This is a genomic window from Azospirillum brasilense (assembly GCF_005222205.1).
GTDB classification, from domain to species: Bacteria; Pseudomonadota; Alphaproteobacteria; order Azospirillales; family Azospirillaceae; genus Azospirillum; species Azospirillum brasilense_G.
Genome location: NZ_CP032345.1, coordinates 2,322,638 through 2,433,406 on the forward strand (window position 1 = coordinate 2,322,638; position 110,769 = coordinate 2,433,406).

General features: G+C 68.4%; 109 protein-coding genes and 1 tRNA gene (2 of these 110 only partly in view). 46 read left to right on the top strand and 64 right to left on the bottom strand.

All coding sequences use genetic code 11. The annotated features are described in order from the left end of the window. Together D3869_RS11115 and D3869_RS11120 are read right to left on the bottom strand one after the other, a co-directional pair. Window positions 1–203 carry the 5' portion of a phasin family protein gene (locus D3869_RS11115; protein WP_137140100.1) on the bottom strand. Its footprint begins 283 nt before the window's first position, so only the first 203 of its 486 coding nucleotides appear in the window; the start codon lies at window positions 201–203; the stop codon falls past the left edge of the window. Window positions 204–470: 267 nt separating this feature from the next. After that, entirely contained in the window at window positions 471–1,007 is a 537-nt protein-coding gene (locus D3869_RS11120) for a phasin family protein (protein WP_094305950.1), read from the bottom strand. Between the two features lie 420 nt (window positions 1,008–1,427). Here D3869_RS11120 and D3869_RS11125 point away from each other — a divergent pair, with 420 nt between their 5' ends. Beyond that, window positions 1,428–2,189, top strand: coding sequence for a peptidase (locus D3869_RS11125; protein ID WP_038529116.1), 762 nt, complete (start codon window positions 1,428–1,430; stop codon window positions 2,187–2,189). Window positions 2,190–2,420: 231 nt separating this feature from the next. Here the strand turns inward: D3869_RS11125 and D3869_RS11130 are convergent, their stop codons facing one another. Then, on the bottom strand, window positions 2,421–3,143 hold the full coding sequence (locus tag D3869_RS11130) for a hypothetical protein (RefSeq protein WP_247895624.1): 723 nt from the start codon (window positions 3,141–3,143) through the stop codon (window positions 2,421–2,423). 490 nt (window positions 3,144–3,633) lie between these two features. Here D3869_RS11130 and D3869_RS11135 point away from each other — a divergent pair, with 490 nt between their 5' ends. Next, the gene (locus D3869_RS11135) at window positions 3,634–4,836 is read left to right on the top strand and encodes a D-alanyl-D-alanine carboxypeptidase (protein ID WP_247895625.1); all 1,203 of its coding nucleotides are present in this window, start codon (window positions 3,634–3,636) and stop codon (window positions 4,834–4,836) included. Between the two features lie 78 nt (window positions 4,837–4,914). On the opposite strand, the gene D3869_RS11140 is transcribed toward D3869_RS11135, so the two are convergent. Beyond that, window positions 4,915–5,751, bottom strand: a complete 837-nt coding sequence (locus D3869_RS11140; protein ID WP_137140103.1) for a substrate-binding domain-containing protein — start codon at window positions 5,749–5,751, stop codon at window positions 4,915–4,917. Window positions 5,752–5,863: 112 nt separating this feature from the next. After that, window positions 5,864–6,559 (bottom strand): ABC transporter permease, encoded by a 696-nt coding sequence (locus D3869_RS11145; RefSeq protein WP_137140104.1) that lies wholly within the window; start codon window positions 6,557–6,559, stop codon window positions 5,864–5,866. A gap of 119 nt (window positions 6,560–6,678) precedes the next feature. On the opposite strand from D3869_RS11145, the gene fdhD reads away from it, so the two are divergent. From fdhD to D3869_RS11210, 13 genes are all read left to right on the top strand, one after another. Then, window positions 6,679–7,560 carry a formate dehydrogenase accessory sulfurtransferase FdhD gene (gene fdhD / locus D3869_RS11150; protein ID WP_137140105.1) on the top strand — a complete coding sequence of 294 codons (882 nt, stop codon included), beginning with the start codon at window positions 6,679–6,681 and terminating at the stop codon, window positions 7,558–7,560. Then, the gene (mobA, locus tag D3869_RS11155) at window positions 7,550–8,176 is read left to right on the top strand and encodes a molybdenum cofactor guanylyltransferase MobA (protein ID WP_137102530.1); all 627 of its coding nucleotides are present in this window, start codon (window positions 7,550–7,552) and stop codon (window positions 8,174–8,176) included. Before fdhD ends, mobA begins: the two co-directional genes overlap by 11 nt. Beyond that, window positions 8,173–8,667 carry a DUF3305 domain-containing protein gene (locus D3869_RS11160; protein ID WP_137102531.1) on the top strand — a complete coding sequence of 165 codons (495 nt, stop codon included), beginning with the start codon at window positions 8,173–8,175 and terminating at the stop codon, window positions 8,665–8,667. The genes mobA and D3869_RS11160 overlap by 4 nt, the downstream gene beginning before the upstream one ends. Before the next feature lie 142 nt (window positions 8,668–8,809). Further along, complete coding sequence (locus tag D3869_RS11165) at window positions 8,810–9,403, top strand: DUF3306 domain-containing protein (RefSeq protein ID WP_137140106.1); 594 nt, start codon at window positions 8,810–8,812, stop codon at window positions 9,401–9,403. Between the two features lie 290 nt (window positions 9,404–9,693). After that, window positions 9,694–10,305 carry a TorD/DmsD family molecular chaperone gene (locus tag D3869_RS11170; RefSeq protein ID WP_137140107.1) on the top strand — a complete coding sequence of 204 codons (612 nt, stop codon included), beginning with the start codon at window positions 9,694–9,696 and terminating at the stop codon, window positions 10,303–10,305. A gap of 163 nt (window positions 10,306–10,468) precedes the next feature. Beyond that, complete coding sequence (locus D3869_RS11175; protein ID WP_094305940.1) at window positions 10,469–10,669, top strand: formate dehydrogenase; 201 nt, start codon at window positions 10,469–10,471, stop codon at window positions 10,667–10,669. Window positions 10,670–10,684: 15 nt separating this feature from the next. Then, window positions 10,685–13,573 carry a formate dehydrogenase subunit alpha gene (locus tag D3869_RS11180; protein WP_137140108.1) on the top strand — a complete coding sequence of 963 codons (2,889 nt, stop codon included), beginning with the start codon at window positions 10,685–10,687 and terminating at the stop codon, window positions 13,571–13,573. Window positions 13,574–13,593: 20 nt separating this feature from the next. Further along, complete coding sequence (gene fdh3B, locus D3869_RS11185) at window positions 13,594–14,190, top strand: formate dehydrogenase FDH3 subunit beta (RefSeq protein ID WP_014239715.1); 597 nt, start codon at window positions 13,594–13,596, stop codon at window positions 14,188–14,190. Next, the gene (locus D3869_RS11190; protein ID WP_137115813.1) at window positions 14,187–14,381 is read left to right on the top strand and encodes a hypothetical protein; all 195 of its coding nucleotides are present in this window, start codon (window positions 14,187–14,189) and stop codon (window positions 14,379–14,381) included. The genes fdh3B and D3869_RS11190 overlap by 4 nt, the downstream gene beginning before the upstream one ends. A 32-nt stretch (window positions 14,382–14,413) precedes the next feature. Further along, complete coding sequence (locus tag D3869_RS11195) at window positions 14,414–15,472, top strand: formate dehydrogenase subunit gamma (protein WP_137115814.1); 1,059 nt, start codon at window positions 14,414–14,416, stop codon at window positions 15,470–15,472. 11 nt (window positions 15,473–15,483) lie between these two features. Beyond that, window positions 15,484–15,861 carry a hypothetical protein gene (locus D3869_RS11200; protein WP_137140109.1) on the top strand — a complete coding sequence of 126 codons (378 nt, stop codon included), beginning with the start codon at window positions 15,484–15,486 and terminating at the stop codon, window positions 15,859–15,861. A 116-nt stretch (window positions 15,862–15,977) separates the two neighbouring features. Continuing rightward, window positions 15,978–16,982: a WD40 repeat domain-containing protein gene (locus D3869_RS11205; protein WP_137140110.1), complete on the top strand. Its 1,005-nt coding sequence runs from the start codon at window positions 15,978–15,980 to the stop codon at window positions 16,980–16,982. A gap of 183 nt (window positions 16,983–17,165) precedes the next feature. Then, complete coding sequence (locus D3869_RS11210; protein ID WP_137140111.1) at window positions 17,166–17,864, top strand: class II aldolase/adducin family protein; 699 nt, start codon at window positions 17,166–17,168, stop codon at window positions 17,862–17,864. 19 nt (window positions 17,865–17,883) lie between these two features. Here D3869_RS11210 and D3869_RS11215 read toward each other — a convergent pair whose 3' ends face one another. The 11 genes from D3869_RS11215 to D3869_RS11265 all read right to left on the bottom strand — a co-directional run bounded on the left by D3869_RS11215 (window position 17,884) and on the right by D3869_RS11265 (window position 27,996). Beyond that, the gene (locus D3869_RS11215; RefSeq protein ID WP_137140112.1) at window positions 17,884–19,956 is read right to left on the bottom strand and encodes a sensor histidine kinase; all 2,073 of its coding nucleotides are present in this window, start codon (window positions 19,954–19,956) and stop codon (window positions 17,884–17,886) included. 207 nt (window positions 19,957–20,163) lie between these two features. Continuing rightward, a complete protein-coding gene (locus D3869_RS11220; RefSeq protein WP_137140113.1) occupies window positions 20,164–20,967 on the bottom strand; it encodes a DODA-type extradiol aromatic ring-opening family dioxygenase in 804 nt (267 codons plus the stop codon). Between the two features lie 97 nt (window positions 20,968–21,064). Further along, window positions 21,065–21,544: an ATP synthase subunit B gene (locus D3869_RS11225; RefSeq protein WP_041810942.1), complete on the bottom strand. Its 480-nt coding sequence runs from the start codon at window positions 21,542–21,544 to the stop codon at window positions 21,065–21,067. Then, window positions 21,541–22,191 (bottom strand): ATPase, encoded by a 651-nt coding sequence (locus tag D3869_RS11230; RefSeq protein ID WP_051140136.1) that lies wholly within the window; start codon window positions 22,189–22,191, stop codon window positions 21,541–21,543. Before D3869_RS11230 ends, D3869_RS11225 begins: the two co-directional genes overlap by 4 nt. Window positions 22,192–22,278: 87 nt before the next feature. After that, window positions 22,279–22,503, bottom strand: coding sequence for an ATP synthase subunit C family protein (locus D3869_RS11235; protein ID WP_014239727.1), 225 nt, complete (start codon window positions 22,501–22,503; stop codon window positions 22,279–22,281). Between the two features lie 73 nt (window positions 22,504–22,576). Continuing rightward, window positions 22,577–23,320 (bottom strand): F0F1 ATP synthase subunit A, encoded by a 744-nt coding sequence (locus D3869_RS11240; RefSeq protein WP_014239728.1) that lies wholly within the window; start codon window positions 23,318–23,320, stop codon window positions 22,577–22,579. A 12-nt stretch (window positions 23,321–23,332) separates the two neighbouring features. Beyond that, entirely contained in the window at window positions 23,333–23,695 is a 363-nt protein-coding gene (locus D3869_RS11245) for an AtpZ/AtpI family protein (RefSeq protein WP_137140114.1), read from the bottom strand. A gap of 176 nt (window positions 23,696–23,871) precedes the next feature. Then, window positions 23,872–24,474, bottom strand: coding sequence for an SCO family protein (locus tag D3869_RS11250; RefSeq protein ID WP_137140115.1), 603 nt, complete (start codon window positions 24,472–24,474; stop codon window positions 23,872–23,874). A gap of 72 nt (window positions 24,475–24,546) precedes the next feature. Then, window positions 24,547–24,786, bottom strand: coding sequence for a hypothetical protein (locus D3869_RS11255; protein WP_137140116.1), 240 nt, complete (start codon window positions 24,784–24,786; stop codon window positions 24,547–24,549). Between the two features lie 38 nt (window positions 24,787–24,824). Beyond that, window positions 24,825–26,969, bottom strand: coding sequence for a bacteriohemerythrin (locus D3869_RS11260; RefSeq protein WP_137140117.1), 2,145 nt, complete (start codon window positions 26,967–26,969; stop codon window positions 24,825–24,827). Window positions 26,970–27,258: 289 nt separating this feature from the next. Beyond that, entirely contained in the window at window positions 27,259–27,996 is a 738-nt protein-coding gene (locus D3869_RS11265) for a PhoH family protein (RefSeq protein WP_137140118.1), read from the bottom strand. A 741-nt stretch (window positions 27,997–28,737) separates the two neighbouring features. Here D3869_RS11265 and minC point away from each other — a divergent pair. The 10 genes from minC to D3869_RS11315 all read left to right on the top strand — a co-directional run bounded on the left by minC (window position 28,738) and on the right by D3869_RS11315 (window position 38,777). Next, entirely contained in the window at window positions 28,738–29,496 is a 759-nt protein-coding gene (minC, locus tag D3869_RS11270; RefSeq protein WP_247895626.1) for a septum site-determining protein MinC, read from the top strand. 141 nt (window positions 29,497–29,637) lie between these two features. Continuing rightward, complete coding sequence (gene minD, locus D3869_RS11275; RefSeq protein WP_094305926.1) at window positions 29,638–30,453, top strand: septum site-determining protein MinD; 816 nt, start codon at window positions 29,638–29,640, stop codon at window positions 30,451–30,453. Further along, the gene (gene minE, locus D3869_RS34745; protein WP_109068619.1) at window positions 30,450–30,845 is read left to right on the top strand and encodes a cell division topological specificity factor MinE; all 396 of its coding nucleotides are present in this window, start codon (window positions 30,450–30,452) and stop codon (window positions 30,843–30,845) included. The genes minD and minE overlap by 4 nt, the downstream gene beginning before the upstream one ends. Before the next feature lie 241 nt (window positions 30,846–31,086). Beyond that, a complete protein-coding gene (locus D3869_RS11285) occupies window positions 31,087–32,490 on the top strand; it encodes a CRTAC1 family protein (protein ID WP_137140120.1) in 1,404 nt (467 codons plus the stop codon). 261 nt (window positions 32,491–32,751) lie between these two features. Next, window positions 32,752–33,300, top strand: coding sequence for a PAS domain-containing protein (locus D3869_RS11290; protein ID WP_137140121.1), 549 nt, complete (start codon window positions 32,752–32,754; stop codon window positions 33,298–33,300). Continuing rightward, on the top strand, window positions 33,275–34,585 hold the full coding sequence (locus tag D3869_RS34440) for a methyl-accepting chemotaxis protein (protein ID WP_137140122.1): 1,311 nt from the start codon (window positions 33,275–33,277) through the stop codon (window positions 34,583–34,585). The genes D3869_RS11290 and D3869_RS34440 overlap by 26 nt, the downstream gene beginning before the upstream one ends. 431 nt (window positions 34,586–35,016) lie before the next feature. Beyond that, the gene (locus D3869_RS11300) at window positions 35,017–36,123 is read left to right on the top strand and encodes a methyl-accepting chemotaxis protein (protein ID WP_137140123.1); all 1,107 of its coding nucleotides are present in this window, start codon (window positions 35,017–35,019) and stop codon (window positions 36,121–36,123) included. A gap of 79 nt (window positions 36,124–36,202) precedes the next feature. Then, the gene (gene dgcA / locus D3869_RS11305; RefSeq protein WP_137140124.1) at window positions 36,203–37,201 is read left to right on the top strand and encodes an N-acetyl-D-Glu racemase DgcA; all 999 of its coding nucleotides are present in this window, start codon (window positions 36,203–36,205) and stop codon (window positions 37,199–37,201) included. Beyond that, on the top strand, window positions 37,198–37,578 hold the full coding sequence (locus tag D3869_RS11310) for a cupin domain-containing protein (protein ID WP_137140125.1): 381 nt from the start codon (window positions 37,198–37,200) through the stop codon (window positions 37,576–37,578). Before dgcA ends, D3869_RS11310 begins: the two co-directional genes overlap by 4 nt. Then, window positions 37,575–38,777: an aminotransferase class V-fold PLP-dependent enzyme gene (locus tag D3869_RS11315; protein WP_137140126.1), complete on the top strand. Its 1,203-nt coding sequence runs from the start codon at window positions 37,575–37,577 to the stop codon at window positions 38,775–38,777. Before D3869_RS11310 ends, D3869_RS11315 begins: the two co-directional genes overlap by 4 nt. A 3-nt stretch (window positions 38,778–38,780) precedes the next feature. On the opposite strand, the gene D3869_RS11320 is transcribed toward D3869_RS11315, so the two are convergent. Together D3869_RS11320 and D3869_RS11325 are read right to left on the bottom strand one after the other, a co-directional pair. After that, the gene (locus D3869_RS11320; RefSeq protein ID WP_137140127.1) at window positions 38,781–39,965 is read right to left on the bottom strand and encodes a glycosyltransferase family 4 protein; all 1,185 of its coding nucleotides are present in this window, start codon (window positions 39,963–39,965) and stop codon (window positions 38,781–38,783) included. Window positions 39,966–40,046: 81 nt separating this feature from the next. Then, window positions 40,047–40,448: a 4a-hydroxytetrahydrobiopterin dehydratase gene (locus D3869_RS11325; protein ID WP_137140128.1), complete on the bottom strand. Its 402-nt coding sequence runs from the start codon at window positions 40,446–40,448 to the stop codon at window positions 40,047–40,049. Between the two features lie 116 nt (window positions 40,449–40,564). On the opposite strand from D3869_RS11325, the gene D3869_RS11330 reads away from it, so the two are divergent. After that, window positions 40,565–41,158, top strand: a complete 594-nt coding sequence (locus tag D3869_RS11330; protein WP_247895627.1) for a uracil-DNA glycosylase — start codon at window positions 40,565–40,567, stop codon at window positions 41,156–41,158. 6 nt (window positions 41,159–41,164) lie between these two features. Here D3869_RS11330 and glk read toward each other — a convergent pair whose 3' ends face one another. From glk to D3869_RS11345, 3 genes are all read right to left on the bottom strand, one after another. Beyond that, window positions 41,165–42,139 (bottom strand): glucokinase, encoded by a 975-nt coding sequence (gene glk / locus D3869_RS11335; RefSeq protein WP_137140130.1) that lies wholly within the window; start codon window positions 42,137–42,139, stop codon window positions 41,165–41,167. 10 nt (window positions 42,140–42,149) lie between these two features. Then, complete coding sequence (gene otsA, locus D3869_RS11340; protein ID WP_094305913.1) at window positions 42,150–43,547, bottom strand: alpha,alpha-trehalose-phosphate synthase (UDP-forming); 1,398 nt, start codon at window positions 43,545–43,547, stop codon at window positions 42,150–42,152. 461 nt (window positions 43,548–44,008) lie between these two features. Beyond that, window positions 44,009–44,887, bottom strand: coding sequence for an N-formylglutamate amidohydrolase (locus tag D3869_RS11345; RefSeq protein WP_137140131.1), 879 nt, complete (start codon window positions 44,885–44,887; stop codon window positions 44,009–44,011). A gap of 233 nt (window positions 44,888–45,120) precedes the next feature. Here D3869_RS11345 and D3869_RS11350 point away from each other — a divergent pair. Next, window positions 45,121–45,195, top strand: a tRNA-Val gene (locus D3869_RS11350). 113 nt (window positions 45,196–45,308) lie between these two features. On the opposite strand, the gene D3869_RS11355 is transcribed toward D3869_RS11350, so the two are convergent. Next, window positions 45,309–47,198, bottom strand: a complete 1,890-nt coding sequence (locus tag D3869_RS11355) for a methyl-accepting chemotaxis protein (protein WP_247895628.1) — start codon at window positions 47,196–47,198, stop codon at window positions 45,309–45,311. 561 nt (window positions 47,199–47,759) lie between these two features. Further along, the gene (locus tag D3869_RS11360; RefSeq protein WP_137140629.1) at window positions 47,760–49,931 is read right to left on the bottom strand and encodes a malate synthase G; all 2,172 of its coding nucleotides are present in this window, start codon (window positions 49,929–49,931) and stop codon (window positions 47,760–47,762) included. Window positions 49,932–50,184: 253 nt separating this feature from the next. Between D3869_RS11360 and recD2 the strand changes: the two genes are divergently transcribed. From recD2 to D3869_RS11380, 4 genes are all read left to right on the top strand, one after another. Next, window positions 50,185–52,380 carry an SF1B family DNA helicase RecD2 gene (gene recD2, locus D3869_RS11365; RefSeq protein ID WP_247895629.1) on the top strand — a complete coding sequence of 732 codons (2,196 nt, stop codon included), beginning with the start codon at window positions 50,185–50,187 and terminating at the stop codon, window positions 52,378–52,380. A 351-nt stretch (window positions 52,381–52,731) separates the two neighbouring features. After that, window positions 52,732–53,334 carry a cold-shock protein gene (locus D3869_RS34445; RefSeq protein ID WP_137140132.1) on the top strand — a complete coding sequence of 201 codons (603 nt, stop codon included), beginning with the start codon at window positions 52,732–52,734 and terminating at the stop codon, window positions 53,332–53,334. A 219-nt stretch (window positions 53,335–53,553) separates the two neighbouring features. Then, on the top strand, window positions 53,554–54,273 hold the full coding sequence (locus D3869_RS11375) for a Crp/Fnr family transcriptional regulator (protein WP_137140133.1): 720 nt from the start codon (window positions 53,554–53,556) through the stop codon (window positions 54,271–54,273). A 150-nt stretch (window positions 54,274–54,423) separates the two neighbouring features. Further along, window positions 54,424–57,408 carry a hybrid sensor histidine kinase/response regulator gene (locus D3869_RS11380; RefSeq protein ID WP_137140134.1) on the top strand — a complete coding sequence of 995 codons (2,985 nt, stop codon included), beginning with the start codon at window positions 54,424–54,426 and terminating at the stop codon, window positions 57,406–57,408. Window positions 57,409–57,448: 40 nt separating this feature from the next. Here D3869_RS11380 and D3869_RS11385 read toward each other — a convergent pair whose 3' ends face one another. From D3869_RS11385 to D3869_RS11440, 12 genes are all read right to left on the bottom strand, one after another. After that, a complete protein-coding gene (locus D3869_RS11385; RefSeq protein ID WP_137140135.1) occupies window positions 57,449–59,440 on the bottom strand; it encodes a methyl-accepting chemotaxis protein in 1,992 nt (663 codons plus the stop codon). Between the two features lie 215 nt (window positions 59,441–59,655). Continuing rightward, the gene (locus D3869_RS11390; RefSeq protein ID WP_094305908.1) at window positions 59,656–59,955 is read right to left on the bottom strand and encodes a hypothetical protein; all 300 of its coding nucleotides are present in this window, start codon (window positions 59,953–59,955) and stop codon (window positions 59,656–59,658) included. A 223-nt stretch (window positions 59,956–60,178) separates the two neighbouring features. After that, a complete protein-coding gene (locus D3869_RS11395) occupies window positions 60,179–60,472 on the bottom strand; it encodes a ferredoxin family protein (RefSeq protein ID WP_094305907.1) in 294 nt (97 codons plus the stop codon). Further along, on the bottom strand, window positions 60,469–61,770 hold the full coding sequence (locus D3869_RS11400) for an FAD-dependent oxidoreductase (protein ID WP_137140136.1): 1,302 nt from the start codon (window positions 61,768–61,770) through the stop codon (window positions 60,469–60,471). Before D3869_RS11400 ends, D3869_RS11395 begins: the two co-directional genes overlap by 4 nt. A gap of 30 nt (window positions 61,771–61,800) precedes the next feature. Further along, window positions 61,801–62,880: an electron transfer flavoprotein subunit alpha/FixB family protein gene (locus tag D3869_RS11405; RefSeq protein ID WP_137140137.1), complete on the bottom strand. Its 1,080-nt coding sequence runs from the start codon at window positions 62,878–62,880 to the stop codon at window positions 61,801–61,803. Window positions 62,881–62,919: 39 nt separating this feature from the next. Continuing rightward, window positions 62,920–63,771: an electron transfer flavoprotein subunit beta/FixA family protein gene (locus D3869_RS11410; RefSeq protein ID WP_137140138.1), complete on the bottom strand. Its 852-nt coding sequence runs from the start codon at window positions 63,769–63,771 to the stop codon at window positions 62,920–62,922. A 345-nt stretch (window positions 63,772–64,116) separates the two neighbouring features. Further along, on the bottom strand, window positions 64,117–64,440 hold the full coding sequence (gene nifW, locus D3869_RS11415) for a nitrogenase-stabilizing/protective protein NifW (RefSeq protein WP_137140139.1): 324 nt from the start codon (window positions 64,438–64,440) through the stop codon (window positions 64,117–64,119). A 17-nt stretch (window positions 64,441–64,457) separates the two neighbouring features. Beyond that, window positions 64,458–65,336 carry a serine O-acetyltransferase gene (gene cysE / locus D3869_RS11420; RefSeq protein WP_211114939.1) on the bottom strand — a complete coding sequence of 293 codons (879 nt, stop codon included), beginning with the start codon at window positions 65,334–65,336 and terminating at the stop codon, window positions 64,458–64,460. Between the two features lie 13 nt (window positions 65,337–65,349). Beyond that, on the bottom strand, window positions 65,350–66,495 hold the full coding sequence (gene nifV / locus D3869_RS11425; protein WP_137140140.1) for a homocitrate synthase: 1,146 nt from the start codon (window positions 66,493–66,495) through the stop codon (window positions 65,350–65,352). A gap of 247 nt (window positions 66,496–66,742) precedes the next feature. After that, window positions 66,743–67,960 (bottom strand): cysteine desulfurase NifS, encoded by a 1,218-nt coding sequence (gene nifS / locus D3869_RS11430; RefSeq protein ID WP_137140141.1) that lies wholly within the window; start codon window positions 67,958–67,960, stop codon window positions 66,743–66,745. 3 nt (window positions 67,961–67,963) lie between these two features. Further along, window positions 67,964–68,881, bottom strand: coding sequence for a Fe-S cluster assembly protein NifU (gene nifU / locus D3869_RS11435; RefSeq protein WP_137102561.1), 918 nt, complete (start codon window positions 68,879–68,881; stop codon window positions 67,964–67,966). Window positions 68,882–68,929: 48 nt separating this feature from the next. Next, window positions 68,930–69,310 carry a HesB/IscA family protein gene (locus tag D3869_RS11440; protein WP_014239772.1) on the bottom strand — a complete coding sequence of 127 codons (381 nt, stop codon included), beginning with the start codon at window positions 69,308–69,310 and terminating at the stop codon, window positions 68,930–68,932. A 281-nt stretch (window positions 69,311–69,591) separates the two neighbouring features. On the opposite strand from D3869_RS11440, the gene D3869_RS11445 reads away from it, so the two are divergent. Next, on the top strand, window positions 69,592–70,089 hold the full coding sequence (locus tag D3869_RS11445) for a hypothetical protein (RefSeq protein ID WP_137140142.1): 498 nt from the start codon (window positions 69,592–69,594) through the stop codon (window positions 70,087–70,089). 100 nt (window positions 70,090–70,189) lie between these two features. On the opposite strand, the gene D3869_RS11450 is transcribed toward D3869_RS11445, so the two are convergent. The 15 genes from D3869_RS11450 to D3869_RS11520 all read right to left on the bottom strand — a co-directional run bounded on the left by D3869_RS11450 (window position 70,190) and on the right by D3869_RS11520 (window position 85,937). Next, a complete protein-coding gene (locus D3869_RS11450) occupies window positions 70,190–70,963 on the bottom strand; it encodes a hypothetical protein (protein ID WP_137140143.1) in 774 nt (257 codons plus the stop codon). A gap of 90 nt (window positions 70,964–71,053) precedes the next feature. Next, window positions 71,054–71,647: a nitrogen fixation protein NifQ gene (locus D3869_RS11455; RefSeq protein WP_137140144.1), complete on the bottom strand. Its 594-nt coding sequence runs from the start codon at window positions 71,645–71,647 to the stop codon at window positions 71,054–71,056. A gap of 59 nt (window positions 71,648–71,706) precedes the next feature. After that, the gene (gene fdxB, locus D3869_RS11460) at window positions 71,707–72,000 is read right to left on the bottom strand and encodes a ferredoxin III, nif-specific (protein ID WP_094305894.1); all 294 of its coding nucleotides are present in this window, start codon (window positions 71,998–72,000) and stop codon (window positions 71,707–71,709) included. A 192-nt stretch (window positions 72,001–72,192) separates the two neighbouring features. Continuing rightward, window positions 72,193–72,399 carry a CCE_0567 family metalloprotein gene (locus tag D3869_RS11465; RefSeq protein WP_094305893.1) on the bottom strand — a complete coding sequence of 69 codons (207 nt, stop codon included), beginning with the start codon at window positions 72,397–72,399 and terminating at the stop codon, window positions 72,193–72,195. A 10-nt stretch (window positions 72,400–72,409) separates the two neighbouring features. Beyond that, window positions 72,410–72,874 (bottom strand): NifX-associated nitrogen fixation protein, encoded by a 465-nt coding sequence (locus D3869_RS11470; protein ID WP_137140145.1) that lies wholly within the window; start codon window positions 72,872–72,874, stop codon window positions 72,410–72,412. 4 nt (window positions 72,875–72,878) lie between these two features. Further along, complete coding sequence (gene nifX, locus D3869_RS11475) at window positions 72,879–73,280, bottom strand: nitrogen fixation protein NifX (RefSeq protein WP_137140146.1); 402 nt, start codon at window positions 73,278–73,280, stop codon at window positions 72,879–72,881. A gap of 47 nt (window positions 73,281–73,327) precedes the next feature. Next, window positions 73,328–74,740: a nitrogenase iron-molybdenum cofactor biosynthesis protein NifN gene (gene nifN / locus D3869_RS11480; RefSeq protein WP_137140147.1), complete on the bottom strand. Its 1,413-nt coding sequence runs from the start codon at window positions 74,738–74,740 to the stop codon at window positions 73,328–73,330. A gap of 5 nt (window positions 74,741–74,745) precedes the next feature. Then, window positions 74,746–76,149, bottom strand: a complete 1,404-nt coding sequence (gene nifE / locus D3869_RS11485) for a nitrogenase iron-molybdenum cofactor biosynthesis protein NifE (protein ID WP_137140148.1) — start codon at window positions 76,147–76,149, stop codon at window positions 74,746–74,748. A gap of 202 nt (window positions 76,150–76,351) precedes the next feature. Further along, window positions 76,352–77,839 (bottom strand): methyl-accepting chemotaxis protein, encoded by a 1,488-nt coding sequence (locus tag D3869_RS11490; RefSeq protein ID WP_137140149.1) that lies wholly within the window; start codon window positions 77,837–77,839, stop codon window positions 76,352–76,354. Window positions 77,840–78,278: 439 nt separating this feature from the next. Beyond that, window positions 78,279–79,487 carry an NAD(P)/FAD-dependent oxidoreductase gene (locus tag D3869_RS11495; protein WP_137140150.1) on the bottom strand — a complete coding sequence of 403 codons (1,209 nt, stop codon included), beginning with the start codon at window positions 79,485–79,487 and terminating at the stop codon, window positions 78,279–78,281. A gap of 143 nt (window positions 79,488–79,630) precedes the next feature. Further along, window positions 79,631–80,161, bottom strand: a complete 531-nt coding sequence (locus tag D3869_RS11500) for an RrF2 family transcriptional regulator (protein WP_137140151.1) — start codon at window positions 80,159–80,161, stop codon at window positions 79,631–79,633. Window positions 80,162–80,374: 213 nt separating this feature from the next. Next, window positions 80,375–81,934 (bottom strand): nitrogenase molybdenum-iron protein subunit beta, encoded by a 1,560-nt coding sequence (nifK, locus tag D3869_RS11505; RefSeq protein ID WP_137140152.1) that lies wholly within the window; start codon window positions 81,932–81,934, stop codon window positions 80,375–80,377. Between the two features lie 30 nt (window positions 81,935–81,964). Continuing rightward, window positions 81,965–83,404, bottom strand: a complete 1,440-nt coding sequence (gene nifD, locus D3869_RS11510; RefSeq protein ID WP_014239785.1) for a nitrogenase molybdenum-iron protein alpha chain — start codon at window positions 83,402–83,404, stop codon at window positions 81,965–81,967. A 141-nt stretch (window positions 83,405–83,545) separates the two neighbouring features. Further along, window positions 83,546–84,427 carry a nitrogenase iron protein gene (gene nifH, locus D3869_RS11515; protein WP_014239786.1) on the bottom strand — a complete coding sequence of 294 codons (882 nt, stop codon included), beginning with the start codon at window positions 84,425–84,427 and terminating at the stop codon, window positions 83,546–83,548. Window positions 84,428–84,698: 271 nt separating this feature from the next. After that, a complete protein-coding gene (locus D3869_RS11520; protein WP_247895630.1) occupies window positions 84,699–85,937 on the bottom strand; it encodes a hypothetical protein in 1,239 nt (412 codons plus the stop codon). Window positions 85,938–86,281: 344 nt separating this feature from the next. Between D3869_RS11520 and D3869_RS11525 the strand changes: the two genes are divergently transcribed. The 5 genes from D3869_RS11525 to D3869_RS11545 all read left to right on the top strand — a co-directional run bounded on the left by D3869_RS11525 (window position 86,282) and on the right by D3869_RS11545 (window position 90,146). Beyond that, on the top strand, window positions 86,282–87,169 hold the full coding sequence (locus D3869_RS11525; RefSeq protein WP_137140154.1) for an NAD(+)--dinitrogen-reductase ADP-D-ribosyltransferase: 888 nt from the start codon (window positions 86,282–86,284) through the stop codon (window positions 87,167–87,169). Window positions 87,170–87,196: 27 nt separating this feature from the next. Next, a complete protein-coding gene (gene draG / locus D3869_RS11530; protein ID WP_137140155.1) occupies window positions 87,197–88,090 on the top strand; it encodes an ADP-ribosyl-[dinitrogen reductase] hydrolase in 894 nt (297 codons plus the stop codon). An 8-nt stretch (window positions 88,091–88,098) separates the two neighbouring features. After that, entirely contained in the window at window positions 88,099–88,527 is a 429-nt protein-coding gene (locus tag D3869_RS11535) for an ArsC/Spx/MgsR family protein (protein ID WP_137140156.1), read from the top strand. Between the two features lie 75 nt (window positions 88,528–88,602). After that, on the top strand, window positions 88,603–89,370 hold the full coding sequence (locus D3869_RS11540) for a class II glutamine amidotransferase (protein ID WP_137140157.1): 768 nt from the start codon (window positions 88,603–88,605) through the stop codon (window positions 89,368–89,370). A gap of 149 nt (window positions 89,371–89,519) precedes the next feature. Beyond that, window positions 89,520–90,146, top strand: a complete 627-nt coding sequence (locus D3869_RS11545) for an FMN-dependent NADH-azoreductase (protein WP_137140158.1) — start codon at window positions 89,520–89,522, stop codon at window positions 90,144–90,146. Window positions 90,147–90,311: 165 nt separating this feature from the next. On the opposite strand, the gene D3869_RS11550 is transcribed toward D3869_RS11545, so the two are convergent. The 12 genes from D3869_RS11550 to D3869_RS11605 form a co-directional block, all read right to left on the bottom strand. Next, window positions 90,312–91,202 carry an SIR2 family protein gene (locus D3869_RS11550; RefSeq protein WP_137140159.1) on the bottom strand — a complete coding sequence of 297 codons (891 nt, stop codon included), beginning with the start codon at window positions 91,200–91,202 and terminating at the stop codon, window positions 90,312–90,314. Between the two features lie 85 nt (window positions 91,203–91,287). Further along, window positions 91,288–92,478, bottom strand: coding sequence for a DegT/DnrJ/EryC1/StrS family aminotransferase (locus D3869_RS11555; RefSeq protein WP_175426443.1), 1,191 nt, complete (start codon window positions 92,476–92,478; stop codon window positions 91,288–91,290). 14 nt (window positions 92,479–92,492) lie between these two features. Next, window positions 92,493–92,777 carry a hypothetical protein gene (locus D3869_RS11560; protein WP_137140160.1) on the bottom strand — a complete coding sequence of 95 codons (285 nt, stop codon included), beginning with the start codon at window positions 92,775–92,777 and terminating at the stop codon, window positions 92,493–92,495. Between the two features lie 5 nt (window positions 92,778–92,782). Then, window positions 92,783–92,992 (bottom strand): putative nitrogen fixation protein NifT, encoded by a 210-nt coding sequence (gene nifT, locus D3869_RS11565; RefSeq protein WP_035672252.1) that lies wholly within the window; start codon window positions 92,990–92,992, stop codon window positions 92,783–92,785. A gap of 38 nt (window positions 92,993–93,030) precedes the next feature. Next, window positions 93,031–94,182, bottom strand: a complete 1,152-nt coding sequence (locus D3869_RS11570) for a cysteine desulfurase family protein (RefSeq protein ID WP_137140161.1) — start codon at window positions 94,180–94,182, stop codon at window positions 93,031–93,033. A 34-nt stretch (window positions 94,183–94,216) separates the two neighbouring features. Next, window positions 94,217–94,528 carry a nitrogen fixation protein NifZ gene (locus D3869_RS11575; RefSeq protein ID WP_014239798.1) on the bottom strand — a complete coding sequence of 104 codons (312 nt, stop codon included), beginning with the start codon at window positions 94,526–94,528 and terminating at the stop codon, window positions 94,217–94,219. A 23-nt stretch (window positions 94,529–94,551) separates the two neighbouring features. Beyond that, on the bottom strand, window positions 94,552–94,848 hold the full coding sequence (locus D3869_RS11580; RefSeq protein WP_094307455.1) for a nitrogen fixation protein NifZ: 297 nt from the start codon (window positions 94,846–94,848) through the stop codon (window positions 94,552–94,554). Window positions 94,849–94,889: 41 nt separating this feature from the next. Continuing rightward, a complete protein-coding gene (locus D3869_RS11585) occupies window positions 94,890–95,663 on the bottom strand; it encodes a 4Fe4S-binding leucine-rich repeat protein (protein ID WP_137102576.1) in 774 nt (257 codons plus the stop codon). Continuing rightward, a complete protein-coding gene (locus tag D3869_RS11590) occupies window positions 95,660–96,211 on the bottom strand; it encodes a hypothetical protein (RefSeq protein ID WP_137140162.1) in 552 nt (183 codons plus the stop codon). Before D3869_RS11590 ends, D3869_RS11585 begins: the two co-directional genes overlap by 4 nt. Window positions 96,212–96,255: 44 nt before the next feature. Beyond that, window positions 96,256–96,447 carry a 4Fe-4S binding protein gene (locus D3869_RS11595; protein WP_014239802.1) on the bottom strand — a complete coding sequence of 64 codons (192 nt, stop codon included), beginning with the start codon at window positions 96,445–96,447 and terminating at the stop codon, window positions 96,256–96,258. A 79-nt stretch (window positions 96,448–96,526) separates the two neighbouring features. Next, window positions 96,527–98,083: a nitrogenase cofactor biosynthesis protein NifB gene (gene nifB / locus D3869_RS11600; protein WP_137140163.1), complete on the bottom strand. Its 1,557-nt coding sequence runs from the start codon at window positions 98,081–98,083 to the stop codon at window positions 96,527–96,529. A 287-nt stretch (window positions 98,084–98,370) separates the two neighbouring features. Continuing rightward, the gene (locus D3869_RS11605) at window positions 98,371–99,261 is read right to left on the bottom strand and encodes an adenylate/guanylate cyclase domain-containing protein (RefSeq protein WP_137140164.1); all 891 of its coding nucleotides are present in this window, start codon (window positions 99,259–99,261) and stop codon (window positions 98,371–98,373) included. Window positions 99,262–99,526: 265 nt separating this feature from the next. Here D3869_RS11605 and D3869_RS11610 point away from each other — a divergent pair, with 265 nt between their 5' ends. Next, window positions 99,527–100,573, top strand: coding sequence for a hypothetical protein (locus D3869_RS11610; RefSeq protein WP_137140165.1), 1,047 nt, complete (start codon window positions 99,527–99,529; stop codon window positions 100,571–100,573). Between the two features lie 84 nt (window positions 100,574–100,657). Here D3869_RS11610 and nifA read toward each other — a convergent pair whose 3' ends face one another. Then, window positions 100,658–102,541, bottom strand: a complete 1,884-nt coding sequence (gene nifA, locus D3869_RS11615) for a nif-specific transcriptional activator NifA (RefSeq protein ID WP_137140166.1) — start codon at window positions 102,539–102,541, stop codon at window positions 100,658–100,660. Between the two features lie 367 nt (window positions 102,542–102,908). On the opposite strand from nifA, the gene D3869_RS11620 reads away from it, so the two are divergent. From D3869_RS11620 to ykgO, 7 genes are all read left to right on the top strand, one after another. Further along, window positions 102,909–103,559, top strand: a complete 651-nt coding sequence (locus D3869_RS11620; RefSeq protein ID WP_137140167.1) for a TetR/AcrR family transcriptional regulator — start codon at window positions 102,909–102,911, stop codon at window positions 103,557–103,559. Beyond that, on the top strand, window positions 103,556–104,503 hold the full coding sequence (locus D3869_RS11625; RefSeq protein WP_137140168.1) for an HlyD family secretion protein: 948 nt from the start codon (window positions 103,556–103,558) through the stop codon (window positions 104,501–104,503). The genes D3869_RS11620 and D3869_RS11625 overlap by 4 nt, the downstream gene beginning before the upstream one ends. Then, complete coding sequence (locus D3869_RS11630) at window positions 104,500–105,441, top strand: ABC transporter ATP-binding protein (protein WP_137140169.1); 942 nt, start codon at window positions 104,500–104,502, stop codon at window positions 105,439–105,441. Before D3869_RS11625 ends, D3869_RS11630 begins: the two co-directional genes overlap by 4 nt. A 25-nt stretch (window positions 105,442–105,466) precedes the next feature. Then, window positions 105,467–106,600, top strand: coding sequence for an ABC transporter permease (locus tag D3869_RS11635; protein ID WP_137140170.1), 1,134 nt, complete (start codon window positions 105,467–105,469; stop codon window positions 106,598–106,600). Window positions 106,601–106,771: 171 nt separating this feature from the next. Continuing rightward, window positions 106,772–107,683 (top strand): penicillin-insensitive murein endopeptidase, encoded by a 912-nt coding sequence (gene mepA / locus D3869_RS11640; RefSeq protein ID WP_247895631.1) that lies wholly within the window; start codon window positions 106,772–106,774, stop codon window positions 107,681–107,683. A 103-nt stretch (window positions 107,684–107,786) separates the two neighbouring features. Continuing rightward, a complete protein-coding gene (locus tag D3869_RS11645) occupies window positions 107,787–108,752 on the top strand; it encodes an SAM-dependent methyltransferase (RefSeq protein ID WP_137140171.1) in 966 nt (321 codons plus the stop codon). Between the two features lie 120 nt (window positions 108,753–108,872). Beyond that, window positions 108,873–108,998, top strand: coding sequence for a type B 50S ribosomal protein L36 (ykgO, locus tag D3869_RS11650; protein WP_012973122.1), 126 nt, complete (start codon window positions 108,873–108,875; stop codon window positions 108,996–108,998). A 109-nt stretch (window positions 108,999–109,107) separates the two neighbouring features. On the opposite strand, the gene D3869_RS33440 is transcribed toward ykgO, so the two are convergent. Further along, window positions 109,108–109,530 (bottom strand): phage tail protein, encoded by a 423-nt coding sequence (locus tag D3869_RS33440; RefSeq protein ID WP_211114940.1) that lies wholly within the window; start codon window positions 109,528–109,530, stop codon window positions 109,108–109,110. 96 nt (window positions 109,531–109,626) lie between these two features. Here D3869_RS33440 and D3869_RS11660 point away from each other — a divergent pair, with 96 nt between their 5' ends. Continuing rightward, a protein-coding gene (locus D3869_RS11660) for an FAD-linked oxidase C-terminal domain-containing protein (RefSeq protein ID WP_137140172.1) crosses the window boundary here: on the top strand, window positions 109,627–110,769 show its 5' portion. 345 nt of this gene lie beyond the right edge of the window; 1,143 of the gene's 1,488 nt are visible here — the first part of the coding sequence; it begins with the start codon at window positions 109,627–109,629; its stop codon lies beyond the right edge, outside the window.

Below are 110,769 nucleotides of genomic sequence, written 5' to 3' on the forward strand. Positions count from 1 at the left end.
TTGGCGACGATGGTGCCCGACTTCACGACGGCGTCGACGTTGCCCTTGGTCAGGGCGGTCAGCTCGTCGAAGCCCTTGAGGATCTGGGCCGAGGCCTTCTCGAACTGCTCCTGCTGGGCCTTGACCAGGCCGTCGACGTTCAGCTTGGCGGCGGAGACGGCGTCTTCGAAGGTCTTGGTGGCGGCGGCGAACTTGTCGGTCATGGAACGGCTCCTCGAATTTCATCGGGTTGACCCGCGCCGGACCCACCGATTGGCGACCGCGCGGATGATCCGACCACGACCCCGTGGCTTCGGGCGTCAGGTCGATGCTGCAATGCAGCATGACTAAACTTAGGGCAGGTCCCGGTGGATGTCAACGGGTTTTTGTGCGGTGCACAAAAACTTTGGCGCGTCCTGCCCGGCCCCTTTGCGCGCGGAGCCCGGCCGTCGGGAAACGGCCGGGCTCCGTGGTCTCGCCGTGCTCGCGGATCAGGCCGCGATCGGCTTGGAGAGCGTGCTGACGGTGACTGACACGCGGTCCTTCAGCGGGGTCAGGGCCGCCGTGGCGACGCGGGTGCCGATGCCCTGGAGGCGCGAGGACTCCGCGACGAAGGCGTCGAAGCTGGCCTTCACATACTCGCTCTGGAGATCGACGACCTCCTTCAGCGACTTGGCGGTCAGCAGGGCCTTGCCGGTGGTGACCGACTTGTCGAAGGAGGCCTGGGCGTAGGCGGTCACCTCGCGGGTCAGTTCCTCCGCACCCTGGGTGGCGATGCTGCCGCTCTGGATCAGCGCCTCGACGTTGGCCTTGTTCAGGGCCTGCAGCTCGGCGGAGATCTTCAGGAGTTGGGCGGACAGCTTCTCGACCTGCTCCTTGGTGGCGGAGGCGGTCTGCTCGAACGTCTTCGCGGCCTGCTCCTGGCCAGCCTTGACGAAGCCCTCGACCTGCTCCTTGGCCTGGGCGGCGGCGCTCTCGAACGCCTGGGTGGGGGCGGGGGCCGGCTTGGCCTTCGTCACGGTCGTCATGCCTTGCGTTCCTTCCTTCGTCGAAGCCCGGCGCGCATCAACCCGGACCGGCGGACCGTCCGCCTGCGGGGCGCAGACCGGCTGCGTTGGGGAGACCCGGACGGCTCCGGGCCCGAAAAATGCTGCAGTGCAGCAATGGCTAAACTATGGGCATTTATCCGTGGAGTCAACAAAGAATCTTGTGCGTCGCACAATATATCAGTTGAGCCCGGTCCCTTTGCTTATCGGTACGGCGAAAGCTCCACCGTTCCGCCTCATGGGAAAACCGATCCACTTTGGCTCGACTGGGCGGAGCCTTTACGAAAGCTTTACCGCCAATCCTGCCCAATCATACTCTGCCCGCCGAAGGGACGCGCTTCGGCCAAAGGTCAGACCAACCGCGGCGGAACGTCGCAGCTTTCAGTTCGGGAACGTTCTTTCATGACCTATTGCCTCGGCATCAAGACCCGCGACGGCCTGATCGGCCTGTCGGACGGGCGCATCACCAGCGGTTCGCAGCTCTCGTCCGCGCGCAAGGTGACCATGGTGGGCAGCGGCGGCGACCGCTTCTTCATCCTGAATTCCGGCCTGCGCAGCGTGCGCGACAAGACGCTGGCCTACCTGCGCCGCGACATGTCCCGGCGCCGCGGCGAGACCTACCCGACCATGCTGGACGCGCTGTCGGCCTTCACGGCCTGCCTGCGCCAGGTGGCGGCGGAGGACAAGGAGGCGCTGGAGGCGTCCAAGCTGGCCTTCAACCTGCACGCCATCATCGGCGGCCAGCTCGCCGAGGACCGCGAGCCCTACATGTTCCTGGTCTATCCGGAGGGCAACTGGATCGAGGTGGACGAGCGCACGCCCTACCTGTCGATCGGCGCCACCGCCTACGGCAAGCCGATCCTCGACCGCGCGCTGTCTTACAGCACGGACATGCGGACGGCGCTGAAGATCGCCTACCTGTCCTTCGACAGCACGCGCTTCTCGTCCAACGACGTCGGCTTCCCCATCGACATGGTGACCTTCAACGCCGAGGAACGGCTGTGGCGCCAGTCGAACTTCGACTACGACGATCTGGTCGAGCAGCGCCTGTGGTGGAACCGGAACATCACCGAGCTGGCCCGCCGCATGCCCGACGGCCCGTGGGTGGACACGCTGCTGGCCGCGGGCGCGCGGGCGGATGTCGCTGAGGAAGAGGTGGTCTGAGGTGTGAAGCCTTGGCCCCCTCCCTAAAGCGAACTTCCGTTCGCTTTAGACTCATAGCGCCTCATTCGCCGGCGGGCTCCGGTCGCATGTGCGACCGGGACCGCCGGCGCGGTCCAAAGCGGATTGCAATCCGCTTTAACCCTCCCCCGCTTTCGCAGGGGAGGGGACTGATCTTCCTCTCCCGCGGAAGCGGGGGAGGGCCGGGGAGGGGGGCAAGGTCAGCCCTGTCCGTTACTTCCCGGCGAACAGCCAGGAGCCGAAGGGGGCCGTCGGGCCGACCAGCCCGTCGCGGCCCACCTGGACCTCGAACACCACGCCGGCGCTGTCCACCTGTCCGCCGGTCGGCAGGGTGCGCGGCGCGTCCTGCGGGCGCGGCAGGGCGGGGTAGGGCACGCCGGTCCCCTGGCCGCTGCCGTCCAGCTCCTTCAGCGGCCCGTCGAACCGGATGTCGGAGAAGCGGTCGGACGGGTAGGGGTAGGCGTTGAAGAACCAGCTTCCCCGCCGGCAGCCGTTGATCAGCCAATAGACGCCGTTCGACGGCAGGCGCACCCCGCTCGGCGCCGGTTCGAAGGCGCCGCTCTCGTAGAGGCGCAGGACGAACAGGGCGAACTGGCGCGGCGAGAGCTGGGCCTTGGCGACCGGGCCGCGGGCGACCGCCGCCGGATCGTGCAGGTCGATGCGGGCGAGATCGGTGGCCTCCAGCACGCGCGCCTCGACCATCGCGCCGCCGGTGCCGCGGTCGCCGACGATGTCGTAGGTCCGCACATGCTTCTGATAGTCGGCGTTGAAGACCAGCCGGTAACGGTCGGTCTCCCCCTTGGTGCAGGCGGCGCGCAGGTCGTCGCCGTTAAGGTAGCTGACCCAGGTGAGCTTGCGCGCCACCGGGTTGTCGGTCGGCCCGACCGAGGCGCAGCCGGCGAGCAGTCCCGCCGCAGCCACCGTCAGCCCCGCCACCCTGGCAAATCTCCCTCTTCGTCCGTCCCGGACGGCAGCGCGCGGAGTCGTCGGGCGTCGCTCGGGCGGGCGGGTCATGAGGTGCCTCGCGTCCTGTCGAGAGGGGAAAAGGTCCTGCGCTTCCGGGAAGATGGATCGGCGGTCGCGCTCCTTCAACGCGGTTCGCCCCGTACGGGTCCGTGCCTCATCCAATTTCGTCACAGCGCCGCCGAAGAAATCGAAGCGGTAAATTAACGAATTGTCGCTAGACACTGATTTCCATGGAATTTACCATTGCGCCAAACAGCAAGTATTAGCCTTTGGCGGGGGCATCATGAACGTAACGGGCCAGACCGTTCGAAGCCTGCTTTTGGCGTTCGCTTGGCGCGGGCGCGAAACGGAGGGGGAACAGGCCACAGAACGTTTGGCGAATGGGCGTTCGACTCTGGGGGGTGGCTTCAGCATTACCCCTTTCGTTGGCAGGCTGTGCGGCACCCTGGCGGTGCTGGCGGTGACCGTCCTGGCGCCGTTGCCGGCGCTGGCCGCGAAATACGCGGCGATCGTCGTGGACGCGCGCACCGGTGAGGTGCTGCACGAGGAGAACGCCGACACCCTCACCTACCCGGCGTCGCTGACCAAGATGATGACGCTCTACCTGACCTTCGACGCGCTCGACGAGGGACGGCTGCGGCTGGACCAGGCGCTGCCGGTGTCGGCCTGGGCGGAGGCGCAGTCGCCGACCAAGCTCGGGCTGCGCGCCGGCAAGACGTTGCGGGTGGAGCAGGCGATCCTCGGGCTGGTCACCAAGTCGGCCAACGACGCTTCGGTCGTGCTGGCGGAGGCGCTGGGCGGCAGCGAGGCCAAGTTCGCCGAGATGATGACCCGCAAGGCCCGCGAGCTGGGGATGCGCAACACCGTGTTCCGCAACTCCAACGGCCTGCCGAACATGCAGCAGGTGACCACGGCGCGCGACTTCTCGATCCTGTCGCGGGCGATGCTGTCGGACCACTCCCGCTATTACCCCTATTTCAGCCGCCGCGCCTTCGTCTATGGCGGGCGCAGCCTGAACAACCACAACCGGCTGATGTCGCGCTACGAGGGCATGGACGGCATCAAGACCGGCTACACCGTGGCCAGCGGCTTCAACCTCGCGGCGTCGGCGGTGCGCGACGGGCGCCGTCTGGTCGCCGTGGTGCTGGGCGGCAAGTCAGCGGCCTCGCGCGACGCCCGCATGGAGGCGATCCTCGACAAGGCGTTCGACAAGCCGAGTCGCGGGTCGGAGGCGCCGGTCGTCGCCCGCGCCGGCGACGAGGACGCGCCGCGCGTCACCGCCAAGGGCAAGCCGCCGGCCAAGGCGGAGACCATCGCGCAGCTCGCCTCCACCGTTTCCACCCCCGCCGCGGTCCGTCCGCCGGCCCGCGCCCGCGACGAGGACGACGACACGGCGAAGGCCGACGGGTCGAAGTGGGGCGTGCAGGTCGGCGCCTTCTCGACGCGGGAGGCCAGCAACCGGGCGCTGACCCAGGCGACCAAGCAGGCGCCCTTCCTGCTGCGCGCCGCCAAGCCGGCGGTGACGCCGGTGAAGGCCAACGGCTCCACCGTCTACCGCGCCCGCATGGTCGGTCTGGACGAGCGCACCGCCCGCAAGGTCTGCTCGGAGCTGACCCGCAACGGACACCGTTGCGTTACGGTGTCGCCGAACGAGAAGCTGTAACCCCGCTTTTTTCCGCCATACGAAAAAGGCGCAGCCTTGGGGCTGCGCCTTTTTTCGTGTCCGCGGAGCGGGGGGCGGTCAGACGCCCGGCTCGTTGGCGTTCGGGAAGAACAGCGGGTTGCCGTTGATCGTGTAGTCCGCGATGGCCTGCTGGCCCTCGGCGGAGACCAGCCAGTCGACGAAGGCCTGCCCGTCGGCGGCCTTGACGTGGCTGAACTTGGCCGGGTTCACCAGCATGACGCCATACTGGTTGAACAGACGCTTGTCGCCCTCCACCAGCACGTCGAGGTCGCCGCGGTTCTTGAAGCTGAGCCAAGTGGCGCGGTCGGTCATGGCGTAGCCGTTCACCGCGGCGGCGGTGTTCAGCGTGGCGCCCATGCCCTGGCCGATGGCGCGGTACCAGCCGTCGCCCGCGGTGGGATCGACGCCGGCGGTCTTCCACAGCGCCTGCTCGGCCTTGTGGGTGCCGCTGTCGTCGCCGCGCGACACGAAGGCGGCCTTGGCGGCGGCGACGCCCTTCAGCGCGGCGGAGACGTCCTTGCTGCCGCCGACCTTCGCCGGGTCGGCCTTCGGCCCGACGATGACGAAGTCGTTGTACATGACCGGCTTGCGCTCGGTGCTGAAGCCCTCGGCGACGAACTTGTCCTCCGACGGCTTGTGATGGACGAACAGCACGTCGGCGTCGCCGCGCTTGGCGATGTCGATGGCCTGGCCGGTGCCCTTGGCGACCACACGGACCTCGATCCCGGTCTTCTCGGTGAATTTCGGCAGGATCGACTTGAACAGCCCCGAATCCTCGGTCGAGGTGGTGGAGGCCACGGTGATGAAGCGGTCGGCGGCGGTGGACGGCTGAACGGAGCCGAGCAGCAGAGCCGCCGCGGCGGCGCATCCCAGCACGAAAGAACGGCGCAGCATCAGGCTATCCCTCTCCATGTTTCTGCCCGCCTTGGTTGCGGGCTGTGGCGGCGACTATGGGAAAGTTCGAACGGCTTTGCAAATTTTCCGCAACCGGGGCGCGGACGGTTGCTCAGGCCCGCCGCGTCTCCCGCACCATGGCGGCGGCGAGATTCACCGACAGCGACAGGGTCATCAGGATGACGCCGAGGCCGAGCGCCATCGGCAGGTCGCCCTTGCTGGTCTCCAGCGCGATCGAGGTGGTCATGACGCGGGTCACCCGGTCGATGTTGCCGCCGACGATCATCACCGCCCCCACCTCCGCCGAGGCCCGCCCGAAGCCGGCCAGCACGATGGTCAGCAGGCTCCAGCGCGCCTCCGACAGCAGGACGAACAGGGTGGTCAGCGGCCCCGTCCCCATCACCCGCAGCAGGTCGGCGTACTCCACCATCAGATCCTCGACGGCCTGACGGGTCAGGGCGGCGACGATGGGCACGATCAGCACGGTCTGGGCGATGATCATCGCGGTCGGGGTGAACAGCAGCCCCAGCACCCCCAGCGGGCCGGAGCGCGACAGGATCAGATAGACGATCAGCCCCACCACCACCGGTGGCAGCCCCATCGCCGTGTTCAGGAACAGGGTCACCGCGCGGCGCCCCGGAAAGCGGAAGGCGGCCACGGCGGCGCCCAGCGGCAGGCCGATCAGCGCCGACAGCAGGACGGCGGTCAGGCTGACGCGCAGCGACAGGGCGACGATCCCCACCAGGGCGGGGTCGAGGTCGGCGATCAGGTGGAAGGCGGTGACGAAGGCCAGACCGAACTCATGCATAAGGGTACTCGTGCATACCAGGCGCTCGCGCGTCAAACCGGGGCCGCATCGCTTCCGTCCTGCGGGAGCCGATCATCCGCCGCTTGCCCCGGCGCTCAATCTTCCCCACTCTTCCGGTCATGGACCTCTCGGAATTCACCATAAGGCCGGACCCGGCGAATCCCAAGCTGACGGAGCGCGTTTCCGGGCTGGATCAGGACGGGCGCCCGGTGGAGGCGTCGGTCACCGTCGAACGGCCGCTGACGCTGTACCTGAACGGGCAGGAGATCGTCACCATGATGACGATCGCCGACTACCCTGATTATCTGGCGGTGGGCTACCTGCTCAACCAGAACATGCTGAAGCGCGACGACCGGATCACCGGCATCGACTACGACGAGGAGATCGACACCGTCGTCGTCCGCACCGAGCGCGCCACGAACTACGAGCAGAAGCTCAAGAAGAAGACGCTGACCTCCGGTTGCGCCCAGGGCACCGCCTTCGGCGACGTGATGGAGACCTTCGAGTCGGTGAAGCTGAACCCCGACGCGCGGCTGAAGACCTCCTGGATCTACGCCCTGTCGAAGAAGATCAACCTGACGCCCAGCCTGTATCTGGAGGCCGGCGCCATCCACGGCTGCGTGCTCTGCCAGGAGGACCGTCCGCTTGTCTATATGGAGGACGTCGGGCGGCACAACGCGGTGGACAAGGTGGCGGGCTACATGCACCTGCACGGCGTGCCGGCGCACGACAAGATCTTCTACACGACCGGGCGGCTGACCTCGGAGATGGTCATCAAGACGGTGCAGATGGGCATCCCCATCCTGATCTCCCGCTCCGGCTTCACCGCCTGGGGGGTGGAGCTGGGGCGGCAGGCCAACCTGACCATGGTCGGGCGGGCCAAGGGCAAGCGCTTCCTGGCTTTGGCCGGCACCGACCGGCTGGACTTCGACGCCGACCCGGCCGCGGTCGGCGACGAGGGCGGGCGCCACCAGCGCAAGGGGAGCCGCGATGACGACTGAAGGCATCGCCGGCGTGCTGCTGGCCGGCGGCCTGTCGCGGCGCATGGGCGGCGGCGACAAGAGCCTGCGCACGCTCGGCGGGCGCAGCATCCTGGAGCGCATCGTCGCCACCGTGCGTCCGCAGGTCGGGCCGCTGGTGCTCAACGCCAACGGCGACCCGGCGCGCTTCGCCGCGTTCGGCCTCCCGGTGGCGGCGGACGTGGTGGAGGGCTTCGCCGGGCCGCTGGCCGGGGTGCTGACCGGGATGGAGTGGGCGCGGGCCAACGCGCCGGACTGCCGCTGGTTGGCCAGCTTCGCCACCGACGCGCCCTTCATCCCCGGCGATCTGGTCGCGCGTCTGGTCGCGGCGGTGGAGCGCGAGGGCGCCGATCTCGCCTGCGCCCGCTCCGATGGTCAGGAGCATCCGGTCTTCGGGCTGTGGCGGGTGGACCTCGCCGACGACCTCCGCCGCGCCATGGTGGAGGAGGACATGCGCAAGGTCGACGCCTGGACCGCCCGTCACCGTCTGGCGGTTGCCGACTTCGCCACCGATCCGGTAGACCCCTTCTTCAACACCAACCGTCCCGACGATCTGGCGGAGGCGGAACGGCTGATGGCGGCGGGACTGGTCCGATGAGCGAGACCCTGAACAAGACCGAGACGATGGCTCTCGGCATCGTGCTGGAGCGCCGTAAGGGCACCAGCGCCTGGGCGGACTGGGCGTGGCGCCCGGTGTCGGTGATCCCCGGTGCCCCGCCGGTCGACGGTCCCTGGCGGTTGCTGCGCGAGGGGGAGGGCTGGGCGCACTTCCACGCCGCGACCCTGCCGCTGGAGCTGTTCCGCAGCGACACCGAAGGCTACAAGCTGAACCTGTCGCAGGAGCCGCCGCGCCTCTGGGTCGTGCTGCGCCCGGACGAGACGGGCGAGCCGGGGGGCGTCGTGCCCTTCGTCGTCACCGCCTCCGCCCACGAATGCGAGGCCTATCAGGTGAGCGGCGTGGAGATGGTGGAGACGGTGCCGATGCCGCCGGAGGTCACGGCGCTGGTCCGCGACTTCACCGAGCAGCACCATGTGGATGTCCCCTTCGTGAAGCGCGAGCGCAAGCGGCACTTCCCGAAGCAGGGGTGATGAATTCTTGATGGGGCGTCAGCGCCGCGCCCCCCTCCCGGCCTCCCCCCCGCTCCGCAGGGGGAGGAGCCGATTCCCTCCCCCGCCCAGCGGGGGAGGGTCAGGGTGGGGGCACCGCATGGCGACCCCCGGACACACCGACATGACCGACGAATCCTTCCTCTCCCGCTGGTCCCGCCTGAAGCGGCAGCCCGCCGCCCCCGCCCCGGAGCCGGCCCTGGAACCAGTGCAGCCGCCGCCGGCCGAGGAATCGCCCGCGCAACTCCCGGTGGATGCTGCGGCCGAGCCAGCCAAGACCGCTCCGGAGTCCGATGACCCCCTGAAGGACCTTCCCCCCGTGGAGGAGCTGACGCTGGAGTCCGACTTCACCCCCTTCCTGCGGGCGGAAGTGCCGGACGACCTGCACCGGCAGGCGCTGCGCAAGCTGTGGACCTCCGACCCGGTCTTCGCCAACGACGATGGACTGAAGGACTACGCCGACGACTATGCCAGCCTGTTCACCGGCTCCTCGCCGGTGAAGACGCTCTACCGCGTCGGCAAGGGCTTCCTCGACGCCGCGGAAGAGGCGGCCGAGAAGGCGGAACCGGACACCGGTGAGACGGTCGGCGAGACAACCGTGGGCGGCGGTGTCGCGGAAGGTGGGGAAGAAAAAGCGGCGCTTACCGAAAGTTCGGAACCGGAACAGAGTTCCTCTGCTTCGCAGGAACCGGACATCGATATGATAAAAAGAGCATAGCGCCAGTCCAGCCCAAGACGCGGTAAGCACACTTCTGAGTCAACCTTTGTTGACAAACACCGCGAATCTGCCCTTTAATAGCTCGAACCTGAGCGTTAAGCCCCTGATATGGCGAAGCTTTTCGCGGGTGCAATATGAGGTTGTCGGTCCAGGGCGTCTCGGGCGCCGGCCCATGACGCCGTGAGCCTGCAACGGGCGAGCCAATGCGCCGCCGTTGTCGCGACGGGTGGGGCCGGGTGCCGGGATTTTGCCGATCTGGTCCTTTTGTCGTGTCGGGAGGAATGAGCGCCGTGTCTTCGACCGGTGAACACGATCCGTCGGCCTTGCCGCCGGAGGAGATGCAGCGGGCGCAGCTCTATGCGCTGCTGGCGCATCTGCTTGCCCGCCCGCCCGGCGGGGACTTCCTGACCGCTCTGGCGGCGTTGGACGGCGACGCGACCCCCCTCGGGCAGGCGCTGCGCGGTCTGGCCGAGGCCGCCCGCGGCACGGACGCCGCCGCGGTGGAGGAGGAGTTCAACACCCTCTTCATCGGTGTCGGCGGCGGCATCCTGTCCCCCTACGGTTCCTACTATCTCACAGGATTCCTTCACGAAAAGCCGCTGGCCGAGCTGCGCGGCGACATGGCGCTGCTGGGCATCGCCCGCGCCGACGATGTGAAGGAACCCGAAGACCACATCGCCGCCCTGGCCGAGATGATGGCGGGTCTGATCACCGGCGCCTTTGGTGCCCCGGCCGATCTGGAGGAGCAGCGCCGCTTCTTCGACCGCCACATCGGCTCCTGGGCCGGCAGGTTCTTCACCGATCTGGAATCCACGCCGTCCGCCGCCTTCTACCGCGCGGTGGGCACGCTGGGTCACCGGTATCTGGAGGTCGAGGGGAAAGCCTTCGACATGGCGGCGTGACGGGGCGGCCCGACCGCACACCGGCACCGCCGCCGAACAGACGACTAAACAACGAGACCGGCCCACGACAAGGCCGGTCCGGAAACGCTGAAAACAAGGCCCGGAAACCGGGCGGCACATCGGTCTTCAGTCTCGGGGAAGCCGCGAAGAATAGGGTGAAGCTATGACGGACAAGAAGGAAAAGACCACGCTTGCGCGGCGCGACCTGTTCCGCGCGGCTGGATTGGGCGTCGGCGCGCTGGGCGCCGCTGCCGTGGGCGCCGTGACGGGTGCGGAGCCGGTGCAGGCCGCCGAGCCCGCTCCCGCCCAGGGCTACCGCGAGACCGACCATGTCCGGACGGTCTACGAACTGAGCCGCTTCTAAGAAGGACCGCCGCACATGCTGACAAAGAAGAAGGCGGCTGCTTCCGGCGGCCGTTCGCTCGCGAAGATGGTTTCCGGCTTGACCGGCAACACCGTCGACCGTCGTTCGTTCCTCCGCACCTCGGGCATCGCCGCCGGTGGCGCGGCCATCGCCGCCGCCATGCCCTTCGGCATGGTGAAGAAGGCCGAGGCGGTGACCGCCGCCCCCGCCGCGGGCGCGCCGGTCAAGCTGGTCAAGAACGTCTGCACCCACTGCTCGGTCGGCTGCACGGTCACCGCCGAGGTCCAGAACGGCGTGTGGATCGGCCAGGAGCCGAGCTTCGACAGCCCGATCAACCTGGGCGCCCATTGCGCCAAGGGTGCGGCTGTGCGCGAGCACGCCCACGGCGACCGCCGCCTGCGCTACCCGATGAAGATGGTGGACGGCAAGTGGACCCGGATATCCTGGGACCAGGCCATCCAGGAGGTCGGCGACAAGCTGCTGGCGATCCGCGAGAAGTCCGGCCCGGATTCGGTCTTCTGGCTCGGCTCGGCCAAGCACAGCAACGAGCAGGCCTACCTGATCCGCAAGTTCGCCGCCTTCTGGGGCACGAACAACGTCGACCATCAGGCCCGCATCTGTCATTCCACCACCGTCGCCGGCGTGGCGAACGTGTGGGGCTATGGCGCCATGACGAACTCGTACAACGACATCCAGAAGTCGCGCGCGATGTTCTTCATCGGCTCCAACGCCGCGGAGGCCCACCCGGTCTCCATGCTCCACGTCCTGAAGGGCAAGGAGCAGAACAACGCCCCGCTGATCGTCGCCGATCCGCGCTTCACCCGCACCGCGGCCAAGGCCGACGAGTACATCCGCTTCCGTCCCGGCACCGATGTCGGTCTGATCTGGGGCATCCTCTGGCACATCTTCGAGAATGGCTGGGAGGACAAGGAGTACATCGCCAAGCGCGTCTACGGCATGGACGAGATCCGCGCCGAGGTCGCCAAGTGGACCCCGGAAGAGGTCGAGAAGGTCACCGGCGTTCCGGGCTCGCAGCTCAAGCGCGTCGCCCGCACGCTGGCCTCCAACCGCCCGGGCACGCTCGTCTGGTGCATGGGCGGCACGCAGCACCACATCGGCAACAACAACACCCGCGCCTACTGCGTGCTCCAGCTGGCGCTGGGCAACGTCGGCGTGACGGGCGGCGGCACCAACATCTTCCGCGGCCACGACAACGTGCAGGGCGCCACCGACTTCGGCGTCACCTCGGACTCGCTGCCCGGCTACTACGGCCTGGCGGAGGGCGCGTGGCGCCACTGGGCGCGCGTCTGGGACGTCTCCTATGACGAGCTTCTGGCCCGCTTCAAGGACAAGAAGCTGATGGAGGCCACCGGCATCCCGGTGTCCCGCTGGTTCGACGGCGTCCTGGAAGCCAAGGAGAACATGGACCAGCCCGAGAGCATCAAGGGCATGGTCTTCTGGGGTCACGCGCCGAACAGCCAGGTCCGCCTTCCGGACATGAAGAAGGCGATGGAGAAGCTGGAGCTGCTGGTCGTCGTCGATCCGTTCCCGACGATGACCGCCGTCCTGTCCGACCGCAAGGACAACTTCTACCTGCTGCCCGCCGCCACGCAGTTCGAGACCGTCGGGTCGCGCACCGCGTCCAACCGCTCGGTCCAGTGGTGCGACAAGATCATGGAGCCGCTCTTCGAGGCGAAGACGGACCATGAGATCATGTATCTGTTCGCCAAGAAGTTCGGCTTTGCCGAGCCGATGTTCAAGAACATCAAGCTCCACGGCAACGAGCCGGACATCGAGGACACGACGCGGGAATGGAACCGCGGCATGTGGTCGGTCGGCTACACCGGCCAGTCGCCGGAGCGGCTGAAGCTGCACATGCAGCATCAGGCGACCTTCGACAAGACCACGCTGCGCGCCAACGGCGGCCCGTGCGACGGCGACTATTACGGCCTGCCGTGGCCCTGCTGGGGCACGCCGGAGATGAAGCATCCGGGCACCGCCAACCTCTACGACACCTCCCTGCCGGTGGCCGAGGGCGGCGGCGCCTTCCGCGCGCGCTTCGGCGTCGAGCGCAACGGCGCGACGCTGCTCGCCGAGGGCTCCTACCCGGTCGGGTCGGAGATCAAGGACGGCTACCCGGAAGTCACCTACGCCATGCTCGACAAGCTGGGCTGGACCGGGGAGCTGACCGAGGCCGAGATGGCCGTCATCAAGAAGATCGGCGGCGAGAAGATCGGCGCGGTGTCCTGGACCACCGACCTGTCGGGCGGCATCCAGCGCGTGGCGATCAAGCACGGCCTGAACCCGCCGGGCAACGCCAAGGCCCGCTGCGTCGCCTGGAACTTCCCGGACCCGGTGCCGGTGCACCGCGAGCCGCTCTACACGCCGCGCCGCGATCTGGTCGCCGAGTACCCGACCTACAAGGACACCAAGTCCTGGCGCCTGCCGACGCTCTACAAGTCCATCCAGGACCGCGACGTGTCGAAGGAGTACCCGATCATCCTCACCTCCGGCCGTCTGGTCGAGTATGAGGGCGGCGGCGACGAGACCCGGTCGAACCCCTGGCTGGCCGAGCTGCAGCAGGACATGTTCGTCGAGATCAACCCGTTCGATGCCAACAACGCCGGCATCAAGGACGGCCAGATGGTCTGGGTCGAGGGTGCGGAAAAGGGCAAGGTGAAGGTCAAGGCCATGCTGACCGAGCGTGTCGGCCGCGGCGTCGCCTTCATGCCGTTCCACTTCGGCGGCCATTACCAGGGCCAGGATCTGCGCTCCAAGTACCCGCAGGGCGCCGACCCGGTCGTGCTGGGCGAGGCGGCGAACACCGCCACGACCTACGGCTACGACTCGGTCACGCAGATGCAGGAAACCAAGACCACCCTCTGCCGTATCTCGGCGGCCTGAGACGCTAGGAGTTCATCACCATGGCCCGCATGAAATTCCTCTGCGACGCGGACCGCTGCATCGAATGCAACGCCTGCGTCACCGCCTGCAAGAACGAGCACGAGGTGCCCTGGGGCATCAACCGCCGCCGCGTCGTCACCATCAACGACGGCAAGCCGGGTGAGCGGTCGATCTCGGTCGCCTGCATGCATTGCTCCGACGCGCCCTGCAAGGCCGTCTGCCCGGTCGACTGCTTCTACCAGACCGAGCAGGGCGTGGTCCTGCACAACAAGGACCTGTGCATCGGCTGCGGCTACTGCTTCTACGCCTGCCCGTTCGGCGCCCCGCAGTACCCGCAGGCCGGGAACTTCGGCACCCGCGGCAAGATGGACAAGTGCACCTTCTGCGCCGGCGGCCCGGAGGCCGACAACACGGACGCGGAGTACAAGAAGTACGGCCGCAACCGTCTGGCCGAAGGCAAGCTGCCGCTCTGTGCCGAGATGTGCTCGACCAAGGCCCTGCTGGCCGGTGACGGCGACAAGGTGTCGGACATCTACCGCGAGCGCGTGGTCGCCCGCGGCTTCGGGTCCGGCGCCTGGGGCTGGGGCACCGCCTATCAGATGAAGGCGGGGTCGTGACCGTGATCCGCCGCACCGTCTGTGCGATGGCGCTTCTCCTCGTCACCCCGCTTCTGGCGGGGTGCAACGAGGAGGAGCAGGCGCGCCCGATCCATCTGGAAAAGGGCGTCTACCGCGGCGCCGCGGACAGCCATTTGTCCGCGGATCAGGTCCAGGCGCTCCAGCAGCGCTCGGCCGGCCAGCGCTTCTGATTGGCGCGGTTCTCAAGGGAAGGGCTGACGCAATGACGTCGAATCATTCCAAGGGCGGGGTCGGCAGGACGCTGCACATCGTGCTGCTGGGCGTCGCCATGCTGGCGCTGACCCTGGTCATGGCCAACGTCTCCTCCGCTGCGGCGGCGGAGGCGTTCCCGCCGGTCGCCAGCCAGCCGGCCGACGGCACCTCCAAGGTCGACATGTGGCGCGGGGTCCGCTCCGGCGAGCAGGGCTATGTCTCCATCCCCAACAAGAGCGCCGGCGTGCTGGTGCAGTCGGAAGGGGAGCTGTGGCGCTCGGTCCGCAACGGCCCGCTGTCCACCTACGGCGGCTGGGTGCTGGGCGGCATGATCGGGCTGCTCGTCCTGTTCTTCCTGGTGCGCGGGCGCATCCGGATCGACGGCCAGAAGACCGGCCGGACCATCCAGCGCTTCAACGCCTTCGAACGGGGCGTGCACTGGCTGACCGCCGGCAGCTTCGTCATCCTGGCCTTCACCGGGCTGAACGTGCTGTACGGGCGCTACACCGTCCTGCCGCTGCTGGGGCCGGAGGCGTTCGCCACGATGACCCAGTACGGCAAGTTCGCCCACAACTACCTGGGCTTCGCCTTCATGCTGGGCATCCTCCTCATCTTCGTGATGTGGGTGAAGCACAACATCCCGGAGCGCAACGACATCACCTGGGCGCTGAAGGCCGGCGGCCTGTTCAGCAAGGGCGTGCATCCGGCGGCGAAGAAGTTCAACGCCGGCCAGAAGGTGATCTTCTGGGCGACGGTGCTGGGCGGTGCGGCGCTGGGCTTCACGGGCGTGCAGCTCCTGTGGCCCTTCTCCTTCGCCTCGATGGCCGACATGCAGCTCTACCAGCTGATCCACGCCGCGGTGGCGGTGGTGCTGACCGCGGTCATCATCGCCCACATCTACATCGGCTCGGTCGGCATGGAAGGCGCCTTCGACGCCATGGGCACGGGCGACGTCGAACTCCAATGGGCGCGCGAGCACCATTCGCTGTGGGTTCAGGAGGTGACGGGCGAGACCCCCGGCCGTCATGGGGGCCATCACCACGGCCGCCACCGCGCTCCCGCCGAGTGAGGATCCCATCCATGCGTTCTTTCCTGATCGGCCTGCTGCTGGCCGGGGCGCTCGCCGCTCCGGCCTCCGCCCAGACTTCTCCGGCGGCCAAGCCGGCGGACGAGGTGAAGCGGATCGTCGAGCAGACCTACAACGTGCAGGTCCTGCGCGTGACCGAGGCGGCGCTGGAAGACGGCACCGCCGTCTACAAGGTCGCCGCCATGATGCCGGGGACCGCCGGCAACGCCGCCTTCATGGTCAACACCCTGACCGTGGACGCGGCGACCGGCCTCGCGCTTCCGCCCTTCCGCCACCACGCGGCGGGCTACAGCCTGCCCCAGGGCGGCAGCTACGAGCCGAACCGGACCTCCAACAACCCCGCGGTCGCCCGCGGGCATACTTGGCGCTAAGAACGCCGGGCGCTAAGAACGCCGGGCGCTAAGGACACTTAGCGCGGACACCTGTTACCCCCTGACCGGTGGCTGCGAGGCCGCCGGTCTTTTCCTTTCCGGGAGGTGGTTCGGGCATGGGGAATGGCCGTCATCCGGGGAACCCGCCGTGCCACGCTCGCCGCCGGCTGCTCGCGCTCGCCGCCGCCGCGCCCGCTCTGACCGTTCCCCTGCTGTCCCGCGCCGCCGACCTGATCGGCCACGGCGCCATGGTCAACGCCGTCGCCGTGTCGCCTGACGGCGCCCGCGTCCTGACGGGGAGCTGGGACTATTCGGCCATCCTCTGGGACCTCGCGTCCGGTTCCCAACGCGCCTCCTTCCACGAACACGCCGCCGGCGTCACCGCCGTCGCCTTCCTGCCGGACGGCAAGCGCGCCCTGACCGGCAGCCGCGACGCCGCCATCATCCTCTGGGACCTGGAGAGCGGACGCCCGCTGCGCCGCTTCGAAGGCCACACCGGCACCGTCGCCGGTCTGGCGGTGGCGCCGGACGGCCGCCGCTTCGCCTCCGCGGGCTGGGACTTCGCCATCCGCGTCTGGGACCCGGAGAGCGCCGCCGCGCTGCGGGTGCTGGAGGGGCATGGCGCCAACGTCAACGCCGTGGCCTACACCCCGGACGGCGGGGGGCTGGTTTCCGCCGGCTACGACTTCCAGATCCGCGTCTGGGACGCCGCAAGCGGGCGGGAGAGGGCCGTTCTGGAAGGGCATGAGGGCAGCGTGAACGGTCTGGCCTTGTCCCCCGACGGACGGCTGGCTGCCACGGCGTCGAGCGACGAGACGGTGCGGCTGTGGGACCTGGAAGCCGGCACGCTCCTGCGCACGCTCTACGGGCATACGGGCTTCGTCACCTCCGTCGCCGTCTCGCCCGATGGCAGGACCCTGCTGTCCGGTGGGGGAGGCGACCGACGCGTCCGGCTGTGGGACACCGCCACCGGGCGGCAGCTCGCCTCCTTCCGCGGCCATGAGAAGCCGGTCCTGGCGGTCGCCTTCATCCCGGACGGGCAGGGCGCCCTGTCCGCCGGCTACGACGCGGTGGTCCGCCATTGGGACCTGACGAGCAAGGCGGACGCGGAGCGTCCATGATCCCCTCTTCCGGCCCGGGAGAGGGTGGCCCGAAGGGCCGGGTGAGGGTAAAATCAAGAATCCAGGCGCAGTTCCTTGGCTGTACCCTCACCCTCCCGCCGCGTTGCGGCGGGTCCCTCCCTCTCCCGGGACGGGAGAGGGGTACGGGAGGCGCGCACTGTTTCACAAGCGAGACAACCGCCCATGACCAGCCTGACCCACCCGGCGCAGCGCCGCGCCATCATCGACACCTGCCTCGCCATGAACGGGGCGGGCATCAACCAGGGCTCGTCGGGCAACCTGTCGGTGCGGGTGGAGGGCGGCTTCCTCATCACGCCGAGCAGCCTGCCTTACGACGAGACGGCGCCCGAGGACATCGTGGAGATGGGCTTCGACGGAACCTATGTGGGCCGGCGGCGGCCTTCGTCGGAATGGCGCTTCCACCGCGACATCCTGAAGGCGCGGTCCGACGTGGACGTGGTGCTGCACACCCATTCGACCTTCGCCACGGCGCTGGCCGTCCATGGCCGGGACATCCCCAGCTTCCATTACATGGTGGCGCTGGCCGGCGGCGATTCGATCCGCTGCGCCCCCTACGCCACCTTCGGTTCGCAGGAGCTGTCAGACCACGCCGTGGCGGCGCTGGACGGGCGGCTGGCCTGCCTGCTGGCCAACCACGGCATGATCGTGCTCGGCAAGACGCCGAAGGGCGCGCTGGCCCTGGCGGTGGAGGTGGAGACGCTGGCCCGCCAATATCTCCACGCCCATCTGTTGGGCGAGCCGGTGATCCTGCCCCCCGACGAGATCGCGCGCGTCGCCGAGAAGATGCGCCGCATGAAGTACGGCCTGCCGCCCGACGAGGACGCCGCGCCGGAGGACACCGCCCGCCCGCGCGAGGCCTGACGGCCAACGACTCCCGGCGTCAGGAGGCCAGCTGGGCGACGGGGCGCAAGGGGGCGACGGTGACCAGCGGGCGCTTGGCCGTCCCGGCGGTGCCGACCTGGAGCGGGCGTTCCTCCGCCGGGGGCTGGTAGTAGGCGGGCAGGGCCACCGTGACGCGGGTGCCCTGACCGGGCTCGCTCGCCACCTCGATGTCGCCGCCGAGCATGGCGGCGTAATGGCCGACCAGGGTCAGGCCGAGCCCGGCGCCGCGCCGCTTGGCGCCGCTGCCGCCCTGGACGAAGGGCTGGAACAGCCGGGCGGTCTGGCTGGTGGCGAAGCCGCTGCCGCTGTCGGTCACGGTGAAGCGCAGCCAGGGCTCACCGTCGCGCTCGACCCGCTCGGCGGCCAGCAGGACGGTGCCGCCCTGGGTGAACTTGCAGGCGTTGTCGAGCAGGTTGAGAAGCGCCTGCCGGACCTTGCCGAAATCCGAATACATCTGGCCGAGCGCCGCGGCCTCGGCCTGGAGCGTCACCTCGTTGCCGTTGAGGTCGGCGGCGGGCAGCGTGCGCTCCCGCGCCTCGATCAGCAGCCGGTGCACGTCGAAATCCTGAAGCACGACGTCCATGTTGCCGGCCTCGATCCGGGCATAGTCGAGGATCGCATCGACCAGGGTCAGCATCTGCTCGCCGGTCCACTGGATCTGCTCGATGTCGGTCGCCAGCTCCCCGGCGCCCAGCCGGTGCAGTTCGCCCATCAGCGACTGGCTGGAGGCGACGATCTCGTTGAGCGGGGCGTGAAGCTCCTGGCCGATGTTGACCAGGAAATGGGTCTTCGCCTCGTTGGCGGCGTCGGCGCGCTCCTTGTCGCGCAGCAGCTGGCCGTGCCGGTCGGCGGCCTCCTGGCGCTGACGCTCCATCTCCGCGGTGTTGTCGCGCAGGACGCGGACGGCGCGGGCCATGGCGGCCACCTCGTCCGCCCCGTCGTCCGGCGGCAGGGCGATGTCGGTCCGCCCGGCGGCGAGCGAGGTCACCGCGGCGGCCATGCCGGCGACCGGGCGCGCGACCCGGCGGTTGACGAACCAGACCATCGCCAGCCCCGCCAGCGTCACCGCCAGCGCCGCCCACAGGGCGATGCGCAGCGTGCGCCAGGACTGGTCGGCCAGACCGCCGCGCAGTTCCGCCGCGACGGCGTCGTTGCGCTGGCGGATCTCCGCCGCGCGGGCGGCGACGGCGGCGGCATTGGGTGTCAGCCGCTCGGCGCGCAGTTCGTCCTCGTCGGCCAGGGAGGCTTCGATGCCGTCGAGCACCCCGTCGATGCCGGCGAGAGCCGCCTCCACCTCGTCGATGGTCTGGCGGGTGCCAGGGACCCAGAGGTAGCGGTTCATCTCCGCCAGCTTGGCGCGGGCGTTGCCCAATTCGGCACGCATGCGCAGCGAGTCGCGGTCGTCGCGCCACGCCACGTAGCGGCCGAGATGGTCCTGCATCATCAGGATGGCCACGGTCGCGTCGCCGGCCAGCGCCGCCGAATCGACGCCGCCCGCGTCCTTCAGCCGGCCCAGCCCGGCGCGGATCTGGGAAATCTGCGGCTCCAGCACCGACTCGGTCAGGCGGGCGCGCTCGCCGCGCAGGGCGACCAGCGCCTCGAATCCGCTCCAATAGGCGTCCAGCGCCTTGCGCGCACCCTCCACCGAGCGGCGGTCGGCCTCGCCGCTGGCCATTCCGGCCAGGGCGGTCAGCCGTTCCAGCAGGCCGTCGCGGCGCAGCCCGGCGTCGAGCAGGCTCTGCTGGTCGCCCTCGGCCAGATGATCGCGGACGGAGACCTCCAGGTCGCGCAGCCCGATGTCCAGGTCGGCGGCGGTCTGGGAGGCGTCGGCGTAGCCGGAGAAAGTGCCGACATCGCGGCTGACCCCGTAGAGCGAGGCCACGCCGATCAGCGCCAGCAGAAGGACCAGAGCTAGGACCACGCCGAAGCCCAGCCCGACGCGCGCGGCGAGCGTCAGCTCGTCCAGGCGGCGCAGGAGGCCGAGCCCCGGAAGGGAGCGCGTGGCGTGGGCCGGGGCACCGAGGGGGGAGGGAGTGTCGCCGGACCGGGGCAGGGTTCCGTTCCGCTTCACGCCACGTCCCGTACGCGCTGTCGTTGGTAAGCCACGAGATCCGGCCGAAGGTTGCGGGCGGGAAAAGCCCGACGTTGTCAGAAACCCCTCCGTGTGCACGGACGGGTGGCGCGGATTGTAGCTTGGCGCGGCAACGGCGCAAACAGACAAGTGCGTAAGGTTCAGCCCCCTTTAAACATCTTCCCTTTGAACATCTCTGGCTTCGTCTCAGACCGTTCCGTGGAAGGCGTAGGCTTGCATGCCGATGCTGCCATGCTCGAACCCGGTGTGGAGCCGCTCCGTCCGCACCGCGCTGCCGGCGGCGCCGAAGGCCACGGGCAGGGGCAGGAAATGCTCGTCGGTGGGATGCGCCGCCTTGGCCTGCGGGCAGAGCGCCTTCCAGCCGGCCAGCGACGCCTCGTCGCCCGCCGTCAACACCCCGTCGAGCCAGCCGGCGAAATCCTCAGCCCAGCCGGCGACATCGCTCTGGCCGAAGCGGAAATCGCCGAGGTTGTGGACGGCGCCGCCGCTGCCCAGGATCAGCACGCCCTCTTTCCGCAGGGGCGCCAGGGCGCGGCCCAGCGCGATGTGGTCGGCGGCGGTGGCGCCGGGCTGGACGGAGAGCTGGGTGACCGGGATGTCGGCCTCCGGGTACATCAGCATCATCGGCACCCAGGCACCGTGGTCGAGGCCCTGGCCGGGGTCCACCGCGGCGCCGGTCAGCGCCCGCACGCGGTCGGCCAACGCCGGGGCGCCGGGGGCGGCGTAGCGCATCGCGTAGAGGGCGCGGGGGAAGCCGTAGAAGTCATGGATGGTATCCGGCTGCGTGGCGCCGCTGATCGCCGGACCGCGGGTCGTCCAATGCGCCGACACCGCGATCACCGCGCTCGGGCGGCCCAGCCGCTTGCCCAGACCGGCCAGGAAATGGCGGCCCGGCGAATCCTCGATGATCAGGGTGGGGGCGCCATGGGAGACGAAGACGCTGGGGAAGGCGGAAGAGGGCAGGGCGGTGGCCGGCTGGGTCGTGGTCATGGAAGGGGCTCCGGGTTGCCGGACCATTCGACCAAAGAAAAACCCCGGCGCCAAGGCCGGGGTTTTTCGAAAGACCGTTGCCGGTGGAGCAACGATCTCAGTGCAGGTGCTTCGGCAGCTCGGCGATCGACTGGTCGATCAGCTTGTCCGCCTGGGCCGGCTGGATGCCGGTTTCCAAGATGCGGCGGCTGGCGTCCATGGCGATGTCGACGGTCAGGTTGCGGACCTCGGCCAGCGCCCCGGCTTCCGCCTGGGCGATGCGGTCCATGGCCTGGGCCTCGCGGCGCTTCAGCGACGCTTCGAGGTCGGCGCCGGCCTGCGAGCGGAGGCGGTCGGCCTCCTCGCGGGCGTGGGCGATGATGGCCTCGGCCTCCTTCAGCGCGTCGCGCTGACGGCGCTGGTAGTTGGCGAGCAGCGCCTGGGCGTCTTCACGCAGGCGCTGGGCCTCGTCCAGCTCCGCCCGGATCTTCTCGGCGCGGGCGTCGAGAAGGCCGGTGATCGCGCCGGCCGCCTTCTTCCACACCAGCGCGGCGAAGATGATGAAGGCGATGGCGACCCACATTTCGGGCGTGTTCATGACCGGCGCTCCTCGATCACGGCGGCGACCGCCGCATCGGCCTGGGCCGCGTCGACGTTCAGCCCGGCCAGACGGCCGGCGACGTCACGGGCAATGTCGGCGGAGATGGAGCGGACGTTGGCGATCGCCTGCTCCTTGGCCGCGGCGATGTTCGCCTCGGCGCTGCGCAGACGCTCGGCGTTCTCGGCGTTCAACTGGGCCTGGCGGGCGTGGTTGTTCGCGTCGATCTCGGCGGCGACCTGGGCGATCAGGGCCTGGGCTTCGGAACGGGCCCCGGCGAGGGACTGATCGACCTGGGCCATGGCGGCCTCGGCCTCTTCCTTGAGCGAAGCGGCCTTGCTCAGGTCGCGCGAAATGCGCTCCTGGCGCTCCTCCAGAACCTCGGCCACGCGCGGCAGCGCTTTCTTGGACAGGAGGTAGTAGAGGGTGATGAAGGTCAGCGCCAGCCAGAAGATCTGGGTGGGGAAGGTGGCGGGATTGAGCTGCGGCAGGCCGCCGGCGGCATGCTCGCCGCCATGGGCGGCTTCCGGCGCGTGCTCCGCCGTCGCCGCCAGGACGTTACCGGCAAGCACGGTCAGAGTGGCGAGCGAGGCGCCCGCAGCACCCGACCAGCGGACCAGCCGTCGCTTGGCCAACAGGTTCGGCATGGATCGGTCCCCCTAGGCAAGAATGCGGCGCCGAAACTTCGAGAGCCCGGCGCCGCGTCAGAGCGAAATTGAAAGTTCGCTCGGGCCTTAGGCGAACAGGATCAGGAAGGCGATCAGCAGGGCGAACAGCGCGACGGCTTCCGTCAGCGCGAAGCCCAGAATGCCGATCGGGAAGACCTTCGGCTGGACGGCCGGGTTGCGGGCGATCGAACCGATCAGGGTCGAGAAGATGTTGCCGATACCCAGGCCGACGCCGGCGAGGGCGATAACGGCCAGACCGGCACCGACGTACTTGGCGGCTTCAGCTTCCATGGTACTCATTCCTCTAGGTAAGGGTGAACTGTGGTGGAAAAGGTAACGAGATGATCCGGGTCGGCGCTGGTGCTCAGTGCAGTTCCAGCGCGTCGCGGATGTACAGGCAGGTCAGGATCGAGAAGACGTAGGCTTGCAGGAACGCGACCAGGAACTCGAAGCCGGTCAGCGCGATGTTGATGGCCAGCGGGACGAGGCCGGCGAGGAAGCCGACGGCGCCCAGGCCGCTGATCATCATAACCGTGAAGCCCGCGAACACCTTCAGCATGGTGTGACCGGCCATCATGTTGGCGAACAGTCGGATCGACAGGCTGACGGGGCGCATCAGGTAGGAGATCACCTCGATCGGGATGAGGATCGGGGCGAGCAGCACCGGCGCGCCGTGCGGCATGAAGAAGCTGAAGAAATGCAGGCCGTGCTTCATCAGGGCCAGGACGGTCACGAACACGAACACCGTCGCCGCCAGCGTGAAGGTCACGATGATGTGGCTGGTGAAGGTGAAGGTGAACGGGATCATGCCGACGAGGTTGCCGAACAGCACGAACATGAAGATCGCGAAGACGAACGGGAAGTAGGGGCGGGCGTCGTGCCCGGCGTTGTCCCGAACCATGTTCGCGACGAATTCGTAAAAGATCTCGGCCAGGGACTGCAGGCGGCCCGGAACCAGGGCGCGGCCAGACATGCCGAAGACGAGCAGCGCGTAGATCAGCGCGACCGCCACGACCATGAAGAAGGCCGAGTTCGTGAAGGACACGTCATACCCGGCGATCACGATCTGGAGGATCGGGTTGATCTGGAACTGGTGCAGCGGATCCAAGGTCGTCCTCGCTCAGTGTGCGTCGCCGTCGGGACGCTCGTTGTCATCCTCACGGGCCCGGCGGTAGCCGGGGGCTAATCCGAGCCCGGTGATGGCCCGGTAGACATTCAGAATTCCGGCCGCCGCGCCGAGGAAGAACATGACGATCAATCCCCAGGGCGCCGTTCCGAGCCAGCGGTCGAGCAGGAGCCCGCCACCGACGCCAACGATCATGGCAGCGACCAGCTCGGTCCCGATTCGGAAGGCGATGCCGAGAGGACTCTGCGGCAGCCGGTGATATTTCCCCGGACCGCTCTGCGATTCCTTCCCTTCACGCGCCTTCTTCAGTCGGGCGTCAAGCTCTGCCAGAGACGGCGGGGGCTTTTCGTCGCTCATGTCGCTTCGTTGTCCCCGTTGTCTCGCAGCCACGCGAAAGCGGCGAGACCATACGGACAGGGCACAACCCTGTCAAGTCGCAAAACCCTTAATACAAGTGCTTGAAAACCCAACAAAACCGCGCTGAAACCTTGGTATTACCGGGTCAAGGGGCGCGGCTCCGCTCATGTTTTCCGTCAGCCGGCAATGCGGCTGCCCAGATCCTGTGCCACGCGGTCGGCGGTGGTGCCGGCCGGATACACCCCGAGGAAGCGCCCGTCGGGGCCCATCAGGTAAAGAAAACTGGAGTGATCCATCAAGTAATCCTCCGGTTTTCCGCCCTCCTGCGGCGCCTTGGCATAATAGACCCGGTAGGCCTTGGCCGCCGCCTTGACCTGCTCCGGCGTCCCGGTCAGCCCGACCAGATTGGGGTGGAACAGCCCCACATAGTCCTTCAGATGCGCCACCGTGTCGCGCTCCGGATCGACGGAGATGAACATCGGCTGCACCTTGTCCGCCTGCACGCCGAGCAGATCCATGGCGCGGGCCATCGTGCCGAGTTCCGTCGGGCAGACGTCGGGGCAGTAGGTGTAGCCGAAATAGATCAGCAGGTACTTGCCGCGGTAGTCGGCGTCGGTGACCGTCTTGCCGTCCTGGTCGGTCAGGGTGAAGGGGCCACCGATGGGCACGCTGCTCTGCACCGTGCTGGAGGCGTTCTGGACCTGCCACCAGGCGATGCCGGCGGCGATCACGAGCCCCACGGCGGAGGCGGCGGCGATGCGGATGAGTCGGGCTTTCATGACCGTCTGGAATGGGGCGGCGCACCGCCCAGGTCAAGAGGACAATCTGCCCAAGGCGGCAGCGTCCGGCCGTCACCAGAGGCGCCGCGCCGCCCAGCGCAAAGCCAGCGCCGCGGGCGCCGCCGCCAGCGCGATCAGGAAGAGCGTAGTGCCGGTCAGGGTGCCGGTGGCGGCATAGACCGCGGCGGCGGCGAGGCCGCCCGGCACCAGGGCGAGGAGCAGCCAGGCCAGGCGGGGCTTCCAAACGACGAAGTCGACCGTGGCCTTGGCCAGCAGTTGGGCAGCGATCTCCACGAGGGCATCGGCTAACATCTCATCTCCATCGCAAACCCCGCCTCGTTTCCCGTTCCTCACGCGGCCTTGCGCGTCGGCTCTCCCGGACGGGCGAGATGGTTGCCGATCCTCTTGTCGAAGCGCTGGATGTGGCCGGTCAGCCAGTCGCGGAACAGCGCCAGCAGGTCGTCGCCGACCCGCGCCTCCCCGGCCGCGAAGCGCTGCTTCAGCTCGGCCACCCGCTTGCGCAGGGCGTCGTGCTGCGCCTTGTGCTGGACGAAGTCGGGATAGCCCGACCGCTGCATCACCCGCTCCTCCTCCTCGAAATGCAGGACCGTGTAGGCGACGAGCTGGTCGATGGCCGACCCGATGGCCTGCGGCACTTCGCCGCCCCGGATGCGCCGGGCCGCCCGGTTGATCAGCGCCACCAGGATCATGTGGTCGTTGTCGATGTCCTCCTGCCCGACGGCCAGCGTGTCGCTCCACGGCATGAAGATGTCCTCCCCGGCGGGCGCGAAGAGGGTGGCCAGCTCCGCGCTGTTGATCGCCGCCACGTTGACCAGGAAGGCGTCGACCAGGGCGCGCAGGGACCCGGCCTGCTGCGCGAGGCTCTCCGCGGCGTCGAGCAGGCCGTTGGCGGCCTTCTCCGTCTCCAGGGCCGAGGACGACACCTCGTCGATGCTGGTGGAGACCTGCCGCGTCCCCTGCGCCGCCTCTCCCGCGCTGCGGGCGATCTCGCCGGTCGCCGCACCCTGCTGCTGGACCGCGGCGGCGATGGAGGTGCCGATCTCGTCGCTGCGGGCGATGATCCCGGCGATCTCGCGGATGGCGGTGACGGCCCCCTGCGAGGCCTGCTGCACCTCGCCGATCTGGGCGGCGATCTCCTCCGTCGCCTTGGCGGTCTGGCCGGCGAGATTCTTCACCTCGCCCGCCACCACGGCGAAGCCCTTGCCCATCTCGCCGGCCCGCGCGGCCTCGATGGTGGCGTTCAGCGCCAGCAGGTTGGTCTGGTTGGCGATGCTGGTGATGAGGTCGGCGACCTCGTTGATCTTCTGCGCGGCGTGGCCCAGCCCGTCGATGCGCTCGCTGGCCTGGCGGGAGGCGGTGACCGCCTGCATGGAGATGTGCGATGAGGTGGCGACCTGGGTGCCGATCTCGGCGATGGCGCTGCTCAGCTCCTCGGCGGCGGCGGCGACGGTCTGCACGTTCACCGACGCCTGCTGCGACGCCCCGGCGACCGACGCCGCCTCGCGCATGTTGCGGTCGGCGGTGTCGGACAGCGAGCGCGCCGTGTTCTCCAGCGCCTGCACCGCCCGCCCGACCGCGCCGACCATGGCGGTGACCGTGGCGTCGAACCGCTCCGTCAGCCGCTCCAGGGCGCGGGCGCGCTGCCCGGTCACGCGGTGCTCCACCTGCTGGCGCTCCCAGTGGAGCTGCAGGTCGATCTGGTTGTTGCGGAAGATCTCCAGGGTGCGGGCCATGACGCCGATCTCGTCGCCGCGCCGGGTGCCGGACACCGTCACCGCCGTGTCGCCGCCGGCCAGCGTCTGCATCACCCCGGTCATGGCGTGCAGCGGGCGGACGATGGCCCGGCTGACCAGCAGCGCGATGCCCGTCGCCGCCAGGGCGATCAGCAGCCCCAGCCCGCCGAGGAACAGGGCGGCCTCGCGGAAGGCGGCGGCCACGTCGTCCACATAGATGCCCGACCCGATCAGCCAGCCCCAGGGCTCGAAACCGCGCACGTAGGAGATCTTCGGCACCGGCTCCGCCTGGCCGGGCTTCGGCCACAGATAGTCGACGAAGCCGCCCTCCGCCGCGACGCCGACGCGGGTCATCTCGACGAACAGCAGCTTGCCGTTCGGGTCGGCGGAGCGCGACTGGTCCTGCCCGTCCATCTCGGGTCGGATGGGGTGCATGATCATGCGCTGCGCGCGGTCGATGACGAAGAAATACTCCGATCCGGCGTAGCGCAGCCGGCGCAGCGCGTCCTTGGCCGCCGCCTGGGCGGCGTCGCGGGTCAGGGTGCCCTTGCGCTCCATCTCCTCGTAATGGGCGACGAGGCTGTGGGCGACCTCCACCACGCTGCGGGTCTTGTCCTGGCGGTCCTTCATCATCTCCGCGCGCAGGCCGAACAGGCTGACGGCGGCGATCAGGGCGAGCCCGGCGGCCGCGACGCCGAGGATGACGGAGATTTTTCCCTTGATGCTGATGCGCTCGAACACCTGACGTTCCTCCGGAATCTTCTTTATGTCCGGCGCACCGGCGCCGGTCCCGGACGGTTCGGCGACCGTCCGAAAATTCTGCTAAATTTTTTGTTACTTTTGCTCCGCGCATCTGATCGTCGTCAAGACGGATCAACCCAGGGTGAGAAAAGGTCGCGGCCCGCCATCCAATGGCTTGAAAGAGAAAGGGTGCGGCGCCCTGAAACAGAAAGGGGAGGCCCGAAGGCCTCCCGCAGTTGCAAATTGGAAAGGGTGGGTGCGCGTCGACGCTCTTCGTTTGCCGACGGCTTCAGAGCACGGTCAGCATGCTGGCGACCAGGGGATGGCGGACGATGTCGGTGTCGCTCAGCCGGACGACGGCGATGCCCTCCACCGCCTCCAGCCGGCGGGCGATGTCGGCCAGACCCGACAGGTTGTCCAGCAGGTCCGTCTGGTCGGGGTCGCCGGTCAGAACCATGGTGGAGTGCCAGCCCAGCCGGGTCAGCAGCATCTTGATCTGGGCGTAGGTGCAGTTCTGCGCCTCGTCGATCACCACGAAGGCGTTGTTCAGGGTGCGCCCGCGCATGAAGCCGACGGGCGCGATCTCGATGGTGCCGTCGGCCATCAGGGCACGCAGGCGCTTGGCGCCCAGCCGCTCGCTCAGCGCGTCGTAGAGCGGGCGCAGGAAGGGGGCCATCTTCTCGTGCATGTCGCCCGGCAGGTAGCCGATGCTTTCGCCCGCCTCGATGGCTGGGCGGGACAGGACGATGCGGTCGACCTTGCCCTCCTCCAGCGCCTCCACCGCGGAGGAGATCGCCAGATAGGTCTTGCCGGTGCCGGCGGGGCCGAGCGCCACAACGAGGTTATGGTCCTTGATCGCCTCCATCAGCCTCTTCTGGTTGGGGCTCTGGGGCTTGACCTTGCGGAGATAGCTCTGGTCGCGGCGGTCGGCGCCGCCCACGGGGTCCCAGCCGGCGGCGGGGAACAGTGGGTGGACCGTCGACTCGGACGCTGAAACGGCGCTGCCTTTGGTCTGGCGTTTGGCCATATCGCTCTCCTAACGTCACGTTGGTGGGCGGCGGCTCCGGGCACAAAAAAACCTCCCGCAAGGGGGAGGTCGTCGATGCTGCTGTGCAACAGGATGGCCGGAGTCTGGCTTGCCGGTGCGAGGCGTGCGTCCCGTCGGCTGCGCCCGTCATGGGGTGCCGGCGACATTCGGACGCTTGGGAACGAAGCAGGGTGCAAGCGGAACCTCTTCGTCAGAATAGGAACCTCACATCACAAACATAGGGCGCGCGGCGACGAAGGTCAGGCGGAATTGCGGGCATCGCAAAAGATTCACACAAGATGTTGTGGATGAGTCGCAGGTGGGAGCGCAGCGGCGACGGACTACCGCCAGAGGCGGAGGGAACCCGCCGCCGCCGCGACGGGAAGGTGTGTTGAAGGCTTGCAAACCATCTTTGCGGGCACTGTGGAGAGGGAAAGATGCCGCAGCGCGAAAAGGGCATATCCCTGCAAAACCCTTTGCCCGGCGAATCCAGTTCCATTACCATACTTTGTAGTGAGACCTTCCGCTGACGCAACACATGGACCTCCAGCCCGGACGGGGACCCCCTGTTCCGGCCCAAGGCGCGTGTGTCCGGCGGTTGTCACTCCATCGGCGCCGGGAAAGGCTTGAACGGATGGGGTCCGCGCCGCTAGAACCCGGGTGGTTGACCCTTCCGCCCTGGTGCCTGGCCGATGGCCCCAGACATGCGGACGACACGGATTCGGCAGGAACACAAGCAGGATGGCAGCGGTGAGCAGCGCCAGGCAGGGTGCCGATCGGGACGGTCCGTTCCAGTTGCGGGGCAATTCCTTCACCATGATGGTGCTGAAGGTGAATGATCCGGCGTCGCCGGACTTCTTCACCCAGCTCGCCGTGAAGGTCCGGCAGGCGCCCAATTTCTTCCGCAACGCCCCCGTCGTCCTCGATTTCGAGGAGCTGACGGAGGACACCCCGCGCTTCGACATCGCCGCCCTGGTGACCAACCTGCGCGCGCTGTACCTGCTGCCGGTCGGCTTCCGGGGCGGGCCGCGCGCGGTCCACGAGGGGGCGCTCGCCGCCGGGCTGACCCCGATGCCCGCCGGCCGCGCCGCCAAGCTCGAGTCCGCGGCGCCCCCCGCCGACCCGCAGGCCGGCGCCGCCGCGATCCCGGCCCCGCCGCCCGAGCCGGTCTACCGCCCGGCGCTGCTGGTGACCGAGCCGGTGCGCTCCGGCCAACAGATTTACGCCGAGAAGACGGATCTGGTCATCACCGCCCCGGTCTCCCCCGGCGCGGAGGTGGTGGCCGACGGCAACATCCACGTCTACGGCGCGCTGCGCGGCCGGGCGCTGGCCGGCGTGTCCGGCGACACCAACGCGCGCATCTTCTGCCACAGCCTGGAGGCCGAGGTCGTCTCGGTGGCCGGGCTGTACCGCGTCAGCGAGGATTTCGGGAACGACGTGCTGAAGAAGCCGGTGCAGATATTCCTGCGCGACGGCTATCTTCACATGGAGCCCCAATGATGACGCTTTTGAGCGCTTTCTGTCGAACGGCCCTCTGTGCGAGGACGGTGTCACGCAAAGCGTGCCCGGCACAGGCCCTGATCTGCGTAACCCGGTAACCGGACCTTGGCGGCAACATTTAGGAACGTGGGAGAAGCTCCGTTGGGCAAGATCATCGTCATGACTTCCGGCAAGGGCGGCGTCGGCAAGACGACCTCCTCCGCCGCTTTCGCGACCGGACTCGCCTTGCGCGGCTTCAAGACGGTCGTCATCGATTTCGACGTCGGGCTGCGCAACCTCGACCTCATCATGGGCTGCGAGCGGCGCGTGGTGTTCGACTTCATCAACGTCATCAACGGCGAAGCGAAGCTGAGCCAGGCGCTGATCAAGGACAAGCGCATCGACAACCTGTCGATCCTGCCGACCTCGCAGACCCGCGACAAGGACGCCCTGACCCGCGAAGGCGTGGAGAAGGTTCTGAACGAACTCTCCAAGGACTTCGACTACATCGTCTGCGACAGCCCGGCGGGCATCGAGCGGGGCGCGCTGATGGCGCTGTACTTCGCCGACCACGCGGTGATCGTGACCAACCCGGAAGTCTCCTCGGTCCGCGACAGCGACCGCATCCTCGGCGTGCTGGCCTCGCGCTCGCGCCGGGCGGAGCAGGGGCTGGAGCCGGTGACCCAGCAGCTTCTCCTCACCCGCTACGACCCGGAGCGGGTGGAGCGCGGCGAGATGCTGAAGGTCGACGACGTGCTGGAGATCCTGGCGATCCCGCTGCTCGGCGTGATCCCGGAGAGCCAGGCCGTGCTGCGCGCCTCCAACGTCGGCATGCCGGTCATCCTCGACGAGGCGTCCAACGCCGGCCAGGCCTATCTGGACGCGGTCTCCCGCTTCCTGGGCGAGGACATTGAGCACCGCTTCGTCACGCCGCAGAAGAAGGGCCTGTTCAGCCGCCTCCTCCGGAGGTCCGCATGAGCATCTTCAGCTTTTTCCGGTCCGCCCCGCGCGCGTCGGCGGTCCAGGCCAAGGAGCGGCTCCAGATCGTCATGGCGCACGAGCGCGCCGGGCGGACCGGGCCGGACTATCTGCCGATGCTCCAGCAGGAGCTGCTGGCGGTCATCGCCAAGTACATCGACATCGACCAGAACAAGGTCGAGGTGAAGCTGGACCGCGGCGGCGACTGCTCGACGCTGGAGCTGAACATCGAGCTGCCGGCCCGCGAGGCCGCCGCCAAGGCGCTGAAGGAAAGCGCCAAGCTGGCGGTGGCCGGGAATCGTCCGGCGGCCAAGGACGCCGACGAGTCCGATCCGGTCAAGCTGGCCGCGGGCGGCTCCCTGACCAACGGCGGCGTCAAGAAGCGCCGCTGAGCGTCCCGTGCGCTCCGTGAACCGATCCCGCCGCAGCCGGCCCGCTGCGGCGGGATTTTTCATGCCCTCCGGGACGCTTCCCGCGCGGTCATAGGCCGCAGCTCCCCGGCGGGCTGGACTTCCGTGCGGGTTTACCTCGGCCGTTCGAAGAGGTATCAACGGATTGGAGCCCGTCAGGGACCGGCCCTCGCGGGCCAAACCCTCACCGGGCGGCGTTGCGGCAGTGAGGGAGTGGCGGCCGATGTTCTTCGAATGCTCGCGGCTGATCGACGGCAACCAGCCGCGCCTGTCCAACGGCATCACCGTGACCGACGTGGACGGTGACGGGGCATTCGAACTGGTGGTCACGGGCTACGCCACCAACAACCTCATCCTCAAATGGGACGGCTCCCGGCTGGTGGACATCGCCGGGCCCCTGCTGGCCGACCCCTCGGGCTGCGCGGTGGCCATCGCCGCCGCCGATGTGGACGGCGACGGGCGGGAGGAGCTGTATGTCCTGAACTCCGACCGGGCGAGCGGGCCGAAGGAGATGGGCGACCGGCTGTTCGCCTGCTTCGGCAAGCACTGGCTCGACCTGCTGGCCCAGCCGGAGAACGCCGGTATGGCGAACCGCGTCGCCGGTCGCTCGGTGATCGCCATGGACCGGCACGGCCATGGCCGCTACGGCTTCGTCGTGGCGGCGGACGGCGGCCCCTTCCGCCTGTTCGAGCTGAGCCGCCGCGGCCGGCTGGAGGACGCGGCGGAGGAGGCGGGCATCGACCTGATCGGCGCCGGGCGCGGGCTGCTCGCCCTGCCGTTCCTGTCCGACCGCGTCGACCTGTTCGCCTGCAACGAGGGCGGGCCGAACTTCCTGTTCCGCAATCTGGGTGACGGAACCTACGAGGAGATCGCCGAGGAGCGGGGCGTCGCCGATTCGCGATTCGCCGGGCGCGCGGTGACCGCGGTGGACGGGCCGGGCTACGGCGGGTTCGGGCTGCTGGTCGGCGCCTGGGAGGGCCCGCAGCGCCTGTTCGTCCAACGCTCCGGCGGCGGCTTCGTCGACGAGGCCGATCCCGAGATGTCCTTTCCAGGCCGGGTGTCCAGCGTGATCGCCGCCGATTTCGACAACGACGGCTACGAGGAGCTGTTCTTCAACCTGCATGGCGAGCCCAACCGGCTGTTCGCGTGGCGCGACGACCGCTGGCAGTCCATCGATCTCGGCGACGCGGCGGAGCCCAAGGGGCTGGGCACCGGGGCGGCGGTGGCCGACATCGACGGCGACGGACGGCTGGAACTGCTGGTCGCTCACGGCAATGGGGTGGGCGGCGGGCATGGCGGCGGGCATGGCGGCGGATCGCCGCAGCCCCTGTCGCTCTACCGCACGGCGGCGAACCACAACGGGTGGCTGCGCGTGCTGCCGCTGACCCCCTACGGCGCGCCGGCCCGCGGCGCCCTGGTCACCTGCACGGCCAACGGGCGGCGGCAGGTGCGTTCCGTCTGCGCCGGCTCGGGCTATCTCTGCCAGATGGAGCCGGTCGCCCATTTCGGGCTGGGCACCGCCCGCGCGGTGGAGCGGCTGGAGGTGCGCTGGCCGGACGGCATGACAGCCATCGTCGAGAACCCGCCCATCGGCCGGCTGCTGACCGTTCCCTATCCGCCGGAGTGAGGCCGCCGGAGTGAGGCCGCCGGAGTGAGACGGGGCACAATGTTGCGTCCGGCCAACGGTTGAGCGATGCCGGGCGGACGGTTGAGCTGAATCATATTTCCGCCCGGCAACAAATTTAATCTTTTGTATAACCTGCATGGTCTTTATTTTGCGGCGTCCGCCAGTGCCCGACGGGAGCGCGCGGATGGGGAGATGTACGCCCTGTAACCGACCGCGAACCAATAAGGGGGCGCCGGGCTCTCGGCCCGCGACCGCAGGCACATGGCACACAGCGCTGTTCTCAGTCCCGGCCCCCGCGACCGGACGCTGACCGGGGTCGAGCGGTTCTTCGACGCCGACGAGGTCATCGTTTCCAAGACCGACCTGAAGGGCCGGATCACCTACGCCAACCGGGTGTTCCAGCGCGTGGCCGGCTACAGCGAGGCGGAGCTGATGGGTGCGCCGCACTCCATCGTCCGCCATCCGGACATGCCGCGCTGCGTGTTCAAGCTGCTGTGGGACACGCTGGAGGCGGGGCAGGAGATCTTCGCCTACGTCGTGAACCGGGCGCGCAACGGCGACCATTACTGGGTCTTCGCCCACGTCACGCCCAGCTACGACGTCAATGGCCGGCTCGTCGGCTACCACTCGTCGCGCCGTGTGCCGGACCGCGGCGCGATCGACAAGGTCGTGCCGCTCTACCGCACGCTTCTGGACATCGAAAACCGCCACGAAGACCGCAAGCAGGGCATGAACGAGGCCTTCGCCACCGTTGTCGGGCTGCTGACGGAGAAGGGGATCGGGTATGACGAATTCGTCTTCTCTCTCTAAGGCGTTCGGACTGGGGGCGGTCGCCGCGCTGCTCGTCGCAGCGCTGCTGGTGACCGACGCGCTGGACGTCGGCGGCGCGCCGCTGCGCATCGGGATCGGGGCCGCGGCCCTGGCCGCGCTGGCCGGCGTCATGCTGTGCATGGTGCGCGCCCGCGCCGCGGTGGGGCAGGCGATGGCCGTCTGCCAAGCGGTGTCGCGCGGCGACTTCGAGGCGCGGGTCGTCAACGTGCGGGAGAAGGGCGACCTCGGCGAGCTGATGCACGCCCTGAACGACTCGATCGACCGCACCGACGCCTTCATCCGCGAGGCCACCGCCTCGATGAGCTACGTGTCGGCCAACAAGTATTTCCGGCGGATCGTGCTGAAGGGCATGCAGGGCAACTTCCTGCACGCGTCGCGCACCATCAACACCGCCACCGACGCCATCGCCGTCAAGGTGAAGGGCTTCGCCGGGGTGACCGACCGCTTCGAGACGCAGATCCGCGCGGTGTGCGAACAGGTGTCCGGCACCGCCCATCAGCTGGAGATGTCGGCCCGCACCATGGAGACCGACGCCCAGACCGCCACCGGCAAGGCGTCATCGGTCGCCGCCGCCGCGTCGCAGACCGGCTCCTCGGTCGGCAGCGTCGCCGCGGCGACGGAGGAGCTGTCGGCCTCCATCCGCGAGATCGCCCGGCAGGTGGAGGAGGTCGCCAAGGTCGCCGCCAACGCCGCGGGCGAGGCCGAGCGCTCCAACGCGCTGATCGCCGAGCTGTCGGGGGCCGCCAAGACGGTGGGCGAGGTGGTCACCCTCATCAACGACATCGCCAGCCAGACCAACCTGCTGGCGCTCAACGCCACGATCGAGGCCGCCCGCGCCGGCGAGGCCGGCAAGGGCTTCGCCGTGGTGGCGCAGGAGGTCAAGCGGCTGGCCGACCAGACCGCCAAGGCCACCGGCGACATCGCCGGGCAGATCGCCGGCATCCAGTCCTCCACCGACGTGGCGGTCGCCTCCATCGTCGGCATCGGCCACACCATCCAGGACATCAACCAGATCGCCGGCGGCATCGCCGCGGGCATCGGGCAGCAGGGTTCGGCGATCCGCTCGATCGTCAGCAACATGGATCAGGCCGCGGCCGGCACCCGCGCCGTCACCGAAGACATCCAGGACGTCACCACCGCCGCCGAACGGACCAGCGGCACCGCCCACGAGGTCTTCGCCGCGTCGGAGCGGATGAGTGTCCAGGCCGACCGCCTGACCCGCGAGGTGCAGCTTTTCCTCGACGAGATGCACAAGGTCGCCTGACGCTTTTTTGTGCAATTTCCCGTTATTTGTCCGAAAAATTGCGCTTGCTCATTAGGTGGGCATTGATTAGCCGCCCGGCATTTGCTTGTATGCTAAGCAGTGCCGAGGCGGTGCAATGGGTCTATGCGACCTTTTGCCTCATTTTTTAGGAGAAACCGGTGTTTTTGTTGCGGCGCACGCGGTGCGCGGGGTGCGGTGCGGCGGGACCGGTGCCGCGTGTGATTGTTCGGACTCCAATATGACGCCGAATTCATCACAATTTCGAAACTGACATCTCACAAACGTTGAGGCCAAACCCGGGACATCGCCCGCAAACGCAGGCGTTCCGCGGCTTTGCGCGTCCCGATGGTTCCGAAAAGGCGTTTGGCACAGCGTTTGATGGTTAGGCGTCTAAAAAAGATATCCCACCCAAACTCACAGAGGTGTTCGGGATGAGTGTGGCCGGAAACGAACTGTTCGAGCTTTCCCGGGGCGTCCTGGACGTCGCCTCCCGGAAAGTGTCTTTGATCGAAGACATCACCCGTCGCACCAAGATGCTGGCGATGAACGCCCTGATCGAGGCGTCGCGGGCCGGCGACGCCGGGCGGGGCTTCGCGGTGGTGGCGAACGAGGTCTCCGAGATCTCCAAGCAGGTGAACACCATCACCAAGGAACTGCGGTCGGAGATCGTCTCCCGCGTCGATCACCTGACCACCACCGGCAGCGCCATGGTGCAGGAGATGCACGGGCGGCGTCTGGCCGACCTGTCGCTGAACATGATCGAGATCATCGACCGGAACCTGTACGAGCGGTCCTGCGACGTGCGCTGGTGGGCGACCGACAGCGCGGTGGTGGACTGCGCCGCCGACCCGACGGAGGTGAACCGCCAGCACGCCTCCCACCGGCTGGGCGTCATCCTCGAGTCCTACACCGTCTATCTCGACCTGTGGATCGCCGACCTGAAGGGAGAGGTGATCGCCACCGGCCGTCCCGGCCGCTACCCCGGCGCCCAGGGCGCCCGCGTGGGGGATGAGGGGTGGTTCCGCCAGGCGCTGGCCACGCGCAACGGCGGCGAGTTCACGGTGGGCGACGTGGCGCGCAACGGCCGCCTGGAGGACCGGGTGGTCGCCACCTACGCCACCGCGATCCGGCGCGGCGGCGAGGCGGACGGCGATCCCATCGGCGTGCTGGGCATCTTCTTCGACTGGGAGCCGCAGGCCGCCGCCGTCGTCCAGGGCGTCCGGCTGGAGGACGAGGAGCGCTCCCGCTCGCGCTGCCTTCTGCTCGACGCGCGGCACCGGGTGATCGCCTCCTCCGATGGGCGCGGAATCCTCAGCGAGACCGTCCAGCTCCGCCGCAGCGGGGAGAGCATGGGCCATTACGCCGACGCCGCCGGCCGCACCTACGGCTACGCCCTGACGCCGGGCTACGAGACCTACAAGGGGCTGGGCTGGTACGGGGTGATCGTGCAGGACCCCGATCCACGCCAGCAACAGGCGCCTGCAACCTCTGGTGTGCACGGGCGTGCGGGAATGAACGGGGCCGGGCTTCACGGGTAAGGCTGGCATTCCCACCCTGCTCTGGTCATCGCGGCGGGTTTGCTTACACTTCGGGTCCGCCGCGTTGCTGGAGAGTTTCATGTCGTCCACCGCCCGCCGTCTTTACGTCCGCCGCGATACCTTCCCCATCGCGGGGACCTTCCGCATATCGCGCGGCGCCAAGACCGAGGCCGAGGTCGTGGTCGCCGAAGTGGTCGAGTCCTGCAAGCGGGGCCGCGGGGAATGCGTTCCCTACGCCCGCTACGGGGAGTCGCTGGACGAGACGGTCAGGACGCTGGAGTCCCTGGCCGGGGCGGTGGCGGACGGGCTCGACCGCGAGCGGCTACGCGCCCTCCTGCCGCCGGGGGCCGCGCGCAACGCGCTGGACTGCGCGCTGTGGGACCTTGAGGCCAAACAGGCGGGCAAACCGGCCTGGCGCCTCGCCGGGCTGCCCGACGCGCCGAAGAAGCTGACCACCTGCTACACGCTGAGCGTGGACGAGCCGGCGGCGATGGCCGCCTCCGCCAAGGCGCGGGCGGCGGACCATCCGCTGCTGAAGATGAAGCTGACCGGGGAGGGCGATCTCGACCGCGTGCGCGCGGTGCGCGAGGCCGCCCCGGCCACCCGCCTGATCGTCGACGCCAACGAGGCCTGGACGCTGGAGATGCTCCGCCGCTTCGCCCCGGTGCTGGCCGATCTGGGGGTGGAGCTGATCGAGCAGCCGCTGCCCGCCGGCGAGGACGAAGCGCTGCGCGGCATCGACTGCCCGGTGCCGCTGGGCGCCGACGAATCCTGCCACGGGCTGGACTCGCTCGACCGGCTGAAGGGCATCTACCGGGTGGTGAACATCAAGCTGGACAAGACCGGCGGCCTGACCGAGGCGCTGATGCTGAAGCAGGCGGCTCAGGAGTCCGGCTTCGAGATCATGGTCGGCTGCATGGTCGCCACCTCGCTCGCCATGGCGCCGGCCGTGCTGCTGGCCCAGGGCGCGCGCTACGTCGACCTCGACGGGCCGCTGCTGCTGGCCGAGGACCGCACGCCGGCCCTGCATTACGACGGCGGCACGCTGTGTCCGCCGGCCCCCGAACTCTGGGGATGAGCGTCCCGGCCGGCAACCTGCTGGCGGGCTTGCCCCTTGATTCCCTGCCGGACGAGCTGTTCACCACCTTGACGGAGTCGGCGTCGTCGGGGGCTGTGTGCATCGAGCGCATCCTGTCCACCGGGCAGGCGTCCCCCGACGGCTTCTGGTACGATCAGGGCTGGGACGAGTTCGTGCTGGTCGTCCAGGGCGCCGCCCGATTGCAGCTTGAAGGCGAGGCGGAGCGCGCGCTTGGGCCCGGCGACTGGCTGATGATCCCGGCCCGGCGCCGGCACCGCGTCGCCTGGACCGATCCCGCCGTGCCGACCGTCTGGCTGGCGGTGCACATCGGCGAGAAACAACCACCGGAAACACCGGGGCAGGGGGAGAACGCATGACCATCGACATCGCGCGCGCCCGCGCGGAGACGCCGGGAACCCGGCACGTCGTACACTTCAACAACGCCGGAGCCGCCCTGCCGCCGCAGCCGGTGTTGGACGCCGTGACCGCGCATCTGGCGCTGGAGGCCACCATCGGCGGCTACGAGGCGGCCGAGCGCGCCGCCGACCGGCTGGAGGGCGTCTACGACTCCGTGGCCCGCCTGCTCGCCTGCTCGCGGGAGGAGGTGGCCCTGGCGGAGAACGCGACGGTGGCCTGGGGCATGGCCTTCAACGCGCTGGCCGCCCTGCCGGGGGAGGGCTTCCGGCCCGGCGACCGCATCCTGACGGCGCGCGCCGAATACGCCGCCAACCTGATTCCCTTCCTGCAGGCCTCCCGGCGCACCGGCGTGGTGGTCGAGGTGATCCCCAGCGACGAGACCGGCCAGACCTCCGTCGCGGCGCTGGAGGCGATGATCGGGGAGCCGGGGAAGGGTCCGGTCAAGCTGATCGCCATCACCCACATCCCGACCAACGGCGGGTTGGTCAATCCGGCGGCCGCCATCGGGCGGGTGGCCCGGCGGCACGGCATCCCCTATCTGCTCGACGCTTGCCAGACGGTGGGCCAGATGCCGGTGGACGTCGAGGAGCTGGGCTGCGACTTCCTGTCGGCGACCGGGCGCAAGTTCCTGCGCGCGCCGCGGGGCACCGGCTTTCTCTATGTCCGCAAGGACTGGCTCGACCGCATCGAGCCGTACACGCTCGACCACAGCGGCGGCGCGCTGACCGGGCCGGACCGCTACACCATGCGCCCCGACGCCCGCCGCTTCGAGCTGTGGGAGAGCAACATCGCGGCCCGGCTCGGTCTGGGGGTGGCGGTGGACTACGCGCTGTCCTGGGGGCTGGAGGCGATCCGCGCCCGCGCCTTCGCGCTGGCCGACCGGCTGCGGCGCGGTCTGGACGCGCTTCCCGGCGTGACGGTGCGCGATCTCGGGGCGGAGCGTTGCGCCATCGTCACCTTCACGGTGGATGGCCATGAGCCGCGCGCCATCAAGGCCGCCCTGCGCGGGCAGGGGATCAACCTGTCGGTGTCCTCCGCGCCCTCGACCCCCTTCGACATGGACGCCCGCGGCCTGACCGAGGTCGTTCGCGCCTCTCCGCACTACTACAACGACGAGGCGGAGGTGGAGCGGTTGCTGGCGGCGGTGAAGGCGCTGTAGGCGCTACAGCACCGACTCCACGACCTCCGCCACCCCGCCCGCGTAGCGGTCCCAGGTCAGCCCGGCCAGGAAGGCGGCGCCCGCCCGCCCGATGGCCGCGGCGTGGGCGCGGTCGGCCCACAGGCCTTCCAGCGCCGCGACGATCTCCTCCACGTCGCTCTCGCCCCAGCCCTCCGTGCCGAAGTCGGTCCGGATGGTGCTCTGCCGGGTCAGCGGGACGCAGCGGTCCGCCCCGATCAGGTCGAGATGCCCGGTGTTGGCCGACAGGATGGCGGGCACGCCGCAGGCCATGCATTCCATGGCGACGAGGTTGGTCCCGCCCTCGCCGCGGTTGGGGAACAGGCCGACATCGACCTCGCGCAGGATGCGGGCCATATCGGCGTTGGGCACCGGGCCGAGGTCCATCACCTGATCGGCGCGCAACCCGTTGGCGATGGCCCAGCCGGCCCCGTCGAATTGCCCGTTCTCGTGGAAGCGCACCGGCGCCACGGCGGGGTTGGCCTCCAATGAGCGGGAGCTCTCCGGCCAGGGGTTGTGCCAGGCGGTCAGCAGCAGCGCCTCCGGATGGCGCTCGGCAAAGGCGCGGAAGCCGAGCAGGGCGAGGTCCTGCCCCTTGCGGAACTCCGGCTTGCCGCCGGAGAAGACCACGAAGCGGTCCTTGAACCAGCCGACCTTGGGCGCCGGGTGGAAATGGGTGGGATCGACGCCTTGCAGGACCGTGCGCACCCGCCCGATGCCGGCGCCGGTCAGCACCCGCTCGACGAAGCTGGACCCGGCGACGATGGCCGCGCAGCCCTCCGCCCGTGCCCGGCCCTCGGCGTCGATGGCGGTGTCCTCCAGATAGCAGACACCGACGGTGGGTTGGCCTTTCAGCGTCACGCCCTCCACCGACCGGCTGCCGACGAGGTTGTTGCCGAGCCCGCGCAGCACCGGCACCGACACCCCCACCTCCTGCCCCGCGTGCGGCGCGATCTGCCGGCAGAGCGCCTCGGACTCGCGGACGAAACCCGCCATGCGCCGCCATTCCAGCGGGGACAGCGCGATGTCCTCCAGCCGCAGCGGCAACGAGCATACCGGCACCAGCCGCCCGCTGCGCGTCCAACTCAGCGCCAGTTGCAGCCCGTTGACGCCCCAGCCGCTGTAGCTGGACAGGCCCCATTGGATGACGGCGGGCTGGGCGTTGGGCATGGTCTGTCTCGCGGGTTTGTTTCCCTCACCCTAACCCTCTCCCCGGAGGGGAGAGGGGAAAAAGTTGAGGAAAGGGCAAAATTACCCGTGCCGCGCGGTGGGGGAGACGTCGCCCATGGATTCCGACACCGGGGCGTAGGGCTCGTCCATCAAACCCTCGACCTTGGCGGCCATGATGAAGTCGTTCTCGTGCAGGCCCTTGATCTTGTGCGTCCAGAAGGTGACGGTGCAATGGCCCCAGCCGTAGAGGATCTCGGCGTGGTGGCCCTCCGCCTCGCACAGGTCGCCGACGCGCATCGCGAAATGCTGTGCCTCGCGGAAGTTGGCGAAGCGGTAGTCGCGCTCCAGCCGGTCGGGATTCGGCTTGATCGACCAGCCGGGGACCTGCACCAGATAGTTTTCCGCCATGGCGCGGTCCATCGGGGGGATGCCGCCGCGGCAGGGTTCGCAGCTCTTTCCCGCCAGCTCCTGTTGTGTCGCCATCTCGTGCCCTCCGGTGTTGTTGGTTCGAACTCCTCGTTTCGAACAATGCTGGGGCCGAAGCCTCCCAAGGACAAGCCTCGCGGTGGCAAGCCTCACGACCAACCATGGACGCGCGCATGACGGACCTGCCCTTCGCCGACTACCAGCAGCCCACGAAGACCGCCGCCGGGCCGCGCCTCGCCATCGTGGGGGAGGCGCCGGGAGCGGAGGAGGCCCGGCGGGGCGTGCCCTTCGTCGGGCGCAGCGGCCAGCTCCTCGACGAGACGCTGAAGGCGGCGGGGGTGGAGCGGGCGGAATGCCTCGTCGCCAACGTCTTCCGTTACCAGCCGCCGGGCAACAAGGTGGGGCATTTCTTCGCGTCGCGCACCCGCGCCAAGAAGGAGGGGCGGGCGCTGGACGAGCGCTGGGGGCCGTTCGGTACCTCCGACTGGGTGCTGGCGGAGTTTTCCGGCGAGATCGAGCATCTGCAGCGGACACTGGAGGGCTTCGCCCCCCGCGTCATCGTCGCGCTGGGCCGCACGCCGCTGTGGGCGCTGACCGGGCTGAACGGGATCATGCAGCTGCGCGGCACGGTCCAGCCCTGCCGCCTCGTGCCGGGGGCGGAGGTGGTCGCGACCTTCCACCCCAGCTACATCCTGCGCGGCCAGCTCGCCGAGCAGCCGACCTTCCTGGCCGACCTGAAACTGGCCGTGTCGCGGCTTGAGGCCTGAGCGCCGTTACGCCCGCTCCGCGGCCTCGGCCAGACCGAGGAAGGCCGGAAGCTCGTGGATGATGACGTAGGTGGGGATGGGGGCCAGGAAGTCGCGCATCCGGCCCTTCTCCATGAAGCGCTTGCGGAAGCGGGAGTGGGTGAACAGGGTGCCCAGCTTCGGCACGATGCCGCCCGCGATGTAGATGCCGCCGCGCGCCCCCAGCGTCAAAGCGAGGTTGCCCGCCACGGTGCCGAGCATCGCGCAGAACATCTCCACCGCCTCCACGCAATGCGGGTTGGTGTTGGCGGTCGCCGCGTCGGAGACCTGGGCCGGGGTGAAAGGCTCCGGCTCCTGGTGGTCGAGGATGCACAGCGCCTGATAGAGGTTGACCAGACCCGGCCCGGACAGCACCCGCTCCGCCGACACATGGTCGAAGCTCTTGCGAAGCTGGGCCAGCACGGCGCTCTCGCGGTCGCTGACCGGCGCCATGGTGACGTGGCCGCCCTCCGCGGCGAGCGCGGTCCAGCCCTCGGGGCCGGGCACCAGCCCCGACACCCCAAGCCCGCTGCCCGGCCCGATCACCCCGACGACGCGGCCCGGCACCGGCGCCCCCTCGCCCACCTGATGAACATCGGCGGGGGTGAGGCGGGGCACCGACAGGGCGACGGCGGTGAAGTCGTTGATGACGGCCAGGCGCTCCAGCCCCAGCCGGCCGCGCACCTCGGCCGTGGAGAAGGACCAGCCGCGGTTGGTCATCAGCACTTCGTCGCCGGTCACCGGTCCGGCGATGGCGAAGGCGCCGCGGCTGGGCCGGGCGTCGTGCGCCACGCCGCCGAGATAGGCCAGCGCCGCCGCCTCCAGCGACGGGAAATCGGCGCAGCGCAGCACGCGCGAACCGTGGATGCCCGTGCCGTCGATCAGGCCGAAGCGGGCGTTGGTGGCGCCGATGTCGGCGACCAGGGTGACGGGGCCGGATGCGGCATTGCTGTCTGTGGTCATAAAATCAGTTTCACCCGTACGGCGCGCGCGTCAAGGCATCGACGTAGCTTTCCCGCCACCAGCCGATGTCGTGGCTGCGCAGGATGCGCATCATGGCGGCGTGGCGCTCCTTGCGCTCGGGCAGGGACATGGTCAGGGCGCGCTGCAGGGCGTCGGCCACCGCCTCGATGTCGAAAGGGTTGACGATCAGCGCCGAATCGAGTTCCCGCGCCGCGCCGGCGAAAGTGGACAGCACCAGCACGCCGGGGTCGTCGGCGTCCTGGCAGGCGACATACTCCTTGGCGACGAGATTCATGCCGTCGCGCAGCGGGGTGACCAGCCCGACATGGGCGGTGCGGTAGAAGCCGGCCAGAACGCGCCGCCCGAAGCTCTTGTTCAGGTAGCGGATGGGCACCCAGTCGAACTCGGCGAAGCGCCCGTTGATGCGGCCCGACAGCTCCGACAGCTCGCGCTTGATGGCGATGTATTCCGGCACGTCCTCCCGGCTCGGCGGCGCCACCTGAAGGAAGGAAACGCGGTTGCAATGCTCCGGATAGGCCGCCAGAAGCTGTTCGAAGGCCTGGAAGCGCTGCGGCAGGCCCTTCGAATAGTCCAGCCGGTCCACCCCGATGATCAGCCGCCGCCCGACGAGGCTCTCCTTCAGCCGCTCGGTATGACGGGAGCGCACCGCGGTCTCGGCGATGCCCACGAGATTTTCGGTGTCGATGCTGATGGGGAAGGCGCGGGCCAGCAGCGTGCGTCCGAAGGCGTGGATCAGCATGCCCCCCTCGGGGCCGCGGTCCTCGACCTCGCCGTCCAGCTCCTGCCGGATGTAGTCGGCGAAGCTGCGCAGATCCACCTGGGTGTGGAAGCCGACGAGGTCGTAGGCGCACAGCTCGCGGATCAGCTCCCGGTGGTTCGGCAGAGCCACCAGGATTTCCGGGGCCGGGAAAGGCGTATGCAGGAAGAAGCCCATGCGTTGGGTGCAGCCGCGCTGGCGCAATTCCTCGCCGAAGGGGATCAGGTGGTAGTCGTGGACCCACACCATATCGTCGGGGCGCAGCAGCGGGACGAGCTTCTCCGCGAAATAGCCGTTGACCCGTTTGTAGCCTTCGCGCGTGCGGCGGCTGACCTCGATCAGGCCGACGCGGTAGTGGAACAGCGGCCACAGGGTCTGGTTGGCGAAGCCGTTGTAATATTCCTCGAAGTCGCGGCGGCTGAGGTCCAGCGTCGCGTAGGTCAGACGCCCGACGTCGGTGCGCCGGGGCTCGCTCTGCGACTCCTCCTCGACCACCGTTCCGCTCCAGCCGAACCAGATGCCGCCGGTCTTCTTGAGCGCGGCCAGCACGGCCACGGCGAGGCCTCCGGCGGCCTGCTTGCCTTCGTCGATGGGGGCGACGCGGTTGGATACGACGACCAGTCTGCTCACGTGGGTGGTTCTCCGGTGCCGACGGCCGCATGGTGGGCGGCCGAATGGCGCGTGGCGGGGAGGGCCCCGGGACGCGCAGGGACGAAACGACCGTGTGAAGGGATGGTTCCCTATCGGCCGGATGGGTTATGCCGAAGGACCGGGGTGGGTTGGCGGACGCGCCGCCAGCCCCAGATTGTGCGGGAGCAGGGCCGGGATTCTGTGTGCAATGCAGCATAAGCGGCTGTTTGCACCAAGCCGGAGTTTTGACTTAACCTTTGTTAAGTTATTGAATATCATGAAAAAACATTTTCCCTCTTGATCCCTTGGTGAGACTCCATCATATTGTGCAGTGCGGCATCGATCGTGTCTGCGATGCGGGCGGTGCCGTAACGCACTTCTTGGGCGTTTCCTCCCTAGACTCGGGCCGGGGCCTTTGCCCCGGCCTTTTTTTGTGCGCGCTCCGGCGCGCGGCGGCCTGGTCAGCGTGGGGCGAGGGGATCGGGCGGCAGGTGGGCGATGTTGTCCACCAGCTCGTGCATGTGCCGGGTCAGGACGGTCAGGAAGGGCAGACGGGACAGCGAGGTCTCGTCCATGTAGAGGTCGCGGCTGATTTCGATCTGAAGCGCGTGGATGCCCTGGCGCGGCCGTCCATAGTGGCGGGTGGTGTAGCCGCCGGCGTAGGGCGCGTTGCGGCTGACCGTGTAGCCCAGACCGCGCAGGAAGCTCTCCGCCGTTTCGGTGACCGTGGGGGCGCAAGAGTTGCCGAAACAGTCCCCCAGCACGATGTCGCTGCGCCGGTTGTCGCGGTCGCCCAGCCCGGGGGAGGGCATGGAATGGCAGTCGATCAGCACCGCGTGGCCGAAGCGGGCGCGGGTGTCTTCGACCAGCCGGCGCAGCGCGGTGTGGTAGGGGGTGTAGCACTGCTCCACCCGCCGCACCGCTTCGGAGAAGCGCAGCTTGCCGCGGTAGATGTCCTCCCCGTTGGCGACCACCCGCGCGATGGTGCCCAGCCCGGCGGCGACGCGCGGCGAGCGCGTGTTGACGTAGGGCGGCAGGCTGTCCGCGAACATCTCCGGGTCCAGCTCGTAGGCTTCGCGGTTGACGTCCAGGAAGGCGCGGGGGAACAGCGCGCGGATCAGCGGGATGCCCAGCGCCGGGGCGCCCGCGAAGATCTCGTCGACAAAGCAGTCTTCCGATTTGCGCAACGCGCGCGGGTCGAGCCGGGCCGCCGCCAGGAACTCGGCCGGATAGCGGTTGCCGCTGTGCGGCGAGGCCAGCACCAGCGGCTTGGTCTGTTCGTCCGGGGCCAGAAGTTCGAAGGCCGGCTCCGGTGTGGCGGCGTCGACGGAAGCATCCATGGCATGTGATGTAGTGGACCCGGGCGGCTCTGTCACGCGCCGTCCCGCTCGCGCCTCAACAGATGTGAGGCGCGCCTTGTCCCTTCGGCGGAAAAAATGGCGGCGTCCGTCGTCGGGCCGCAAAAAAGTGAAATCCGGGCTTGCCAGACCTCCGGGATGATGGTACACCCCACGCCCACGCCGGACGGGTCGCAAGACGGATGCCGAACCCCGAACCGACCGGCGGCACGGATGGGCGCGTAGCTCAGCGGGAGAGCACTACGTTGACATCGTAGGGGTCACAGGTTCAATCCCTGTCGCGCCCACCATCCTCGAAGGCCGGAACCCCAACGGGTTTCCGGCCTTCGCCATATCTGGACGATGCGATTTGCGGGGCGACCGGCACTCGCCGCGTTGGGCCAGGACCTTGCGGCCCTGCGCGTCACGCCGCGTCGCGGTTCGCCGCCGCGCCGCGCGCCAGATTTTCCAGATCGCGGTCCAGCGCCGGCTGGTCGGCCTCCGGCACGCGGAATGTCAGGTGAAGCTGCCCCGGCCCGCAGGACGCCACCGTGAAGGGCACGGGGCGGGACAGGCCGCGCGTGCGCAGGGTGCCGTGGGTGCCCACCGTCATCACCGGCGCGTCGAGGATCATCGCGCCGCCGGACGACAGGTTGGCGATCCGCGCGTCCCGGCTCGTGCCGGCGCCGTCGAGGGTGCAGGGCAGGTCTATCCGGATGCGTGCCTTGCGGCGGCGATCGACGTCGCTGGTGGCGGTGCGGACGACGTGCACCAGGACGCTCTGCAGATCGTCGATGCTCTGCGCCACGTCCCCGGCGACGGCGCGCATGCCGTCGGCCCGCTCGCCGGTCTGGTTGGCCTCCTCGGACACCAGGGCGATGCGGCTGGACACCTCCCGGGCGGCGTGGCTGGTCTCGTTGACGGTGCGGGCGATCTCCCGGGTGGCGGCGTCCTGCTCCTCCACCGCCGCGGCGATGGAGGAGGAGATGTCGGACACCTGGTCGATGGTCGCGGCGACCTCGCCGACCCGGTCCACCGCCTGCCTGGTGACCGACTGCACGTCGGTGATCAGCGTGGCGATCTCCTCGGTCGAGCGGGCGGTCTGGCTGGCGAGGTTCTTGACCTCCTGCGCGACGACGGCGAAGCCCTTGCCGGCCTCGCCGGCGCGGGCCGCCTCGATGGTGGCGTTGAGCGCCAGCAGGTTGGTCTGGCTGGCGATGTCGCCGATCAGGCGGGCGACGGCGCCGATGCGCTCCACCGCCGTCGAGAGATGCCCGATGATCGCGCTGGCGGAACCGGCCTTCTCGACGGCCTGTCCGGTCGCCGACACCGACGCCGTGACCTGCCGGCCGATTTCCTGGATGGAGGAGGACAGTTCGTTGGCCGCGGCGGCGACCGTCTGGGCGTTGGCCAGCGCCTGGCTCGCCGCCGCGGCGACGGTCTGGGAGTTGTCGCTGACCATCCCGGCGGAGGCGGCCATCGCCTCGGCGTTGCTGGCCATCTGTCCGGCGTGCCGGGCCACCCGCTCCACGGCGCTGCGGGTCTCGCGCTCCACCGTGTCGGCCATGGCGGCCAGAGCTTTACGCCGCTCCTCCTCGCCGGCCTCGCGGGCGCGTTCCTGTTCAGCGCGCAGACGCTCGTTCTCCAGACCGGCTTCGCGGAAGACGCGCACGGCATCGGCCATCTGCCCGATCTCGTCGCGGCGCCCGGCGAACCCGACCTCCACCCCCAGATTGCCGGCGGCCAGGCCGGTCATGGTCCGCCGCATGCGGTCGATCGGCCCGAGCACCGCCCGCCGCAGGAAGAGGATGGAGGCGGCGATGAGGAACAGGGCGGCGGCGGCCGCGGCGACCAGCAGGGTCTTCAGCGTGGCGGCGGAGGACTCGATGTCGCTCACCGCCGCGTCGAGGCCGCTCAGACGCTGCCCGCGGACCTGCTCCATCGTGGCGAGGAGCTGCTCCATCTCCTTGTCCATGCTTTCGGCCACCGCGTCGAACTGTCCCATCATGCCGTTCCCCTCCGACGGCCCGCCGTCGACGTAGGCGCGGGCCATCCGCCGGCCCAGCTCGTAGAAGGGGGGGAAAGCGGCCCGGGTGGCGGCGATGCTCCGCACCATGTCCGCCAGCCCCAGATCCCGGGCGATGGCGTGGGCGTCGTCGGCGTGCTGGATGAAAGCCTTCGCAAACTCGTCCGCCTTCGCCGGGCCGTCGTCCAACCCGTCCAGTCCGCGGGTCGCGGAGATGTCGGTCAGCCACTGCTGCACCTGGGCCACGTCGTATCGGATGTTGGCGATCAGCTCGCTCAACGGCACCATTTTGCGGCTCACCTCATCGGCGGTCTGGCGGACGTGGGAGAGGTGACGTTCCTGCAATGACGTTTCTTTCCCGACGAAAAAAGTTGCGATCGCCATGGCGATAAAAACAAACACTGAGATCAGTGTTGTCTTTCGCTTGATGGTCATGGCGTGAAAGACATTCATAACAATGCTCCATTCCATATATTGCCGAGATCAATCTTCGGCCATTGAACTTCTCGATCGGAGAATTCGTTCAATCATTTTTGGAATCAAGTTAATCATTGAGCCTATTACGAAACCCGGAGGTGCGCTTGTTCTATGAATGAGTCTTAAATCTGGCGCGAGATGACGTCGCACGATAACCGGACGTTCGAAGGCGGGCTTTTGTTCAGCGAAACCGTGTCCGGGGCGGGGATTTGTTCGTGCTTCAACATTCGACTGCTTCCATTTGGCGCACCCGACCTCTTGTTCCGGTTGCGGTCGCCGCGTCGCGGGCGCGCAAAGAAAAAGGCCCTCCCCCGCGAACGGGGAAGGGCCTCCGGGAAAGGGCCTGCGATGCGCGCCGGATGGCGCGCCGGCTCAGCCGGCGGCCTTCGCCTTGGCCTCGATGCGGCGGCGGTGCAGCACCGGCTCGGTGTAGCCGTTCGGCTGCTCGCGGCCCTTGAAGACCAGGTCGCAGGCGGCCTGGAAGGCGACACTGCCATCGAAGTCGGCGGCCATCGGGCGGTAGAGCGGATCGCCGGCGTTCTGCTTGTCCACCACGGCGGCCATGCGCTTCATCGTCTCCATGACCTGCGCCTCGGTGGTGATGCCGTGGAGCAGCCAGTTGGCGATGTGCTGGCTGGAGATGCGCAGCGTGGCACGGTCCTCCATCAGCCCGACGTTGTTGATGTCCGGCACCTTGGAGCAGCCCACGCCCTGGTCGATCCAGCGCACCACGTAGCCGAGGATGCCCTGGGCGTTGTTGTCCAGCTCCTGCTGGATCTCCTCCTCCGACCAGTTGGGGCGGTCGGCCAGCGGGATGGTCAGGATGGCGTCCAGGCTGGCGCGCTCGCGGCGGGCCAGCTCCTCCTGACGGGCGGCGACGTTGACCTGATGGTAGTGCAGGGCGTGCAGCGTGGCCGCGGTGGGCGAGGGCACCCAGGCGGTGTTGGCGCCGGCCTGCGGGTGGGCGATCTTGGCGGCCAGCATGTCGGCCATGCGGTCGGGCATCGCCCACATGCCCTTGCCGATCTGGGCGTGGCCCTTCAGCCCGCAGAGCAGGCCGGTGTCCACGTTCCAGTCCTCGTAGGCCTTGATCCAGGCGGACGACTTCATGTCGTTCTTGCGGATCATCGGGCCGGCTTCCATGGCGGTGTGCATCTCGTCGCCGGTGCGGTCGAGGAAGCCGGTGTTGATGAACACCACGCGCGCCGCGGCGGCGCGGATGCACTCCTTGAGGTTCACCGTGGTGCGGCGCTCCTCGTCCATGATGCCCATCTTCAGCGTGTTGCGCGCGATGCCCAGCGCGTCCTCGACGCGGGCGAACAGCTCGTCCGCGAAGGCGACCTCCTCCGGCCCGTGCATCTTCGGCTTCACGATGTAGACGGAGCCGGCGCGGCTGTTGAGGCGGGCGCCCTTGACGTCGTGCAGCGCGATCAGCGAGGTGATCATGCCGTCGAGGATGCCTTCCGGCGCCTCGCTGCCGTCCTTCAGCAGAACCGCGCTGTTGGTCATCAGATGACCGACGTTGCGGATCAGCATCAGGCTGCGGCCCGGCAGGGTGATCGTCTCGCCGTTGCGGCTGGTGTAGCTGCGGTCGGGGTTCAGCCGACGCTCCACCGTGCCGCTGCCCTTGGGGAAGCTGGCGGTCAGGCTGCCGGTCATCAGGCCCAGCCAGTTGCGGTAGGCCAGCACCTTGTCCTCGGCATCCACGGCGGCGACGGAGTCCTCGCAGTCCTGGATGGTGGTCAGGGCGGATTCGAGCACGAGGTCGGCGACGCCCGCCGCGTCGGTCTTGCCGATCGGGTGGCTGCGGTCGATGCGGATTTCCATGTGCAGGCCGTTGTCGGCCAGCAGGATGGCGGTCGGGGCCGACGGCGCGCCGTTGTAGCCGACCAGACGCTCCGGCTCGGCGAGGCCGGTGGCGCGGCCGTCCTTCAGCGCGACGACGAGGCGGCCGTTGTCCACCGTGTAGCCGGCGGCGTCGGCGTGCGACCCGTCGGACAGCGGGGCGGCGCGGTCGAGCACGTCGCGGGCGAAGGCGATGACCTTCTCGCCGCGCTTCGGGTTGTAGCCGGCGGTGCGCTCCGCCCCGTCCGTGTCGGGGATGGCGTCGGTGCCGTAGAGCGCGTCGTACAGGCTGCCCCAACGGGCGTTGGCGGCGTTCAGCGCGTAGCGGGCGTTCATCACCGGCACGACGAGCTGCGGGCCGGCCGTCGTGGAGATCTCCGGATCGACGTTCTCGGTCGTCACGGCGAAGTCCGGGCCTTCCGGCAGGAGATAGCCGATCTCCTTGAGGAACGCGGTGTGGGCGGCGCGGTCCAGCGGCTGGCCGCGGCGGCTGCGGTACCATTCGTCGATCTGGGCCTGCAGCGCGTCCCGCTTGGCCAGCAGCGCGCGGTTGCGCGGGGCCAGGTCGTGGAGGATCGCGTCAAGGCCCGACCAGAATTGCTCCGGCGTCACGCCGGTGCCCGGCAGGGCTTCGTTCTCGATGAAGCGGTGAAGCTCCGTGGCAACTTGCAAGCCGCCAACCTGAATGCGTTCCGTCACCATTGCTGCTCTTTCCTTCCGAAGTCGTAGACACCGCGGTTTTTCGGTTTGTCGTTCTTTGGCTGACGTTTTTTTCACCGCAAGCCCGCTCCGGCGCGGTCCGTTCGGTCCGGTGTCCGGCGCGGGGTTCGCGCGACAAGGTACACATTCGCGGCGCCGCGGTCTTCCTCCGAATTGTCCAGGCGAATTGCCGCGATGCGGCGGTTGCGCGGGGAACTCCCGCAATGGCCCGCCAGCGCCTATGTTGGGTGGCATGAGCATATCCGGCGATGCCTCCACCGCGGCGGGACCTCCGCGGGAACCGCTGTCCGGGCTGGTGGAGCGGGTGACCTTCCACAGCCCGGAGACGGGATTCTGCGTGCTGCGGCTGAAGGTGCGCGGGCAGCGCGACCTCGTCACGCTGGTCGGCCACGCCGCCACCATCGGTGCCGGGGAGTTCGTGCAGGCCAGCGGGGCCTGGGTGAACGACCGCAACCACGGGCTCCAGTTCAAGGCCGACTTCCTGCGCGCCACCCCGCCGACCACGGTGGAGGGGATCGAGAAGTATCTCGGCTCCGGCCTGATCCGGGGCATCGGGCCGGTCTACGCGAAGAAGATGGTCAAGGCCTTCGGCGAGGCGGTGTTCGACGTGATCGAGCAGGAGCCGGACCGGCTGCGGCAGGTCACCGGCATCGGGCCGAAGCGGGCGCAGCGCATCATCGCCGGCTGGGCCGACCAGAAGGTGATCCGCGAGATCATGATCTTCCTGCACAGCCACGGGGTCGGCACCTCGCGCGCCGTGCGCATCTTCAAGACCTACGGGCCGGACGCCATCCAGCTCATCACCGAGAACCCCTACCGGCTGGCCCGCGACATCCGCGGCATCGGCTTCAAGACGGCGGACGCGGTGGCCGCCCGGCTGGGCATCGAGAAGACCGCGATGATCCGGGCGCGGGCCGGCATCGGCTATGCCCTGGCCGAGGCGACCGACCAGGGCCATTGCGGCGTGCCGGTGGCCGAGCTGATCCCGCTGGCCGTGAAGCTGCTGGAGATCGACGCGTCCATCCTGGAGACCGCGGCGGAGCTGGAGCGGCAGGACGGCGCGGTGGTCGCCGACAGTCTGGGCGGCGAGCCCTGCCTGTTCCTGGCCAGCCTCTACCGGGCGGAGCACGCCATCGCCGAGCGGCTGCGCCGGCTGGCCGGCGGCCCCGTGCCCTGGCCGGAGATCGACGCGGAGAAGGCGATTCCCTGGGTGGAGGCGAAGGCCGGGATCACTCTGGCCGAGGGGCAGCGCGAGGCGCTGCGCCAGGCGGCGACGTCGAAGCTGCTGGTCATCACCGGCGGACCGGGGGTGGGCAAGACGACGCTGGTCAACAGCATCCTGACCATGCTGAAGGCCAAGGGCGTGTCGATCGCGCTGGCCGCCCCGACGGGGCGCGCCGCCAAGCGGCTGAGCGAGAGCACCGGCCTGGAGGCGCGGACCATCCACCGCCTGCTGGAGACCGACCCGCAGGCCGGCGGCTTCAAGCGCGACGAGACGAACCCGCTGGACTGCGACCTGCTGGTGGTGGACGAGACCAGCATGGTCGACGTGCCGCTGATGAACGCCCTGCTGCGCGCCGTGCCGGGGCGGGCCGCCCTCCTGCTCGTCGGCGACGTGGACCAGCTGCCCTCGGTCGGGCCGGGGCAGGTGCTGGGCGACGTGATCGCCTCCGGCGCGGTGCCGGTGGTGCGGCTGACCGAGATCTTCCGGCAGGCGGCGACCAGCCGCATCATCGTCAACGCCCACCGCATCAACGCCGGCCAGATGCCGGAGACGCCGAAGGCCGGGGAGGACAGCGACTTCTACTTTGTCGAGGCGGCGACTCCGGAGGCCGGGGTGGGGAAGCTGATCGAGATGGTCCGCGACCGCATCCCCCGCCGATTCGGCGCCGACCCGGTGCGCGACGTGCAGATCCTCTGCCCGATGAACCGCGGTGGCCTGGGCGCGCGGTCGCTGAACATCGAGTTGCAGAGGGTCCTGAACCCACCGGGCGAGTCCCGAGTCGAGCGATTCGGCTGGACCTTCGGCCCCGGCGACAAGGTCATGCAGGTCGAGAACAACTATGACAAGGAGGTCTACAACGGCGATCTCGGCATCGTATCCGCCGTTGACGCCGAAGAAGGTGTGCTGACCGCCACCTTCGACGGGCGCCCGGTGACCTATGATTTCGGAGAATTGGACGAGATTGTCCTGGCCTACGCCACGACGATTCATAAGAGCCAGGGGTCCGAATACCCGGTGGTGGTGATCCCGGTGGTGACCCAGCATTACACGATGCTCCACCGCAACCTGATCTATACCGGTGTGACGCGGGGCAAGCGGCTGGTGATCATGCTCGGCCAGCGCCGCGCGCTGGCCATGGCGGTGCGTGGGGTCCAGGGGCGGCGGCGCTGGACCAAGCTGGGGGAATGGCTGTCGCCTCTATGACCCTTGGGGGAAGACAACCATGTCGGGATTTTGTCACAGACGTATGCGCGCGTCGTTTGCGGCGCCTGCCCCGGTGTGCGGCCCATGCTTCGCGGCACCCTGGAGAAATTGTCTTAAGCTGTTCAATTCACGAAAGAAATCTCCTTCTCTCCGGGATGGAGGCGGGGGAGGGACCGCCAAGCCCGCGGGGAGCGGCATCGGGGGTCTTCGGGACCGGTACCCCTTCCGAACGGACGGGCGTTCCCTTGGCCGAATGTCGCAGGAAGGGGCGTCTGGCCTTTGGCGTGCTTGACGGATGGCTCGTACCCTGTGACAAAGATAATTCGGCATCCTCTATGAGCTTGAAGACACATGTTCGACCGCCCGCCCCGCCAGGGCTACCGCGCTCCCGAGATCACCAAGGCCAACGTCACCGCCACTGTGAAGTGGTTCAACCCCACCAAGGGGTTCGGCTTCGTGTCACCCGAGGACGGTTCGCCCGACGCCTTCCTGCACGTCTCCGCGGTTCAGGCCGCCGGCTATGACGCGCTCGACGAAGGCGCCACCATCGTTTGCGACCTCGCCCGCGGCCCGAAGGGTCCGCAGGTTGCTTCCATCCAGTCCGTGGACACCTCCACCGCGACCCGCTCGGCCCGTCCGGCCCGCACGGGCGGCGGCGGCTTCGGTGGCGGCGGTTATGACCGTGGCGGCTTCGGCGGCGGCGGCGGTTACGACCGCGGCGGCTGGGGCAACGACGCCGGCGGCGGCGAAGAGGTCGACGGCACCGTCAAGTGGTTCAACGCCGACAAGGGCTTCGGCTTCATCACGCCGAGCACCGGTGGCAAGGACGTGTTCGTCCATGTGAACGTTCTGCGTCGCTCCGGCATGCAGACGCTCCAGGAGGGCGATCAGGTGCGCGTGACCGTCCGCCAGGGCCAGAAGGGTCCGGAGGCCGGCAAGGTCGAGTACCGCTAAGCCTCTTCAGCCTCTGAAGAACGGCCGGGGCGCTTCCGCGAGGGGGCGCCCCGGTTCGTTTCCGGGTCCCGGATGCCGGTGCCCGAGGCATCCGCATCGTCGCGGTGATTCCCTGTCTTGCCCAAAGCTTGTGCATGCTGCGACAGTGGCCGGGTGGAATGGCCCCGCCCACCGGCTGTCCGGGCCGGGACCGCTGGGGGTGAGAAGGTGAGGGAAGGCATGAAGAACGATCCGCCGGGCTTCCGGCCCCAGGACGCCGCGACGCTGCGGTCCAACGCGCTGTTCGGCCGCCTCCCGGACCGGTCGCTGGAGCTTCTCGTCAGCACCGCGCAGGTTCGCACGGTTCCGCGCGGCACCACCCTGTTCGTCCAGGACGAGGAGGCCGACCGCTTCTTCGCGCTGCTGGACGGCTGGGTGAAGCTGTACCGCCTGACCCGCGACGGGGCGGAGGCGGTGGTGACCATCGTCGCCCCCGGCGAGACCTTCGCCGAAGCCGCCATGTTCGCCAGCGGCAAGTTCCCGGTCTGCGCGGAGGCGGTCGCCGACTCGCGCGTCATGACCCTGACGGCGGAAGGCTTCGCCCGCTGCCTGCGCGACGACGAGCAGATCGCCTTCGCCATGCTGGGGTCGCTGTCGGTCCGGCTGCGCCATCTCGTCCAGCAGATCGAGCAGCTCCAGGTCCAGCCGACCGCCCAGCGGGTCGGCAGCTTCCTGCTGCGCTTCTGCCCGGAAGGGTCGGGCGCCGCCAGCTTCGCTCTGCCCTTCGACAAGGCGCTGGTCGCGCGGCGCCTCGGCATGCAGCCGGAGACCTTCTCCCGCGCGCTGGCGAAGCTGCGCGGAGTCGGGGTGGAGACGCAGGGTGGAACGGTGTCCGTCGCCGACCTGGACGCGCTCCGCCGCTTCTGCAACGCCGACGCCGGTGGCGACACCCGCGGCTGACGGGCGGGGCGCGGCGCAGTCTGGGGTTGTCGTTGGGTGCGGCGCCTTGCTGATGAAGGGTTGTGGCGGGCCGCTCGGGCATGTTCACGCGCGGTGGCGCTGTGATATCCTCCCGCGACCGGAGGCTGCCGGCGGTGCGGAGGGAGTTCGATGAGCGACGAGTTTCTTTTCGCCGACGACGAGCCGGGTATCGAGGCCGAGACGGCGAAGGAAGCGACGCCGGAGCCCGCCGATCCCTGGATCATCCTGATCGTCGACGACGACCCGGCCATCCACGCGACCACCAAGATGGTGTTGCGCGGCTTCACCTTCGAAGGCCGCCCGGCGCAGTTCCTGTCCGCCGGCACCGCGGCCGAGGCGCGCAGCCTGCTGGAGCAGAATCCGGCCATCGCCGTGGTGCTCCTGGACGTGGTGATGGAATCCGACGACGCCGGCCTTCGGCTGGTGCGCATGATCCGCAGCGAGCTGAACAACCGGCGCGTCCGCATCATCCTGCGCACCGGTCAGCCGGGGCAGGCGCCGGAACGCGACGTCATCCTGAACTACGACATCAACGACTACAAATCGAAGACGGAGCTGACGGCGCAGAAGCTGTTCACCTCGGTCGTCGCCGCCCTGCGCGGCTATCAGGACATCACCGCCATCGAGGACCACCGCCTGGGGCTGGAGCGCATCCTGGACGCCTCCTCCGCCCTGCTCGACAAGCGGACCATGGCGGAGTTCGTCCGCGGCGCGGTGTCGAAAATCGCCGAGATCTGCCCGCCCTGCGACGGCATTGCCCTGTGCAGCCGCTGGACCGGGGAGGAGGCCGACGGCGCCGCGCGCGATCCGCTGGTGCTTGGGGCCGGCGGCATTCACGCGGCGGCGGAGGGCAAGCCGGTGCGCGCCGCCCTGCCGGCGGAGGCGGCGGAAGCGGTGGCCCAGGCGCTGGCCGACGGGCGGAACCGCTACGAGCGGGAGCGCAGCCTGCTGGTCTTCCGCTCCACCTCGCGGCACCACGACACGGTGTTCCACGTCAGCCACCGCCGCCCCTTGACCGAGGACGAGCGGCGGTTGCTGGAGGTCTTCTGCTCCAAGGTCGCGGTCGGCTTCGACAACGTGCATCTGTACGAGGAGCTGACCGCGCTGAACCGCAACCTGGAAAGCCAGGTGGCCGACCGCACCCGCGAGCTGGTCGCCGCCACCGAGGCGGCGGAGGCCGCGCGGGCGGAGGCGGAGGCTGCCAACCAGGCCAAATCGCTGTTCCTGGCGACGATGAGCCACGAGATCCGCACCCCGATGAACGGCGTCCAGGGCATGCTGGAGCTGCTGGAATACACGCCGCTGACCGCCGAGCAGCAGGAGCTGGTCGCGGTCGTGCGCGATTCGGCGGGGGCGCTGCTGACCATCATCAACGACATCCTGGACTTCTCCAAGATCGAGGCCGGGCGGCTGGACCTGGAGAGCGCCCCGGTGTCGCTGTCCGCGGTGGTGGAGGGGGTGGCGGAGACGCTGGCCCCGGCGGCGCGGCAGAAGGACCTGACGCTGGTCACCTACGTCGATCCCGACCTGCCGCCGCTGGTCATGGGCGATTCGGTGCGCATCCGGCAGGTGCTGTTCAACATCGCCGGCAACGCGGTGAAGTTCACTCCCTCCGGCTCGGTGCGCATCCGCGCCGAACTGGCGCGTTTCGAGGATGGGCGGGCGACCATCCGGATCACCGTGACCGACACCGGCATCGGCATCGCCAGGGAGGCGCAGGCCCAGCTCTTCCGCCCCTTCACCCAGGCGGAGGCCTCGATCACCCGGCGCTTCGGCGGGACCGGGCTGGGGCTGTCGATCTGCCGCCGCCTCGCCGAACTGATGGGCGGGGAGGTCGGGGTGGCGAGCGAGCCGGGCCGCGGCTCCACCTTCTGGTTCACCTTCACCGCCGATCTTGCCCCGGACGGCGACGCCGCGGGTGTCGGGGCACCGCCGCTGGCCGGGCTGTCGGTGCTGCTCCTGGCCGCCGACGCGGAGGAGCGGCAGTTCCTCGCCCGCTATCTGAGCACCGACGGCGCCGTGCTTCTGGACGCGCCGGACGCGGCGGCCGGGATGCGGGCGCTGCCGCCGGGCACGCCCTGCGACGTCGTGGTGACCACCGCCGAGGCGGATTTGCCGGCGCTGGACGCCGCCGCGCCGGGGCTGGCGCGCGGTCAGGTTCTGCTGGGCGGGCGCGGCGCCCTGATCGACGCGGTCGCGCTGGCACGCCCGGTGCGGCGCGGCCATCTGGTGCGCGCCGTGCTGGCCGCCGCGGGCCGCGGGCCGGCGGTGGAGGCCGAGGCGGGGCATCCCGGAGCGGTCCCGGCCTCCGCCGCGGGGGATGGAGCCGCATCCCCGCCGCGCATCCTGGTGGCCGAGGACCACCCGACCAACCGGCAGGTCATCCAGCGGCAGCTCGCCCTGCTCGGCCAGACGGCGGATTTGGCCGAGGACGGCGTCCAGGCGCTGGCCCTGTGGCGCGACGGTGATTACGCGCTGCTGCTGACCGACTGCCAGATGCCGGAGATGGACGGCTTCGAGCTGACCCGTCTGATCCGTGCCGAGGAGGCGGCGAGCGGGCGCCCGCGCCTGCCCATCATCGCCGTCACCGCCAACGCCATGGCCGGCGAGGCGCAGCGCTGCCTGTCCGCCGGGATGGACGACGCCCTGTCGAAACCGGTGGAGATCGGCCAGCTGCGCCGCCTTCTGGACCGCCACCTGCCGTCCCGCCCCGCCGCCGAATCGGCACCGCCTCCCTCCGCGTCCGCGTCCGCGGCGCCGGACCCCGGACCCGATGGGCCGCCCATCGACGTGGGCGTTCTGGCGACGCTGTTCGATGGGGACATGGCGTTCGTCGGGCAGTTGCTGCAGGAGTTCATCGTTTCCAACAGCGCCAGCCGCGACCGCCTCGTCGCCGCCCACGAGGCGGAGGACTGGGACGTCGTGCGGCAGGCGGCGCACAAGCTGGCCGGTTCCTCCCGTACGGTGGGCGCGCGGGACTTGGCGGCGGCGAGCGACGCCATCGAGCTGGCCTGCGTCGATCGCCGGCTGGACGGCATCGGCGCGCTGGTCGCCCGCGCCGATCGGGAGTTGGGGCGCGCGGCCGCCTATATCCACGGCCTGGGGCCGGCCTGACCGTCGGCGCAGGCCTCCCTCTCCCCCGTCGAACGCCCTATCAAGCGGCCATCGGCTGCAGGGCGCGCTCGCGGACCAGCGCGTCGAAGCGCTGTTTGAAGCCGGCCTTCGCCTCGTCCGGCAGCTCGAAACGGACATGGCAGCTCTGGGCATCCACCGCCACGACGGTGAAGGGCAGGGGCACGCCGAAGCCGTCGATGTGCAGCGCGCCGTGCGCGCCGTTCGCGGCGCCGTCCCAGACCTGCAGCGCGGCGCCGCTGCAGGACAGGTTCTGGACGCGGCAGATCCGGCTGCCGACGGGGGTTTCGGCGCGGGCGGGGGAGTCCACCGCGTAGCGGGTCCCACGGCGGCGATCGACTTCGCTCATCGAGGTGCGGACGACCCGGATCAGGATACCGCGCAGTTCGTCGATGCTTCCGGAGACGTCGTCGGCGATGAGGCGCACGTCGGCGGCGTGGTCACCGGTGGTCTTCGCCTCGCTCGACACCTCGGCGATCCGGCGGGAGACTTCGCGCGCGGCTTCGGCGGTCTGGTTGACGCTGCGGCTGATCTCCTGGGTCGCGGCGGCCTGTTCCTCCATCGCCGCGGCGATCGCTCCGGCCACCTGATCCACTTCGGCGATGCTGCCGGTGATGGTGGAGACGGCGGCCACGGCGCCGCTGGTCGCCGCCTGGATCTCGCCGATCTGCTTGGCGATGTCCTCCGTCGCCTGTGCGGTCTGGCTTGCCAGATGCTTGACCTCGCTGGCCACCACGGCGAATCCCTTGCCGGCCTCGCCGGCCCTTGCCGCCTCGATGGTGGCGTTCAGCGCCAGCAGATTGGTCTGGCTCGCGATGTTCTGGATGAGTTGGGCGACGTCGCCGATTCTCTGCACGGCGTCGGACAGCGACTGGATGGTGCCGCGCGCCTGAGTGCCCTTTTCCACGGCGACGCGGGTGATGCTGCTGGCCTGCGCCACCTGGGTGCCGATCTCGCGGATCGAGGCGGCCAACTCCTCCGAGGCGGCGGCGACGGTCTGGGCGTTGCGCAGGGCCTGCTCGGCGGCGGTGGCCACGGACCGGCTGTTCGCTCCGACCGCGCTCGCCGATTGGGCCATGGCCGTGGCGTTGCGCTCCATCTGCCCGGTGCGTTCGGACACCTGGTCCACGGCGTTGCGGGTTTCGCGCTCCACCGTCTGCGCCATGCTCTCCAGCGCGTCGCGCTTGGCGATCTCGGCCTGCTCGCGCTGGCGTTCCTGCTCCCGGCGCATGCGCTGGTTCTCCAGCCCGTTGGCTTTGAACACCTCGACCGCGCGGGCCATCGCGCCGATCTCGTCGCGCCCGCCGGTCGCCGGCACGGCGGTGTCGTGGTCGCCCGCGGCGATGCGCCGCATCGTCTCGGTGAGCCGCGCCACCGGCCTCACGACGCGGAGCACCACCACCGCCATGCCCAGGATCACCATCACGGCGCCGATCCCCAGGAGCACCAGCGAGGTCAGCTCGGCGGTGGCGTGGGTGGCCTGAGCCTCCGCGTAGCGCTCCCCGGCGACCCGCACCTGAAGGTCGATGAGTTGGCTGATGCCGTCGGTGACGGGATCGATCGTCTGGTACAGTTCGCTCTTCACGTAGGTGTCGAGCGCAGCGGTGTCCTGACCCGACAGGACGCCGATCAGCCGTTCCACCGCCGCGTCGGCTTTGGCCATTTCCGGCTTGATCCCATTCACCAGCGCCGTCTCCTCCGGGTCGAGGTTGGTGCCGAGATAGGCGTTCCAGCGCTCGCGAATGTCATCCTTGGCCTTGCGGATGGAGGACAGGCTTTCGTCCCAGCTGAAGTTGCCATTGCGCGCCTTGTGCGAGGCATCGACGATGAAGACGGCGTAGGCGTCGGAAATGATCTTGAGGTCCCGCAAGGGCAGAACGCGCTCATCGTGAACGGTGCGGAGATTCTCGTTCGCCACGTTGAGCGCGCGCAGCCCCGTCAGGTCGCTCAGCGCCAGCAGGACGCCCAACAGGCTGAGAACCGAGAGCAAAATGAATTTGATGGTGAGTCGCATGGCGCGTTCCCTTCTTGCAGCGGATTCAGATCCACTTGCTTGCGTTTTTTTCCGAGCGCCAATGTGAGCTTCAATAAGTAAAAAAAGTTAAAAGGCCGCCGCTATTCCTTCGTTGTAAGCGGTTATATGGTTGATGTCGGGCGGCGGCCTTTTCTATATCTCTCGGACGTTATGCTCCCTGTTGTTCTTCATCATAGAGAGGGTTTGGGAAAATTTCAGTGAACCTTTATTTCATTGCCGTGGTCCCGGCGATAAATGTGCACATGGTAGGCGGCCATCGGGTTGCCCCGGACATACTCGACCAGCCGCCGCTCCGTGTCCGGCGTGGCGTTGCGGATCAGCATCTGCCAGGCCGGCTCCATGGTGGCGCGCTGGGTCTCGTTGTGCGGCAGCATGATGAAGCCTGCCCATTCCGGCCGGAAGTCGGCCAGATAGCTTTCGGCGTAATGGCGCATCATGGACGCGTCGTTGACGTTGACCGACTTCATGTTCTCGAAGCAGACACGAAGCTGCATGTTCCGTCTCCCTCGTTCCGCGGGTCTCGATACAACGGATATGTGCAGCGTCCATCCCTTGTGCACCCGTCGACCGTGCTGAAAATTCGGGTGGGAGCGCCGATCCCCGCCGACAAAGAAAACCCCTCCCCGCGGAGCGGGAAGGGGTTTCAGTCATGGCGGATAGGAGAGGGAGACGACCGGCGGACCAGCGGCGTAGGCCGTAGGACCGCCGGTGCGTTCCTCAACCAAACTTATAACTGATGCCGTAGCCGCCCCGCGGGTAGTCCCACTGAATATTTTCCTTGTCCTGGCAGACCACGCGGCAGGTGCCGCATTCCAGGCAGCCGTCGGTGGCCAGCGTCACGCTGCCCGTCTCGTTCTTCGTGTAGCAGGCGGCCGGGCAGCAGACGGTGCAGGCCTGGGACTCGCAGGACTTGCACACCGCGTCGTTGCGGATCTGGATGTGCGGTCGGCTCTCGTCCACGATGTAGCGGTTCTGGTACAGCTTCTCTTCGATCTTGACCACGATGCTCATCGCACGGCCCTCACCAGCTTGATTGCGTCGCCGACCAGACCCATGATCGAGCGCTTCTTGACGAAGGACTTCATGATCTCCTTCTCCTTCGTCTTCTTGTCCACGCTGTCCACGGTGAACCAGCTGTGGGCGGCGGCGGTCAGCGTGTCGGGATAGGCGCCGAAGAACTGCTTGTTCTCGTGCATGATGCCCGGCAGGTTCCGGTACTTCTTCAGGTCCTTCATGATGAAGCTGTCGTCCAGCTTCTTCTTGTAGGCGGCGAGGTTGGCGGCGTTGCAGGGCTTGCCGGCCTGCTTCAGCTCGATCACCGTCTCCGCCGCCATGCGGCCCGACGCCATGGCGAGGTTGGAGCCCTCGCGGTGGGCGGCGTTGTTGAAGTGGGCGGCGTCGCCGACCACCATCCAGCCGTCGCCGTAGAGCTGCGGAACCGCCTTGTAGCCGCCCTCGGGGATCATGTGGGCGGCGTATTCCTTCATCTCCGCCCCTTCGATCAGCGGCTTGATGACGGGGTGGTTCTTCAGGTCCTCCAGCATCTTGTAAGGCGGGATGGAGCCCTCCTTGAAGTCGGAGATCAGGCAGCCGATGCCGATCGTCAGCGATTCCTTGTTGGTGTAGAGGAACGCGGTGCCGACCATGCCCTTGGTCACCTTGCCCATGATCTCGATGACCACGCCCTCCTCGTCCTTCAGGCCGAAGCGCTGCTGGATCAGCTCGGGATCGATGAACAGGATCTCCTTGACCGCCAGCGCGACGTTCTGCGGCGCCAGCTCCTGCTGGAAGCCGGTGCGGCGGGCGAGCAGGGCGTTCACGCCGTCGGCCATGATGACGACGTCGGCGTGGATCTCGCCGCCCTCGCGGTCGGTGCGCACGCCGATCACCTTGCCGGACGCGTCGCGGATCAGCTCCGTCACCGTGGTCTCGCAGATCTGCAGGCCGCCGGCCTCGCGGATCTTCTCGGAGAACCACTTGTCGATGTTGGCGCGGATGATCGTGTAGCGGTTCGGCTTGTCGCTGTTGAAGGCGTCCGAGCGGTAGTTGGTGCCGATGTAGTTGTCGTCGCCGAGCAGCCAGATGCGCTGTTCGATGATGTGGCGCTCGGTCGGGCAATCCTCGCGGAAGTCCGGGATGATCTTCTCCAGCTCGGCGGCGTACATGATGCCGCCCTGGACGTTCTTGGCGCCGGGATACTCCCCGCGCTCGAGCTGAAGAACGTTGAGGCCCTGCTTGGCCAGCGTGTAGGCCGCCGCGTTGCCGGACGGGCCGGCACCGATGACGATGGCGTCGAACTTTTCGACCATGGTCCTGTTGGCTCCTGTTCGTCCGGTAGTTCAGCCGGCCAGCCGGTTGACCGAGAGGCGCTTGCCGAAAGCGTCGGTCAGGGCCGGCAGGATGGTCAGCGCGTCGCCGACCAGCCCGAGATGGGCGAAGTCGAAGATCGGCGCGTTGGGATCGGTGTTGATGGCCAGGATCAGGTCGGACTTCTCCATGCCGACCCGGTGCTGGATGGCGCCGGAGATGCCGGCGGCGATGTAGAGCTTCGGGCGCACCGTCTTGCCGGTCTGCCCAACCTGCCGGTCGAAGCCGGTCCAGCCGGCCTGGACCAGAGGACGGGTCACCCCGACCTCGCCGCCCAGAACCTTGGCAAGGTCGAAGACCAGCTTCAGGTTCTCCGGCTTGCCCAGCCCCTTGCCCCCTGCCACGATGATGTCGGCGAAGGCGAGCTGCGCCTCGTTCTGCTCGCGGTCGGCGATGAAGCTCAGCACCTTGGTGATGACGTCGTCCTCGCGCAGCGCCGGGAACACCTCGACCACGCGGCCGGTGCGGCTGTCGTCGCGGTCGGGCATGGACATCACGCGCGGTCGCACCGTGGCCATCTGCGGGCGGTAGGCCAGCGTCTGGATGGTGCAGAGCAGGGTGCCGCCGAAGGTCGGGCGGGTGGCCGCCAGCGACCGGTTGTCCATGTAGATGTCCAGCTCGGTGCAGTCGGCGGTCAGGCCGGTGGCGAGCGTGGTGGCGATGGCGCCGGCGAGGTCGCGGCCCAGCGTGGTGGCGCCCAGCAGCACGATCTCCGGCTTGTAGGTGTTAACCACGTCGGTCATCACCCGCGTGTAGGGATCGGTGCGGTAGTCGGCCAGGACCGGGTCGGTCACCTTGTAGACGACGTCGGCGCCGTAGGTGAAGGCGTCGCCGCAGATGGCGTTCAGCTCCGGGCTGTCGGCGCCCAGCACCACGGCCCCCACCTCGACCCCCAGCTTGTCGGCGAGCTTGCGGGCCTCGCCCACCAGCTCCCACGACACGGAATGGACGGAGCCGCGCTCCTGCTCCACGATCACCCAGATGCCCTTGTATTCCTTCAGGTGCTCGGGCAGTTGGAACTTGCGTCCCTGCGGCTTGCTTGGTTCGCTCATCGGGATGTCTCCGGCGGAGGATTCGTCAGGAACGGCGCGTCACAGCCCGGCGGCGGCGCGGGCGAGCAGCTCGTCGGCGAGTTTCGGCTGGGCGCCGAAGATGGCTTCGACCGCGGCGGCGGCCTGGGCCTCGGCGGTGGGGGCCTCGGCCTCGACCATCGTCGCCTTCTGGGCGCGCGGCTTCGGCACGAAGACCTTCGACACGACGGTGGGCGAGCCCTTCAGCCCGACCTTCGTCTCTTCGGCGCCGGTGGTGTCCTTGTTCCACGTCTTCAGGCCGTAGCGGGCGGCGCGGAACATGTCGTCCATCTTGCCGAAGCGGATGGTGTTCGTGCCTTCCAGCATCGTGATCATGCAGGGCAGGGCGGTCTTCAGCACCTGCACGCCGCCTTCGGAGCGGCGGTGCACGACGATCTCTCGGGCGCCCTGGTCGATCGATTCGATCTTCGTGATGTAGGTGAGCTGCTGGAAGCCCAACCGCGTGGCGATGCCCGGACCGACCTGCGCGGTGTCCCCGTCGACCGTCTGCTTGCCGCAGAAGACCAGATCGACCGTCTCCTCCTCCGACAGCTTCTTGATGGCGGAGGTCAGGGCGTAGGAGGTCGCCAGCGTGTCCGACCCGGCGAACTTGCGGTCGGTCAGCAGCACCGCGTCGTCGGCACCCAGCGACAGCGCCTTGCGCAGCGAGGTTTCGGCCATCGGCGGCCCCATGGTCAGGACGGTGACGCGGGCGCCGACCTTGTCCTTGATCCGCAGCGCCTCCTCCAGCGAGAAGAGGTCGAAGGGGTTGATGATGGCCGGGACGCCCTGACGCATGATCGTGTTCGTCACGGGGTGGATGCGGATCTGGGCGCTGTCGGGCACCTGTTTGATACAGACAACGATGTGCATCCCGGTCTCCTTGACATTCCGCCGCCTGTCGCGCGGCGTGGCTATGGTCCTACCAGCAAGCGGCGTGCCAGATTTGCGCATATGCGGTAAGTGTTTGAATTTGATTGGTTTTCCCTCTGTTGAGAGATTGTCGCAAAAACGACAAAGAACGGACGTGTCGGCTTCTCAACAGGGGCTTCCGCCCCGGCCGGACCGGACTCCCGACCCGGTCCGGCCTCTGTCGCCTACCGGACAAATCCGACAAGGCCGCACAAGGCGCGGAGGATGGCCGGATAGCGAAACGGCCCGCGGACGCTCGCCGGGGGCGGGTCCGCAGGCCGTTTTGGCGTTGAACGACGGAAGGGGTCAGGTCGGCAGCAGGGTGTCCAGCGGGACGAAACGGTCGGCCATCCGCTTGGCCTCCTCCTGGTGGACCTTGAAGGTCTTCTCGGCGATGGCGTTGGACACCACAAAGTCCTGGTAGGCGCGCTGCAGATGGGCGCCGTAGCGGGCGGCCATGCCGTCGTCGTCCAGCCCCTCCATGCCGGTGTCGGCCGACAGATAGTCGTGGAAGCGCTGCAGGATGTGCAGGCGGTTCACGTTCACCACACGCTGCTCGTAAGTGACGCCGAGGAAGCGCAGGAAGTCCTCCGCGGTCTCCAGATCCTCCAGATCGTCCTTGAAGCTCATGGCGGGGTCCTTTCCGTTCAGATGACGTAATGATCGGCGCGCGCGCCGGTGTCGTGGTTGGCGTGATTGCGGTCGCCGCAGGCGTCCTGGTCGCACAGGTTGCCGCAGCTCCGGCAGACGATCCCGTCGAGCGGCAGCTCGTCCAGCCGGATGGCGCTCAGCGGCGGGGCGGGGTGGAGCGGGGCGGGGCGCGTGGCCTCCTCCGCCGCGTGGGCCTCCAGCCGGGCCTCGATGCGGTTGATGTGGTCGATCAGGCAGGCGATGGCCTTGCCGACCGGGTCGGGCATCAGATGGTGGTCGAGGTCGATGCCGTGGGCGGCCAGCCGGCGCTGGGTGTCCGGACGGACGACGCGGCCGGGGATGCCGACCACCGTCATGCCCTCCGGCACGTCCTTGGTCACCACCGAGTTGGCGCCGACGCGGCAGTGGGCACCGACGGTGATCGGCCCCAGGATCTTGGCCCCGGACCCGACCAGCACGCCGTCGCCCAGCGTCGGGTGGCGCTTGCCCTTGGTCCAGGAGGTGCCGCCCAGCGTCACGCCGTGATAGAGCGTCACGTCGTCGCCGATCTCCGCCGTCTCGCCGATGACGACGCCGGCCCCGTGGTCGATGAAGAAGCGGCGGCCGATGGTGGCGCCGGGGTGGATGTCGATGTTGGTCAGCGCGCGGGCCAGATAGGACAGGAAGCGCGCCGGCCAGCGCAGACCCCGCCGCCACGCGGCGTTGGACAGCCGGTGGACCACCAGCGCGTGGATGCCGGGATAGCAGGTCAGCACGTCGAGGACGTTGCGCGCCGCCGGATCGCGGTCGAAGACGCAGGCGACGTCCTCGCGCAGCAGCTGCCACAGGCTGGTGTCCGTCATGGCGAGGTCCGGGTGGGCGTCGATCGCGGCCATGGGGTCCTCCGGATCACGAGGAGACGACATTCCAGCGGGTGGCGTCGTCGTGGAAGGCGCGCAGCTCCTCCGCCGTCGGGGCGCGCTTGGCGCGGGTGGCGAGGGCGCGGACCCGCGGCAGCACCGCCTGGGCGGTGGCGTCGTCGCAGGCGATGCCGAGTTGGCCGTAGGCCATCTTCACCCCCGCCGTGCCGGAATGCTTGCCCAGCACGATGCGGTGCTCGCGCCCCACCTCGGCGGGGTCGAAATTCTGGTAGGTGGCGCGGTCGCGCAGCAGCCCGTCGACGTGGATGCCGGCCTCGTGCGTGAAGACGGCGTCGCCGACGATCGACTTGTTGACCGCCACCGGTCGGTTGGACGCGCGCTCCACGAGGTCGGAGATCGCGCCCAGCGCGCGGGTGTCCACCCCGCAGTCCTGCCCGTAGAGCACCTTCAGCGACACCACCACCTCCTCCAGCGGGGCATTGCCGGCGCGCTCGCCCAGGCCGTTGACGGTGGTGTTGACGTGGGTCGCCCCGCCCAGCACGGCGGCCAGCGAGTTGGCGTTGGCGAGGCCGAGGTCGTCGTGGGCGTGGATCTCGATCTCCAGGTCGGTGGCCCGGCGCAGCCGTTCGATGCAGGCGCGCGTCTGGAAGGGATCGAGCACGCCCAGCGTGTCGGCGAAGCGGAAGCGGCGGGCGCCGGCCTCCTGCGCCACGGTCGCGGCGGCGATCAGGAAATCCATGTCGGCGCGCGAGGAATCCTCGCCGCCCAGGCTGACCTCCAGCCCGTGGTCGCGGGCCGTCTTGACCTTGCGTTCGATTTCCGCCAGGGCCCAGGCGCGGCTGCGCTTCAGCTTCTTGGTGATGTGGATGTCGGAGACGGGCATCGACAGGTTGACGGTGCCGACCTTGCAGTCCAGCGCCGCCTTCAGGTCGGTGTCGTGCATGCGGCACCAGACCATCAGCCGGGCTTTCAGCCCCAGCGCGGCCACGGCGCGGATGCCCTCGCGCTCCTCCGGGCCCATGGCGGGGATGCCGATCTCCAGCTCCGGCACGCCGGCCTCGTCGAGCGCGCGGGCAATGGCGATCTTCTCGTCGAGCGTGAAGGCGACCCCCGCCGTCTGCTCCCCGTCGCGCAGCGTCGTGTCGTTGATGATGGTGGAACCGGCCATCGGCATGACGTGAGCCTCGATGCGAATGCGTCGCGGTGGTTGCCCCCTCCCTGACCCTCCCCCGCTTCGCGGTGGAGGGGATTGAAGGCCCTCTCCTGCGAAGCGGGGGAGGGAGGGGACCCACGCATTGGGGAGGGTGGGGGCAACGGAGCCAGGGTGTTGTGTCGCAGACCGGGCCGGGGAACCGCGTCCCGGCGGGTGTCGTCGGGCGGGTTGCCGGGGCACGGGCCCGGCCCGGCCTGCGATCTCGGTGTTACGAGTAAACCGGGGCGAACTCCTTCGGTGCGCCCGCCTGCGACCAGTAGGGCGACAGCGAGCGCAGCTTCGCGATGATGCCGGGGACCACCGCGATCACCCGGTCGATCTCCTCCTCGGTCGTCTCGCGCGACAGGGAGAAGCGGGTGGCGCCGTGGGCGGCGGTGTAGGGCACGCCCATCGCCCGCATCACGTGGCTCGGCTCCAGCGACCCGGAGGTGCAGGCCGATCCCGACGAGGCGGCGATGCCGGCCTCGTTCAGCAGCAGGAGGATCGCCTCGCCCTCGATGTACTCGAAGGCGACGTTGCAGGTGTTGGGCAGGCGGTTGGCCGGGTTGCCGGTGACGAAGCAGTTGGGAACGGCGGCCAGGATGGCCTGCTCCAGCTTGTCGCGCAGCGCCTTCACCCGCGTGTTCTCGTCGGTCATGTGCATGAGCGCGAGCTGTGCGGCCGCCCCCAGCCCGACGATGCCCGGCGCGTTCTCCGTGCCGGCGCGGCGCGAGCGCTCCTGGTGGCCGCCGCGCAGCATCGGGCGGAAGCGCAGGCCGCGCTTGACGTAGAGCGCGCCGATGCCCTTGGGCGCGTGCAGCTTGTGGCCGGACAGCGACAGCATGTCCACCGCGCTGGTGGCGAGCGTCATCGGGATCTTGCCGACCGCCTGCACCGCGTCGGTGTGGAACACCGCGCCGGCGGCCTTGGCGAGCTGGGCCAGCTCCTCGATCGGGAAGATCGTCCCGGTCTCGTTGTTCGCCCACATGATCGAGACGATGGCGACGTCCGGCCCCAGCGCCGCCTTGTAGGCGTCGAGGTTGAGGTTGCCCCGGTTGTCCACGCCGATGCGGTGGACGGTGTAGCCGCGCTTCTTCTCCAGATAGTCGCACAGCGCCAGCACCGCGGGATGCTCGACCACGCTGGTGACGATGCTCTTCTTCTTCGGATAGGCCTCCAGCACCGACAGGATGGCGGTGTTGTCGCTCTCCGTCCCGCCGGAGGTGAAGACGATCTCGCTGTCATGGGCGGCGCCGAGGAGCGCCTGCACCTGCTTGCGCGCCCATTCGATCTTGCCGCCCACCGCGGCGCCGAAGCCGTGCATGGAGGAGGGGTTGCCGAACTGCTCGGTGAACAGCGGCAGCATCTCCGCCAGCACTTCCGGATCGACGCGGGTGGTGGCGTTGTTGTCGAGGTAGATTCCCAATTGGACGGTGTTCGCGGTCATGGCTCAGGCCCCCACCGGCAGGAGGGAGGCGGGCTTGACGCGGACGAACTCACCCAGCGCCTCGACCAGCTTGGCCTGCACGCCCATCATGGTGCCGGCGGACTGCGAACAGCCGGAGCAGGCGCCGGTCAGGCGGACGTAGATGTCCTTGCCGTCGATGTCCACCAGCTCCACGTCGCCGCCGTCGCGCTGGATCTGCGGGCGCAGCTCCTCGATGGCGAACATGATCTTCTGCATGCGCTGCACGTTGGTCAGCTTGGCCGGGGCGGCCTCGGCCTTCGGGGCCAGCGGCTTGATGGCGTCCAGCCCGACCGTGCCGGGGGCGTGGGGCTTGGGCGGGGCCAGCGCGCCGGTCTTGGCGAGCACGGCCTCCAGCACCTCCTCGATCTTCTCGTGGCAGGTCTGGCAGGAGCCGCCGGCCTTGGTGTAGTGGGTGACCTCCTCCAGCGTGGTCAGGCTGTTGACGGTCACCGCGCGCTCGATCATCGCCGCGTCGATGCCGAAGCACTTGCAGACCAGCTCGCCTTCCTCGTGGTCGTCGACCCACTCCTCGCCCTTGAAGTTGGCGATGGCGGCGCGGAGCGCCTCGGCGCCCATGACCGAACAGTGCATCTTCTCCGGCGGCAGGCCGCCCAGATACTCGGCGATGTCGCGGTTGGTGACGGCCAGCGCCTCGTCCACCGTCTTGCCGATGATCATCTCCGTCAGCGCCGACGAGGACGCGATGGCCGAGCCGCAGCCGAAGGTCTGGAACTTCGCGTCCTCGATGACCTGGCTGTCGGGGTTGACCTTCATCATCAGCTTCAGGGCGTCGCCGCAGGTGATCGACCCGACCTCGCCCACGGCGTTCGCCTCATCCAGCGCGCCGGCGTTCTTCGGGTTGAAGAAGTGTTCCTTGACCTTGTCGGTGTAGTTCCACATGACGCCTTGCCTTTCCCGCGTTACCGGGTGGGGGGAGAGTGTTCGGGGTTAGTGGGCGGTGCCGCAGCCGCCGGCCGCCGGCGCGGAGGAGCAGCTTCCCCCCGGCCCCGCCGAGAAGGACTTGCCGCAGCCGCAGCTGCCCGTCGCGTTCGGGTTGTCGAACTTGAAGCCCGCGCCCTCGACCCCTTCGACGAAATCGACCACCACGCCGGTCAGGAAGGGCTGGCTGGTCGGATCGACGAAGATCGTCACCGGGCCGAAGGTCAGCACGGCGTCTTCATCGCCCGCCGTGGCCTCCAGCCCCATCTGGTACTTCATGCCGGCGCAGCCGCCGTCGGCCACCGCGATGCGCAGTCCGGCCGCGGCGCCGCCGGATTTCGCCAGCACGCGCTCCAGGGTGTTCACCGCCGCATCCGTCAGGGTCACCATGTCTGCCGCCTCCAAATGCTCCGTCGGGCATGCCGACCGATCCTGGTCGTAGGATCAGCAAGCAGCGTGCCAAACTATAAGCTATTGATTTTCAATGATTGTCAGGTCGGCCGGCTGACGCCTTCCCGACAATTGTCGGGTCGGGGCCATGTCGGGTTTGCGACATCCTGCGACGAAAGGACGCACAATTGTTTTATGGTCTTTTGCGAAACCCGCTTGCGGCCCATACAGGATTGTCGGTCGGGCGCACGGTTTCGCGAAACAACGGAAGGGGGCGGGTGATGGAGCGGCCGGTCGAATTGCGGATGTCCAACGGGCGCATGGCCTTCGGCGAGGTGCCCGAGCACATCGACGAGAAGCTGCAGGAGGCGGTGAAGGCCCGTCCCGACGCCGCGGCCTGCGAGGCCCTGCTGTGGGAGGCGCACCGGATGGGGCCGCGCGTGCTGCCGGTCTTCTACGCGCTCTATAAATTCTACTTCAACCGCAAGCGCTTCGCGGACGCGGAGCGGGTGGCGACGATCGGGCTGGACGCCGCGGCGCGCGAAGGCGGCTATGCCGGGGACTGGCGGAGCCTGCGCGCGGACAGCACGGATTGGACGAAGGAAGGGCCGCCGCGCTTCACCCTCTTCACGCTGAAGGCGCTGGCCTTCATCAGCCTGCGCAGCGGGCGCGTGGAGGAGGCGAGGGGCATCCTTGCCAAGCTGGCCGAGATCGACCCGCAGGATCAGGTCGGCTACGGCGTCATCGCCGCTCTGGCCCGCGGGATCGAGACGGAATAGGGGAGGGTTTCCGTCCGGTTGCCCATAAAGGGCCCCATGAAGGTCCCCGTGCGGGATGACACCGGCCAACGCGCGTGGAGGAATGTCATCCCGTGACGGTTCAGCCCGTTCTGCCGACAATCATCAGCCGGGTGACGGCCTTTGTCTGGTCGCCGATGGCTTTGACGATGGAGGACAGAGGAACCGTGATCTGCCACCCCGCCGTTGGATCGCGCACCAGAGCCCACGGCTCGAATTCGTTGCCGATCAGCCGGGAATAGACCGCGTCCACGATGATGTAGTGGCCGCCGACCGTGTAGATGTAGGACTCCTTCATGATGGCGCCGGATGTGATCCAGGCCTCGACCCGCTGCTCGTCCTTGCTGTCGGAGCAACCGTTCGCGTCGATCACCAGCTGCCAGGGGCTTCCCTCGAAATACTCTTCCGCTTCAATCACCAAATCGGTGTCGCTCTTGAGGGATGGCAGATCCTGCGTGCTTATGTAACGCTCTGCATTCCAGAAATTGTTGTCGAGCCCCAACATCGCGGCGCAGGTGCTTCCGCAATTGTTTCTGCCGATTTGCTGAAGAACCCAATAGCCGATTTTGGTTTTGAACGCGGCTCCCGCCACGTATTTGTATGTCTTCTTTTCTTCAAAATCAAACTCATCCATCAGCAGTAATTTTGCTGCAACGGTCGCATCGATGGTTAGTGTTTGGTAGTCGTCCATGCTGTATTTTTCGGGAATGTACCAACGGAATTGCAGGTTCGTTAATCGAATGAAATTCTCTTCGGTGAATTCCTCCCAGCCGCCTTGCTTGTTCAAGGCAAAGTACGGCAACCGCCCCAAAATGTTGTTGTAGCCGGCGATGTTCCGGTTTTCGCTCTTCCGCATGGTCGTCCGCTCCGTGGATTCACCATATCCGGCTCGGATCATGGCTGTTGACTGGACGACGCGTCGGGGAAGGCTGTGAACGGCAAGCTTCTATTCGGCGGCTCCGAAACAGACCGCTTCGGCGCCGCAATCGCGGCAGACCGGGGCGCCGCAGGGGATCAATCCATCCCGCGCGCAGAGGAAACGAAAGAGAAAGACCTTCCACCGCGTGCCGGTGGCGTTGAGGAGCGCCAGGGATTCGAAATGGCGCTCCATCAGCGCCGCGAGATGGCTCGGGCCGGCCAGCCCGAGGTCCCGCCACAGCTCGCCGTCGTCCAGCATCGCCCGCGCGACGATCGCGGCGAGCCATTCCTCCTCCTCGATGCCCAGCGAGCGGTGGGCGAGCAGGAGAGCGGCGATGTCGTCCACCTCGCCGCGAAGCAGCGGGGGCAGGAGAGCGGTGGGGGAGCTGTCGGGAACCGGCAGGCCGGTCGCGAAGGCGCCGGGAAAGTAGCGGTCGAGAAGCTGGCCAAGCGCCCGGTCGTCGAGGCCCAGCGCGCCCGGACCCGCCGGCCAGCGGCGGGCCAGGATGCAGGCGAACAGATGCGCGTCGAAGACGTTGCAGCGTCCCTGGCGGTCGGTCAGCCAACGGTACAGCTGCGTGGTGTCGCCCGCCCCCGGCGGGGCGGCGTGCAGGATGCCCATGGCGTGGGTCCTCCGGGGGCGGGCGGCCGTCAGGCCGTCGTCGATAGTGAGGGCGGCCCTCAGGCCGCCTGGGGCAAGTGGGTGATGCAGTTCTTGGAGCAGACCTTGCCGCAGCTTTCGCAGCCGATGCAGTTGCCGGCGTTCTTGACGCTCATGACCTTCTTCTCGGCCTCGTCGTCGAAGGCGTCGACGATGTCGCCGTCCTCGGTGATGCCGATCAGTTCCAGCACGTCGCGGCCGCAGACCTTGAAGCAGCGGCCGCAGCCGATGCACATCTTCTGGTCGACGCTTTCCACGAATTTCGGCGTCCAGGCGGCGCCGCCGCGGGTGGTGCCGGTCACGAACTCAGCCATCGTCTGCTCCTCAATCGGGCTTGGTGTGGGGGTGTTTGTTGGAGTGCGCGCGCTGCCGTTGCCCCCACCCCGGCCCTCCCCCGCTGGGCGGGGGAGGGTGCCTTCTGCGAAGCGGCGGCAGTCCCCTCCCCTGCGAAGCGGGGGAGGGTCAGGGTGGGGGTAAGGTGTCCAAACAGGCGTTCAAGCAAGCGTTCAGGCGGACGCCTTCTCCAGCGCCTTCAGCTCGGCGCGCTTCTCGGTCAGGGTCTTGTAGGCGTCGTAGGTCTCCTGGGCGACCTGGAGGATCGACTGCCAGTTCTGCGGCAGCTCCTCCGACAGGTCGTGCAGGTCCATCTTCTTCTGGGTCGCGCGGGCGTTGAGCTTCTTGACCTCGTCCTTCAGGGCGTCGATGTCGGACATGGCGGAATCCTCATAGATCGGCGACGTCGGGATATTTGCGGATCAGCGCGACGGCCTCCTCGACGATCTTGGCGCCGTCGGCGGCCAGCTTCTCCAGCGACGGGAAGCCGAAGCGGTGGACGTCGCGCAGATGCTTCGACACCACGACCAGCCGGCCGGTGGTCAGCACCATGCGGCCGAAGCCCTCGTGGCTCATCTTCATGATGGGGGAGGCGATGTGGCCGGTCTGCTTCTCGACCGTGATGCCGACGGCCTTGTAGAACAGCTCCAGCCGCCACAGCGTGTCGGGGTCCGGGTCGCCCATGATCGGGATGGCGGCGCGGGCCTCCTTGTCGAGGATGAAGGGGGCGAGGATCGTTTCGTCGCTCTTGCCTTCCCAGGCGCCGTAGCTGTCTTCGGCGCGGAACAGCATGACCAGGGTTTTCAGGAAGGCCTCGGCGAGATCGCTCCCGGCGGCCACGGCGGTGTCGGTCATGCTCTCAATCCTCCTCGTCGAAGGCCAGCTCCTGCGGCTGGCCGGCGTTCAGGGCCTTGCGCAGCCAGGGCGGCGGGTTGCCGTTGATGGTTTCGACCAGACGGTCGAGCAGCGTGGTGATGCTGTCCGTGGCCTCCACCTTCACGGGGTGGATCTTCTTCGCCACCACGCGGGCGGCGGCGGAGGCGCCGATCGCCGACAGGTAGACGATGGCGCAGTCGGCCAGCGCGTCGAGCTTCGGGATCAGCTTGTCCTCGTTGCCGTCCTCGAACATCGAGCCGCCGAACTGGCAGGTCTCGACCATCGTGTAGCCGGCCTTGTCCACCTCGTAGACCACGATGTTCTTGGCCCACCCGAAATGCGCATCGACGTGCTGCATGTCCTGGGTGCAGAAAGCGACCTTCATGGAACCTCCTTTGCGGGGTCGGCCCTCCTCGGCCTGACCCACCACACTCAGCCGGCGCTGCATCCGCATGATCCGCTCCCGCAGTGCTGGCCGTGTTCATGCCCGTCCCCATGCGGATGACCGTGGGCATGCCCGTGGCCGTGCCCGTGCCCGTCGTGGTCCATCTCGCGGGACAGGAACAGGTTGCCGATTTCGAACAGAAGCTCGCGGGTGCCGCGGTAGCCGACATGAACCTTCAGCCCGGCGCCCAGCCGGTCGAACATGGGAAGCCCCATGCGGTGCAGCGGCACGCCGATGCGCGCGGCCCCCTGCCGCCCGTGCGAGTTCGACACGATCAGGTCGGCGTCGCGGGCCAGCGTCTCCACGTCGGAATGGTCGCCGACCATGACCGTCGCGGCCTTCAGCTTCTCCAGGACGGCGGTCTGGGTGGGGGAGACGGCGGCGATCACCTCCGCCCCCATCTCCGCCAGGAAGCTGGTGACGGCGTAGAGCAGGTCCGGCTCCAGCGCCACGGCGATCCGCTTGCGGCTGTAGAAGAAATGCCCGTCCAGCATGCCGTCGACCAGCGTCTCGCGCTGGCGCCGCAGCTTCGCCGGCACCGGGCGGCCCGACAGCTCCGACAGGGTGCGGACGAGGCGGTCCGACGCCTCCAGCCCGGTCAGCCGGTCGAAGAAGACGCTGCGCACGTCGGTCTTCAACTCGAGAGCGGCGGCGGCGACGCGCATGTGCTCGCCGATCACCAGCGTGGCCTCCGACGCGCCCATCGCCGCGATCTGTTCCACGGTCACGCCGCCCAGCGAGGTCGCCGTGAAGTCGTCCGGCTGGCGGCCCGACATGGACAGCGACAGGTCGGGCAGGAAGATCGGCGACAGGTCGAAGCTTTCGATGATGTCGCGCAACTCCTCGATGTCGCCCGGCGACAGGTGGCAGCCGGCCAGCACGTTGATCTGGCCCTTCACGGTCGTTTCCGACGGCTGGACCACCTCCTCGACGATGCCGGTCACCGCGGCGGAGAAGCCGTCCTCGAACCCGCCGGAGAAGTCCGGGGTGTTGGCGAAGACCAGCTTCAGGCCGGACAGCGCGGGGTTGCGCTGGCGGAACAGCGAATACTGCCCGGCCATGTCCTCGCCCTTGGTCTCGGTCACGCCGGTGGTGGCGACGCCGATCAGGGCGGGCGCGTTGCGCTCGTGGATGGTGCGGACGGCCTGCTCCAGATTCTCGTAGCCGCCGAGGATGGTGGAGACCTGATCCATCGCCGTGGTCTGGAGCGGGATGGCCTCGCGGAAATGGCGGACCAGCAGGACCAGCCCGAAGGCGGTGCAGCCCTGGCTGCCGTGGAACAGCGGCATGCAGCGGTCCACGCCGAGGAAGGCGAGCGCCGCGCCCAGCGGCTGGCTCATCTTCAGCGGGTTGGTGGCGGCCGCCTTGGCGGAGTGGGGGAAGCGCTGGATGTTGCCCATGGCGGTTACGCTCCCACCGGTTTGGCATCCGGTTTTAAGTCCCAGGGGGCGGCCAGACGCACCTGCCGCCAGATCGGGTTGGACAGGGTCTTGTCGATTTCCTCACACAGGTTGACGATGCCGTCATAGCCCGCGTAGGGGGTGTGGCGCTCCTGGTTCAGGTCGAGCCACGGCACCTTGGCCTTCAGCGCGATGAACTGCGACCGGCCGCCGGACATCATGATGTCGGCCTCGCTGTCGCGCAGCATCTTGTAGATGTCGCGGGGCTTCAGATCGTCCCACTGGTGGAACTCCTCGCCCTTCATCTTCTTGATGCGCTCCTTGTCCTCCTTGGTGGACTTCTTGGTGGAGGTGCCGACGATGGTCAGCCCGGCGCCTTCCAGCGCGTTGACCATCGACCAGCTCTTCACGCCGCCGGTGAACAGCAGGACGCGCTTGCCGTCGAAGCGCGGCTTGTAAGGCTCCAGGCGCCGCCAGACGCGGCTTTCCTCGCGGGCGATGACGCCCTCGGTGCGGTCGATGATCGCCTTGTCGGCGCCGCGCTCCACCAGCATGCGGGCCATGGTGCGCAGCGTGTCCGACATGTCCGACACGCCGTAGAAGGAGCCTTCGAAATAGGGGATGCCCCAGCGCTCCTGCATCTTGCGCCCGACATTCACCAGCGCCTGCGAGCAGACCACCATGGTCAGCCGCGCCCGATGGGCCTGCGCCACCTCGTTGTAGCGCCCGTCGCCGGAGATGCAGGACAGGATGCGGATGCCGATCTCGTCGAGCAGCGGCTTCACCAGCCACAGTTCGCCGGCCAGATTGTATTCGCCGACGATGCAGATGTCGGTCGGGGTCGTCACCTCCGGCTCCACCGTGCCGATGACGTGGTCGAGCAAGGTCTCGCCGGCCAGCTTGTTGCCCAGGTTCTTGGAACCGACGAAGCCCGGCGCCATCACCGGGATCACCGGCTTGCCCAGCTTCTTCGCGGCGAACTTGCAGACCGCCTCGATGTCATCGCCGATCATGGCGGGGACGCAGGTCTGGTAGACGAAGACCGCCGGCGGATCGTACTGCTGCACGATCTCCTTGATCGCCCGATAGAGCTTCTTCTCGCCGCCGTGGATGATGTCGAGTTCCGACATGTCCGTGGTGAAGCCGGTGCGGTAGAGCTGCGATCCCGACGACTTGGTGCCGCGGTTGTCCCAGGAATTGCCGAGGCAGGCGATCGGCCCGTGCACGAGGTGGGCGGCGTCGGCGATCGGCTGGAGCGCGATCATCGCGCCGTCATAGGCGCAGCCCCCGGCGGCGGCCCCCGGCTTCAGAGCCTTGGAGCACCCCTTCTTCCGCTCCTTCTCCGACTTGGCTTGGTTGGTGGAGCAACCCGGCTCGTTGAAGACGTCCTGGAGCTTTTCCTGGAGCATGACCTTCTCCCGCCATTGGCCGACATCGGCGCCTGTGGGCCAGTCGCCTGTAAGTCAGTCATATGCAGGAGGTGTGCCAAAGGGTGAGTTGTTTATATTCAATATGTTAAGATGAGAGGCCTCGTGTGCGATACCCGACAATCGCGGACTTTGTCGGGTATCGCACAGCGCGGGGCTTTGGCCGGCCGCGCATGGCGCGCCCTCAACGGGCCAGAACCTTGGCGGCCTCCTTGGTTTCCGAAACCGCCGACGCGATCTGTGTGATCGCGGAGTTGATGGCGCCGATGTTGTGGTCGACGGCGCTGACCGAGGCCGACGCGTTCTGCATGTTGGTGGACATGTCGCCGGTCACCGCGCTCTGCTCCTCCACCGCTCCGGCGGAAACGGTGACGAACTCCATCAGGTTGCTGGTGGCCTGACGGATGTTGCCAAGCGAGGAGACGACGTCGGACGAGACGGCCTGCATGCCCTCGATCTCCTTGGAGATCTGGGCGGTCGCGTTGGCCGACTGGTTGGCGAGATTCTTGACCTCGTTGGCGACGACGGCAAAGCCTCGCCCGGCCTCGCCGGCCCGCGCCGCCTCGATGGTGGCGTTCAGCGCCAGCAGATTGATCTGGCTGGCGATGGAGCTGATGAGGTCGACGATGCCGCCCATCGCCTTGGCGACCTCGGTCAGCCGCGCCGCCGCCCGGTCGGCGTTCTCCGTCTCAGCCATCGCGGTGCTCGCCGCCTGGCGGGAGCGGATCATGCTGTCGGCGATCTCCCGGGCCGACGCGGCGAGTTCCTCGGCGCTGGCGGCGACGGTCTGGACGGTGCCCTGGGTCGCGCCCGACCGCTGGGCGGCATCCTCGGCCTGCCGGCCGGCGGCGGAGAGCGCGGTGTCGATCTCGGTGAAGTTGTTGTCGATCAGGGACTTCAACTGGTCCAGCAATTCCACCTGACGGGTGATGTCGGTGGCGAACTTGACGATCTTGGACAGCCGGTTGCTGCTGTCGAACACCGGGTTGTAGGAAGCCTGAATCCACACCACGCGCCCGCCCTTGCCGATCCGCTTGTACTGGGCGGCCTGGAAACGGCCCTGCCGGAGGCTCTCCCAGAAGGCCCGGTAGTCCTCGCTTCCGTGCTCCGCCGGATCGACGAAGGTGCTGTGGTGGCGCCCCGCGATCTCCGGCAGCGTGTAGCCGAGGAGCGACAGGAAATTCTCGTTGGCGGTGATGACGGTGCCGTCGGGGGTGAATTCGATCACCGCCTGGGATTTGGAGATGGCCTCCGCCTTGCCGCGCAGGTCGATGTGTTCCAGATGGCGCTCGGTGACGTCGGTGCAGACCTTGACGACCTTGTGGGTGACGCCCTGGCGGTTCTTGATCGGGTTGTAGGTGGCTTCGATCCAGACTTCGCGGCCGTCCTTGCCGATGCGCTTGTACAGGGAGGATTGGAATTCACCCCGACGCAGACGCTCCCAGAAATTCTTGTAATCCAGGCTGTCGTGGAGAGTCGGGTCGACAAATATCCGGTGATGCTTGCCTTTGATCTCGTCGAGGCTGTATCCCATGCAGCGGAGAAATCTGTCATTCGCCGACAATATGTTGCCAGATGTGTCAAAAGTAATTATACCATTAGATTTGTCTAATGCGCTGGTTATTTCCGTCGCTTCCGTATCCGCTGACCTTAGAAAGGCTTTAAAGGGCATGTTGATTGTCCTTATGGCGTAGGAAGGGAATGGCAATTTCAGGTTATCGGCAATTTATTTAAAAAGCAATTAATTGACGTCCAAGCTGTGCCGTGAAGTGCCATATCGTTTCGGCAAAGATTGTATTCGCCAAGATGTACTGTTTTGCCGATAGGTAATCAAATGCAATTTTTTGTTGATGTTGTGGTTGTTTGTCGGTGGTGGGCGTCCGGAGATTGGGGGTTCGGATGAATGCGTTGTTCAACCGACAGGCGTTGTAGTGGATTTTGCGAAAGCAATCGAAGCGGTCTTCTGCCAATCCCCTTTCCGTGAAAAGCTGTGAGGAGGGTGCATCTGCAAAGAGTGCGGGCTCAGACGGCTCGGATGCTCCACCGGAAGCAATGCCTGTGCGGAACCGCGCCCCTGCGATGGCAAGGGGCGCGGCTCCGCCGGGCCACCGTCAGGGAACGATCACATGGTCGGGGTTGGCGATGGCGAAGACCGCGTCGCGGTCCGGCTGGGGCGGGTAGATCCACTTGGTGTTGATCTCGCGCTTCACCGCCTTGCCCTCCTCGCGGGTCAGCCGGACCTGCCGGTCCCAGCCTTCGGTGAAGAGCGCGCCCCACGGGCCGAGATCGAGGCAGGTCACGTATTTGGGCTGGCTGTAGGGATGGCTGGGCAGGCCGACCAGCTCGGCCGCGGCGTTGTGGCCGGCGACGCGGCCGAGGCTCAGCGCGTGCTGGCAGGACATCGCGGCGACGTTGCCGAGATCGTCGGTGGCGGCCCGCGCCACGTCCCCGGTGACGAAGATGCCGTCGCTGCCGACCGCCCGCAGGAACGGATCGGCCTGGACGCGCCCGAACCGGTCATGCTCGCCGGTGATCTGCGCGGCCAGGGGGTTGGCGCGGGCGCCCGCCGTCCAGACGACGGTGGCGGCGGCGATGCGTTCGCCGGTGGCGGTGGTCACGCCGTCGGCGTCGATGGCGGCGACCGCCGTGCCGGCGACGACCTCCACGCCGCATTCGGCCAGCGCCTGCTCGATGACGGGGCGCGGCACGGGGCCGAGGTCGGGGCCGATCGCCGGGGCCTGCTCGACCACCACGACGCGGACCTTGGCGTCCGCACCCAGGATGGCGCGCAGCCGGTCCGGCATCTCCGCCGCCGTCTCGATGCCGGTGAAGCCGCCGCCGGCCACCACGACGGTGTTGCGCGCCGCCGTCTCCGGCCGGGCGGCCAGCCCCTTCAGATGCGCGTCGAGGGCGCGGGCGCTGTCGAGCTGGTCGACGTTGAAGGCGTGCTCGGCGAGACCGGGAATGGGCGGGGTGAACAGGCGGCTGCCGGCGGCCAGGACGAAGCGGTCGTAGGGCAGGGTGAACTGGGCGCCATCGGCGCCGGTGGCGTCCACCGCGCGGCGGTCGGCGTGGATCGTTGTCACCACGCCGGGAATGTGGCGGACGCCCACCGCCTCGAACAGCGCCGCGAGGTCCGGCGCCATGCCCTCCAGCACCGCTTCGTAGAGGCGCGGGCGGATGTGGAGCTGAGGGGCCGGCGAGACGACGCTGATCGCGACGTCGCCGTCGCGGCCGGCCAGCGCCACCGCGCGGGCGGCGGACAGGGCGGCCCACAATCCGGCGAAGCCGGAACCGGCGATGACGATCTGCTGGGTCATGACTGGGTGTCCTTCTGAACGCCGGACAAAGGGGAAGCGTTCTGGCGCGCGGGCGCGCGGCAGCCATCCCGTCCGTCCGGCGGCGGTCCGGGAAACGCTCAGGGCATCGGGCGAGGGGTGGTGAGGCCGGTTATGGTGGCCAGTTATGGTGTTTGTCGTGTTCGTGACGCGGCGCGGGCGCTGAGACGCGCGTCGATCCAGCTCTGGACGTCGCCTTGGAACTCCGGCGGGGCCTTGCGGCCGAAGGTCTCGCCGACGCTGGCCAACGTCTCCTTGGCCAGCGTGTCGCGCATCGCCTTCTCGGCCTTCAGCATCACGGCGTGGATGGCGCAGACTCCGGAGGTCGCCCAGTTTGGCGGCGCGTCGTTGAAGACCGCGCAGCGGCCGCGGATCTCCTGGCACTCGAACAGCGGCTTCTCGCCCTCGATGGCGTCGACGATGGTGAGGAAGCTGATGTCTTCCGGCGCCTTGGCGAGGCGGTAGCCGCCGCGCACCCCTTCGCTGGCCGTGACGATTCCCGCCTTCTCCAGCTTCGGGAAGATCTTGGCGAGGAAGGAGGGGGAGATGCCCTGCAATTCCGCCAGATCCCGGCTGCTCAGTGGCGTGTCGCCAGCGGCGGCCAGCCAGAGCAGGCAGTGGATGCCGTATTCGACGCTTGCGGTGAGGTGTGCCATGGCGCGGCCCGTCCATCGGTCTCGATAACGCAGACCGTATCAGTCCGCGTTATCGGGCGCAAGATGGAAAACGCAGATAAAGTTTATCCGCGTTCACGGGGGAGAGGCGGCAGGCCGGAAAAGGAAAAGCCGGAGCCCACCTCGCGGTGGACTCCGGCTCTCCGGGGAAGCGGCCGGGCGGGGGGATGGAGACCCCGCGCCGGCCGGGGGAGGTCAGCGCACCAGGTCGAACGAGTAGTCGGTCTCGCCGACGATGTTCGTGTTGGCGTCCATATCCTCGAAGATCCGATCCAGGATGCGCACCAGCACGTTCAGAGCGCCCTGGTAGCCCCAGGTCGGGTAACGGTGATGGTGGTGGCGGTCGAAGATCGGGTAGGTCAGGCGGATGAGCGGGATCTTGGTGTCGCGCTCCAGATACTTGCCGTAGCTGTTGCCGATGATGTAGTCGACCTTGTCGGTGAACAGCAGCGAGCGCAGGTGCCAGAGGTCCTTGCCGCCGTAGGCCTTGCCGGACTTGCCGAACGGCGAGGCGTCGAGCGCCTTCTGGACCTGCTTCTCCCACTTCTTCGAGCCGGAGGTGGACAGGATGTGCACCGGCTCGGCGCCCAGCTCCATCAGGAACTTCGACATGCCCAGGCAGAAGTCCGGGTCGCCGTACACGGCGAAGCGCTTGCCGTGCAGGTGGGTGTGGCTGTCGGCGATGGCGTCGACGAGACGGCCGCGCTCCAGCTTCAGCTCCGCCGGGACCGGCTTGCCGGACAGCTCGGCCAGCTTCAGCAGAAGCTCGTCGGTGCCGGTGACGCCCATCGGGTAGTTGTACTTGGCGACCTGCTGGCCCTTCTCCTTGATGAACTGCAAGGACTGCGGGGTGCAGTATTCCTGCATGGAGATGGTGGCCTTGGCGTGGACGGCCTCCTTCGTGGCCTCCAGCGTGGTGCCGCCGTCATACATGCGGTACTCGCCGTCGGCCGGGGTGTCGAAGTTGTCCGACACGTCCGACAGGATCGTCAGGTCGATGCCGAACAGGCCGGCGATGCGCTTCAGCTCGCGGTTGTTGCCGACCGCGAAGCCGTCGAAGCCCGGGATCAGGTTGATCTTCTCGTTCTTCGGGGTGTCGAAGTTCTCCGACGTGCCCCAGAAGTGGGTCAGAACGCCCTTGATCATGTTGTCGTAGCCGACGATGTGGCTGCCGACGAAGGCCGGGGTGTGGGCGAAGGGAACCGGGAAATCCGCCGGGACGCTTTCCTTGTTCTTCGCGTTGTTGATGAAGCCGGAGAGGTCGTCGCCGATGACTTCCGCCATGCAGGTGGTCAGCACGGCGATCATCTTCGGCTTGTACAGCGCGTAGGCGTTGGCCAGGCCGTCGATCATGTTGTTCAGGCCGCCGAACACCGCCGCGTCTTCCGTCATCGACGAGGAGACCGCGGAGTTCGGCTCCTTGAAGTGGCGGGTGAGGTGCGTGCGGTAGTAGGCGACGCAGCCCTGCGAACCATGGACGAAGGGCAGGGTGCCCTCGAAGCCCTGGGCCGCGAACATCGCGCCGATCGGCTGGCAGGCCTTCGTCGGGTTGATGACGACCGCCTCACGGGCGAAGTTCTTTTCCTTGTACTCTTCCGTCTTGGTCCACGCGGAAACCCGGGCGACCTCTTCGTCGGAGTGGCCGTACTCGAACTCCGTCTTCTTGCGCTCGAGCAGCTCCTTGTATTCGGGCTGACGGAAGAGCGTGAAGTGGTCGATGACCTTGTCGGCGCTCTGGGAAACGGGGTGGGACATGCTCATTACTCCTATCTTCCAGAGGCCGCTTTAGAACGGAGCCTTCATGATGCCCCAGACGGGGTTGTTGATGGCCAGATCCATGTCGCGGGCGAAGATCGCGAAGCCGTCGTAGCCGTGATACGGACCCGAGTAATCCCAGGAGTGCATCTGGCGGAAGGGCAGGCCCATCTTCTGGAAGACGTACTTTTCCTTGATGCCCGAGGCGACGAGGTCCGGACGCATCACCTCGACGAACTTCTCCAGTTCGAAGGCGGTGACGTCGTCGTAGATCAGCGTGCCTTCCTTCACGTAGTGCTGGGTGCGCTGATAGTCGTCGTTGTGGGCGAATTCGTAACCCGTGCCGACGATCTCCATGCCCAGGTCATGGTAGGCGTCGACCACGTGGCGCGGACGCAGGCCGCCGACGTAGATCATCACCTTCTTGCCTTCGAGCCGCGGCTTGAACTTGGCGATGACGGCGTCGACCATCGGCTGGTACTTGGCGATGACCTTCTCCGCGTTCTCCTTGATGGTGTCATCGAAGAGAGCGGCGATCTTGCGCAGGGACTCGGCGATCTGCGACGGGCCGAAGAAGTTGTACTCCATCCACGGAATACCGAACTTCTCTTCCATGTGGCGCGCGATGTAGTTCATCGAGCGGTAGCAGTGGATGAGGTTCACCTTCGCCTTCGGCGTGTTCTCCAGCTCGGCGAGCGTGCCGTCGCCCGACCACTGGGCGATCACGCGCAGGCCGATCTCTTCCAGCAGGATGCGGCTGGCCCAGGCGTCGCCACCGATGTTGTAGTCACCGATGATGGTGACGTCGTACGGGGTGGAGACGAAGCCTTCCTTCGGCTCGGTCTTCTCGAAGATCCAGTCGCGGATGACGTCGTTGGCGATGTGGTGGCCCAGCGACTGGGAGACGCCGCGGAAGCCTTCGCAACGGACCGGAACGACCGGCTTGCCCAGCTCCTCGGACTTGGCGCGGGCGACCGCCTCGATGTCGTCGCCGATCAGGCCGATCGGGCACTCGGACTGGATGGAGATGCCGTTGACGAGCGGGAACAGCTCGTTGATCTCCTCGATCACCTTGTGCAGCTTCTTGTCGCCGCCGAAGACGATGTCCTTCTCCTGGAAGTCGGAGGTGAAGTGCATCGTGCCCCAGCTGTCCACGCCGGTGTCGCCGACATAGTAGTTGCGGCGGCCGGACCAGGAGTAGTAGCCGCAGCCGACCGGGCCGTGGGAGATGTGGATCATGTCCTTGATCGGACCCCACACCACGCCCTTGGAACCGGCGTAGGCGCAACCACGGATGGTCATCACACCGGGGATCGACTTGATGTTCGACTTGACGCCGCAGTCCTTCGCCTCGGCCTCCAGCACGTTCAGGTGCTTGGCGCGGCGCTTGCGCGACTTCTCGGGATACGCTTCGAGAACCTTGTCGACGAGACCCTTGACGTCGACGCCTTCGTTCACGGACAGGCTCATGGTGCCAGTCTCCTGCATGCTCTCATTGTCCGCGCCACTGCAGCGCGGGACCGAGCCCCCTCTCTCCCACCCCGCGCACAAAGGCGGGGTGGGCTGGGGAGGGGGCCAGTTCAGACCTGTGCCCCGTCAGGGATCCAGGTGTCAGGCCTTGGCGGCTTCCTTGGCCTGGAGCTCGGCGAGCTGCTGCTCCTCCGACTTCATGATGCCGAAGTCCATCAGCATCTCTTCCAGCTCTTCCATGGTGATCGGGGTCGGGATGGTGCCCTTGCCCTTGTTCGCATGGACCTTGTTGGCGAGCTGGCGGTATTCCTGGGCCTGCTGGCTGTCCGGCGCGTACTCGATCACCGTCATGCGGCGCAGCTCGGCGTGCTGCACGATGTTGTCGCGCGGCACGAAGTGGATGAGCTGGGTGCCGAGGCGGGCGGCCAGGGCCGAGGCGAGGTCGATTTCCTTGTCGGTCTGGCGCTCGTTGCAGATCAGGCCGCCGAGGCGCACGCCGCCGCTGTGGGCGTACTTCAGAATGCCCTTGGCGATGTTGTTGGCGGCGTAGAGCGCCATCATCTCACCGGACATGACGATGTAGATTTCCTGGGCCTTGTTCTCGCGGATGGGCATGGCGAAACCGCCGCACACCACGTCGCCCAGCACGTCGTAGGAGACGTAGTCGACGTCGTCGTAGGCGCCGTTCTCTTCGAGGAAGTTGATCGAGGTGATCACGCCGCGGCCGGCGCAGCCGACCCCCGGCTCCGGACCGCCGGACTCGACGCACTTGATGCCCTTGTAGCCGATCTTGAGAACGTCCTCGAGCTCCAGATCCTCGACCGAGCCGGCTTCGGCGGCGAGGTGCAGCACGGTGTCCTGCGCCTTGGCGTGCAGGATCAGGCGGGTCGAGTCGGCCTTCGGATCGCAGCCGACGATCAGGATCTTCTGATCCAGCTCGACCAGCGCGGCCAGGGTGTTCTGGGAGGTGGTGGACTTGCCGATACCGCCCTTACCGTAGAACGCAATCTGGCGCAAAGACATGGGAGGTTACTCCTTTGCTTGGGTCTACAGGGTGTCTTCAATTCCGGGGCGGCCTGCCCAGCGGCCGCTTCGACCCCTTCTCTGCATCCCCCGTGCCAGTTCGCGAAAAATTTTTAAATCATTGAAATTGAACAAGAAAATTGATTGCGGACGAGTGCGGTCCGCTTTGTCGGGCCTGTGACATACCCGACAAAGCCCGACATTTTGTCGGGTCTCTCGCAATGAAAAGGAAGGGATGGCCGAATGTCGTCCGCCAGCGTCAGAGCCAGCGTCAGGCGGCGGCGTGGTTCAGCGCGTCGCGGGCGACGACGAGGCGCAGCGCCAACGCCTCCAGCTCGTCGCCGTCCTGGCCCATGTCATAGAGAAGCTGGGCCAGCGACTGGCCGCGGGCGAGCAGGCGGCGCGCCTTGGCCGGGTCGGCGGGGCGGGCCAGCAGGATGCCGACGAGGCGCTCCCCGGCGATGCCGGCCAGCGCGCGGCTGCGTTCGGCCAGACGGCGCTCCAGCGTGTCGAGCACCGCCGGGCGCCCGGCGTGGTCGAGGTCGGTGCAGAACTGGTGCAGGGAGCGGAGCTGGCGGAGCAGCGCCTCGAACAGCAGCTCGTCGAGGTCGCCGCCGTTGGCCGCCTTTCCGACAAGATCGAACAGCGTGTCGGAAAGCCGCCACGCCGCCGACAGGCAGTCGTTCATCGCCTTGCGGTCGGCGGGTTCGACGAAGGCGTTGGCCTCCTCGCGGTGCTCCTCCTGGTCATCGAGGTTCCGCATCGCGACGACGAGCAGCCCGTCCACCGAGGCCAGCGTGGCGAGGCTGGCGTGCAGCGCCTTGATGCCGCGGTCAGCGCCGAAGCCGTCCATGGCCTCCGCCGCCCGGCGCAACGCGTGGCGGGTGAGGCGGCGCGACTGGTAGACGACGTCGCGCAGCGCGACGGTGGCGCCCAGCGTCTCCAGCATCAGCCGCCGCGCCTCGAAGCGCAGCAGGGCGTGGGCGAGGCTGTCCATGGCGCCGGCGGTGACGCCGGCCGGGTCGTCCTCCGTGCTCGCCGTCGGCGCCTCGCCGCGGACCAGCCGGTCGGCGTCGGCGCGGGCGTCCGCCTCGATGGCCGAGACCACCGACAGCACGGCGCCGCGGCCGGCCCCGCGCAGCAGGGCGACCAGGGCACGCAGGGCGGTGGCCGCCTCCAGCGCGCCGGGCAGCCCATCCTCGGCGGCGCCCTTGTTGTGGACGACGCGGTCGATCAGATGGTCGCGCAGGCGTGGCAGCAGAACGTCCAGGATGATCGGCGCGGTGGGGCGCAGCAGCGCCTCCAGAAGGCGGCCCTGCGGCTGGCCGAGCATGGCGCCCAGCGGGTTGACCGGCTTGGGCACCAGACGCGGGCGGTGGGGCTCCAACAGGGCCAGCACCTCGTCGCCGCGCAGTGGGGTGATGGTGCCGCGCAGCAGCCGGGCGAGCGTCACGGCGTCGCGGGCCTCCCTGGCGCCGCGCAGCGGAATCGGCGCCCGTCCCGAACGCATCGGCATCTTTTCCGAGACGGCGGAAGGAAGAAGAACGCGCGGGGGCTGTGCCGCCCGGTTGCGCGTCTCCTGTTCCTTTCGCTTCATCGGCCACATGGCCTTGCCTCGTCTTGCAACGCACTGAATCCTGTTCGTTCAACTATGGGGTCGTCTCATCATCCGTTCAAACGGATATTTTTCGGATATTTGGAGTAAGCCAAAAGTTGTTTCGGCTGTTTAATCGAATTGTTTTTGAATTCGAAATGTATTGCGGGTCGGACGGCCCCGCTCCGCGGTGACGCGGACCCTTGGCGGATGCGCCGGTTCGCTGTATCCATGAAAGAATTGTGGATTTCGGGAATGTCATGGCGGACGGTTCGGCGAGCGGCGGCTTGAGGGATGCGCGGGGGCGGCTGATCGATCCGGATTCGCCGCTGGCGCTGAAGGCGCATCGCACCAACCTGCTGAACGTGACGGCGGACGCGCTGTGCGCGGAGTCCTTCAACGACGAGCCGCGGCGCCTGCGCATCGGCGGCACGCGCAGCGAACACGCCGTGCTGTTCGAGGCGCTGGACGAGAGCCCGGACAGCCTGATCGCCGCCGACATCTTCCAGCACTACATGGCCTTCACCTTCGGGCTGAACCCGGACTTTTCCGGCGCCGAGGGCACGGACGGGCGGCGGCGCTACCGCGCCAGCTACCTGCGCCTGCTGAAGGGGTGGCTGTTCGACAGCAACAACGCCGAGGGGGCTGTGCTGAAAGGCTGGGTGGAGAGCCGGTTCGGCCTGCTGCCCACCTATCACAAGGAACCGATCCTCCGTTTCGCCTCCGACGCGTGGCGGACCTACGGCGAGGAAAAGGTCGCCACCCGCTTCCACAACAACAACATCAACCTGCAGCTCGACCTGCTGTACGAGTATTGCCAGTGGTGGATGCGCCGCGGCTGGCCGGACGCGCCGATGCCGTCCCGCGCCAGCCACATCCGGCTCTACCGCGGCGTCAACGATTTCGAGGAGCACCACATCGTCGCGCGCCCCGACAAGCGCACGGCGGTCCTGCGCCTCAACAACCTCAGCTCCTTTTCCATCGAGCGCGACATCGCCGGCCAGTTCGGGGACTACATCCTCGAAACCTGGGTGCCGCTCACCAAGGTGGTCTTCTTCCGCGACATCCTGCCCCGCTACCCCTTCAAGGGAGAGGGCGAGTATCTGGTCGTCGGCGGGGACTATAGGGTGGGGGTGTCGCTTCTCTGACAACCGATCACGGGACAGATCCGGCCCATGACTGACCATTCCATCCGCTCACGCGCGCTGGGCGCCTATCTCGGGCTGGCCTGCGGCGACGCGCTGGGCGCCACCGTCGAGTTTCTGACAAAGGGCGAGATCGCCCACCAATACGGCGTGCACAAGCACATCAAGGGCGGCGGCTGGCTCAAGCTGCCCGCCGGGCAGGTGACCGACGACACCGAGATGTCGATCCATCTCGGCCGCGCCATCCTGGCCGCCCCGGAATGGGACGCCCGCCGCGCCGCGGAGGAGTTCGCCGTCTGGTTGAAGGGCGTTCCCGTCGATGTCGGGGACACGACACGGCGCGGCATCCGCCGCTTCATCATGCACGGCACCCTGTCGGAGCCGGAGAGCGAGTATCACGCCGGCAACGGGGCGGCGATGCGCAACCTGCCGGTCGCCCTGGCGACGCTGGGCGACGACGCGGCCTTCGAGCGCTGGACGGTGGAGCAGGCGCACATCACCCATTGCAACGCGATGTCCGACGCGGCGACCCTGACGCTCGGCCATATGGTCCGCCGTCTGGTGCTGGGCGGCAGCGTGCGCGACGTGCGCGACGAATCGAACAAGCTCATCGCGCAGCACCGGCAATTCAAGTTCCAGCCCTACCGCGGCCTCGCCACCGCCTACATCGTCGATACAATGCAGACGGTCATGCACTATTATTTCCAGACCGATTCCGTGGAATCCTGCGTCGTCGAGACCGTCAACCAGGGCGGCGACGCCGACACCACCGGCGCCATCGCCGGCATGCTGGCCGGCGCCACCTACGGGGTGGAGACCATCCCGCCGCGCTGGCTGCGCAAGCTCGACCGCGACGTCTACAACGAAATCTGCGCCCAGGTGGACGGGCTGCTCGCCCGCTCCCCGGCGCTCAAGCAGGGGTGACTGCGACCATGGCCGACGTGATCTTCTTCGAAAAGCCCGGCTGCGCCGGCAACAACCGCCAGAAGGCCCTGCTGGCGGAGGCCGGGCACACCGTCCACGCCCGCGACCTGCTGTCCGAGCCCTGGACGGCGGACCGCCTGCGCCCCTTCTTCGGCGACCGCCCGGTGGCCGAGTGGTTCAACCGAAGCGCCCCGGCGGTAAAGAGCGGGGAGGTCGATCCGGACGCGCTGGACGAGGCCGCCGCCCTGGCGCTGATGCTGAAGACGCCGCTGCTGATCCGCCGCCCGCTGATGCAGGTGGGCGACCGCCGCGACTGCGGCTTCGAGGCGGAACGGGTGGACGCCTGGATCGGGCTGGCCGCCGGAGCGCCGGAGGGCAAGCTGGAAGGCTGTGCCCGCGCCGGGATGCCGCCCTGCCCACCACCCGCAAAGGGGTGACGGGACAACCCTGACTGTCGTAGGTTTGCCCCCGTCCTGTTTGAAACCCGACATTTCAGCGATGGGGGCCGATCCATGTGCGAACTCCTGGGCATGAGCGCCAACGTGCCCACGGACATCTGCTTCAGCTTTCGCGGCCTGATGCGCCGCGGCGGGCAGACCGGTCCGCACCGCGACGGCTGGGGAATCGCCTTTTACGAGGGGAAGGGCTGCCGCACCTTCCACGACCCGGCGCCGAGCTGCGAGTCGGAGATCGCGCGGCTGGTCAGCAGCTATTCCATCAAGTCCTGCGTGGTGATCTCCCACATCCGCCGCGCCAACCGCGGCCGGGTGTCGCTGGAGAACACCCACCCCTTCACGCGGGAGCTGTGGGGCCGCGTCTGGACCTTCGCCCACAACGGCCAGCTCAAGGGCATCAAGGAACGGACGCTGACCTTCTACGAGCCGGTCGGGACGACGGACAGCGAGCACGCCTTCTGCTGGCTGCTCGACCAGATCCGCATGCAGTATCCGGAACCGCCCAAGAGCAACGGCGCGCTGATGCGGCTGATCCGCGACCTCGCCACCGACCTCGGCACGCTGGGCGTCTTCAACATGCTGCTCAGCGACGGGCGGTACCTGTGGTGCCACTGCGCGACCAACCTCGCCTGGCTGACCCGCAAGGCTCCCTTCGGTCCGGCGACGCTGATCGACGAGGACATGAGCGTCGACTTCGCCAAGGAGACGACGCCCAACGACGTGGTGACGGTCGTCGCCACCCGCCCCCTGACCCGCGACGAGAACTGGACCGTCATGAAAGGCGGCGAGATGGTCGTGTTCAAGGGCGGCAATCGGGTGCGCTGACCGGGGATTGTTCCAATCCGTGCAACGAAGATTGGCGAAATCGGGGCTCAATCGATTGGCGTAAGCGGGCTTATGGTCACTTCCGAGACAAACCGAAGCGGTGACGGTGCCGAACCGGCGCCCCGCTTCCCGGACAGGAAGACGTGACCATGAAGATCCTTCGCATCGACTCCAGCCCGCTGGGCGACGCCTCCGTTTCGCGCCAGCTCACCGCCTCGATCGTCGCGGCGCTGCGCCAGGCGACGCCGGACGCCGAGGTGTCCGTCCGCGACCTGACCGTCGCTCCGCCGGATCACCTGACCGGCGAGCTGATGCAGGTTGTGAAGTTCCGCAACCTGGAAGGCCTGACCGCCCGCCAGCAGGAGGAGCTGGCCCTGACCGACGCGCTGGTCGATGAGTTCCTGGCCGCCGACGTCGTGGTGATCGGCGCCCCGATGTACAACTTCACGGTCCCGACCCAGCTCAAGGCCTGGATCGACCGCATCGCCCAGGCCGGCCGCACCTTCCGCTACACCGAGACCGGCCCGGTCGGTCTGGCCGGCGGCAAGAAGGTCTACATCGCCTCGACGCGCGGCGGCGTCTACTCGACCAACGCCGCGATGAGCGCGCTGGACCATCAGGAGGCCTTCCTGCGCACGGTGCTGGGCTTCCTGGGCGTCACCGACGTGACGGTGATCCGCGCCGAGGGCGTCGGCATGGGTCCGGACGCCCGCGCCAAGGCGCTGGCCGCCGCCCAGCTGGAGATCGACGCCCTGGCGACTCCGGTCGCGGCGTAAGGGGTCAGATGGTCCCTCTCGATGTCCCCTCTCCCCTCCGGGGAGAGGGTTAGGGTGAGGGGGGTGCGCATGTGCCGGACGATCCGCCACGCGCAACCCCCTCACCCGGCCCTCCGGGCTACCCTCTCCCCGGAGGGGAGAGGGGAGCTTCGCGACGCGCTCGCTTTAATTGCCCCCCATCGCTTCGCTGATCCGCCGGACGGCCTCGTCCAAGGGCAAGTCGATGCGGGTGATGTTCTGCAGCTCCAGGAAGCGGGCCTCGTTCTTCGACAGCTCGCCCTCGATCACCGCCCAGTGCCTGTCCGACGACCGCTTGGCGATCTGGCGGGCGAAGGTGCGCTGGATTTCCTGGTCGAAGCGGCAACCGAGATAGAGGAAGCTCCTGTCCTTGCGGCGTTCCTGCACGACGGCGGGAATCGGCGTCTGGATGTCGATCTCCGTCAGGATCTCGACAAAGTCGCTGTCGGAAATCAGGTAGTTCCCCGCCGGGGTGGCGCTTCCCGACGGCTTGTAGAGCAGGGTTTCCCAGCCCGACGCCGCGGCGGCCTCGACCTCCGTGCCCTCCGGTGCGTAGTACTTCACCCATTCGCCGACGCCCTGCGGGTGGGACAGGCCCTGGATCTGGCCCCAGCTCCGCCCCGCATCGGCGGTCAGCAGGCTTTCCAGCGTGTTGTCGTACCAGACATCGACGATCATCGGCGGGGCGGGCAGGGCGGCCAGCCACGCGTGAACCGGTGTCGCCGGAACCTCGCGCTTGAAGATCTCGTTCAGGATGCCGTCCAGCGTCTTGCGGTGGCGGCGCGATTCGATGAACTGGGCGACGGCGGTCAACTGGCTGCGGATGCGGCCCGGTGCGGCGACCTTGGCGTTCAGCCGCTGCGCCAGTTCCAGCGAATTGCGCGGGATCGGGCAGTCGGCCTCCGGCAGCAGCGCGAAGGCGCCCGGCCCGAGATAGGGCACCACGCCCCGCGCCTTCAGCGCCGTGGCGATGTCCGCGATGATGGTGTCGGTGTCCGTGCTGGTGTCCGTGCTGTCGAGGACGGCGGTGTCGGTCATGCTAACCCCGTTCGGCTGGGTGGCGTGGTGGGAACGCTTGCCCCCTCCCTGACCCTCCCCCGCTTCGCAGGGGAGGGAAAATTGCTTACAAATAGATCGCCGCGCCCGCCCCCGTGTTGACGGTGGCGTCCTTCAGCGTGTCCACGATGAACTGCACCTCGTCGGCGGTGACCTTGTGGTGCAGCGGCAGGGCCAGCACGCGGTCGACCGTCTTCTGGCAGACCGGGCAGTCGGCCCGGCTGGCGCCGCGCTCCTGGTAATATTGCTGGGTGTAGAGCGCCTGCCCGTAGTCCGACGCCTCGACCTCGTGCGTCGCCAGATCCTCCAGCACCGCCTTGCGCCCCGACGCGGTGAAGCGGGTGCCGAGGTGGACGGCGTAGACCATCGGGTGCACGTCGTCGGCGCCCGGCCCCTTGTAGGGCGGCTTGATGCCCTCGAAACTGGCCATGGCCGCCTCGTAGAAGCCGACCACCTCCCGGCGCTTCGCCAGGATCTCCGGCAGGCGCTTCAACTGGACGAGGCCGAGCGCGGCGGTGATGTTGCTCATCCCCGCCTGAAAGGGGATGGTGCGGGTGATGACCACCGTGTTGCGGTGCTCCGCCTCGCGCCGGCGCAGGTAGCGGAGCTGGTGGGCGAGGTTGCGGTCGTCGGTGACGATCATCCCGCCTTCGCCGGTCACCAGCACGCCGGGTTCGGAAAAGTCGAAGACGGCGCAATCGCCGAAGCTGCCGACCAGCTTCCCCTTGTAGGAGGAGCCGATGGCCTCGGTCGAATCCTCGATCAGGATCAGCCCCTTGTCGGTGGCGAGCGCGCGCAGCTCGTCCCAGTGGGCGGGGTGGCCGTTGACGTTGCCGGCCAGGATGGCCTTGGTCCGCGGCGTTATCTTGGCCTCGGCCTTCGCCGGGTTGATGGTGTGCTGCCAGTAGTCGATGTCGACGAAGACCGGCTCCGCCCCGGCCAGCGCGATGGCGTGCTGCACCTGATGCCAGCCGAAGGGGGAGCAGAGCACCTCGTCCCCCGATCCGATGCCGTAGGCTTTCAGAACCATCAGCGTGGCGATGGTGCCGCTGGACACCGCGACCGCGTGGGCGCGGCCGAGCCAGGCGGCGAAGGCTTCCTCGAACCCTTCCGTCATCCGCCCGTCGCTCAGGCTGCCGGAGGTGAGGATTCGGCCGATGACCGCCACCTCGGCCTCGGACATGTCAGGATCGATCAGCGGGATGTAGTCGCCAAGCTCCGCGTCGTCCGCGACGGCATCGTCTTCGGGCATCGTCATTCCGCGATCCTCATTCAGTCGTCCTCGTCCCGCTGCGCGATCACCACGCCGGTCGCCGTCTCCGGCTTGTTGGTGATGAGCCAGCAATGGTTGGAACCGTCCACGAGGTAGAGGTTGAAGCCGGGCTCCTCCCGGAAGGCGTCCTCCGCCATCACCGCGGCGTGCGCCCCGGTGACGTTGGACAGGTCCGGGTTCGCCTCGCGCACGGCGCGGACCACGGCGTCGAGCCGGGTGCCGTCCGCGAAGAGGCCGCCGGCCATGGCGGCGATGGCGTCGATCCGTTCCGGGGACAGGGCCATGGCGGTCACTCCGCGCCGCGCTTCTTGGCTTCGACGGTGATGGGCAGGCGGGTGTCCGCCGGCATCTCCGGCAGGTCGAGCGTCCAGCCGTTGGCGACCTTGACCCAGCCGCCCCACAGGCCCGGCTTCTCCATCTCCGTGATGGGCTCCTCCAGGTCCTTCTTGGCGACGTAGATCGTGTATTGCTCACCGGCCTTGCGCACCATCACCTTCATGTCACTCTCCAGTCGTCGTGTGTTTGGCTGTTCTCTGGTCAGGCCGCGATCCGCGCGTACAGCGCGGGAAACTCGTTGAGGACCGATTCCACCTCCTCCGCCGTGCTGTAGCGGCTGAGGGAGAAGCGCAGGCTGGCCGCGGCCTCCGCCGGGCTCAGGCCCATGGCGGTCAGGACGTGGCTCGGTTCGTTGCCGCCGGACGCGCAGGCCGCCCCCATGGAGACGGCGATACCGGCGCGGTCGAGGCGCATCAGCAGCTCCTCCGCGTCCAGCGGGCGGCCCTGCGGGTCGGCGAAGCGGATGTTGCTGGTGTTGGACAGGCGGTCCGCCCCCTCGCCGTTGATCCGGCTGCCCGGCCAGGCGGCGAGCACGCCGCGCTCCAGCCGGTCGCGCAGGATCGCCAGACCGCCGGCCTCCGCCACCGTGGCGGCGGCGCGGCCGGCGGCGGCGCCGAAACCGACGATGGCCGGCACATTCTCGGTCCCGCCGCGGCGGTGGCGCTCCTGATGGCCGTGGATCAGCGGGGCGAAGGGCACGCCCTTGCGGATGAAGAGGGCGCCGATGCCCTTCGGCCCGTGCATCTTGTGGGCGGACAGGGTCAGCAGGTCGGCGTTCACCGCGTCCACCCGGATGGGCAGCCGGCCGGCGGCCTGCACCGCGTCGGTGTGGAACAGGGCGCCGCGCGCCTGGGCGATGTCGGCGGCGGCGGCGACCGGCTGGATCGCCCCGGTCTCGTTGTTCGCCCACATGACGGAGACCAGAGCCGTCTCCGCCGTCACCGTGTCGCGCAGGTCAGCGAGCGCGATGGTGCCGGTGCCGTCCACCGGCAGGACGGTGACCCGCCAGCCTTGCCGCTCCAGATCCTCCGCCAGCATGAGCGTGGAAGGGTGCTCGACCGCCGTGGTGACGAGGTGGCGGCGCTCCGGACGCTCCGCGGCGACGGCCCGCAGCGTGCCGAGCAGGGCGGTGTGGTTGGCCTCCGTCGCGCTGGCGGTGAAGAGGATGTCCGCCGCCTTCGCGCCGACCAGCGCCGCCACCTGGGCGCGCGCCTCGCCCACCGCCCGCTTGGCGGCCATGCCGGCGGCGTGCGGGCTGGAGGGGTTGCCGAACTCCCCGGAGAGATGCGGCAACATCGCCTCCCGCACCTCGGGCGCCAGCGGGGTCGTCGCGTTGTTGTCGAGATAGATCATGGGTCCATCGCAGGCCGTGGCACGGAGCGGGCGGTCAGTCCATCACGCCGGGGACGCCGCGGCGGCGGCCGTCGGCGGGCGTGATCTCCTCCTCCAGGCAGCCGACGACGACGCCGGCCGGGAACTCCACCAGATAGACGGGGATCTGCGTGCCCTCGGCGTGGCCGATGCGCACGATGGTGCCGGGCGTGCCTTTCGGGGCGAGCAGCGCGCCGTCCTCGGCGTTGGGGTGGCTGCCGTCGTTGTGGAGGTCCACCGCGGCGGTGACCATCAGGCCCCAGTCGTAGAGCGGTTCGCGGGGCGGGATGAAGCCGGGCTTCTTCGCTTCGGTGACGGCGTCGCTCATCGGGTGCTCCTTGGGCATGACGGTCATTGCGGGTCGTTGCAGCGGGCGTCGACCAGTTCGAGTTCCTTGGCGCGCATGCCGACGATGATGCGCTTCTCGTAAAAATCGACGCCGTAGATGTAATACATCTGCAAGTAGGTACCGATCGACTTCACATAGCCGATGTCCCCGGTGCGGATGAGGAAGTCGCCCATCGGGCGTCCGGGATAGGTGCCGTCGTTGCGCACGTCGCGAAGGGCGCGGACCTTCTGGCCCTCCTCGAAGGCGGGGCGGTCTTCCAGTTCGATCGGCTCGTTCGGATCGCGGGCGCGCTCGCGCATTCGGTGCTCCTTGTTCCGGTCAGTCGGGGGGTCCGGGGGCGTCAGTCGGGGATCAGGTCGCCGGTGGCGGGCAGTCCGGCGCGGCGCTTCTGCGCCACGGTCCGGACGTCATCCACCGGGTCCTCGGTCAGCGGGGCGAGGTCTTCGGGCGGCAGGCGGCTGGCGACGACGAAACGCACGCACCAGTCGGCGTCGCGGATCAGCGCGGACAGCTTTTCCGGCGGCAGGCGCCGGGCGACGACCATGCGCACGCGGGCGCTGTCGTCCCAGGCCATGCTCATCAGCCACTCCAGCCCGATGCGGTTGGCGACCTCCAGCCGGATTTCCGGGTCCTCGTCGTGCATCATCGCCGGCAGCATGCCTTCGGGCACACGGCGGGCGACGCGCAGGCGCACGGAATAGTCCGGGTCGCGCATCAACGGCGAGAGGTCGGCGTCCTCCAGCCGGGAGGCGACGGCGATGCGCACCTCTCGATCGGGGTCGCCGCGCATCTTCAACAGCAGGCGGCGGGGCAGGCGGCGGGCGACGGCGGCGCGCACCGTCTCGTCCGGATCGTCCATCAACCGCGGCACGATGAAGATCGGCGCGAAGCGGGCGGCGTTGGCGCGGACCTCGAAATAGGGATGGTCGAGATGCTCGCCCGCCAGATCGTCGTTCCATTGGAAGAAGCGCTGGATGCGCTTGGCGTAGCGGTCCTGCACGCAGGCGCGCAGCGGCTCGCAGCGCCCTTCGGCCAGACGGTCGCGGTAGGGACAGCCATCGCAGTCGACGGGGTTGCCCAGCCAGTCCAGCGCCTTGTCGATGTCGTCGCTCATGCGTCGTCGTCCTCCGGGCCGGCTTCGTATCGGTCGGCGGCGGCGAGCAGGCGGGTGGTTCCGAAGCGGTCCTTCGGGTCCAGGTCCCGGACCTTGTTCAGGGCCTCGCGCCCTTCGGCCAGACGGCCCAGGCGCAGATGCAGGTAGCCGACCGCGGTCAGGGCGAACAGGAACAGGCGCGGGGCCGGCTCCAGACCTGCGAAGTCCGCCCCCAATGACTTGGAAGAGTCCTGGCCAACCATGCGCCAGTCGGCGTGGTTCAGGCCGATGGCCGCCATGGCGTGGCCGAGCATCCGCTCGCCGTAGAGCAGGGCGGTGTCCAGGTTCGCCTTGTAGAAGTGGAACTTGTAATGGCCGAGATCGACCAGCCGGTGCCCCGGCGCCAGCTCTGCGGCGCGGGCGAGGTAACGCTCCGCCGCCCCGGCGTCGGCGTGGCTGGCGGCGGCGAGATGCAGGAACCGCTCCGCTTCGGGCGGCAGGTCGCCGCCGTAGTAACGGCGGTTGAGCCAGCCTTCATCCACCTCGTCCAGCATGGCGGTGCGCTCCATGGACACCCTCTCCCGTGATGGGACGGGAGAGGGGTTTCGGGCGATCAGGCCGGGACGCAGCAGTCGGCCGGGCAGACCGAGGCGCATTGCGGGCTGGAGAACTGGCCCTTGCACTCGGTGCACAGGTCCGCGTTGATGGCGTAGGCGCCCTTCTTGAAGCTGATGGCGTTGTTCGGGCACTCGGCCTCGCAGGCGCCGCAGGCGGTGCAGTCCGAAGCCTTGATCTTGTAAGCCATGACACTCTCCTTGCAGGTGGGGCGGCTGTTGCGGTGGGCCGCCGGGTAAATCCGTGTGTTCTGGTCGGTCTCTTGGGTATCAGGCGCGCAGGGCGGTGAAGGCGCCGGTGCGGATCACCGCGTCCTGCCCCTCGCGGGCGTTGATCGCACCTTGGCCGAGACGCTCGGCGTAGTCCTTGAAGTAGGTCAATGCCGACTCCTCGATGTATTCGAAGGCGAAGCGGTCAACCGGCTCGATGCCCGCGTCCTTGAGGTTCTGCGACGGGCAACCGCCGATCTTGGCGACGAAGACCGCGGTGCAGTCGTTGATCGCCGACAGCACGCCGCCGAGCGCGTCCTCGTTGCCCGAGCCGCCTTCGCAATACTGGTCGACGCGGCGGTGGCCGACGAACTTGGCGCCCTTCGGACTGACCTCGTAGATCTGGAATTCCTTGGCGTGGCCGAAATGCTCGTTGATGCGCTCGCCTCCCTTGGTGGCGACGGCGATCAGGATCGGCTGCACTTCGGTGCCGACCGTCTCGGCCACGTCGGCCTGTGCTGCGGCCTTGGCGGCGTGGCGCCCGGCGCGCTCGCCCTCGACATGCTCGCGGTAGGTGCGGGCGGCCTCCTGGTCGTACTCCACCTCGCCCATCGCCTCGATCTGGTCGATGGTGAATTCGGACCCGCGGTCCTCGCCCAGCAGGCCGACCGCGTCGGCGCGGCACTGGCGGCAGTGGCGCATCAGCTTGGCCCCGCCCTCGCATTGGTCCTGCAGGACCTTCAGCTCCTGCGCGGTCGGGCCGCGCTGGCCGGTCAGGCCGAAATGCGTGCCGTGCGCCGGGTCGGAGATCAGCGGCATGATGTTGTGCAGGAAGGCGCCCCGCGACTTCACGGCCTTGTTCACGTCCATCAGGTGCTCGTCGTTGATCCCCGGGATCATGACGGAGTTCACCTTCACCAGGATGCCGCGCGACGTCAGCATCTCCAGCCCGAGCATCTGGCGCTCGTGCAGGATCTTGGCGGCGTCCAGGCCGGTCCAGCGTTTGTGGTCGTGGAAGATCCAGGGGTAGATGTGCTGCCCGACCTCGGGATCGACCATGTTGATGGTGATCGTGACGTGGTCGATGTTGTAGTTGGCGATGGTGTCCACATGGTCGGGCAGGGCCAGACCGTTGGTGGACAGGCACAGCTTCAGGTCCGGCGCCTTCTTCGCCAGCATCTCGAAGGTCTTGAAGGTGTTCTTGCCGCCCGCCGCCAGGCTGTCGCCGGGGCCGGCGATGCCGATGACGGAGAGCTGCGGGATTTCCTTGGCCACCGCCATGATCTTGCGGAGCGCCTGATCGGGGGTCAGCTTCTCGGAGACCACGCCCGGCCGGCTCTCGTTCGAGCAGTCGTATTTGCGGTTGCAGTAGTTGCACTGGATGTTGCAGGCCGGCGCCACCGCGACGTGCATGCGGGCGAAATAGTGATGCGCCTCCTCGGAGTAGCAGGGGTGGTTCTTCACCTTCTCCCACACCTCCGGCGCCATGTCGGCCGGGCCGTCCGACGACCCGCAGGAGGAGGACGCGCAGCCGGACGCGGCGGCGGGCGGCGCCTCGGCGGGGGCCTTCAGCTCACCCACGCCCAGGATGCTGTCGAGCGAAATAACGTTGGCCATCGTCCACTCCCTTCCCAGCCGCGCCGTCGGCGCCCTTGGTCAGGTCGATAAAAGCAAGTTCGGGGCCAACCGGTGGAATTGTGGAGTTTCAGATGGTTAGGCGGCTGTGTCGGGCCTGTGGGCCATGTCGGCAATCCGACAAAGGCGGACAAAGCCAAACAATGGCCGACAAACACGCCGCCTGTCGGGGACCTGACATGGTGTCAGGGGTTGCGTCTAAAATCCCCTCTCCCCAGGGAGGAGAGGGTTAAGAAGGCCGACTGCACTGCCCTATGATAACGGGGGTATCACGCGCTCCCCACCTGGAAGGCAAGGACATGGTCCTCATCCGGGCGCAGCGGTTCACCCCCGAAGCCGATCAGGCCGCGGCCGGTCAGCTTCGTCGAATCGCGGCGCAGCAGCAGGGAGGGGGACTCGCCCGTGCGGATGAAGGTGCCGTTGGTCGAATGGTCGGTCAGCAGGAAGCCGCCGCGGCTGAAGTCGATCACCGCGTGCTGGCGCGAGGTGCGGCGCGACGGGATGCGCAGGCCGCAGCCCTCGTCGCGCCCCACCGTGACGCGCGGCAGCAGCGGGGTCAGCGTCGCGTCGGCACCGCGCCCGGACAGGCGCAGGGAGGGCAGGCCGCGCCCGCTGCCGGGCTCGGACAGGGGCAGGCCGACGGTGGCGTTGTCCTCGGCCTCCGGCGTGGCGTCGCCGTCGCGGATCTGGTGGACCCGCACCGGGGCCGCCTTTCCCTTCACCGACACGCTGTTCAGAAGGCGGGCCCGCTTCCGCAGGGCCGGGGAGAGGCGGTCGACCAGATCGTCGCTCGCCAGGATCTCGCCGGGGCGGGCGATGGCTTCCAGCCGGGCGGCGACGTTGCAGGCGTCGCCGTAAAGATCGCCGGGGCCGGCGATCACCGGGCCGAAATGCAATCCGGCGCGCAGGCGCAGACCGAAGTCCCCTTGCCGTTCCATCATGGCGAGCGCGGATCGGGCGGCGTCGTCGCTGGCGGGGAAGCAGGCCAGCAGTCCATCGCCCAGGCTTTTCACCACCGCGCCGCCGTTCTCCCCGACGATCCGGCGCAGACCCTCCAGCACCCGCTGGGTCAGCGCCGCCGCCTTGCGGTCGCCCGCCAGTTCATAGAGCAGCGTGCTGTCGGCGATGTCCACGAAGAGGAGCGCGAGGGGCTTTTCCATCTCGTGCAAAGGCCCGAAGCTGGAGGTTGCGGGAGGCGGGGCACAGCGTAAAGCCGGTGTTCCACTGTCATATCACAACCGTTCGTAACGGTTACAGGGGGCTTGGGAGCCGCCGGCCGCGCCGCTGTCGTGCCACGGCCAAAGCGCCGACCGGTCCTCGGCGGAGGTGTTGATCGATATCTTTTTCCCTCATAGGATGCATAGCGGGCGTTGGCCGCGGTGGGAAGCGTGCCGCCGCCGGCATTGCCATTCAAGGGAGAGGACCATGACGGTGTCCGGCGTCGCATCCACGGCCCCTTCGCTTCCGCTCCCATCCCGATCGCCACCGGCAACCTCGGCGTCGCCGGAGGCGGCCGCCACGAGCGGCGGTGCCGCGTCCGATCGCGTGGCGCTGAGCGGCTTGGGCGGGGCGCTTCGCGGCGACGGATTGACCGCCTTCGGTGCCCTGTCGGACGCCCAGCGTCAGCGGTTGGTCGATCTCGTCGACAGCGGGAAGATCAGCGGCGAGACGGTCAACGACGCGCTCACGCAGCGGCTGAAGCAGGCCCGCGTCAGCGCCATGGGCGCGACGCAGCGCATGTACAACAACGATCACGCCGATCTTTTCTTCGATGAGGCGGCCAGCGTCGACGATCTGCGCGGTGCCTTGTCCCAGACTCTGGCCCGGCGGTCGTCGCTGATGGACAAGCTGACCGCGGCGATGGGCGAGGATGAACGGGCGGCGGCGTCGAACGATCTGGCGGCGCGGACGATGAACCCGCTCCTGGCGAAGGACCGGATGGGGATGTCGCGCCACATCATGCCGGGCTTCTTCTCGATGGACTTTGCCGATTCCCGCCTGAATTCCACCAAAAAGCAGGGGGATGCCACCTACAGCCTGAAGGCGTTGGGCGTCGATCTCGACGCGATCGACAAGGCGCTGCGCAAGACCGGCGAAGAGGACGCCGCGGCCATCCTGTCGGAGCGGGCAGGCTTGCCGACCTCCCGAAAGGTCGCGGCCGATCAGGACTATTCGGTGGACGACGCCCTGGTCAAGCCCCTGACCGCGCCACCGGGCGCTTCGCCGCCGGATGCCAGCGACTACCCGAATCCCCTCGACTACGGCAAGAAGCTGCGCGAGTTTCTGCAGGCGTCCGTCGCGAACCTGCGCAAGGTCGGTGAACTGGGCGGGCACACGGTGTATCAGGTCGACCGTCCCGACCATATCCAGCGCCCCCAGGGCCTCCCGACGCCTTCACCAGCGGGCGTCGCCGCTGCTCAGGGGCAGCCGGTGGATCGCGCGTATATGATCGGTTTGGCAACCCGTTACTGATTGGCCCGTTACCGATCGGCCCATCATTGATCGGCCCATCATTGACCGGAAGGGGAGCGCGGGCGCCAAGTGACGCCCCGTCCCTCAGAAGCGCTTGATCTCGATGTTGTACTTGCGCAGGGCGTAGCTCACTTGACGGGTCGTCATGCCGAGGAGGCGCGCGGCCTTGGCCTGCACCCAGCCGGTGCGCTCCATCGCCCAGAGCAATCGGTCGCGCAGCGATCCCGACTCCGGCTCGTCCAGCGGCACATCGGCGGCGGGCGGCGGGGCGGCGTTGGCAGCCGATGCGGGCGCGGGAGCTACGGCGGCCGGCGCGCTCGGCTCGGGCAGGGGCAGCGGGATCAGCGGGACCGGAACCACCGGCTGGGCGGCGCCGCAGACCGGCGACGGCCCGGCGGAACAGCCCGACGCGCAGGCCGGCCACGCGCCGCCGCCGGCACCCACCGGTTCCGGCACAGGAGTCGGGATGGCAGGGGGCTTCGGCGCGTTGGCCGGCGCCGGACCGCCGGGGCGTCCGGGAGGAACGCGGTTGACGGCCCCCGGCCCCATGGAGGGGGCGAGCCCGCCGACCGACGCGCCCAGCGTTCGGTACTGGAACAGGACCGAGGAGTTGCAGAGGTTCAGGCTGCAGGACAGGGACTCGGTGCGGATGACGCCGTCGCGCGACTGGGTGGCCGCGCGCTCGATACAGTTCTCCAGCTCGCGCACGTTGCCGGGCCAGGTGCAGCGGTTCAGCACCTCCAGCGCCTCGTCCTCCATGACGAGGGTCATGCCGTTATCCTTGGCGAACTTCGCCACGAAATGGCGGGCCAGCGGGCCGATGTCCTGGCGCCGTTCGCGCAGCGGCGGCAGATGGATCGTCACCACGTTGATGCGGAAATACAGGTCGGCGCGGAACTTGCCGTGGCCGACCGCTTCCTCCAGGTTCAGGTTGGTGGCGCAGATCAGCCGGACGTCGGTCTTGATGGTCTTGGACCCGCCGACCCGCTCGAACTCCTGCTCCTGCAGCACGCGCAGCAGCTTGGCCTGGAAGTTGGGCGAGATGTCGCCGATCTCGTCGAGGAACAGCGTGCCGCCCGACGCCAGCTCGAACCGGCCCTTGTGGTCCTTCTGCGCGCCGGTGAAGGCGCCCTTCTCATGGCCGAACAGCTCCGATTCCAGGAGCGATTCGGGCAGGGCGGCGCAGTTCACCCGGATGAAGGGGGCGTCCTTGCGCGGCGACATGTTGTGGATGGCCCGCGCGATCAGCTCCTTGCCGGTGCCGCTCTCGCCGCGGATCAGCACGGTGGACTTGAAGGGCGCCACCCGGTGGACCTGGGCCATCACCTCCAGCATGTTCGGGCTGGTGCAGACCACGTCATTGATCGGGGCGGCGATGGGCCGCAGCTCCTTCTGCATGCGGAAGGTCTCCCGCATCATGAAGCGGCGCTCCTCGGCCACGGTGCGGTGCAGCCGCACGGTCTGTCCGATCAGGTTGGCGACCATGGTCAGGAAGCGGACGTCGCTGCCGAAATGGCCCTGCGGCCCTTCGTCGGAAATGCGATCGATGGTCAGCACGCCGACGACCACCCCCGCCGCCTTGATGGGCACGCCGACCAGCGAGGCCACCTGCTCGTCCAGATCCTCGCGCCCGCCGGTGCGGTTGAGGAACAGCGGTTCCTCCGCCAGGTTCGGGACGACGGCGGGCATGCCGGTCTTCAGGATGCGGCCGGTGATGCCTTCACCGTCGCGGAATTCGATCTGCGCCGCGGCCTCGTTCGACAGGCCGTTCGCGGCGACCAGCCGCAGCACATTGTCCTCGCCGACCAGATAGACGCGCCCGCGGTGCATCTGCAGCTGGTAGGCCAGCGCGCGAAGCACCTCGCGCAGGGTCTGCTGGAGGTCGAGAGAGGAACCGAGGATCTTGCTGACCTCATAAATGGTCAGCAGCTCCAGGTTCGACGTGGACTGGCGCATTGCACCCGGCATGATCGACACCCCCTGCTCAACCGGGACTCCGGACGCCGCGCGCCAGCGCGCTCGTCGATCCGATCCCGGCACGGCGCCTTGAACCGTTCCTCCCGGGGTGGGGTGTGCGCTCGTTGCTGATCGGCGCCTTTGACCACCGGTGCGCCCGCCGCGCGTGCTTCCGTGACAAGCCGTTCGCGCTGCGGACTGTCGAAAGTTTCGGAAACTCTCGGTCGAAAGGCAAGCCCTTTTGCATATCAGTTGCTGCGGCGCACAATGACTTATGGCTGCGGCAGAACGGCGCAACCCTTGAGATAACTGGAATTTCCGCCCGCGATGAACTAATAACTGACTGGTCAGTAATATTTTCTCCACCCTGGAGGACGGCATGCCGGAGGATGATCCCGCCGTTCCGCGCTGGCGCCGCCGCAAGCAGGCGCGCCCCCGGGAGATCGTCGACGCGGCCCTGACCGTCTTCGGCGAGCGCGGCTTCGCGGCGGCCCGGCTGGACGACGTCGCGGCGCAGGCCGGGGTCAGCAAAGGCACGCTCTACCTCTACTTCCCGAACAAGGAGGAGCTGTTCAAGGCGGTGGTCCGCGAGGCCATCCTGCCCAACCTGGACATGGCCGAGCGTCTGCTGGCCGGGGCGCAGGGGCCAAGCTTCGCCGTGCTGGAAACGCTGCTGACCCTCTTCGCGACGCGCATCCTGAAATCCCGCGCCGGCGCCATCCCCAAGCTGATCATCGCCGAGGCCGGAAATTTCCCCGATCTCGCCCGCTTCTATTACGACGAGGTGATCCGCCGCGCCTTCGCCCTGCTGGCATCGGTGCTGGAGCGCGGCATGGCGCGCGGGGAATTTCGCCGGGTGGACGTCGATTCGACCGTCCGGCTGATCGTCGCGCCGATGCTGATGAGCGCGCTGTGGCGCTCCTCCTTCGAAGCGCTGGAGGGGCGCCCGCCGGACGTCGCGGCTCTGCTGGCCGCCCATCTCGACGCGCTGCGCCGGACGCTCGCGCCGGAGGGAGGGCCCCCGTCATGAGCTGGATCGCCGAAACGCTGGCGGCGGCCCTGTCCGTGCTCGGGCTGGGCGGCGGGGACGCCGTGCCGCTGGCCCACGGTTATGCGGAGGGCGAGTATCTGCGCGTCGCCGCCCCGGTGGCCGGGACGCTCGACACGCTGGCGGTGACGCGCGGTGGGCGGGTGGAGGCGGGCGCGCGCCTCTTCGCGCTCGACCGCACCAGCGCGCGGGCGGAGCGCGACCGGCTGGCCGCCGCGCTGGCGCAGGCGCGGGCGCAACTGGCCGACCTGCGGACGGGCAAACGCCCCGACGAGCTGGCGGTGGTCGCCGCCCAGCGTGCGCAGGCCGAGGCGGCGCTGCGCTATTCCGAAGCGGAGCTGGCGCGGCAGCAGACGCTGGTGGCGCGCAAGGTCAGTTCCGACGACCGGCTGGACGCCGCCCGCGCGACCCGCGACCGGGACCGCGCGCGGCTGGAGGAGCTGACCGCGCAACTGGCCGTCTCCAACCTGCCGGCCCGCCCCGACCAGATCCGCGCCGCCGAGGACGCCGTGGCCCAGGCCGGGGCGGCGCTGGCCCAGGCGGACAAGCGTCTCGCCGAGCTGGCCCCGTTGGCGCCGGAGGCGGCGCTGGTCGAGGACACGCTGTTCAATCCCGGCGAATGGGTGCCGGCGGGCGCCCCGGTGGTCTCGCTGCTGCCGCCGACGAAACGGAAGCTGGTTTTCTTCGTCCCGGAGCCGCTGATGGCCCGCGTCCGTCCGGGTGACCAAGTGACGGTGCGCTGCGACGGTTGCCCGCCCGGCCTGACGGCGCGCGTGACCTACGTGGCGCCGCGGGTGGAATACACCCCGCCGGTGATCTACAGCGTCGGCAGCCGCGAGAAGCTGGTCTTCCGCGTCGAGGCGCGGCTGGAGGACGGGGCGGCGCTCAACCCCGGCCTGCCGGTGGATGTGGAGTTGCCGCCATGATCGGAGACGCCGTCATCGACGTGCGCGGTCTGGTCAAGCGCTTCGGCGCCAAGACGGTGGTCGACGGCTTCTCCATCCGGGTGGGGCGCGGGCAGATCTACGGCTTCCTGGGACCCAACGGGTCGGGCAAGACGACGACCATCCGCATGCTCTGCGGGCTGCTGACGCCCGATGCGGGGGAGGGGACCTGCCTGGGGCTCGACATCCGCCGCGAGAGCGCCGCCATCAAGCGGCAGGTCGGCTACATGACCCAGAAGTTCAGCTTCTGGGAGGATCTGAGCATCGCCGAGAATCTGGATTTCGTCGCCCGCATGTACGGGCTGCCGGACCGGCGGCAGAAGGTCGCCTCGGCGCTGGAGCGGTTGGGGCTGGGCAACCGGCGGGCGCAACTGGCGGGCGAGTTGTCCGGCGGCTGGAAGCAGCGTCTGGCGCTGGCCGCCTGCATCCTGCACGAGCCGAAGCTTCTGCTGCTCGACGAGCCGACCGCCGGCGTCGATCCCAAGGCGCGGCGGGAGTTCTGGGACGAGATCCACCGGCTGGCCGGCGACGGGCTGACCGTGCTGGTCAGCACCCATTACATGGACGAGGCGGAACGCTGCCACGCCATCGCCTACCTCGCCTACGGCCGGCTGATGACCCAGGGCAGCGTGGAGGAGGTGATCGCCACCTCGGGTCTGATCACCTACGAGGTCGGTGCGCGCCGGGCGGGCGGGGTGGACATCGGAAGCGTCGCGGCGGCGTTGCGCGACCGTCCGGGCGTCGAGATGGTCGCCGCCTTCGGCGCCCGGCTGCATGTCAGCGGCGGCGATGGCGCGGAACTGGAGGAGGCGTTGCGCCCCTGGGCCGCCGACTTGGACCTGCTGGTGCGGCGGACGGAGCCGACCTTGGAGGACGTGTTCATCCACCTGATGAACCGCAGCACGGACAACTTCGCATGACCGCGCCGGCGGAAGGACGAATGCCATGACGCACTTTTCCTTCGCGCGCTTCGTCGCGGTGATGGTGAAGGAGTTCATCCAGATGCGGCGTGACCGGCTGACCTTCGCCATGATGGTGGGGGTGCCGGTGCTCCAGCTCGTGCTGTTCGGCTTCGCCATCAACTCCGACCCCAAGAGCCTGCCGACCGCCGTCCACGCCGCCGACTCGAGCCCCTTCGCGCGGACGCTGGTGTCGGCCATGGCGAATTCCGGCTATTTCGACGTGACCCGCGCCGCCGCCAGCCCGGCGGAGCTGGACCGCCTGCTGGCGGAGGGGCGGGTGCAGTTCGCCGTCACCATTCCCGCCGGATTCGCCCGCGACCTGCAGCGGGGCGGGCGGCCGGTCCTGCTGGTCGAGGCCGACGCGACCGACCCGGCGGCGACCAGCAACGCGCTGGCCGCCCTCTCCACCCTCGCGCGGCAGGCGCTGGACCCCGACCTGACCGGGCCGCTCGCCCATCTGCGCTCCACCCCCGACCCGGTCGAGCTGCGGGTCCACCGCCGCTACAATCCGGAGGGCATCACCCAATACAATGTGGTGCCCGGCCTGATGGGCGTCGTCCTGACCATGACGATGGTGATGATGACCGCGCTGGCCGTCACCCGCGAGCGGGAGCGCGGGACGATGGAAAACCTGCTGGCGATGCCGGTCCGCCCGTTCGAGGTGATGCTGGGCAAGATCGTGCCCTTCATCCTGGTCGGCTACATCCAGGTCGTCATCATCATCCTGGCGGCCCGGCTGCTGTTCGGCGTGCCCATCGTCGGCAGTTTGGCCCTGCTGTCGGCGGTGCTGGTGCTGTTCATCGCCGCCAATCTGGCGGTGGGCTTCACCTTCTCCACCGTGGCGAGGAACCAGCTTCAGGCGATGCAGATGTCCTTCTTCTTCTTTCTGCCGTCGATGCTGCTGTCCGGCTTCATGTTTCCCTTCCGCGGCATGCCCGGCTGGGCGCAGGCGGTGGGGGAGGTCCTGCCGCTGACCCATTTCCTGCGCATCGTCCGCGGCATCCTGCTGAAAGGCAACGGCCCGGCGGAAATCGCCGGGGAGGTGGCGGCGTTGCTGATTTTCCTGGCGGTTGTCACGGTCGTCGCGCTGAAACGCTACCGGCAGACCTTGGACTGAGCAGTAAACGGGGGCCGGGCGTGGCCCTTCAGCCTTGTCGCCAAGTCGAATTCGGTTGTGACATGAGCGTGAGCCTCACCTTTCGTTAAGAAACATTGGCTCTAATCTTCCCCGATTGGCGGTCCGTGGGGGAAGATGATGCGGCGCTTGGCGGCTGGTCCGACGGTTGCAATGATCGCGGCGGTTCTGATCGCCGCCGGATTGGCCGGACCGGCCGAGGCCGGATCCCACAAGAAGAGGAAGCCCGCACCGCCGGCTCCCAATTCCATCGCCTGGAGTCAGGTGAGCGGCCCCGCCCTGGGGCCGGCCCAATCCATCGGCGGCTACGCCGCGGGTTGCATCACGGGGGCGCAGGCCCTGCCGGGGGAAGGCACCGGCTATCAGGTGATCCGCATGTCCCGCCAGCGCTACTACGGCCATCCGGAGCTGATCGACTATCTGAAGGGCTTCGGGCGGAAGGTCGCGGCGGCCGGGCTGGGGACCGCGCTGATCGGCGACATGGGGCAGGCGCGCGGCGGTCCGATGAGCTTCGGCCACGCCAGCCACCAGATCGGGCTGGACGCCGACGTCTGGCTGCGCCTCGACCACCCGCCGATGGGGCGCAACGCGCGGGAAAGCCTGACCGAGATCAAATACGTCGATTACGGGCGCGTCCGCGTCACCGAGGACTGGTCGGAGCGGCAGGCCCAGCTCGTCCGCATCGCCGCCAGCGACCCGCGGGTCACCCGCATCTTCGTCAACCCGGCGATCAAGCTCGCCATGTGCCGCCATTCCTGGCCGGATCGCGCCTTCCTGCGCAAGCTGCGGCCCTGGCACGGCCATGACGGGCACATGCACATCCGGCTGGGCTGCCCGGCGGGAAGCCCGCAGTGCGAGGACCAGCGCGACATTCCCGACGGCGACGGCTGCGGCGACGAGGTCGCATCCTGGCTCGGCTCCGTCTACCCGGTGGTGGAGAGGCACAACGGCAAGCCGCAGCCGCGCCACGTCAACATGCCGCCCGCCTGCACCCCGGTGCTGCGCGCCGCCGGGACCCGGGTCGCCGCCATCGACGATCCGCACGCGGAGAAGGCGTTACGGTAATGTGACGCAGGATTTTGCGCTTGCACGAACGGAGCGCCCGGATACTGTGAAAGTCGGAATGAATTCGTCCGGCGGTCCAGGCAACGGGGCAGGCGCGAAGGCGATGAGCGATAACAGCGGACACGATCACGCGGGCGCTCCCCGCATCACGCTCAAGACCCGCCTTCACGCCTGGTGGGAGGGGTACGACCTCTCCGGCCTGAAGGGCAAGGGCGGGGAGGAGGACGGCAAGCCGCCGCCCGCCGCCGCTCCGGCCCAGCCCGCCGCCCGGGGCCATGGCCCCGGCGTGAACCGCTGGGGCAAGCCGCTGTGGAGCGCCACGCGGATCGAGGTGGCGGAGAAGCTGTGGGGCGAGGGCTTCAACACGCCGGGCGGCCACGACCACATCCCCTATCTGGTGAAGCCGCTCGGCCTCAACCCGGCGATGAGCGTGCTGGACCTGTCCGCCGGGCTGGGCGGCACCAGCCGGACCATGGCGAGCAAGTACGGCTGCTGGGTCACCGGGTTGGAGGCGTCGGAGCTGCTGGCGAAGGAGGGGATGATCCGCTCCTTCAAGGAAGGGCTGGAGAAGAAGGCTCCGATCGAAACCTACGATCCGGAGAATTTCAGCTATTCCAAGCGCGTGGACGCCATCGTCTACAAGGAGGGGATGTTCTCCGTCCGCGGCAAGGACCAGCTGTTCGACGGGATGGAACTGGCCCTCAAGCCGCGCGGCCATCTGCTGATGACCGATTACGTGATCGACCCGGCGCTGGCCGGGGCCAAGGCCGTCCGGATCTGGTGCGACAAGGAGCCGATGCAGCCCCATTTGTGGTCCAAGGACCAGATGGCCGCCGCCTTCGCCCAGCGGAACCTGGACCTGCGAATCGCCGAGGACATCACCGACACCCACCGCGGCCTGATCGTGAGCGCCATCCAGGGGTTGGTCGAGCATCTGGAGCGCCACCATATGGACCACGAGACCAAGCTCGCCGTGATGGACGAGGTGGAGCTGTGGGTGCGCCGCGTGTCCGCCATCGAGGCGGGGATGCGGGTGTGTCGTTTCTACGCGCTGAAACCGGCGGAGTAGCGTCGAAACGGCCGTATCCTGCGGGAAACGCAACCGCGACGGGGGCCGTTGACAGCGGGGGTGCGCCGCACTATGGTGCGCGCCTTCGATCGAGCCGCCGACCGACCAGGATGAAGAACTATGAAGATCGTTAACTCTCTCAAGTCGATGAAGACGCGCCACAAGGCCTGCCGCGTGATCCGCCGCAAGGGCCGCGTCTACGTCATCAACAAGCAGAACCCGCGCTTCAAGGCCCGCCAGGGCTGAGACCGGCGGCCGGGTCCGCCCGGCCGACGAGTGCTGTGTTGTTGAACGCGACGCCGCGCCGTTCCCTTGGGACGGCGCGGCGTCGCGTTTTGGTGCGTCCGGACGCTGGTCAGTCCTGCAGGCGCGGAAACACGCCGCCAACGGCAATGCAGTACTGCAGGCCGGGAGCGGGCGACTCCAGCGTCGGCAAAGCGAATTCCTTTTCCCCATCGCCGCCGTAGGTCGTGCCGATCAGCGAGAAAAGCGCGATGAAATGGTTGACCGAGAGCCGACGCCCATCCGCCGGCAACCACCCGAGGGGCAGCCGGGCGTAGGAGAACAGGCGGATTTCGCCGATGTAGACATCGATCTCGGGATTGCCGGGGTGCATTCGCTTGTCTCCGTTTTGTAGCGTTCGCAAGGCATGGACTGTCAGCCGGCGCGGCGCGCCGCGGTTCTCTTTGTATCGGTTGCCGTAAAAATGGCAATCCAGACATCGGCTTTCCGCGAAGGTTGAGAGGCGCGAGTCCACCGACGGCAGGGCGGAACGCAAGCGGGGGCTGGCATCGCCCCCCGTCCGATGTTACCTGTGGAAGGGAACGCCGCGGGAACAATCCGGGCGACGGACCATGGGGGAGGACGGCCGACCATGCGGATGCCCGCGCCCGACGACGGCGTCATCGCGCGCCGCCGCGAGATCATCGCAGCGCTGCGGGCCATCGTGCCCGGCGAGGGGGTGATCGCCGATGAAAGCGAACTGCGCGCCTATGAATGCGACGGGCTGACCGCCTACCGTCAGCTTCCCATGGTCGTGGTGCTGCCCAGCACGGTGGAGCAGGTGAGCCGGGTGCTCAGGACCTGCAAGGAGATGGGGGTGAAGGTGGTGCCGCGCGGCGCCGGCACGTCCCTGTCGGGCGGCGCGCTGCCGCTGGCCGACGGCGTTCTGCTGGGGATGGGCAAGTTCAACCGCATCCTCGACATCGACTTCGCCAACCGCTGCGTGGTGACCCAGCCGGGGGTGACCAACCTCGGCATCTCCACCGCGGTGGCGCATGAGGGCTTCTATTACGCGCCCGACCCCTCCAGCCAGATCGCCTGCACCATCGGCGGCAACATCGCCGAGAATTCCGGCGGGGTGCATTGCCTGAAATACGGGCTGACCACCAACAACGTGCTGGGGCTGGAGATGGTGCTGATGGACGGCACCATCCTGCGGCTGGGCGGCAAGCACCTCGACTCCGGCGGCTACGACCTGATGGGCGTCGTCACCGGCTCCGAGGGGCTGCTGGGGGTGGTGACCGAGGTGACGGTGCGCATCCTTAAGAAGCCGGCCACCGCCCGCGCCGTGCTGATCGGCTTCCCGACCAGCGAGCAGGGCGGCGACTGCGTGGCGGCGATCATCGCCGCGGGCATCATCCCCGGCGGCATGGAGATGATGGACAAGCCGGCCATCCACGCGGCGGAGGATTTCGTCCACGCCGGCTACCCGCTGGATGTCGAGGCCCTGCTGATCGTCGAATTGGACGGCCCGGCAGCGGAGGTCGACCACCTGATCGAGCAGGTTGCGGAGATCGCGCGGTCCAAGGGCTGCTGCTACTCCCGCGTCTCGACCTCGGAGGAGGAGCGGCTGTCCTTCTGGGCCGGGCGCAAGGCGGCCTTCCCGGCGGTGGGGCGCATCAGCCCCGACTACTACTGCATGGACGGCACCATCCCGCGCAAGGCGCTGCCCCTGGTGCTGCACCGCATGCAGGAGATGTCCGACCGCTACGCCCTGCGGGTCGCCAACGTCTTC

Excerpts from the sequence above, each read along its gene's own strand:
- D3869_RS11125 (WP_038529116.1), top strand. The coding sequence starts at position 1,428 with ATGACCTATTGCCTCGGCATCAAGACCCGCGACGGCCTGATCGGCCTG.
- D3869_RS11590 (WP_137140162.1), bottom strand. The coding sequence starts at position 96,211 with ATGGAGCGCACCGCCATGCTGGACGAGGTGGATGAAGGCTGGCTCAAC.
- D3869_RS11620 (WP_137140167.1), top strand. The coding sequence starts at position 102,909 with ATGCCGGAGGATGATCCCGCCGTTCCGCGCTGGCGCCGCCGCAAGCAG.
- nifE (WP_137140148.1), bottom strand. The coding sequence starts at position 76,149 with ATGCTCCAGGAAAAGCTCCAGGACGTCTTCAACGAGCCGGGTTGCTCC.
- D3869_RS11440 (WP_014239772.1), bottom strand. The coding sequence starts at position 69,310 with ATGGTGACCCTGACGGATGCGGCGGTGAACACCCTGGAGCGCGTGCTG.
- glk (WP_137140130.1), bottom strand. The coding sequence starts at position 42,139 with ATGACCACAGACAGCAATGCCGCATCCGGCCCCGTCACCCTGGTCGCC.
- D3869_RS11465 (WP_094305893.1), bottom strand. The coding sequence starts at position 72,399 with ATGTCCGACATCGACGCCCTGAAGGACGAGGTCAAGAAGCTCAACGCC.
- D3869_RS11245 (WP_137140114.1), bottom strand. The coding sequence starts at position 23,695 with ATGAGCGACGAAAAGCCCCCGCCGTCTCTGGCAGAGCTTGACGCCCGA.
- D3869_RS11540 (WP_137140157.1), top strand. The coding sequence starts at position 88,603 with ATGTGCGAACTCCTGGGCATGAGCGCCAACGTGCCCACGGACATCTGC.
- D3869_RS11330 (WP_247895627.1), top strand. The coding sequence starts at position 40,565 with ATGACGGACCTGCCCTTCGCCGACTACCAGCAGCCCACGAAGACCGCC.
- minE (WP_109068619.1), top strand. The coding sequence starts at position 30,450 with ATGAGCATCTTCAGCTTTTTCCGGTCCGCCCCGCGCGCGTCGGCGGTC.
- D3869_RS11400 (WP_137140136.1), bottom strand. The coding sequence starts at position 61,770 with ATGGTCGAAAAGTTCGACGCCATCGTCATCGGTGCCGGCCCGTCCGGC.
- D3869_RS11545 (WP_137140158.1), top strand. The coding sequence starts at position 89,520 with ATGAAGATCCTTCGCATCGACTCCAGCCCGCTGGGCGACGCCTCCGTT.
- D3869_RS11255 (WP_137140116.1), bottom strand. The coding sequence starts at position 24,786 with ATGTTAGCCGATGCCCTCGTGGAGATCGCTGCCCAACTGCTGGCCAAG.
- D3869_RS11585 (WP_137102576.1), bottom strand. The coding sequence starts at position 95,663 with ATGAGCGACGACATCGACAAGGCGCTGGACTGGCTGGGCAACCCCGTC.
- D3869_RS11285 (WP_137140120.1), top strand. The coding sequence starts at position 31,087 with ATGTTCTTCGAATGCTCGCGGCTGATCGACGGCAACCAGCCGCGCCTG.
- D3869_RS11345 (WP_137140131.1), bottom strand. The coding sequence starts at position 44,887 with ATGGATGCTTCCGTCGACGCCGCCACACCGGAGCCGGCCTTCGAACTT.
- D3869_RS11225 (WP_041810942.1), bottom strand. The coding sequence starts at position 21,544 with ATGAACACGCCCGAAATGTGGGTCGCCATCGCCTTCATCATCTTCGCC.
- D3869_RS11610 (WP_137140165.1), top strand. The coding sequence starts at position 99,527 with ATGACGGTGTCCGGCGTCGCATCCACGGCCCCTTCGCTTCCGCTCCCA.
- D3869_RS11525 (WP_137140154.1), top strand. The coding sequence starts at position 86,282 with ATGGCGGACGGTTCGGCGAGCGGCGGCTTGAGGGATGCGCGGGGGCGG.
- D3869_RS11355 (WP_247895628.1), bottom strand. The coding sequence starts at position 47,198 with ATGGTGCCGTTGAGCGAGCTGATCGCCAACATCCGATACGACGTGGCC.
- D3869_RS11200 (WP_137140109.1), top strand. The coding sequence starts at position 15,484 with ATGCGTTCTTTCCTGATCGGCCTGCTGCTGGCCGGGGCGCTCGCCGCT.
- D3869_RS11195 (WP_137115814.1), top strand. The coding sequence starts at position 14,414 with ATGACGTCGAATCATTCCAAGGGCGGGGTCGGCAGGACGCTGCACATC.
- D3869_RS11205 (WP_137140110.1), top strand. The coding sequence starts at position 15,978 with ATGGGGAATGGCCGTCATCCGGGGAACCCGCCGTGCCACGCTCGCCGC.
- D3869_RS11250 (WP_137140115.1), bottom strand. The coding sequence starts at position 24,474 with ATGAAAGCCCGACTCATCCGCATCGCCGCCGCCTCCGCCGTGGGGCTC.
- D3869_RS11375 (WP_137140133.1), top strand. The coding sequence starts at position 53,554 with ATGAAGAACGATCCGCCGGGCTTCCGGCCCCAGGACGCCGCGACGCTG.
- D3869_RS11635 (WP_137140170.1), top strand. The coding sequence starts at position 105,467 with ATGACGCACTTTTCCTTCGCGCGCTTCGTCGCGGTGATGGTGAAGGAG.
- D3869_RS11560 (WP_137140160.1), bottom strand. The coding sequence starts at position 92,777 with ATGGCCCTGTCCCCGGAACGGATCGACGCCATCGCCGCCATGGCCGGC.
- D3869_RS11450 (WP_137140143.1), bottom strand. The coding sequence starts at position 70,963 with ATGCGGAAGAGCGAAAACCGGAACATCGCCGGCTACAACAACATTTTG.
- minC (WP_247895626.1), top strand. The coding sequence starts at position 28,738 with ATGGCAGCGGTGAGCAGCGCCAGGCAGGGTGCCGATCGGGACGGTCCG.
- D3869_RS11235 (WP_014239727.1), bottom strand. The coding sequence starts at position 22,503 with ATGGAAGCTGAAGCCGCCAAGTACGTCGGTGCCGGTCTGGCCGTTATC.
- D3869_RS11605 (WP_137140164.1), bottom strand. The coding sequence starts at position 99,261 with ATGGAAAAGCCCCTCGCGCTCCTCTTCGTGGACATCGCCGACAGCACG.
- fdxB (WP_094305894.1), bottom strand. The coding sequence starts at position 72,000 with ATGGCTGAGTTCGTGACCGGCACCACCCGCGGCGGCGCCGCCTGGACG.
- mobA (WP_137102530.1), top strand. The coding sequence starts at position 7,550 with ATGACGACTGAAGGCATCGCCGGCGTGCTGCTGGCCGGCGGCCTGTCG.
- D3869_RS11210 (WP_137140111.1), top strand. The coding sequence starts at position 17,166 with ATGACCAGCCTGACCCACCCGGCGCAGCGCCGCGCCATCATCGACACC.
- nifH (WP_014239786.1), bottom strand. The coding sequence starts at position 84,427 with ATGTCTTTGCGCCAGATTGCGTTCTACGGTAAGGGCGGTATCGGCAAG.
- D3869_RS11410 (WP_137140138.1), bottom strand. The coding sequence starts at position 63,771 with ATGCACATCGTTGTCTGTATCAAACAGGTGCCCGACAGCGCCCAGATC.
- D3869_RS11445 (WP_137140142.1), top strand. The coding sequence starts at position 69,592 with ATGGAGCGGCCGGTCGAATTGCGGATGTCCAACGGGCGCATGGCCTTC.
- D3869_RS11555 (WP_175426443.1), bottom strand. The coding sequence starts at position 92,478 with ATGACGATGCCCGAAGACGATGCCGTCGCGGACGACGCGGAGCTTGGC.
- D3869_RS11180 (WP_137140108.1), top strand. The coding sequence starts at position 10,685 with ATGCTGACAAAGAAGAAGGCGGCTGCTTCCGGCGGCCGTTCGCTCGCG.
- D3869_RS11570 (WP_137140161.1), bottom strand. The coding sequence starts at position 94,182 with ATGATCTATCTCGACAACAACGCGACGACCCCGCTGGCGCCCGAGGTG.
- D3869_RS11520 (WP_247895630.1), bottom strand. The coding sequence starts at position 85,937 with ATGCGTTCGGGACGGGCGCCGATTCCGCTGCGCGGCGCCAGGGAGGCC.
- nifV (WP_137140140.1), bottom strand. The coding sequence starts at position 66,495 with ATGCCGATGGCCGGTTCCACCATCATCAACGACACGACGCTGCGCGAC.
- dgcA (WP_137140124.1), top strand. The coding sequence starts at position 36,203 with ATGTCGTCCACCGCCCGCCGTCTTTACGTCCGCCGCGATACCTTCCCC.
- D3869_RS11630 (WP_137140169.1), top strand. The coding sequence starts at position 104,500 with ATGATCGGAGACGCCGTCATCGACGTGCGCGGTCTGGTCAAGCGCTTC.
- D3869_RS11645 (WP_137140171.1), top strand. The coding sequence starts at position 107,787 with ATGAGCGATAACAGCGGACACGATCACGCGGGCGCTCCCCGCATCACG.
- D3869_RS11405 (WP_137140137.1), bottom strand. The coding sequence starts at position 62,880 with ATGAGCGAACCAAGCAAGCCGCAGGGACGCAAGTTCCAACTGCCCGAG.
- D3869_RS11265 (WP_137140118.1), bottom strand. The coding sequence starts at position 27,996 with ATGGCCAAACGCCAGACCAAAGGCAGCGCCGTTTCAGCGTCCGAGTCG.
- D3869_RS11230 (WP_051140136.1), bottom strand. The coding sequence starts at position 22,191 with ATGCCGAACCTGTTGGCCAAGCGACGGCTGGTCCGCTGGTCGGGTGCT.
- nifX (WP_137140146.1), bottom strand. The coding sequence starts at position 73,280 with ATGAAGGTCGCTTTCTGCACCCAGGACATGCAGCACGTCGATGCGCAT.
- D3869_RS11160 (WP_137102531.1), top strand. The coding sequence starts at position 8,173 with ATGAGCGAGACCCTGAACAAGACCGAGACGATGGCTCTCGGCATCGTG.
- D3869_RS11315 (WP_137140126.1), top strand. The coding sequence starts at position 37,575 with ATGACCATCGACATCGCGCGCGCCCGCGCGGAGACGCCGGGAACCCGG.
- draG (WP_137140155.1), top strand. The coding sequence starts at position 87,197 with ATGACTGACCATTCCATCCGCTCACGCGCGCTGGGCGCCTATCTCGGG.
- D3869_RS11310 (WP_137140125.1), top strand. The coding sequence starts at position 37,198 with ATGAGCGTCCCGGCCGGCAACCTGCTGGCGGGCTTGCCCCTTGATTCC.
- D3869_RS11385 (WP_137140135.1), bottom strand. The coding sequence starts at position 59,440 with ATGCGACTCACCATCAAATTCATTTTGCTCTCGGTTCTCAGCCTGTTG.
- fdhD (WP_137140105.1), top strand. The coding sequence starts at position 6,679 with ATGGACCTCTCGGAATTCACCATAAGGCCGGACCCGGCGAATCCCAAG.
- D3869_RS11580 (WP_094307455.1), bottom strand. The coding sequence starts at position 94,848 with ATGCGCGAGCGCGCCCGCGATCCGAACGAGCCGATCGAACTGGAAGAC.
- D3869_RS11575 (WP_014239798.1), bottom strand. The coding sequence starts at position 94,528 with ATGAGCGACGCCGTCACCGAAGCGAAGAAGCCCGGCTTCATCCCGCCC.
- D3869_RS11220 (WP_137140113.1), bottom strand. The coding sequence starts at position 20,967 with ATGACCACGACCCAGCCGGCCACCGCCCTGCCCTCTTCCGCCTTCCCC.
- D3869_RS11325 (WP_137140128.1), bottom strand. The coding sequence starts at position 40,448 with ATGGCGACACAACAGGAGCTGGCGGGAAAGAGCTGCGAACCCTGCCGC.
- D3869_RS11380 (WP_137140134.1), top strand. The coding sequence starts at position 54,424 with ATGAGCGACGAGTTTCTTTTCGCCGACGACGAGCCGGGTATCGAGGCC.
- nifA (WP_137140166.1), bottom strand. The coding sequence starts at position 102,541 with ATGCCGGGTGCAATGCGCCAGTCCACGTCGAACCTGGAGCTGCTGACC.
- D3869_RS34445 (WP_137140132.1), top strand. The coding sequence starts at position 52,732 with ATGTTCGACCGCCCGCCCCGCCAGGGCTACCGCGCTCCCGAGATCACC.
- D3869_RS11495 (WP_137140150.1), bottom strand. The coding sequence starts at position 79,487 with ATGACCCAGCAGATCGTCATCGCCGGTTCCGGCTTCGCCGGATTGTGG.
- cysE (WP_211114939.1), bottom strand. The coding sequence starts at position 65,336 with ATGGCCGCGATCGACGCCCACCCGGACCTCGCCATGACGGACACCAGC.
- D3869_RS11500 (WP_137140151.1), bottom strand. The coding sequence starts at position 80,161 with ATGGCACACCTCACCGCAAGCGTCGAATACGGCATCCACTGCCTGCTC.
- nifN (WP_137140147.1), bottom strand. The coding sequence starts at position 74,740 with ATGGGCAACATCCAGCGCTTCCCCCACTCCGCCAAGGCGGCCGCCACC.
- mepA (WP_247895631.1), top strand. The coding sequence starts at position 106,772 with ATGATCGCGGCGGTTCTGATCGCCGCCGGATTGGCCGGACCGGCCGAG.
- nifW (WP_137140139.1), bottom strand. The coding sequence starts at position 64,440 with ATGAGCTTCAAGGACGATCTGGAGGATCTGGAGACCGCGGAGGACTTC.
- D3869_RS11550 (WP_137140159.1), bottom strand. The coding sequence starts at position 91,202 with ATGACCGACACCGCCGTCCTCGACAGCACGGACACCAGCACGGACACC.
- D3869_RS11595 (WP_014239802.1), bottom strand. The coding sequence starts at position 96,447 with ATGGCTTACAAGATCAAGGCTTCGGACTGCACCGCCTGCGGCGCCTGC.
- D3869_RS11145 (WP_137140104.1), bottom strand. The coding sequence starts at position 6,559 with ATGCATGAGTTCGGTCTGGCCTTCGTCACCGCCTTCCACCTGATCGCC.
- nifK (WP_137140152.1), bottom strand. The coding sequence starts at position 81,934 with ATGTCCCACCCCGTTTCCCAGAGCGCCGACAAGGTCATCGACCACTTC.
- D3869_RS11390 (WP_094305908.1), bottom strand. The coding sequence starts at position 59,955 with ATGCAGCTTCGTGTCTGCTTCGAGAACATGAAGTCGGTCAACGTCAAC.
- recD2 (WP_247895629.1), top strand. The coding sequence starts at position 50,185 with ATGAGCATATCCGGCGATGCCTCCACCGCGGCGGGACCTCCGCGGGAA.
- D3869_RS34440 (WP_137140122.1), top strand. The coding sequence starts at position 33,275 with ATGACGAATTCGTCTTCTCTCTCTAAGGCGTTCGGACTGGGGGCGGTC.
- nifB (WP_137140163.1), bottom strand. The coding sequence starts at position 98,083 with ATGGCCAACGTTATTTCGCTCGACAGCATCCTGGGCGTGGGTGAGCTG.
- D3869_RS11535 (WP_137140156.1), top strand. The coding sequence starts at position 88,099 with ATGGCCGACGTGATCTTCTTCGAAAAGCCCGGCTGCGCCGGCAACAAC.
- nifT (WP_035672252.1), bottom strand. The coding sequence starts at position 92,992 with ATGAAGGTGATGGTGCGCAAGGCCGGTGAGCAATACACGATCTACGTC.
- nifD (WP_014239785.1), bottom strand. The coding sequence starts at position 83,404 with ATGAGCCTGTCCGTGAACGAAGGCGTCGACGTCAAGGGTCTCGTCGAC.
- D3869_RS11300 (WP_137140123.1), top strand. The coding sequence starts at position 35,017 with ATGAGTGTGGCCGGAAACGAACTGTTCGAGCTTTCCCGGGGCGTCCTG.
- D3869_RS11320 (WP_137140127.1), bottom strand. The coding sequence starts at position 39,965 with ATGCCCAACGCCCAGCCCGCCGTCATCCAATGGGGCCTGTCCAGCTAC.
- D3869_RS11290 (WP_137140121.1), top strand. The coding sequence starts at position 32,752 with ATGGCACACAGCGCTGTTCTCAGTCCCGGCCCCCGCGACCGGACGCTG.
- D3869_RS11625 (WP_137140168.1), top strand. The coding sequence starts at position 103,556 with ATGAGCTGGATCGCCGAAACGCTGGCGGCGGCCCTGTCCGTGCTCGGG.
- D3869_RS11175 (WP_094305940.1), top strand. The coding sequence starts at position 10,469 with ATGACGGACAAGAAGGAAAAGACCACGCTTGCGCGGCGCGACCTGTTC.
- D3869_RS11470 (WP_137140145.1), bottom strand. The coding sequence starts at position 72,874 with ATGACCGACACCGCCGTGGCCGCCGGGAGCGATCTCGCCGAGGCCTTC.
- D3869_RS11455 (WP_137140144.1), bottom strand. The coding sequence starts at position 71,647 with ATGGGCATCCTGCACGCCGCCCCGCCGGGGGCGGGCGACACCACGCAG.
- nifU (WP_137102561.1), bottom strand. The coding sequence starts at position 68,881 with ATGTGGAACTACACCGACAAGGTCAAGGAACACTTCTTCAACCCGAAG.
- fdh3B (WP_014239715.1), top strand. The coding sequence starts at position 13,594 with ATGGCCCGCATGAAATTCCTCTGCGACGCGGACCGCTGCATCGAATGC.
- D3869_RS11165 (WP_137140106.1), top strand. The coding sequence starts at position 8,810 with ATGACCGACGAATCCTTCCTCTCCCGCTGGTCCCGCCTGAAGCGGCAG.
- D3869_RS11120 (WP_094305950.1), bottom strand. The coding sequence starts at position 1,007 with ATGACGACCGTGACGAAGGCCAAGCCGGCCCCCGCCCCCACCCAGGCG.
- nifS (WP_137140141.1), bottom strand. The coding sequence starts at position 67,960 with ATGACCGCGAACACCGTCCAATTGGGAATCTACCTCGACAACAACGCC.
- D3869_RS11490 (WP_137140149.1), bottom strand. The coding sequence starts at position 77,839 with ATGCCCTTTAAAGCCTTTCTAAGGTCAGCGGATACGGAAGCGACGGAA.
- D3869_RS11395 (WP_094305907.1), bottom strand. The coding sequence starts at position 60,472 with ATGAGCATCGTGGTCAAGATCGAAGAGAAGCTGTACCAGAACCGCTAC.
- D3869_RS11140 (WP_137140103.1), bottom strand. The coding sequence starts at position 5,751 with ATGCTGCGCCGTTCTTTCGTGCTGGGATGCGCCGCCGCGGCGGCTCTG.
- ykgO (WP_012973122.1), top strand. The coding sequence starts at position 108,873 with ATGAAGATCGTTAACTCTCTCAAGTCGATGAAGACGCGCCACAAGGCC.